This is a genomic window from Pseudolactococcus insecticola, assembly GCF_011170065.1.
Classification (GTDB): domain Bacteria; phylum Bacillota; class Bacilli; order Lactobacillales; family Streptococcaceae; genus Pseudolactococcus; species Pseudolactococcus insecticola.
Window position 1 is genome coordinate 1 of sequence record NZ_BLLH01000004.1, and the last position, 112978, is coordinate 112978.

Annotated in this window: 121 protein-coding genes, 1 tRNA gene and 1 riboswitch (1 of these 123 cut by a window edge); of the genes, 22 read left to right on the forward strand and 100 right to left on the reverse strand. The window is 43.7% G+C overall.

Annotation, left to right across the window (positions count from 1 at the left end):
* The 9 genes from Hs20B_RS04715 to spx form a co-directional block, all read right to left on the reverse strand.
* The coding region (locus tag Hs20B_RS04715; RefSeq protein ID WP_172356120.1) for a KxYKxGKxW signal peptide domain-containing protein at positions 1–2836 on the reverse strand (2836 nt) is incomplete at its 3' end.
* A gap of 426 nt (positions 2837–3262) precedes the next feature.
* The gene (locus Hs20B_RS04720; protein ID WP_172356122.1) at positions 3263–5056 is read right to left on the reverse strand and encodes a 1-deoxy-D-xylulose-5-phosphate synthase; all 1794 of its coding nucleotides are present in this window, start codon (positions 5054–5056) and stop codon (positions 3263–3265) included.
* Positions 5057–5284: 228 nt separating this feature from the next.
* A complete protein-coding gene (tig, locus tag Hs20B_RS04725) occupies positions 5285–6568 on the reverse strand; it encodes a trigger factor (RefSeq protein ID WP_172356123.1) in 1284 nt (427 codons plus the stop codon).
* 84 nt (positions 6569–6652) lie between these two features.
* Entirely contained in the window at positions 6653–6841 is a 189-nt protein-coding gene (locus tag Hs20B_RS04730; protein ID WP_172356125.1) for a DNA-directed RNA polymerase subunit beta, read from the reverse strand.
* Entirely contained in the window at positions 6834–8114 is a 1281-nt protein-coding gene (gene murA / locus Hs20B_RS04735) for a UDP-N-acetylglucosamine 1-carboxyvinyltransferase (RefSeq protein WP_172356127.1), read from the reverse strand. The genes Hs20B_RS04730 and murA overlap by 8 nt, the downstream gene beginning before the upstream one ends.
* 65 nt (positions 8115–8179) lie before the next feature.
* Positions 8180–8746: a TMEM175 family protein gene (locus Hs20B_RS04740; RefSeq protein WP_172356129.1), complete on the reverse strand. Its 567-nt coding sequence runs from the start codon at positions 8744–8746 to the stop codon at positions 8180–8182.
* A gap of 7 nt (positions 8747–8753) precedes the next feature.
* Positions 8754–9563: an inositol monophosphatase family protein gene (locus Hs20B_RS04745; RefSeq protein ID WP_228407486.1), complete on the reverse strand. Its 810-nt coding sequence runs from the start codon at positions 9561–9563 to the stop codon at positions 8754–8756.
* A complete protein-coding gene (locus Hs20B_RS04750) occupies positions 9532–9822 on the reverse strand; it encodes a UPF0223 family protein (protein ID WP_172356131.1) in 291 nt (96 codons plus the stop codon). The genes Hs20B_RS04745 and Hs20B_RS04750 overlap by 32 nt, the downstream gene beginning before the upstream one ends.
* Before the next feature lies 1 nt (position 9823).
* Entirely contained in the window at positions 9824–10219 is a 396-nt protein-coding gene (gene spx / locus Hs20B_RS04755) for a transcriptional regulator Spx (RefSeq protein ID WP_172356133.1), read from the reverse strand.
* A 63-nt stretch (positions 10220–10282) separates the two neighbouring features.
* On the opposite strand from spx, the gene Hs20B_RS04760 reads away from it, so the two are divergent.
* Both Hs20B_RS04760 and Hs20B_RS04765 read left to right on the forward strand, forming a co-directional pair.
* Positions 10283–10522, forward strand: coding sequence for a DUF2829 domain-containing protein (locus Hs20B_RS04760; protein WP_172356135.1), 240 nt, complete (start codon positions 10283–10285; stop codon positions 10520–10522).
* 38 nt (positions 10523–10560) lie between these two features.
* Positions 10561–11295: a 3-oxoacyl-ACP reductase gene (locus Hs20B_RS04765; RefSeq protein ID WP_172356359.1), complete on the forward strand. Its 735-nt coding sequence runs from the start codon at positions 10561–10563 to the stop codon at positions 11293–11295.
* Positions 11296–11332: 37 nt separating this feature from the next.
* Here the strand turns inward: Hs20B_RS04765 and folP are convergent, their stop codons facing one another.
* From folP to Hs20B_RS04820, 11 genes are all read right to left on the reverse strand, one after another.
* A complete protein-coding gene (gene folP, locus Hs20B_RS04770) occupies positions 11333–12772 on the reverse strand; it encodes a dihydropteroate synthase (protein ID WP_228407488.1) in 1440 nt (479 codons plus the stop codon).
* Complete coding sequence (folE, locus tag Hs20B_RS04775) at positions 12769–13344, reverse strand: GTP cyclohydrolase I FolE (protein ID WP_172356137.1); 576 nt, start codon at positions 13342–13344, stop codon at positions 12769–12771. Before folE ends, folP begins: the two co-directional genes overlap by 4 nt.
* A gap of 27 nt (positions 13345–13371) precedes the next feature.
* Positions 13372–13878 carry a 2-amino-4-hydroxy-6-hydroxymethyldihydropteridine diphosphokinase gene (gene folK / locus Hs20B_RS04780; protein WP_172356139.1) on the reverse strand — a complete coding sequence of 169 codons (507 nt, stop codon included), beginning with the start codon at positions 13876–13878 and terminating at the stop codon, positions 13372–13374.
* A gap of 24 nt (positions 13879–13902) precedes the next feature.
* Entirely contained in the window at positions 13903–14271 is a 369-nt protein-coding gene (gene folB / locus Hs20B_RS04785) for a dihydroneopterin aldolase (protein ID WP_172356141.1), read from the reverse strand.
* Positions 14272–14416: 145 nt separating this feature from the next.
* Entirely contained in the window at positions 14417–14686 is a 270-nt protein-coding gene (rpsO, locus tag Hs20B_RS04790) for a 30S ribosomal protein S15 (protein ID WP_172356142.1), read from the reverse strand.
* 145 nt (positions 14687–14831) lie between these two features.
* A complete protein-coding gene (pknB, locus tag Hs20B_RS04795) occupies positions 14832–16790 on the reverse strand; it encodes a Stk1 family PASTA domain-containing Ser/Thr kinase (RefSeq protein WP_172356144.1) in 1959 nt (652 codons plus the stop codon).
* 3 nt (positions 16791–16793) lie between these two features.
* On the reverse strand, positions 16794–17540 hold the full coding sequence (locus Hs20B_RS04800) for a Stp1/IreP family PP2C-type Ser/Thr phosphatase (RefSeq protein WP_172356146.1): 747 nt from the start codon (positions 17538–17540) through the stop codon (positions 16794–16796).
* Positions 17541–17588: 48 nt separating this feature from the next.
* Positions 17589–18902, reverse strand: a complete 1314-nt coding sequence (rsmB, locus tag Hs20B_RS04805; protein WP_172356148.1) for a 16S rRNA (cytosine(967)-C(5))-methyltransferase RsmB — start codon at positions 18900–18902, stop codon at positions 17589–17591.
* A complete protein-coding gene (gene fmt / locus Hs20B_RS04810; protein WP_172356149.1) occupies positions 18895–19824 on the reverse strand; it encodes a methionyl-tRNA formyltransferase in 930 nt (309 codons plus the stop codon). Before fmt ends, rsmB begins: the two co-directional genes overlap by 8 nt.
* A 64-nt stretch (positions 19825–19888) precedes the next feature.
* Entirely contained in the window at positions 19889–20695 is an 807-nt protein-coding gene (gene pflA, locus Hs20B_RS04815) for a pyruvate formate-lyase-activating protein (protein WP_172356151.1), read from the reverse strand.
* Positions 20696–20790: 95 nt separating this feature from the next.
* Positions 20791–21066, reverse strand: coding sequence for a hypothetical protein (locus Hs20B_RS04820; RefSeq protein ID WP_172356153.1), 276 nt, complete (start codon positions 21064–21066; stop codon positions 20791–20793).
* Between the two features lie 128 nt (positions 21067–21194).
* On the opposite strand from Hs20B_RS04820, the gene gad reads away from it, so the two are divergent.
* Complete coding sequence (gene gad / locus Hs20B_RS04825) at positions 21195–22598, forward strand: glutamate decarboxylase (protein ID WP_172356155.1); 1404 nt, start codon at positions 21195–21197, stop codon at positions 22596–22598.
* Between the two features lie 52 nt (positions 22599–22650).
* Here gad and Hs20B_RS04830 read toward each other — a convergent pair whose 3' ends face one another.
* Both Hs20B_RS04830 and Hs20B_RS04835 read right to left on the reverse strand, forming a co-directional pair.
* Entirely contained in the window at positions 22651–24000 is a 1350-nt protein-coding gene (locus Hs20B_RS04830; protein ID WP_172356157.1) for a hemolysin family protein, read from the reverse strand.
* A gap of 138 nt (positions 24001–24138) precedes the next feature.
* Positions 24139–25260: an AI-2E family transporter gene (locus Hs20B_RS04835; RefSeq protein ID WP_172356158.1), complete on the reverse strand. Its 1122-nt coding sequence runs from the start codon at positions 25258–25260 to the stop codon at positions 24139–24141.
* Positions 25261–25425: 165 nt separating this feature from the next.
* Here Hs20B_RS04835 and Hs20B_RS04840 point away from each other — a divergent pair, with 165 nt between their 5' ends.
* Complete coding sequence (locus Hs20B_RS04840; RefSeq protein WP_172356160.1) at positions 25426–25863, forward strand: GNAT family N-acetyltransferase; 438 nt, start codon at positions 25426–25428, stop codon at positions 25861–25863.
* 28 nt (positions 25864–25891) lie between these two features.
* Here Hs20B_RS04840 and Hs20B_RS04845 read toward each other — a convergent pair whose 3' ends face one another.
* The 20 genes from Hs20B_RS04845 to Hs20B_RS04940 form a co-directional block, all read right to left on the reverse strand.
* The gene (locus Hs20B_RS04845; RefSeq protein WP_172356162.1) at positions 25892–26275 is read right to left on the reverse strand and encodes a hypothetical protein; all 384 of its coding nucleotides are present in this window, start codon (positions 26273–26275) and stop codon (positions 25892–25894) included.
* A 141-nt stretch (positions 26276–26416) separates the two neighbouring features.
* Positions 26417–27574, reverse strand: a complete 1158-nt coding sequence (locus Hs20B_RS04850) for a DNA/RNA non-specific endonuclease (RefSeq protein ID WP_172356164.1) — start codon at positions 27572–27574, stop codon at positions 26417–26419.
* A gap of 69 nt (positions 27575–27643) precedes the next feature.
* Positions 27644–29023: a UDP-N-acetylmuramoyl-tripeptide--D-alanyl-D-alanine ligase gene (locus Hs20B_RS04855; RefSeq protein WP_172356166.1), complete on the reverse strand. Its 1380-nt coding sequence runs from the start codon at positions 29021–29023 to the stop codon at positions 27644–27646.
* The gene (locus tag Hs20B_RS04860) at positions 29020–30063 is read right to left on the reverse strand and encodes a D-alanine--D-alanine ligase (protein ID WP_172356168.1); all 1044 of its coding nucleotides are present in this window, start codon (positions 30061–30063) and stop codon (positions 29020–29022) included. The genes Hs20B_RS04855 and Hs20B_RS04860 overlap by 4 nt, the downstream gene beginning before the upstream one ends.
* 14 nt (positions 30064–30077) lie before the next feature.
* Complete coding sequence (gene recR / locus Hs20B_RS04865) at positions 30078–30677, reverse strand: recombination mediator RecR (RefSeq protein WP_172356170.1); 600 nt, start codon at positions 30675–30677, stop codon at positions 30078–30080.
* 23 nt (positions 30678–30700) lie between these two features.
* Positions 30701–32827 (reverse strand): penicillin-binding transpeptidase domain-containing protein, encoded by a 2127-nt coding sequence (locus Hs20B_RS04870; protein WP_172356172.1) that lies wholly within the window; start codon positions 32825–32827, stop codon positions 30701–30703.
* Between the two features lie 63 nt (positions 32828–32890).
* On the reverse strand, positions 32891–33586 hold the full coding sequence (locus Hs20B_RS04875) for a phosphoglycerate mutase (protein WP_172356175.1): 696 nt from the start codon (positions 33584–33586) through the stop codon (positions 32891–32893).
* Positions 33587–33692: 106 nt separating this feature from the next.
* Positions 33693–34598: a LysR family transcriptional regulator gene (locus Hs20B_RS04880; protein ID WP_172356177.1), complete on the reverse strand. Its 906-nt coding sequence runs from the start codon at positions 34596–34598 to the stop codon at positions 33693–33695.
* A 127-nt stretch (positions 34599–34725) separates the two neighbouring features.
* Positions 34726–35661, reverse strand: a complete 936-nt coding sequence (locus Hs20B_RS04885; protein WP_172356179.1) for an ABC transporter substrate-binding protein — start codon at positions 35659–35661, stop codon at positions 34726–34728.
* Between the two features lie 18 nt (positions 35662–35679).
* Complete coding sequence (locus Hs20B_RS04890) at positions 35680–36657, reverse strand: FecCD family ABC transporter permease (protein WP_172356181.1); 978 nt, start codon at positions 36655–36657, stop codon at positions 35680–35682.
* Positions 36654–37619, reverse strand: a complete 966-nt coding sequence (locus Hs20B_RS04895; RefSeq protein WP_172356183.1) for a FecCD family ABC transporter permease — start codon at positions 37617–37619, stop codon at positions 36654–36656. The genes Hs20B_RS04890 and Hs20B_RS04895 overlap by 4 nt, the downstream gene beginning before the upstream one ends.
* Entirely contained in the window at positions 37612–38394 is a 783-nt protein-coding gene (locus Hs20B_RS04900) for an ABC transporter ATP-binding protein (RefSeq protein ID WP_172356185.1), read from the reverse strand. The genes Hs20B_RS04895 and Hs20B_RS04900 overlap by 8 nt, the downstream gene beginning before the upstream one ends.
* Complete coding sequence (locus tag Hs20B_RS04905) at positions 38324–38605, reverse strand: helix-turn-helix transcriptional regulator (RefSeq protein ID WP_172356187.1); 282 nt, start codon at positions 38603–38605, stop codon at positions 38324–38326. Before Hs20B_RS04905 ends, Hs20B_RS04900 begins: the two co-directional genes overlap by 71 nt.
* Positions 38606–38756: 151 nt before the next feature.
* Positions 38757–39752, reverse strand: coding sequence for a KPN_02809 family neutral zinc metallopeptidase (gene ypfJ / locus Hs20B_RS04910; RefSeq protein ID WP_172356189.1), 996 nt, complete (start codon positions 39750–39752; stop codon positions 38757–38759).
* 69 nt (positions 39753–39821) lie between these two features.
* Entirely contained in the window at positions 39822–40388 is a 567-nt protein-coding gene (locus Hs20B_RS04915; protein WP_371863844.1) for a nucleotidyltransferase family protein, read from the reverse strand.
* A gap of 35 nt (positions 40389–40423) precedes the next feature.
* A complete protein-coding gene (locus Hs20B_RS04920) occupies positions 40424–40999 on the reverse strand; it encodes an ABC transporter ATP-binding protein (RefSeq protein WP_172356362.1) in 576 nt (191 codons plus the stop codon).
* A 116-nt stretch (positions 41000–41115) separates the two neighbouring features.
* On the reverse strand, positions 41116–41799 hold the full coding sequence (locus tag Hs20B_RS04925; protein ID WP_172356193.1) for a methionine ABC transporter permease: 684 nt from the start codon (positions 41797–41799) through the stop codon (positions 41116–41118).
* Entirely contained in the window at positions 41792–42805 is a 1014-nt protein-coding gene (locus Hs20B_RS04930) for a methionine ABC transporter ATP-binding protein (RefSeq protein WP_172356194.1), read from the reverse strand. Before Hs20B_RS04930 ends, Hs20B_RS04925 begins: the two co-directional genes overlap by 8 nt.
* 91 nt (positions 42806–42896) lie before the next feature.
* Complete coding sequence (locus tag Hs20B_RS04935) at positions 42897–43736, reverse strand: MetQ/NlpA family ABC transporter substrate-binding protein (protein WP_172356196.1); 840 nt, start codon at positions 43734–43736, stop codon at positions 42897–42899.
* 111 nt (positions 43737–43847) lie between these two features.
* Positions 43848–44690 carry a lactate/malate family dehydrogenase gene (locus Hs20B_RS04940; RefSeq protein ID WP_172356198.1) on the reverse strand — a complete coding sequence of 281 codons (843 nt, stop codon included), beginning with the start codon at positions 44688–44690 and terminating at the stop codon, positions 43848–43850.
* Between the two features lie 60 nt (positions 44691–44750).
* A riboswitch (TPP riboswitch) is annotated at positions 44751–44843 on the forward strand.
* Between the two features lie 49 nt (positions 44844–44892).
* Between Hs20B_RS04940 and thiT the strand changes: the two genes are divergently transcribed.
* From thiT to Hs20B_RS04965, 5 genes are all read left to right on the forward strand, one after another.
* A complete protein-coding gene (gene thiT / locus Hs20B_RS04945) occupies positions 44893–45438 on the forward strand; it encodes an energy-coupled thiamine transporter ThiT (RefSeq protein WP_228407493.1) in 546 nt (181 codons plus the stop codon).
* A gap of 58 nt (positions 45439–45496) precedes the next feature.
* Positions 45497–46339 carry a DUF368 domain-containing protein gene (locus Hs20B_RS04950; protein ID WP_172356364.1) on the forward strand — a complete coding sequence of 281 codons (843 nt, stop codon included), beginning with the start codon at positions 45497–45499 and terminating at the stop codon, positions 46337–46339.
* On the forward strand, positions 46336–46806 hold the full coding sequence (locus Hs20B_RS04955; protein ID WP_172356202.1) for an aminoacyl-tRNA deacylase: 471 nt from the start codon (positions 46336–46338) through the stop codon (positions 46804–46806). Before Hs20B_RS04950 ends, Hs20B_RS04955 begins: the two co-directional genes overlap by 4 nt.
* A gap of 190 nt (positions 46807–46996) precedes the next feature.
* Positions 46997–47581, forward strand: coding sequence for a biotin transporter BioY (locus Hs20B_RS04960; protein WP_172356204.1), 585 nt, complete (start codon positions 46997–46999; stop codon positions 47579–47581).
* Between the two features lie 67 nt (positions 47582–47648).
* Positions 47649–47999 carry a DUF3397 domain-containing protein gene (locus Hs20B_RS04965; protein ID WP_172356205.1) on the forward strand — a complete coding sequence of 117 codons (351 nt, stop codon included), beginning with the start codon at positions 47649–47651 and terminating at the stop codon, positions 47997–47999.
* Positions 48000–48027: 28 nt separating this feature from the next.
* Here Hs20B_RS04965 and Hs20B_RS04970 read toward each other — a convergent pair whose 3' ends face one another.
* Positions 48028–48240, reverse strand: a complete 213-nt coding sequence (locus Hs20B_RS04970; RefSeq protein WP_172356207.1) for a YdbC family protein — start codon at positions 48238–48240, stop codon at positions 48028–48030.
* 82 nt (positions 48241–48322) lie between these two features.
* Between Hs20B_RS04970 and Hs20B_RS04975 the strand changes: the two genes are divergently transcribed.
* Complete coding sequence (locus Hs20B_RS04975) at positions 48323–48649, forward strand: hypothetical protein (protein WP_172356209.1); 327 nt, start codon at positions 48323–48325, stop codon at positions 48647–48649.
* A gap of 7 nt (positions 48650–48656) precedes the next feature.
* Here Hs20B_RS04975 and Hs20B_RS04980 read toward each other — a convergent pair whose 3' ends face one another.
* From Hs20B_RS04980 to Hs20B_RS04990, 3 genes are all read right to left on the reverse strand, one after another.
* The gene (locus Hs20B_RS04980) at positions 48657–49799 is read right to left on the reverse strand and encodes a nicotinamide-nucleotide adenylyltransferase (RefSeq protein WP_172356210.1); all 1143 of its coding nucleotides are present in this window, start codon (positions 49797–49799) and stop codon (positions 48657–48659) included.
* A gap of 88 nt (positions 49800–49887) precedes the next feature.
* Positions 49888–51171, reverse strand: a complete 1284-nt coding sequence (locus tag Hs20B_RS04985) for a peptidase U32 family protein (RefSeq protein ID WP_172356212.1) — start codon at positions 51169–51171, stop codon at positions 49888–49890.
* Between the two features lie 107 nt (positions 51172–51278).
* A complete protein-coding gene (locus Hs20B_RS04990; RefSeq protein ID WP_172356214.1) occupies positions 51279–52208 on the reverse strand; it encodes a peptidase U32 family protein in 930 nt (309 codons plus the stop codon).
* An 85-nt stretch (positions 52209–52293) separates the two neighbouring features.
* Here Hs20B_RS04990 and Hs20B_RS04995 point away from each other — a divergent pair, with 85 nt between their 5' ends.
* Both Hs20B_RS04995 and Hs20B_RS05000 read left to right on the forward strand, forming a co-directional pair.
* Complete coding sequence (locus Hs20B_RS04995) at positions 52294–52731, forward strand: MerR family transcriptional regulator (RefSeq protein ID WP_172356216.1); 438 nt, start codon at positions 52294–52296, stop codon at positions 52729–52731.
* A 75-nt stretch (positions 52732–52806) separates the two neighbouring features.
* Positions 52807–53097: a DUF3270 family protein gene (locus Hs20B_RS05000; protein WP_172356218.1), complete on the forward strand. Its 291-nt coding sequence runs from the start codon at positions 52807–52809 to the stop codon at positions 53095–53097.
* Positions 53098–53197: 100 nt separating this feature from the next.
* Here the strand turns inward: Hs20B_RS05000 and tpiA are convergent, their stop codons facing one another.
* The 6 genes from tpiA to Hs20B_RS05030 all read right to left on the reverse strand — a co-directional run bounded on the left by tpiA (position 53198) and on the right by Hs20B_RS05030 (position 60116).
* Positions 53198–53956: a triose-phosphate isomerase gene (gene tpiA / locus Hs20B_RS05005; RefSeq protein ID WP_172356220.1), complete on the reverse strand. Its 759-nt coding sequence runs from the start codon at positions 53954–53956 to the stop codon at positions 53198–53200.
* A 245-nt stretch (positions 53957–54201) separates the two neighbouring features.
* The gene (locus tag Hs20B_RS05010; RefSeq protein ID WP_172356222.1) at positions 54202–55350 is read right to left on the reverse strand and encodes a mannitol-1-phosphate 5-dehydrogenase; all 1149 of its coding nucleotides are present in this window, start codon (positions 55348–55350) and stop codon (positions 54202–54204) included.
* A gap of 30 nt (positions 55351–55380) precedes the next feature.
* Positions 55381–55821 (reverse strand): PTS mannitol transporter subunit IIA, encoded by a 441-nt coding sequence (locus Hs20B_RS05015; protein ID WP_172356223.1) that lies wholly within the window; start codon positions 55819–55821, stop codon positions 55381–55383.
* Between the two features lie 119 nt (positions 55822–55940).
* On the reverse strand, positions 55941–57893 hold the full coding sequence (locus Hs20B_RS05020; RefSeq protein WP_172356225.1) for a BglG family transcription antiterminator: 1953 nt from the start codon (positions 57891–57893) through the stop codon (positions 55941–55943).
* A gap of 68 nt (positions 57894–57961) precedes the next feature.
* A complete protein-coding gene (locus Hs20B_RS05025; RefSeq protein WP_172356227.1) occupies positions 57962–59740 on the reverse strand; it encodes a PTS mannitol transporter subunit IIBC in 1779 nt (592 codons plus the stop codon).
* Between the two features lie 127 nt (positions 59741–59867).
* Positions 59868–60116 carry a hypothetical protein gene (locus Hs20B_RS05030; protein ID WP_172356229.1) on the reverse strand — a complete coding sequence of 83 codons (249 nt, stop codon included), beginning with the start codon at positions 60114–60116 and terminating at the stop codon, positions 59868–59870.
* A gap of 167 nt (positions 60117–60283) precedes the next feature.
* Here Hs20B_RS05030 and Hs20B_RS05035 point away from each other — a divergent pair, with 167 nt between their 5' ends.
* Positions 60284–60916, forward strand: coding sequence for a copper homeostasis protein CutC (locus tag Hs20B_RS05035; RefSeq protein ID WP_172356231.1), 633 nt, complete (start codon positions 60284–60286; stop codon positions 60914–60916).
* Between the two features lie 45 nt (positions 60917–60961).
* Here Hs20B_RS05035 and Hs20B_RS05040 read toward each other — a convergent pair whose 3' ends face one another.
* From Hs20B_RS05040 to Hs20B_RS05050, 3 genes are all read right to left on the reverse strand, one after another.
* On the reverse strand, positions 60962–61597 hold the full coding sequence (locus Hs20B_RS05040; RefSeq protein WP_172356233.1) for a carbonic anhydrase family protein: 636 nt from the start codon (positions 61595–61597) through the stop codon (positions 60962–60964).
* An 85-nt stretch (positions 61598–61682) separates the two neighbouring features.
* Positions 61683–62696 (reverse strand): ABC transporter permease, encoded by a 1014-nt coding sequence (locus tag Hs20B_RS05045; protein WP_172356235.1) that lies wholly within the window; start codon positions 62694–62696, stop codon positions 61683–61685.
* Complete coding sequence (locus Hs20B_RS05050; protein WP_172356237.1) at positions 62693–63433, reverse strand: ABC transporter ATP-binding protein; 741 nt, start codon at positions 63431–63433, stop codon at positions 62693–62695. The genes Hs20B_RS05045 and Hs20B_RS05050 overlap by 4 nt, the downstream gene beginning before the upstream one ends.
* A 71-nt stretch (positions 63434–63504) precedes the next feature.
* Here Hs20B_RS05050 and Hs20B_RS05055 point away from each other — a divergent pair, with 71 nt between their 5' ends.
* Together Hs20B_RS05055 and Hs20B_RS05060 are read left to right on the forward strand one after the other, a co-directional pair.
* Entirely contained in the window at positions 63505–63909 is a 405-nt protein-coding gene (locus tag Hs20B_RS05055) for an HIT family protein (protein ID WP_172356366.1), read from the forward strand.
* Between the two features lie 24 nt (positions 63910–63933).
* Positions 63934–64167 carry a hypothetical protein gene (locus tag Hs20B_RS05060; protein ID WP_172356239.1) on the forward strand — a complete coding sequence of 78 codons (234 nt, stop codon included), beginning with the start codon at positions 63934–63936 and terminating at the stop codon, positions 64165–64167.
* An 18-nt stretch (positions 64168–64185) separates the two neighbouring features.
* On the opposite strand, the gene Hs20B_RS05065 is transcribed toward Hs20B_RS05060, so the two are convergent.
* The 20 genes from Hs20B_RS05065 to Hs20B_RS05160 all read right to left on the reverse strand — a co-directional run bounded on the left by Hs20B_RS05065 (position 64186) and on the right by Hs20B_RS05160 (position 80850).
* On the reverse strand, positions 64186–64482 hold the full coding sequence (locus Hs20B_RS05065; protein WP_172356241.1) for a hypothetical protein: 297 nt from the start codon (positions 64480–64482) through the stop codon (positions 64186–64188).
* Positions 64479–64793, reverse strand: coding sequence for a hypothetical protein (locus tag Hs20B_RS05070; RefSeq protein ID WP_172356243.1), 315 nt, complete (start codon positions 64791–64793; stop codon positions 64479–64481). The genes Hs20B_RS05065 and Hs20B_RS05070 overlap by 4 nt, the downstream gene beginning before the upstream one ends.
* 107 nt (positions 64794–64900) lie before the next feature.
* On the reverse strand, positions 64901–65185 hold the full coding sequence (locus Hs20B_RS05075; protein WP_172356245.1) for a type II toxin-antitoxin system RelE family toxin: 285 nt from the start codon (positions 65183–65185) through the stop codon (positions 64901–64903).
* A complete protein-coding gene (gene relB / locus Hs20B_RS05080; RefSeq protein ID WP_172356247.1) occupies positions 65182–65403 on the reverse strand; it encodes a type II toxin-antitoxin system RelB family antitoxin in 222 nt (73 codons plus the stop codon). Before relB ends, Hs20B_RS05075 begins: the two co-directional genes overlap by 4 nt.
* A 139-nt stretch (positions 65404–65542) precedes the next feature.
* A complete protein-coding gene (rplA, locus tag Hs20B_RS05085; RefSeq protein ID WP_172356249.1) occupies positions 65543–66229 on the reverse strand; it encodes a 50S ribosomal protein L1 in 687 nt (228 codons plus the stop codon).
* 149 nt (positions 66230–66378) lie between these two features.
* A complete protein-coding gene (gene rplK / locus Hs20B_RS05090) occupies positions 66379–66804 on the reverse strand; it encodes a 50S ribosomal protein L11 (protein WP_172356251.1) in 426 nt (141 codons plus the stop codon).
* 189 nt (positions 66805–66993) lie between these two features.
* Positions 66994–67608: a Fic/DOC family protein gene (locus tag Hs20B_RS05095; RefSeq protein WP_172356253.1), complete on the reverse strand. Its 615-nt coding sequence runs from the start codon at positions 67606–67608 to the stop codon at positions 66994–66996.
* The gene (locus tag Hs20B_RS05100; RefSeq protein WP_172356255.1) at positions 67601–67789 is read right to left on the reverse strand and encodes a hypothetical protein; all 189 of its coding nucleotides are present in this window, start codon (positions 67787–67789) and stop codon (positions 67601–67603) included. The genes Hs20B_RS05095 and Hs20B_RS05100 overlap by 8 nt, the downstream gene beginning before the upstream one ends.
* A 66-nt stretch (positions 67790–67855) precedes the next feature.
* Positions 67856–70960: a type I restriction endonuclease subunit R gene (locus tag Hs20B_RS05105; RefSeq protein ID WP_172356368.1), complete on the reverse strand. Its 3105-nt coding sequence runs from the start codon at positions 70958–70960 to the stop codon at positions 67856–67858.
* 26 nt (positions 70961–70986) lie between these two features.
* Positions 70987–72174, reverse strand: a complete 1188-nt coding sequence (locus Hs20B_RS05110; RefSeq protein WP_172356257.1) for a restriction endonuclease subunit S — start codon at positions 72172–72174, stop codon at positions 70987–70989.
* Complete coding sequence (locus tag Hs20B_RS05115; protein WP_172356259.1) at positions 72167–73177, reverse strand: Fic family protein; 1011 nt, start codon at positions 73175–73177, stop codon at positions 72167–72169. Before Hs20B_RS05115 ends, Hs20B_RS05110 begins: the two co-directional genes overlap by 8 nt.
* A 24-nt stretch (positions 73178–73201) precedes the next feature.
* Positions 73202–74800 (reverse strand): type I restriction-modification system subunit M, encoded by a 1599-nt coding sequence (locus tag Hs20B_RS05120; RefSeq protein WP_172356261.1) that lies wholly within the window; start codon positions 74798–74800, stop codon positions 73202–73204.
* Between the two features lie 42 nt (positions 74801–74842).
* Positions 74843–75052, reverse strand: coding sequence for a YozE family protein (locus Hs20B_RS05125; protein WP_172356263.1), 210 nt, complete (start codon positions 75050–75052; stop codon positions 74843–74845).
* A complete protein-coding gene (gene msrA / locus Hs20B_RS05130; RefSeq protein ID WP_172356265.1) occupies positions 75049–75585 on the reverse strand; it encodes a peptide-methionine (S)-S-oxide reductase MsrA in 537 nt (178 codons plus the stop codon). Before msrA ends, Hs20B_RS05125 begins: the two co-directional genes overlap by 4 nt.
* A gap of 17 nt (positions 75586–75602) precedes the next feature.
* Entirely contained in the window at positions 75603–76457 is an 855-nt protein-coding gene (locus Hs20B_RS05135) for a CvfB family protein (RefSeq protein WP_172356371.1), read from the reverse strand.
* 139 nt (positions 76458–76596) lie between these two features.
* Positions 76597–77154, reverse strand: coding sequence for a ribosome recycling factor (gene frr / locus Hs20B_RS05140; protein WP_172356267.1), 558 nt, complete (start codon positions 77152–77154; stop codon positions 76597–76599).
* Positions 77155–77180: 26 nt separating this feature from the next.
* Positions 77181–77906: a UMP kinase gene (gene pyrH / locus Hs20B_RS05145; protein ID WP_172356269.1), complete on the reverse strand. Its 726-nt coding sequence runs from the start codon at positions 77904–77906 to the stop codon at positions 77181–77183.
* 128 nt (positions 77907–78034) lie between these two features.
* Positions 78035–79222 carry an acetate kinase gene (locus Hs20B_RS05150; RefSeq protein ID WP_172356271.1) on the reverse strand — a complete coding sequence of 396 codons (1188 nt, stop codon included), beginning with the start codon at positions 79220–79222 and terminating at the stop codon, positions 78035–78037.
* A 64-nt stretch (positions 79223–79286) separates the two neighbouring features.
* Positions 79287–80222 carry a class I SAM-dependent methyltransferase gene (locus Hs20B_RS05155; protein ID WP_172356273.1) on the reverse strand — a complete coding sequence of 312 codons (936 nt, stop codon included), beginning with the start codon at positions 80220–80222 and terminating at the stop codon, positions 79287–79289.
* A gap of 139 nt (positions 80223–80361) precedes the next feature.
* On the reverse strand, positions 80362–80850 hold the full coding sequence (locus tag Hs20B_RS05160) for a GNAT family N-acetyltransferase (protein WP_172356275.1): 489 nt from the start codon (positions 80848–80850) through the stop codon (positions 80362–80364).
* A 75-nt stretch (positions 80851–80925) separates the two neighbouring features.
* Here Hs20B_RS05160 and Hs20B_RS05165 point away from each other — a divergent pair, with 75 nt between their 5' ends.
* Positions 80926–81570 carry a cadmium resistance transporter gene (locus tag Hs20B_RS05165; RefSeq protein ID WP_308780285.1) on the forward strand — a complete coding sequence of 215 codons (645 nt, stop codon included), beginning with the start codon at positions 80926–80928 and terminating at the stop codon, positions 81568–81570.
* 30 nt (positions 81571–81600) lie between these two features.
* Here the strand turns inward: Hs20B_RS05165 and murC are convergent, their stop codons facing one another.
* From murC to Hs20B_RS05190, 5 genes are all read right to left on the reverse strand, one after another.
* Positions 81601–82935, reverse strand: a complete 1335-nt coding sequence (gene murC, locus Hs20B_RS05170; RefSeq protein ID WP_172356277.1) for a UDP-N-acetylmuramate--L-alanine ligase — start codon at positions 82933–82935, stop codon at positions 81601–81603.
* A gap of 72 nt (positions 82936–83007) precedes the next feature.
* Positions 83008–83625, reverse strand: a complete 618-nt coding sequence (locus Hs20B_RS05175) for a hypothetical protein (RefSeq protein ID WP_172356279.1) — start codon at positions 83623–83625, stop codon at positions 83008–83010.
* A gap of 97 nt (positions 83626–83722) precedes the next feature.
* The gene (locus Hs20B_RS05180; protein ID WP_172356281.1) at positions 83723–86842 is read right to left on the reverse strand and encodes a DEAD/DEAH box helicase; all 3120 of its coding nucleotides are present in this window, start codon (positions 86840–86842) and stop codon (positions 83723–83725) included.
* 117 nt (positions 86843–86959) lie between these two features.
* Positions 86960–87940 (reverse strand): serine hydrolase domain-containing protein, encoded by a 981-nt coding sequence (locus Hs20B_RS05185; protein ID WP_228407497.1) that lies wholly within the window; start codon positions 87938–87940, stop codon positions 86960–86962.
* Positions 87930–88604, reverse strand: a complete 675-nt coding sequence (locus tag Hs20B_RS05190; protein ID WP_172356283.1) for a CppA N-terminal domain-containing protein — start codon at positions 88602–88604, stop codon at positions 87930–87932. Before Hs20B_RS05190 ends, Hs20B_RS05185 begins: the two co-directional genes overlap by 11 nt.
* Before the next feature lie 162 nt (positions 88605–88766).
* On the opposite strand from Hs20B_RS05190, the gene Hs20B_RS05195 reads away from it, so the two are divergent.
* The gene (locus tag Hs20B_RS05195) at positions 88767–89669 is read left to right on the forward strand and encodes a sulfite exporter TauE/SafE family protein (protein ID WP_172356285.1); all 903 of its coding nucleotides are present in this window, start codon (positions 88767–88769) and stop codon (positions 89667–89669) included.
* Between the two features lie 41 nt (positions 89670–89710).
* On the opposite strand, the gene Hs20B_RS05200 is transcribed toward Hs20B_RS05195, so the two are convergent.
* The gene (locus tag Hs20B_RS05200) at positions 89711–90394 is read right to left on the reverse strand and encodes a sortase domain-containing protein (protein ID WP_172356287.1); all 684 of its coding nucleotides are present in this window, start codon (positions 90392–90394) and stop codon (positions 89711–89713) included.
* Between the two features lie 96 nt (positions 90395–90490).
* Between Hs20B_RS05200 and Hs20B_RS05205 the strand changes: the two genes are divergently transcribed.
* The gene (locus tag Hs20B_RS05205; RefSeq protein WP_172356289.1) at positions 90491–91201 is read left to right on the forward strand and encodes a CPBP family intramembrane glutamic endopeptidase; all 711 of its coding nucleotides are present in this window, start codon (positions 90491–90493) and stop codon (positions 91199–91201) included.
* 49 nt (positions 91202–91250) lie between these two features.
* Here the strand turns inward: Hs20B_RS05205 and gla are convergent, their stop codons facing one another.
* A complete protein-coding gene (gla, locus tag Hs20B_RS05210) occupies positions 91251–92135 on the reverse strand; it encodes an aquaglyceroporin Gla (protein ID WP_172356291.1) in 885 nt (294 codons plus the stop codon).
* A 206-nt stretch (positions 92136–92341) separates the two neighbouring features.
* Between gla and Hs20B_RS05215 the strand changes: the two genes are divergently transcribed.
* Both Hs20B_RS05215 and Hs20B_RS05220 read left to right on the forward strand, forming a co-directional pair.
* The gene (locus Hs20B_RS05215) at positions 92342–94663 is read left to right on the forward strand and encodes a Xaa-Pro dipeptidyl-peptidase (protein ID WP_172356293.1); all 2322 of its coding nucleotides are present in this window, start codon (positions 92342–92344) and stop codon (positions 94661–94663) included.
* Between the two features lie 29 nt (positions 94664–94692).
* Entirely contained in the window at positions 94693–95400 is a 708-nt protein-coding gene (locus Hs20B_RS05220) for a gamma-glutamyl-gamma-aminobutyrate hydrolase family protein (protein WP_172356295.1), read from the forward strand.
* Between the two features lie 36 nt (positions 95401–95436).
* Here Hs20B_RS05220 and gltX read toward each other — a convergent pair whose 3' ends face one another.
* The 9 genes from gltX to Hs20B_RS05265 all read right to left on the reverse strand — a co-directional run bounded on the left by gltX (position 95437) and on the right by Hs20B_RS05265 (position 104521).
* Positions 95437–96885: a glutamate--tRNA ligase gene (gene gltX / locus Hs20B_RS05225; RefSeq protein WP_172356297.1), complete on the reverse strand. Its 1449-nt coding sequence runs from the start codon at positions 96883–96885 to the stop codon at positions 95437–95439.
* Positions 96886–96976: 91 nt separating this feature from the next.
* Positions 96977–97477 carry a 2-C-methyl-D-erythritol 2,4-cyclodiphosphate synthase gene (gene ispF / locus Hs20B_RS05230; protein WP_172356299.1) on the reverse strand — a complete coding sequence of 167 codons (501 nt, stop codon included), beginning with the start codon at positions 97475–97477 and terminating at the stop codon, positions 96977–96979.
* A complete protein-coding gene (locus Hs20B_RS05235; protein WP_172356301.1) occupies positions 97464–98225 on the reverse strand; it encodes a TIGR00266 family protein in 762 nt (253 codons plus the stop codon). Before Hs20B_RS05235 ends, ispF begins: the two co-directional genes overlap by 14 nt.
* 93 nt (positions 98226–98318) lie before the next feature.
* Complete coding sequence (gene ispD, locus Hs20B_RS05240; protein WP_172356303.1) at positions 98319–98999, reverse strand: 2-C-methyl-D-erythritol 4-phosphate cytidylyltransferase; 681 nt, start codon at positions 98997–98999, stop codon at positions 98319–98321.
* On the reverse strand, positions 98996–100060 hold the full coding sequence (locus tag Hs20B_RS05245) for a PIN/TRAM domain-containing protein (RefSeq protein WP_172356305.1): 1065 nt from the start codon (positions 100058–100060) through the stop codon (positions 98996–98998). Before Hs20B_RS05245 ends, ispD begins: the two co-directional genes overlap by 4 nt.
* A gap of 102 nt (positions 100061–100162) precedes the next feature.
* Complete coding sequence (gene radA / locus Hs20B_RS05250) at positions 100163–101524, reverse strand: DNA repair protein RadA (protein WP_172356307.1); 1362 nt, start codon at positions 101522–101524, stop codon at positions 100163–100165.
* Between the two features lie 2 nt (positions 101525–101526).
* Positions 101527–101973: a dUTP diphosphatase gene (locus tag Hs20B_RS05255; RefSeq protein WP_172356308.1), complete on the reverse strand. Its 447-nt coding sequence runs from the start codon at positions 101971–101973 to the stop codon at positions 101527–101529.
* Between the two features lie 214 nt (positions 101974–102187).
* A complete protein-coding gene (locus Hs20B_RS05260) occupies positions 102188–103288 on the reverse strand; it encodes a lactate oxidase (protein WP_172356310.1) in 1101 nt (366 codons plus the stop codon).
* A 105-nt stretch (positions 103289–103393) separates the two neighbouring features.
* Complete coding sequence (locus Hs20B_RS05265; RefSeq protein WP_172356311.1) at positions 103394–104521, reverse strand: DNA glycosylase AlkZ-like family protein; 1128 nt, start codon at positions 104519–104521, stop codon at positions 103394–103396.
* Between the two features lie 163 nt (positions 104522–104684).
* Here Hs20B_RS05265 and Hs20B_RS05270 point away from each other — a divergent pair, with 163 nt between their 5' ends.
* Together Hs20B_RS05270 and Hs20B_RS05275 are read left to right on the forward strand one after the other, a co-directional pair.
* A complete protein-coding gene (locus Hs20B_RS05270) occupies positions 104685–105698 on the forward strand; it encodes a YVTN family beta-propeller repeat protein (protein WP_172356312.1) in 1014 nt (337 codons plus the stop codon).
* Positions 105691–106953: an MFS transporter gene (locus Hs20B_RS05275; RefSeq protein WP_172356313.1), complete on the forward strand. Its 1263-nt coding sequence runs from the start codon at positions 105691–105693 to the stop codon at positions 106951–106953. The genes Hs20B_RS05270 and Hs20B_RS05275 overlap by 8 nt, the downstream gene beginning before the upstream one ends.
* 119 nt (positions 106954–107072) lie before the next feature.
* Here Hs20B_RS05275 and rpmG read toward each other — a convergent pair whose 3' ends face one another.
* The 9 genes from rpmG to rlmD all read right to left on the reverse strand — a co-directional run.
* Complete coding sequence (gene rpmG, locus Hs20B_RS05280; RefSeq protein WP_003135293.1) at positions 107073–107222, reverse strand: 50S ribosomal protein L33; 150 nt, start codon at positions 107220–107222, stop codon at positions 107073–107075.
* Positions 107223–107240: 18 nt separating this feature from the next.
* Positions 107241–107408 carry a 50S ribosomal protein L32 gene (rpmF, locus tag Hs20B_RS05285; RefSeq protein ID WP_003138753.1) on the reverse strand — a complete coding sequence of 56 codons (168 nt, stop codon included), beginning with the start codon at positions 107406–107408 and terminating at the stop codon, positions 107241–107243.
* 137 nt (positions 107409–107545) lie between these two features.
* Positions 107546–110212, reverse strand: coding sequence for a valine--tRNA ligase (locus Hs20B_RS05290; protein ID WP_172356314.1), 2667 nt, complete (start codon positions 110210–110212; stop codon positions 107546–107548).
* A 103-nt stretch (positions 110213–110315) separates the two neighbouring features.
* Positions 110316–110678 (reverse strand): hypothetical protein, encoded by a 363-nt coding sequence (locus Hs20B_RS05295; protein WP_228407499.1) that lies wholly within the window; start codon positions 110676–110678, stop codon positions 110316–110318.
* 264 nt (positions 110679–110942) lie between these two features.
* Positions 110943–111242 (reverse strand): YbaB/EbfC family nucleoid-associated protein, encoded by a 300-nt coding sequence (locus Hs20B_RS05300; protein ID WP_172356315.1) that lies wholly within the window; start codon positions 111240–111242, stop codon positions 110943–110945.
* Between the two features lie 61 nt (positions 111243–111303).
* A tRNA-Leu gene (locus tag Hs20B_RS05305) sits at positions 111304–111389 on the reverse strand.
* Positions 111390–111489: 100 nt separating this feature from the next.
* The gene (locus Hs20B_RS05310; protein ID WP_172356316.1) at positions 111490–111741 is read right to left on the reverse strand and encodes a DUF1912 family protein; all 252 of its coding nucleotides are present in this window, start codon (positions 111739–111741) and stop codon (positions 111490–111492) included.
* On the reverse strand, positions 111742–112251 hold the full coding sequence (locus Hs20B_RS05315; RefSeq protein WP_371863845.1) for a GNAT family N-acetyltransferase: 510 nt from the start codon (positions 112249–112251) through the stop codon (positions 111742–111744).
* Positions 112248–112978, reverse strand: the 3' portion of a protein-coding gene (gene rlmD, locus Hs20B_RS05320; protein WP_172356317.1) for a 23S rRNA (uracil(1939)-C(5))-methyltransferase RlmD. The gene runs 613 nt beyond the window's last position; 731 of the gene's 1344 nt are visible here — the last part of the coding sequence; its start codon lies beyond the right edge, outside the window; its stop codon occupies positions 112248–112250. The genes Hs20B_RS05315 and rlmD overlap by 4 nt, the downstream gene beginning before the upstream one ends.

A 112978-nucleotide genomic window follows, 5' to 3' on the forward strand; every position in this document is an offset into this window, starting at 1 on the left:
AGTCACTGTCTTCTGACGAGTCACTGTCTTCTGACGAGTCACTGTCTTCTGACGAGTCACTGTCTTCTGACGAGTCACTGTCTTCTGACGAGTCACTGTCTTCTGACGAGTCACTGTCTTCTGACGAATCGCTGTCTTCTGACGAATCACTATCTTCGGATGAGTCCGAGTCTTCTGATGAATTGCTATCTTCGGATGAGTCCGAGTCTTCTAACGAATCACTGTCTTCTAACGAATCACTGTCTTCTAACGAATCACTGTCTTCTAACGAGTCACTGTCTTCTAACGAATCACTATCTTCCGACGAGTCACTGTCTTCTGATGAATCGCTATCTTCGAATGAGCCTGAATCCTCATCGGAATCGCTTGATTCATCAGATTCCGAGTCCTCATCAGAATCACTAGCCACCTCCGACTCAAAATCCGCAATTGAATCACTCAACTCATCAGATTCCGAATCAAACAACTCATCAGACACAAACAGCGACTCCGAGTCTGCAAACGACTCATAGTCCGCGTGATAGTCGACCGTGTCAGAAAGTGCCACATCACCCTTAGTGTAGGTCGTCGAGTTATTGCCAGAAATCACCGTGTCCGTCACCCAGCCAGTCGGCCCTTTCGGACTTGTGACTGCCTCCGCCGTGATCAACCCGGTTTCCGGATCCACCGCGATTTTGTCCGAGTCCGACGCAAAACTCGGGGCCACAGGGTGCTTGCTTGCATCCCCGTCAAGCGCATAGCGCACGTAGTCGCTTGACACCTCAAGACCCGTCACCTCATCCACGTAAAACGTCCGAGTAATCACAGCAACAGCCTGATAAGTCGGAGGCGTACCCGTTTGGACACCTCCCAGCGTATAGTCTACGGTATAAGTCACATTAGCCGTGTCACGCGCAACATGCGTGTTATGCGTCACATGGATGATGACATCCTGAGACACACTCGTATCATCAGATATATCGTCAGCCACCCCAGTTTGCCCATCAACACCCGTAATCACGTAACGCGAATCATTGACGAAAGCAAGCGCAGCCGCATCTGTCACCTCCCAAACACCACCAGTTACAAGTGGCTGACCATTTTCATCAAGCGTGAGCGTCCCAGCATTTTCACTGACATACTGACCCGTCAGATCATCAAAAATCTTCACCGTCACTTTAGCAGGATTGGCCTGATAAGTCACGTTATAGACTTGCGGACTGCTATCTTGCGTCGGGTCGTTCGTGTTATCTGTCGTATCAAAAGTTCCAGCTGCTACTTCAGTTGCAGCCACACCATTGACATAGGACGTAAACCCGGCAATCTGGCGTACAGAAATCGCTGGAAACGCCTCGTTGGTATAGCCTGATGCGCCTTTTTCAGCATCAAGCAACTCGTCTGTCAAATCATGCCCAGCTGGAAAGGCGTAGTTGACCACCTGCGTTTGTACCTGTGGCGTGTAGTTGACCGTATAGGTCTGTGGTGCACTGTCAGTGTTAGCGCTGCCATTTGATGTATTATCAAAAGTCCCTGAAACGTTTGCGACGTCCGCACTATAACCTGATTGTAGCGGCGTATCAACTGAAAAAGTCTGATCCGTTACGCCCGCCACCGTCTCCGTCCGACTTGAGACAATCTCACCCTTGCTGTTCAGCGTGTTATACGTGATCAGCGTCGCCTGATAATCTGGCGTATAAGTCAACGTCATGTCATTTGCCATGGTCGAGCTGACCAAAAGGTCGTTAGCCGCTGTCAAGTGATAGCCTTCAAAACTTGGCGCATTGTAGCTATACGTGTCACTTGCAGCATTTGGTGACACACCTGTAATCCCGATCGAATCCCCAACATTTGCAGTCAATGTCGTTGCGGTTCTAATTGCCTCACCAGTTGCCTTAAGGTAGTTGACCGTGACAGGCTCAGTCGCAAGATTCATTTTCAAATCACCGATATTTGCTGAAAGATTTGACGTATTGCCACCAGTTGAAGCAATAACTGCCAAAGACATATCAGCACTTGATGTATAAGTTGTTGAAATAGTTGTGCCGTTATCTATATAAGTTAAAGTGCCAGTAACTGTTCCATCTGTGTTAATAGTTGAAGGAACCCAAGAAATTGATGTGGACCAACCAGCAGTGTTTCTGGCATCTTTAGTTGGAGAAATTGGCGTAGTTAAATTACCACTTGCATCAGTTCCACGAAATGCAATTTGATCCATATTATTGTTGGTTGTATTTTTACCAACATTGCTGTCACCAGAATCGCTGTTGTAATAAAGATCACGACCAATAAACATTGCGTTGGCAATTCCTTGAACACCGAGTCCAGCATTTGATGCACCTGAAGTGCCAATTTTATTTGGATCAATTGGGGCAAGTACATAACCAAGCGAGTCACCAGCATTTCCACTATCAAGAAGGCCATTTCCAGCATCAGTTTTCAAACCACTAGTTAATGAAAATGATGATTTCATATCAATCATTTGATTAAATGATGCCGCACCAACTGAAGTTTGTGAATTAGGAACAAGCGTTACCCAAGTAGAATTTGTTTTTGAAGCTGTTCCACTTACAGTAAAATTAGCATTTCCGTTTGTTGCAATTGTGTGATTACCAGTATCAGTTACTGTGTCGATCGAATTTGCGACGGCAACCTGAGGCTCCTGGTCCGTGTCAAGATCGTCAGCTAAGATGACTCTCAAAGCTTCAGGAATTTCCTGAGACAAAACAGCACCACCCGCAAGTACAGCCATGATCGTACTCGCATACAACCACGATTTCCCTTTTTTCCATGATCGAAAATGTGTGTGCGCCAGATCCGATTTTGCATTCTTAATTTGTTTTAATTCACTTCGTAACATGATTACCCCTTCATGATTGTATTATTAGAATCTTTACCTGTAATTGTGCCTATTTTTAGAACAATTTAACTTCTTCAACATAATCATAACATTTTAAGCACCTTGTTACAAGCCTATATCCGCATTTTTATTGGTCTATACAGATTATTAAAGCATCTCTATGATGAAAACAATTCTTATTATTTTTATAGATATATAAAGCTTAAATAAAAATAAAAATAATCTGAAAACGATTTCAGATAACAAACTATTTTGAAAATATACCTGATTTATACTAAAACTACGCCATATAATAACAAGAAATTTTGCAAAATACGACACAACGGCCTCATAATAACAACAGAAATCTGAAAATTAAACCGACATTAACCAACAAAAAAAACTGCTCTGACATTGCAAAGCAGTCAGGACAGTTTTTAGATCAGATTATTTTGAAAAAAGTTTTTTGATGAAGCCACGAGCCTCTGGTTGCTCGAAAGCTGCCTTGACATCTTCAGCGATAAGCGCTGGCGTCAAGCGGAATGTCGTAAATAACTCGTCTTGTGGCGTATTATCGATGAAAATGGTATCTGCACCTTTCACAAGGACTTTCACACCTTTTTGAGACAGGTAGCTAGCCACTTTTTGACCAAAGCCACCATCTACCGCACCATCTTCCAGTGTGACAAAGACGCTATGCGTTTCAGCGAGTTTATCAAGCACAGCCGTATCCACTTGATTGATAGAGTGCGGATTAACAACTGTCGCATTCACACCAACTTTTGCAAGCTCATCAGCTGCAGCCTCAGCAGTCGTAAGCATGCCGCCCAGCCCAAGAATCGCAACACCCTCACCAGATTTGACAAGTTCATAGCTTGGTTGACTAAAGTTAGTCACGCGCGTCGGACGCGTCTCAAAACCTCGTTCTGACAAATGGATGATGACTGGATGTTCATGTTGATTGTAAGCCCAGTTAAGCATGGCTTTCAGATCTGCTTCACTTGCAGGTGCAAGGTCAATGATATTTGGAATATTTGACGTGATTGAGTTGACAAAGCTGCCTTGGTGCGTATCGTTATTACCACCGATCATGCCGCCTTTCACAATCACAATTGCAGGCTCTTCATTGAGCGCAAGGTCATGATTGAGCTGGTCATAGGCACGTTGCAAAAACGTTGCGTATTGGAAGATAAAGGCGCGCGTGCCAGCTTTTGCAATCGCACCACCAAGCGTCACAGTGTATTGTTCAGCAATTCCGCCGTCAATGTAGTTCTCAGGATGCTTTTGCGCAAATCCCATCAAGCCAAAGAACATTGGAATCGCGGCCGTAATCGCGACCAGCTTGTCACCACTTGCAAGTTTATCTTCCATAAACTCACCAATCACGTCATCATAAGCACGACCTGGTGCAGTTTGATCCAAATATTCCCCAGTTTCAGGGTTAAATGGTCCAAACATTTGGTGCAAAACAACTGGATTTTCAATGGCTGGTTGGTAACCATTCCCTTTTTTCGTATGAATATGGAGCACGATCGGATGATCAATGTCTTTGACAGACTCAAAAAGTTCAGTCAATTTTTCGATGTCATTACCAGCATCAAGATATTTATAGTCAAGACCAAATGATTTAAACAAGTTATTTTCAAGCGTCCCGTTCGACTCACGAAGCGCAGCCAGATGACGATACATACCACCATGGTTCTCATCAATCGCCCATTCATTATCGTTTAAGATAACAATCAAGTTGTTTTTGAAATCACCAGCACCATCAAGGCCTTCAAATGCAAGACCACCAGAGAGCGCACCGTCTCCGATGATGGCAATAATATTTTCTTGCTTACCTTGTAAATCACGTGCTTTTGCGTAACCTACAGCCGTAGCTACTGACGTTGATGTATGACCAACACGGATAAAATCATGCTCATTTTCTTTTGGATCCGTATAACCCGTTGTACCACCAAGCTTATCTGAATCCGTAAAGAAAGCTTTACGACCTGTCAAGATTTTATGTGGGTAGCTTTGGTGGCTAACGTCCCAGATCAGTTTGTCCGTCGGCGAGTTAAACACTTTGTGAAGGGCGATTGTCATCTCAACAACACCCAAGTTTGGTCCCAAGTGACCACCAACTTGGCTATCACGGTGAATAATAGCTGCACGTACATCACTTGCAAGCTCGTTAAGTTCGGCAGATGGAAGTGTTTTGATGTCTGCAGGGCTGTTTACTTTGTCTAAAATGGTCATGATTTGTCTCATTTCTATTTTTTTAGTTTTATTTTTCTTCAACGTTTACATCTGTAAACGAACGATAAATTGATTATATCAAAACTTTGTGAGTATGTGAAATTTTCTGCTCACAAGCTTGAAAAAATTGAAACTATTTGCTGAAAACACGTCAAAACAGCACCATTTGGGACAAAAAAAGAGCAGGACACTTGTCCTACTCGATTTATAAAGTTACTCCTAGTGTGATTATTTGACAACAGCAGTAGATGTGATGACTTCAACTGCTTTTTTAGCCGCGATGTCGTGTTTCAACATATCAGCAGGCAAGAGTTTTTCAACTTGTTCTTTAGGCATATCATAAGTTGCAGCCAAGTCAGCGATTTCAGTGTCGATTTCGTCTTGACTAGTTTCAAAGTTTTCAGCAGCAGCAACAGCTTCGATCACCAAGTTCGTGCGAACACGTTTGTCAGCGTCTTGTTCGTATTGTGCGTGGAGTTGTTCTTCAGTTGTACCAGTCAGTTGGAAGTACATTTCTGGAGAAATCCCTTGTTGTTGCATGTTACCAAGGAATTCGTTCATGGCACGGTGTACTTCTTCATGAACCATTTCGCCCGGCAATTCAACGATTTCAGCGTTTGAAACAGCAAGTTCGATAGCTGCAGTTTCAACAGCATCTGTGTATTGTGCTTCTTTTTCTTCAGCCAATTGTGCTTTATATTTTTCTTTGAGTTCAGCCAAAGTTTCAACTTCTTCATCGATGTCTTTTGCAAGTTCATCGTCAAGTTCAGGCACTTCTTTTGCTTTCACTTCGTGGATTGTTGTTGTGAAACTTGCTTCTTTCAAACGCAATTCTTCAGCTTGGTAATCTTCAGGGAAGATGACTTTGACCTCAACAGTTTCCCCAGCTTTGTGTCCAACAAGTTGCTCTTCAAAACCTGGGATAAATGATCCTGAACCAAGTTCAAGACTGTGGTTTTGAGCAGTTCCGCCGTCAAATGCTACGCCATCGATTTTACCTTCAAAGTCGATTACGACAGTATCACCGTTTTCAGCAGCATCTTCTTTGATAACAAGCTCAGCAAGATTTTTTTGTGCTGCTTCGATTTTAGCATCAACATCAGCATCCGTCACGTCTTTAGTCACATCAACTGATACTTCAAGGTTTTTGTAATCGCCAAGTTTAACTTCAGGTTTCACGATTACTTCAGCAGAGATTTCCCAGTCTTCGCCCTTATTCATTGATTTAACGTCAATTTTTGGTTGCGCAACTGGATCAATACCGCTTTCAGCAACAGCTGCTTCGTAGCTTTCTGACAAGACAGCGTTCAAAGCTTCTTCGTAGAGCGCTTCTTCACCATACATTTTATTGAAAACAGTACGTGATACTTTCCCTTTACGGAAGCCAGGCACGTTCAAGTCTTTTTTTACTTTGTTAAAAGCTGTATCAAGACCTTTTTTGATCAGGTCTTGGCCAATTGTAAAGTCCAAAGTCCCGTTATTTACACCAGTTTTTTCAAAACTTGCAGTCATTTGTATGTCTCCTAATTATATGAATTTTATTTCAACTTGTTCATTTTAGCATAAAAACGCCTAAAAAACAAGGATTTATCTACATTATTTGGCGTTTAGCTTGCTAAAAAAATCATGCCAGACGCTCGGTTTAAAGATGCTGACAGGATTTTTTCCGCCAAGACCACCATACCCCAGCATCAAGCCAAGTATAATCGCAATCGCAAACAAAATCAGAACCAGCACAATCAGCGAAATTCGCAGGCCGAAAAATTTGATACTTCGCTTAAACATGCGCAGATTCTCCACCAGTTCGTTCAATGTCAGCACCAAGGCTAGCCAATTTTTCGTGGAATTTGTAGTAGCCGCGGTCCAGATGTTTGAGATTGCCTACTGTCGTCACGCCATCAGCCACCATGCCAAGCAAGATCAGAGCTGCACTCGCACGCAGGTCAGTCGAGCGAACCTCAGCACCTGTAAAGCCAGTCCCGCCTTGAATAATAGCTGTATTTCTGGAAATATCAACTAACAAGCCCATCCGACGCATTTCTTCTAAATGCTGAAAGCGATTTTCAAAAACCGTTTCAATCATAGTCGACTCGCCCTTAGCAACAGCCTGAGCAGCAGTCATCTGCGCTTGCATATCCGTTGGAAAGCCTGGATGTGGCAAGGTTTTTACATTGACAGGTTTCAGAGTTTCAGGGCCAATAATACGGATGCCGTCTTCTTCTTGAATGACGTCAACACCCATTTCTGAAAGTTTTGAGAGCAAAGGACGGTTATGTTCACGCACTGCGTCTAAGATCAGAACGTTACCTTGCGTCATCGCTGCTGCCACCATAAAAGTGCCCGCTTCGATACGATCTTGAACAACATTATGACTAGCACCGTGCATTTTTTCGACACCTTTGATGATGATAGTATCAGTCCCTGCACCCTTAACATTCGCTCCCATTTTATTGAGCAAGTTTGCAAGGTCAACAATTTCAGGTTCACGCGCCGCATTTTCCAGGGTCGTCGTACCTTTTGCAAGAGTTGCCGCCATCATGATATTTTGTGTGGCACCAACTGACGGAAAATCCATGTAAAAGTGAGCACCGTGGAGTTCATCAGCCTTGGCTTCGATAAAACCACCATTTTGCGTGATATCAGCACCCAGAGCTTGCAAACCGCGGATATGTAAGTCAATCGGGCGTGACCCAATGGTACAACCGCCCGGCATAGACACACGCGCATGGCCATTTCGAGCGAGTATTGGGCCCAAAACAACGATGGAAGCACGCATCTGGCTGACATATTCATAAGGTGCTTCAATGGCGACGTCTTTTGTTGCTTGTGTCGTCACTTTTTTTTCGCTTTCGTCAAATGTCAAAGGAATATTGAGGTGCTTAACGACAGCATTCATCGTGTAGACATCACTCAAAATCGGCACATTTTGCAGCACTGTTTCGCCTTCTTCGGGTAAGATTGTCGCTGCAAGCAAGGGCAAAACTGCGTTTTTGGCACCTTCGATTTCAACTTGACCGTTCAGGCGCGTTTTGCCACCTTTGATAATTATTTTATCCATTTCGTTTTTCTGTACTTTCCTGTCTTTTTATGAGAGGTTAAAACCCTTATCAAATTATATCACATTTATTTTTTTCGTGTTTGTCTCTCGATTATGAACCAAAGAATGCTACAGCCCAAAACAAGTAATGTCGCAATTTGTGGTAGTAGTAGCGCAATCACAGCACCGATTAGTAGAACGACTACTAGCCAACAGCGCAGGCGATTGAGCTTTTGACTAATGACATTTTCACGCTGACCGTCTTTGACCGCAGCTTTTGATAGAAAGTAAAGTGCCAAAACCGTCAGCAAATAAACACCGATATACAGAATGGCAGGCGCCTGAGAACCCGGATCTTGATCCACCCAAGCAGTTGTAAATGGCACAAAAGAAATCGGCAGTAGGGCAAAATTATTGAGCCAGCTAAAGTTTGAGTCAACTTTTTTGAGATTTGTAACAATCTGATGATGACTAATCCAAAAACTTGTCACCAAGAAAAAGCTGATGATATAGGCGAAAATTGTCTGTAAAAAGTCAGAATTTGCGATTTCTGACCAATTGCCTGTTGGTGGCGTCTTGATTTCCAGCACCATAATCGTAATGATGATAGAAAAAAAACCGTCAGAAAAGCCTTCTAGCCGTGATTTTTGCATATTTTACTCATTTCTTTTTTTCGTTTGACTTAGCTTGATAGTCAGCAATTATTGCTAGTTGATTTTTAGGTACACTCATCATCATCTGACGACCTTTAAAGTCAAGCGGACTGCCGTCCAACTGCACGGTTACAAAGTCAAAAGGCGCTAAAAGCACACTACCTGCCGCATAGTCCCAGGGCGATAGATTACTGAAATATCCCCAGATTTTACCGTCAAGAATATGCACATAGTCGATACCAGCACTTCCGACTGCCCGCACGCCCAGCGTGTCAAAGCTCAAATCAAGCAATCCTCCTACATTGGTTCGGTACATGTAAGTGTTCACACCGAGCAAACTTTCTCGCAAGGGCTTTTGCACCAAACTGATCTGACGGTCATTTTTATAGCTTTTTTGCCCGTCACCCCAGTAGAGATTCCCTCTGATGACGTCCAAAATCACGCCGATTTTACCGATGCCGTTTTCATAATAGGCCAGCATGACCGCAAAATCATCGCGTTGCACGATAAAATTCGTCGTGCCGTCAATTGGATCTAGCACCCAGACATTGCCGTCTAAGATATCATGTTTGACGTCAGAACTATTGTCACTATCTGCATCTTCTTCCGCCAAAAAATAGTCATCTGGATAGGCTGCACGAATCCCTGCAATCACCTGCATCTGCACTGCCTTATCCAGATTTGTTACTAAGTCATCAAATCGTGACTTTTCAGTGATTTCGACCGTATCAGTCAGATGTGCCAGCAAAAAATCACCCGCCTCCCGGACTAATTTTTTGGCAAGTTCAAGCTTTAACTTTAATGAAATCTCGCTCACTCTTTTTTACCTCCTGCAAGGCGCGGTAAGATGAATAGCCTGATGATTTTTCAAAGTCCCGGTCTAGCTGTTTTTCCTGCATCTTTGACGGCACGACAACTTTGAAGGCTTGATAAGCCGCTAAAAAAGCTTGTTTTGAGACCTTAGCCTCGTAAAATGCCTCAACTTGATTGAAAAAAGAGATGACCGCTGCCATCTCCTCGCCCGTCCAAGTTAGATCCAGTGGATATTGGTAGCTCTGATTGCTATTGTTTGTCATCTTAGACCTCGGCACTCATGACGTCACGCAACTCTGCTTGACGGTATGAACGCGGCAAAAAAGCACGGATTTCATCTTCGTTAAAGCCGATTTGCAGCCGTTTGTCATCAACGATGAGCGGGCGTCTCAAAAGACTTGGATGCTCAGAAATCAAGGCAATCAATTGATTTGTCGTGAGCTCATCTACATCCACGTTCAGTTTTTGGAAAACCTTGCTGCGCGTCGAAATAATGTCCTCAGTGCCATTTTCAGTCTGCGACAAGATCATTTTCAAATCATCAGCCGTCAGAGGTTGCGTCAATATATTATGTTCTTTGTAGGCAACATCGTGCCCATCAAGCCATGCACGCGCCTTGCGGCAAGACGTACAAGATGGTGACAAATATAAGTTTATCATAGATATCTCACTTTAGAAGTTAGTATTATCTCTATTATACCAAAAATCTGCTATAATAGAGATATGAATTTTGAACAAATCTTACCGATACTTAAAAACGGTGGTAAAGCCGTCAGAACTGAAGGCTGGGGCGGTGCTGAAAATTTCGTCAAGCTCTATAACACAATCACACTTGACTCTGGTGAGACGCTTGACGTGACGCCGTATTTTTTGATCAATGTTGACGGCGAAGGAGAAGGCTACTCTATGTGGAGCCCAACGCCGTGCGATGTTCTCGCAAATGACTGGCGTGAGGTTGACTGATTTTGAGTTCACCTAAACTAAAGCAACTTGGACAACTACTGCGACCCGCTAAAAAAGCCGTTGCTGCAAGAAAGGTACTCGTAACAGGCTGTGCTTCAGGCATTGGTCAGGCACAAGCTCAGTATTTTCTTGAAAATGGCGATCTGGTTTGGGGCGTCGATCAAAATACACCCAAAAATATCGGCCATCTTGACTTTTCATTTGTCAAGGCAGATCTGACAGGTGATCTGACGGCTCTTTTCGCACGATTACCTAGGCACTTTGACATCATCTGTAATACAGCTGGCGTTTTAGACGACTACAAGCCTTTACTTGAGACGTCAGAGGCTGAGTTTTCAGCGATATGGTCTACCAATCTCTTGTCTGTCATTCAGATCACGCGTCATTTTTTGCCACAGATGATTGCAGAAAAATCAGGCGTTCTCATCAATATGTGCTCAATTGCAAGCTTCGTGGCTGGCGGTGGCGGTGCTGCCTACACAACGTCGAAGCACGCCCTTGCTGGATTCACCCGCCAATTAGCGCTTGACTATGCTCAAGATGGCGTTCAAATTTTCGGCATCGCACCAGGCGCCGTCAAAACGTCGATGAATCAAAAAGATTTTGATGAAAACGGCGGCAAAATGGCCGACTGGGTCGCTAGTGAAACACCAGTTGGCAGATGGGCTGAACCATCAGAAGTCGCTGAATTGACAGGGTTTCTAGCCTCAGGCAAGGCAAGCTATATGCACGGTCAAATCGTCAAAATAGACGGTGGATGGACGCTCAAATAAGAAAAGAGATCAGATAAGCATCTGACCTCTTTTTATCTCATCTCGCATGTTTCAAAATTTCAACAAAGCTTGTCATCTGACGGGCAGATTTGACATCGTGCACGCGTAATATTTTCGCACCGCGCCGATACATCTCAGTTGCAGCGACAAGCGACAGGTCTGCACGTGCTTCTTTTGGCAGGTCAAATAAGAATTTCCCCCAGCCCTTGTTTGCGACAGCAGTCATGATTGGTCGCTTAAAAGGTGTCAGATTGCCCACGGTATTCATCATGGCTAGGTCCTGTCTGACGTCTGAGTTTTTCGAGTAACCAACCCCAGGATCAAGTGCAATCCGTTCTCGTGCAACTCCCGCTGCTTCAAGACTTGCTAGATTTTCCTGAAACCAAGTAATCATCTCTTGACTAATATCCGGGCTAAGCTCCGTTTCGCGAGGATTGAACATGGTCAGCAAACCCACTTGCGTCTTTGCCATCAGCTCGAGTTTTCGGGCATCATCTGTAAATCCGTTGACGTCGTTAATGATGTCAGCACCTGCTGCAATCGCTGCAACCATGACCTCATATTTATAAGTATCAACGGCAACCACAGCATAGGGATGCACTTTTTTGATACCTGCGATCACGGGTACAATGCGCGCAATCTCATCTTCAACCGTAAGTGGCGTAAAACCTGGACGCGTGGTCTGACCGCCAACCTCGACAACATCTGCGCCGTCAGCCAATTGTTGCGTGGCTTGGGCCAATGACTCAGCAAGACCGCCGACCAATTCACCATTGTAAAATGACTCCGGACTCACGTTTAAAATCCCGTAGATAATGCCTGTTTCCTGCGTCAACTCGTGACCATTGGCCTGCCAGACGATGTCGTCATCTTGTAGCTTGGCAATAAGTTTCTTGACTGCCCGACCACGATGCTGATAGTTAAGCTGTTCAACCACAGTCAACTCGGCAAATGTCTTGCCCGTTTCTGTGACAAAAATCTCATCTAAGCCTTGACCAAACGTCCCACGAATACCATCAGAAATCATACTGCCACCATGGCCTTCTACTGTCAGAACACGTGCATTACCAGGCGTCATCAGAACCAATACAGCCGACATGTAGGCGCTACGATCTGATATGGTCGCATTATCTGCATACAAATCTAGGACATATTGATTTTCCTCGGCGGTTGTTTTGAGACCCAGCGCCTGGAATTCACGCGCTGTCTCTAAGCCAAATCGATCAGAAAAAGCCTGCAAAAACATCCCAGAATCATCAGCCAGCACATAGTCATCTGGCAACAAATCATGGATAAACGCCGCTTTAACCGTAGCATTTTTGACTTGATCATCTGTCGTCTCATCTGGAAATGTTTGTGGTGCGAGTACCTCACGATAATTGATCAGCTCAAGGCCGTATAGCTCGAAAAAACTTGCCAGATCAGCTGTTTTAGCTGAATTATTTGATGCAAATATGATCCGTTTGGGTAGCGTCATTTGAGGCTACCTCGCAGACTAAACTCCTGGCGCAGCAAGGCATCTGTTTTCAGACTGCCTTTGTAAAGGCTTGTCCGTGTGATCGTCCCAGGTTGATTGATGCCACGCATCTCCATGCACATGTGCTCTGCCTCAACCAATACCGCCACGCCTTTCGGATGCGTGATGCGCTCAAGCTCTGACGAGATAAGCGCCGTTAGATTTTCCTGCACACTTGGCCTGCGTGCTGCCCAGTCAACCAGCCGCGGAATCTTACTCAGTCCGATGATTTCTCCGTCAGGCACATAACCCACGCTCACACGACCCTTAAATGGCAGCAAATGGTGTTCACACATAGAGTAAAAAGGAATCCCGCTCACAACCACCATATCCGTGTCTTGATCTGTCGGAAAAAGTTTATAATTGTCAAAATGCGTCTGACCAGTCGAGGCGAAAATCTCCGCATAGGCCTTAGCAACACGGTCTGGCGTCTCAAGCAATCCGTCGCGCGCGGGATCATCACCAATGGCTGCAAGTAAATCTCGCGTCCCAGCTTTTAATGTCTCAAAATTATCGTCAGAAAAAGTTTTCATATCATGCTTTCTAAAAATTTCTAAAATTCACTCAGGAATCGTGAGTTGATAAGGTGTCGCGCGGACCCAATTTTCGTCAGAAGTCGTTTGCAGCAGCTGCTCACTAAGTGTGACGACACGGTCATCAGAAATCTGTTCTGCAACATCTAACAAAGGTTGCAGAACAAAACGACGATTAGCAAGCTCACGATGCGGTATGCTCAAACGCTCACTCGTCAGATTGACGCCACCAAATAACAAAATATCCAAATCAATCGTGCGCGGTCCCCAATGCACCGTTTTTACTCGTTTCATCGCCTTTTCAATCGCCTGCGTTTTGTCTAGCAACTGCTCTGGAGTCACCTCTTTTGCTACCTCAAGCACAAGCGTAATGTTGTAAAAATCGTCTTGAATCACTAGACCAACAGGCTCAGTTTCATAGACTTTTGACACGCCTAGCACATCAAAATCTGCTGCCAATCGCACAACTGCTTCTTGTAAATTAGCAAGTCTGTCACCTAGATTTGTCCCAATGCTGAGGTAAACTTTCGTCATGACTATCCTTTCATTTGTTGCGTGTTAAGCCAGGTCGTTTTTCCCTGACACCGTGATGATGATGTCATCAAAGACACCCGCAATCGGCACAGAATACTTTTTAACCGAGAGCTCTATTTCTTCCGCCATCGAAAATGCTTGCAGGAGCTGTGTGAGTGTCCCGTTTGCTAGCGACTCCATAAGATTAAAATCATGCGTCGTCACATAGTTTTCAATAACATCAAACACCGCTGCGTAGGAAATCGTGGTCGCAAGGTCATCATCCTTAACCAAATGCTCGATGTCATAAATCACACATACATCAACCGAAATCTGCTGACCCAGCTTTTTTTCCTCAGCAAATACACCATTGTGCGTGTAAAACCGCATATTTGTTATCTCAATCTTGCCCATGAGCCACCTAGTTTTCGTTTTATTGTAAGCAGGCAAACGATGAAAATAGTGTTCCCATTTTCAAAGTCCACCTAAACTATTATTACTATTTTATCACATTTTTCAAAAGAAAAAAATCCCAGCGGAAACTGAGATTTTTAGCATCTTAACGACGAAGACCAAGTGAAGAAATCAATTCGCGGTAACGTGGAATATCTTTTTGACGCAGATATGACAAGAGGTTACGACGGTGACCGATCTTTTTCATCAAACCACGGTAAGTTGCGTGGTCTTTTTTATGATTTTGGATGTGTTCGTTGAGGTGGTTGATTTCCCAAGTCAATACAGCGATTTGGACTTCAGGTGAACCAGTGTCCCCTTCAGTACGTGCGTATTGGTTGATGATTTCAGTTTTTTTCTCTTTTGAGATTGCCATTGTGTTTCTCCTTTTCGAGCTGAGCTCTTATTTTAATGCTGTTTCCGTGCAAGACGTTTGGCATATCGCCAAGCTCAGAGACAGTTGGTACTCTATCTATTATACCGATTTTTTAAAATCTGTCAAGCCTACTTACTCAAAGTGATCAGCCACCATTTGCATCAGATGACGACGTTGTCGTGTCTGATGTGGTTGGCGCAGACGATGAAGACTGGGTTGTTGTACTTTGGACGGCGCTTTCCGATGATGCCGCTGATTCTGACGATGCCGCTGATTCTGACTGACTCTTGCTCTCAGATGCAGATTCTGAGGCAGATTCTGAGGCAGCATCAGCTGCTGATTGGCTGGCTGAGGCCGCATCATATTCCAGGACTTTCAACACGATTTTTGTGCTAGTCGCCTTGAAGCTTTCACCTTCTGCAGGTATTGAGCCAATGACATAGTTATCAGAAGCCATGTCAGGTGTTGATACCGGTTCAATCGTGATGTTATCCTCGGGCACGCCTAAGTTTTCTAACTCAGCCTTGAGTGCCGTTGCCGTTTTAGTACTTAGATTACCATTAAGATAAGTCGGCATGACAACTTCATTACCTTCTGACACTTCAAACGTAATATTATCTGTACCGTCTAAATCAAGCAATTGACCTTTTTTAGGCGTTTGCTTGATGATTTTTCCAGCCTCAATTGTATCTGATTTTACTTCTTTTTTGACGATACGTGATTCATCAACGCCATATTTCAGCATCAAGTCATCAATCGCATCATCCACTGACTTGCCAACGTAGTTTTTAAGCTTGATGACATTGCCTCCTTGTGAGACGTAAAGATTGATCGTAGCACCTTGTTTTTTGATGGTCTTTGCAGCAGGGCTGGTCCTTGTGACCTTACCTTTACTGACGTCTGCGCTCATCTCCGTGATTTCTTGACCGACTTTGAGTTTTTTATCCGAAAGTAGCGCTTTAGCCTGCGAAACAGTCATGCCGCTGACATCTGGCACTTTCACTTCTTTTGGTGTGGTCAAGATCAGAGCTGCAACAGCTGCTACCAAAACGGCAACAATAATACCACCAACAAGTAAGCCTTTAGGTATTTTTCTTTTCTTATTTTTTGATGACGCAACCAGTGGTTCAACGCCATCAGTCTGCCCGTCGTGCGTGTCCTGATTTACTGTTTGGATGAGTTTATCTGTATTTCCGTTATCAGGTATCATGATCCGCGGCATCGGTTTAGTCGCATCAGGATCTTCGACAAAGCTAAGTTTCGGATCATGCGCCCGATCAGCGCTCAGCGCTGTATCCAGATCTCGCTGCATGTCTGTTGCAGTCGCATAGCGGTCTGAGAGTTTCTTCGCCGTTGCTTTGATGACCACATTTTCCATCGCCTGAGGGACGTTTTTGTTTTGATTGATAATGCTTGGCAGGTTTTCTTGAAAATGTTTGAGGGCGATGGTAACTGCGCTATCGCCGTCAAAAGGGATCTTTCCTGTCAACATCTCATAGACGATGATGCCAATCGCATACAAATCACTCTGAGGCGTCGCATTGCTACCACGTGCCTGCTCAGGACTGAGATAATGCACTGAGCCAAACATCGAGTTTGTCTGCGTCAAAGACGTTTCTGACAAGGCTTTTGCAATACCAAAATCCGTGACTTTAGCCGTACCATCTTTTGTGATCAGGATATTTTGCGGTTTCAGATCTCTGTGAATGATGCCACTATTGTGCGCTAGTGCCATAGCCGCTAAGATTTCATCGCCAATACGCACCACTTCTTCATTCGCAAGTGGCGCATGTTCGTTAATATATTGCTTGAGCGTCAAGCCATCGACATATTCCATGACGATATATTGCTGATCATCTGCATCGCCAACGTCTGAAATACCCACGATATTAGGATGGCTGAGTTCAGCCATGGCATAGGCTTCACGCTGAAAACGTGCGATAGCGATCGCATCATTTTCAAAGTTTGAACGCAAGATTTTAATGGCAACTTGGCGGTTATCTAGGTAAGTATCCTCAGCCAGATAGACATTTGCCATGCCGCCTCTGCCGATTTCTTTGATGACCTTATAGCGCTCTGCGTAAATTTTTCCGATTTGTATCATCTTTTACAGGTCTCCTTGGTCAAACTTGACTAAAACTACCGTGATGTTATCCAAACCGCCATTGCTATTTGCTAGACCGACAAGCGCATCCGTTTGCCCATCAAGCGCAATGTCATTTTCGACAATACCAATAATTTCCTGTTCTGACACCATATTTGTCAGACCGTCAGAACTCATGATGATGACATCGTTTGCATCTATCTCTAGCGTCAATGTATCTACATCAACATCAGTCGGTTGACCAAGTGAACGTGTGATAATATTTTTATTAGGATGGCTTTCAGCCTCATCAGCTGTGATTTCACCTGCATCAACAAGCTCCTGAACCAGAGAATGATCCCGTGTGATACGGATCAACTCATTGTTTCTGATAACTTGTGTGCGAGAATCGCCGACGTGAGCACTTACAATCTGATGCTTTTGCACCACAACTGCCTCAAGCGTCGTTCCCATGCCCTTGTAGTCGTCCAATTTGCCAAGATTTGCGATATTTTCATTTTCTGCACGAATTTGTGCGCGCAGCCAAGCTTCAATCTCGTCTGAATCACTATCAACTGTGAAATCAGTCGCTGCCCAAGCCCTGCCCAGATCTTCAACTGTCAGCTTACTTGCGACATTACCAGCCTTGTGCCCGCCCATACCATCAGCAAGCAGAAAAATCCGCTCACCTTGTGTATTGACAAAAGTGTCGGCGTAATCCTGATTGTTGGTGCGTTTTTGCCCAACGTCTGACAAAATACTGTACTTCATTTAGTTCCTCTTTGTGAGTCGAAAACACATGCTCCCGACATTTTCAGATTATTTTTTCCGCAATTTTGCGATAAAGAAACCGTCCGTATGATAGGCGTCTGGCGTGATAAAAAGGCAACCATTTTTGACAATGTTCTCTTTTTCATGCGTCAAAGCAACTTGTTCAAACTCCGGATGATTTGCCAAAAATTTCTCAATCACTTGAAAATTTTCTTCATCGAAAATCGTACACGTACTATAGACTATAGTACCACTATTTGCAAGGGTTTTGCAAGTATTTTCGAGGATTTCTAGCTGAATTTTCTGTAAATTTTCAAAATCGCTCGTTTCCTTGCGATATTTGATATCTGGTTTACGACGGATCAGTCCAATCCCAGAACACGGTGCATCCACCAAAATCTTGTCAAAACGATCAGCACCAAACTGTTCAAAACTCTGACGCGCATCGAGCTTGGTCAGACTGATTTTTTCAGCCACACCAAGTCTTTCAGCGTTTTGACGGATCAAGCGCAGCTTATGATCATAGAGATCAAGCGCCTCAATATGCCCCGAACCCGTCAGATACTCTGCCATATGCACGGTTTTGCCTCCAGGCGCCGCACAAGCATCCAAAATCCGATCATCTGGCGCCGCATCAACTGCTACCGCAACGAGCTGACTTGACTCATCTTGCATGGTAATCAAGCCATCATTAAAGTCCAGCAAGTCCGCAAAATGCCCCGACTCAGCGATGATACCCGAGTCTGAAATATCGGATTTAACTACGTCATACTCAACTAAAAGTTTATTAAGCTCAGTCTGCACGTCTGTTTTCGTCAGATTCACCCGAAGACTCGCACGACTAGGTTCTTCCAGACTTTTGAGGATTTTAACCGTCTTTTCAAATCCAAAATCCTTGACAAATTTTTTCGTCAGATCAATCGGCATCGAATACTGCACCGACAGCTTTTCAGTCGAGTCGCTAATCTCGTCAAATGAGCGCAACTCTGCACGTGTGAAATTGCGCAGCACACCATTTACAAAGCCAGATAAACGCTGATCACCTTGCTTTTTAGCGATTTTGACTGCCTCATCAACCGCAGCAGACGTCGGAATCCGATCCATATAAACCATCTGATAGACTGTCATGGCAAGCAGATTTTTGACCCATTTTTTCGTCTTTTTGACAAAAGGCTTGGTGTACCAATCCAGCGTGATTTTCTTTGAAATCGTGCCATAAACAAGCTGTGTGACAAGCTTTTTGTCTAGTTCTGTCAAATTTTCCGACTTAATTTTTTCATTGAGCGCAAGATTGGCATAGGCACTATTATTTAGCACGTCATTGATGACTGAAAGCGCCACACGGCGCGGATTATTACTCAAATTGATCTCCGATTTCGATATTTTTGCCTAGCCCATTTAGAAAATCTTGGATAGACATTTTGGGTTTACCTGCTGGTTGGACGGTAACAAGGCTGATAGCCCCTTCTTTTGCAGCGATGACCAGACTTTTTTTCGTCTTCTCAATGACCTGACCAGGTTTACCAGACCCATCAGCCAAACTAACTTCGTGTAGCTTAAAGCGTGCTCCTTGCCAAGTAGTATGCGCCACAGGCCACGGATACATGCCCCGCACTTGATTGAAAATATCACGCGCCGACATCTGCCAGTCAATCTTTTCTTCTTCTGATGTGATATTGGGCGAAAAACTCACCAGATTTTCATCTTGCTTGATAGGTGTCAGATTCCCCGCTAGATAATCCGGCAATGTTTCTAATAACAGATCACGTCCGATAAGGCTGAGCTTGTCAAACATACTGCCGACATTGTCGCTGTCTGTGATTGGAATCGACCGTTGCGAAATCATGTCGCCAGCATCCATCTTTTTGATCATCTCCATAATCGTCACGCCTGCTTCAGCGTCACCCTTGATGATAGCATAATGAACTGGTGCACCGCCACGATACTTGGGCAATAAACTGGCATGCACATTGACTGCGTGCTTAACCGAATTGAGCAAGCGCTCCGGTAAAAATTGACCAAAAGCTGCCGTCACAATCATATCCGCGCCAAGTGTCATCAGCTCTAACATCTCGTCAGAACCCGAGATTTTCTCAGGCTGATAAACGGGCAGATTTAGCTTGAGCGCTGCTGCCTTGACAGGTGTCATCTGGATTTCTTTTTTGCGTCCAACCGCACGGTCAGGCTGCGTCACAACTGCAAGTATCTCATAACCTTGCGCCACAAGTCCTTCTAAAACAGGCACAGAAAAGGCCGGTGTCCCCATAAAAATTAACTTTGTCATGTTTTTTCTTTCTATCAAAAAAAGTGTATATAGTAATTATACACTTTTTTAGAGCTATTTTAGATTATTTTTGGACTCGTGCTAGATAAGCCTTATAATCCGCTGTATGCATCAAATTTTTCGCATTTTCAACACGCTCAGCTGTTGGCGGTTTTACGCCTGCAAGCGGATAATCCCAGCCTAGCTCACGCCATTTGAACTCACCCATGGTATGATAGGGCAAGATTTCAAACTTTTGCACATTTTTCAACGTTTTTACATATTTGCCAAGTTCGATCAAATCTTCATCAAAGTCTGTTTCCCCCGGCACTAAAACATGACGGATCCAGACAGGAATTCCTTTTTCCGACAGATATTGTGAGAACTCAAGGATATTACTGTTTGGATGCCCAGTCAAATCACGATGGCGCATGTCATTGATTTCCTTGATGTCTAAAAGCACCAAGTCGGTCACAGCAAGCAGCGCATCAATCTCAGCAAGCACCTCAGGCTTCGTTGAAAACGGCATCCCGCACGTGTCAAGTGTGCAGTGAATGCCAAGTGCCTGTGCTTTTGTGAAAAACGCCGTCACAAAAGGCATCTGAAGCATAGCCTCACCGCCTGAAACCGTGATACCACCACGCTTGCCCCAAAACTCCTTGAACTTAAGCGCCTCATCAAGCACCTCATCAACCGTCCGCTCGCGTGATTTATCCGTCTTCATCGCCCAAGTATCAGGATTATGACAAAACTTACAACGCATCTTACAGCCCTGCATGAAGATAATAAATCGTACACCAGGCCCATCAACCGAACCAAAACTCTCTGTCGAGTGCACAAGCCCCGTCATACTTCCCAACTCCGCCGTCGTCAATGTTGCTATCTCTACCATACTAATCACCGCTTTCTTATCTAACTCTATTTTACGTTATTTTGAAAGGGTTTACAATGATTATGGCTGAAAAATTATTCCAATCTGATCACAGTTCAATAAAAGGTATCACTATAGACGTTCACTGTCGCTTGGGGATATTTGTCAGAAGTCGCACTGACAGAGGCCCGATACCAAAATCTCTGGCTGAGCTTCTGAATCCTTTTCAGCGATTGGTACAACCCACTGAGCGTCACAAAGGTTACATTTTCCTCGCCATACTGCGCGACGACCTTAGACTTTACTTCTGCCAGATACTTGTCCTTTTGCAACCTGCCCAAAATCACGCTATCCAGACAAACCTCATCAGCCATTTTCGTTACAAAATACATCCCGTCTCCTTTCAATGTTTCAAACTATAATTCACTCATTTCTCCTGTAATAACCCTCAAATCCTGTCATTTTTTGTTATAATTTAAGTACAAGAGATTAAAAATAAATGAAATCGAGGTGCTTTCTGATGCTTTATGGAAAAAATGATCAATCATCGCAATCGCCGTTTTTGCAGCCGATTTTTGGCTCTGATGCGTCAAAACGTGATATTCCAAAATACAAATTGGCAACTGAGCCGATTGAGCCACGAATTGCCTATCAGCTAATCAAGGACGAGTTGCTTGATGAGGGCGTTGCACGCCAAAATCTGGCAACATTTTGCCAAACTTACATGGAACCTGAGGCGACACAGCTCATGGGCGAGACCTTGGCGAAAAATGCCATCGATAAAAGTGAATATCCAAGGACCGCTGAGCTTGAAAATCGTTGCGTTAACATGATTGCGGACCTCTGGCATGCGCCCGATTCAGAAGCCTATATGGGGACGTCTACCGTTGGGAGTTCTGAAGCCTGCATGCTGGGCGGTATGGCGATGAAATTCCGTTGGCGCAAGCGTGCAAAATCTGCTGGCATTGACATACAGGCCAAACGTCCAAATCTTGTTATCTCGTCTGGCTATCAGGTCTGCTGGGAAAAGTTTGCTGTCTACTTTGACGTTGAGTTGCGCGAAGTGCCAATGACTGCGCACACGATGAGCCTTGATTTATCAGATATCACGTCCTATTTTGATGACTACACGATTGGTGTGGTTGGGATTTTGGGGATTACTTACACTGGCGTTTATGACGATATTGCAGCGCTTGATGCGATTTTGACACAGTACAATGCAACAGCAAAACTGAGCGTGCCTATACACGTCGATGCAGCGTCCGGCGGTATGTACACACCATTTATGGAGCCCGAGATTATCTGGGATTTTCAGCTAAAAAACGTCGCGTCAATCAATACCTCAGGTCACAAATACGGCCTTGTTTATCCCGGAATTGGCTGGATTATTTGGCGTGATAAAACCTATCTGCCTGAGGAGCTGATTTTCAGCGTGTCTTATCTTGGCGGTGATATGCCGACAATGGCAATCAACTTTTCGCGGAGTGCTAGCCAGATTATCGGGCAGTTTTACAACTTCATGCGTTTTGGTTTTAACGGCTACAAGGAAATCCACCAAAGAACGCATGATGTCGCTGTCTTTCTAGCAAAAACAGTCGCTGATACTGGCTATTTCACGATTTACAATGCGGGAGAACATCTGCCTATCATCTGCTATAAACTCAAAGATGATGCCGCACAGGACTGGACTTTGTACGAGCTCGCAGATGTTTTGCAGATGAAAGGTTGGCAGGTGCCTGCCTATCCACTCCCTAACAAACTCAGCGATACCGTCATCCAGCGCTACGTCGTCAGAGCTGACTTTGGCATGAATGTTGCTGAAGCATTTGCCGAGGACTTTAGATGGGCAATCGACAAGCTCAATCAATCCCGGTTTCTACGTCAGAAAGACGATGAAAAACGTGTGCAGGGTTTTACGCACTGATGAGACACAAAAAGGCTCTGAAATTCAAAATTCAGAGCCTTTTGATTTAGCGTTATTTGTCAGTGTCACTATCTGAGTCAAGTTCGTTTTCATGGAAAGTCACGCGAAGTTTAATCAGGCGTGTGCCTTCGACTTCGAGGCTTGTCAGCGTCAGATTATCTTTTTCTGTTCTGACGTCATAGTCGATCTGCTCCTTCTCACCTGGAATGGCGCCAATCCCCGCCATAAAATAACCAGCAATGGTATCCACGTCGTCAGAATCCAGATGCGTCTCAAAACGTTCATTGAAGTCATTTAACGTCAAGCCACCTTTGACGATGAAAATGTTTTCACTGATCTGAAAAACTTCTTTTTCAGCAACATCAGACTCATCTTCAATCTCACCTACGATTTCTTCAAGCAAGTCCTCTAAGGTCACAATCCCTTCGACACCACCGTATTCATTGAGCAAAATTGCCATTTGATTCTGCGTTTTTTTGAGCTCACGCAGGAGATCATCGACAAAAATGGTCTCAGGTACAAACAAAGGTTCCTGTAAAATCTGACTCAGATCAAGTTTGTCAAAACCATACTGATAGCCGTTTCTGAGTAACGTTTTTGTATGTAAGACGCCCAAAATCTTGTCTTTATCGTCGTCATAAACTGGAATCCTGCTGAAATTTTGTGCCAAAATGGCAGCAATATTTTCATGCACATCATCATTGACATCAACCATAAAAGCGTCAGTCCGCGGCACCATAATCTCACGCGCCATCAGCTCGTCTAAGCTGAAAACACCAGCAAGCATCTCACGCTCATTATCATCAAGCGCACTATTTTCGGTGTTGTTGAGGATATACTCAATCTCATCGCGTGTCATATCTTCTGCGTCATCATCAAATGTCATCGGCGTAAGCTTACTCAGCAAGTTGGTTGAGGTCGCAAGGAGCCAGACAAACGGGCGCATGACTGTACCGATGATATTGAGCGGTGTAACTGCGGCAAGTGCATATTTCTCCTTGAGATTTTGCGCAATTCTCTTGGGATAAAGCTCCCCAAAAACAATCGACACATAAGTCAAAATCGCAAGGATGATGACAGATGCAAGAGATTTAGCCGTCGCCGTTCCACCAAGGACAGGCGCTAAGCGTGAGGCCAACGAATCCGCCAAACTCGCCCCAGACAAGATTGAAATAAAGGTAATACCTATCTGAATGGTTGATAGAAAATTACTCGGCTGGTTGAGAATGGCAAGCAACTTTTGATATTTCTTGTCGCCTTCTTCAGCACGTTGTTCAACACGCGCACGACTGGTCGACACAAGCGCCATCTCAGCGCCTGAAAATAAGGCATTAATGATCGTCAAAATGATCAATAAGCCAATTTGTAACAACAAGGACTGACTTTCGGGGTCAGGGTGCATTAGATATGTTCCTCCAGATTTCAAGACTGTCTCACACATTTCAATACAGTTTAGTAACGTGTTTTGTGTGACTGCCTTGATCAGTTTTATTTTTAGGTTTCAAAATAGAAACTTGTTCCTATTATACCATATTTCCACTTATTTCGAGATTTGTGTCTCATTTTCATCGCTCACAAGGCGTGATTGCTTGTGATTTTCCCACAAACGCCATAAAAATTTGACAATTTCCTTAGCTAATGAGTAAAATGGTACAGCAATCAGCATGCCAACTAGGCCATACAGACTGCCTACAACTAACATGAGAACGATAATCGTCACTGGATGCACTTGCACCGCATTGCCAACGACCCTAGGATAGACAATATTGCCATCGATTTGTTGAAGGGTCAGCACGACGACAATGGCGATCAGCGCCTTCACTGGATGGTCAAAAGTCACCGTCAGAACCACGGGAATCAAGCCGATATAAGGCCCCAGATATGGAATCAAATTCGTCACCGCAGCAAAAGCCGCAAAAAGAAAGGCGTAGGGAATGCCGATGATTAGATAGGCAATAAAAACCGTCACAAAGATAAATAAACAGTCAATCGCAGCACCACTGATGAACTTTGAGATCGTCGCATTCATGTCGTTTAGAAGCCCAACAATATTGAGCCTATCTGTTTTCAGGACAGTTTTTTTGAGAAATGGCAGCATTGACTTGCCGTCTTTTAGCATGTAAAACAGTAAAACCGGAACTAAAACAAGCACCATCGCAACTTTCGAGATAATATTGACAACATTTGACACGCTGAGGGTCACACCTGAAAGCAGATTTTTGAGAATATCCATATAGCTGATGTTGGCTTTGGTGATGATCGCCTTGAAATCAATCTCGCTAAAAGCAGGATTTTTCGACAACTGCTCCAGCCATTTTTGCAGCTCAGGAAAGACATTCCCCGACGCATTGATCAAGCTTGATAGCTGCGTGATGACATTTGGCACAAGCGCTATGACTGTATAGGCACAAATCCCGATAATCAACACAAAGACAAGGACAATGCCCCAGATAGATGGTAGTTTAAACTTCCGATGCAAGAAACTCACCAGCGGATTGAAGACGTAATAGAGAAACCCTGCAATAATGAAAGGTAGAAATACCATAGAAAACAGCGTCGTTACTGGTTTAAAGATAAAACTGACATTCGCCAGCAGCCAAATCAGCGCAACAGCCGACAGAATCTCAATCGTCCAGAAGAATAATTTTGAGTTTTTAAACAAGACAACACCTTTTATATTTTCGTTATTTTTTGTTATAATGTTAGTTAATCAAAGCGCTAGCTAAAGTTGTATTTGTTGACAACTTGATTATATTACTTATTATAACAGAATAACAGACTTTGAGCCATTTTGCGCTCATAATTCATGAAAAGGAAACGCCCACAGATGGAAATTAAGCAAACTCGCGATACCATGTCAGATGTTTATTTTAATGCTTTAAAAATCAGAAACGCCGTCTTTGTCAAGGAGCAGGGCGTGCCCCTATCGCTTGAAATCGACAAAGACGAAGCCTACGCCGTGCATTTTGTGCTGTACTTTGATGATGCAACACCTGTCTCTACTTTGCGTATCCTACCTGATGACGCTAACAAGTCTGCACTAATCCAGCGTGTGGCAACGCTTGATGGTTATCGCGGTCAGAACTATGCGACACAACTTTTAGTATTTGTCCTAGAATTTTTGGAGTCTCACGGTTTTGAAACTGCCTTTCTCCATGCACAAACTCAGGTGGTTGAATTTTACAAGCAATTCGGCTTTGAAACCTACGGTGAACCGTTTGAGGATGCTGGCATGACACATTTAGCCATGAAAAAAACAGTCTGACTTTTGATAAGTCAGACTGTTTTTTCATTTATGTCGTCGTCTCACGCGCCATTCGCAGATTTATCACGAATACTGAAATCGAAAAGGCTAGTCCAATGATAAATGTCACATAAAAGCCATATCTTGACCCATATCTGATAAAATCAAACTCAACAGGCTTTAACGTCACCCAGATGAAGTTTGTGATAAAGACGATACTTGCCGTGACAGCGTATTGTGTGTATCTTTTACTAACCACTACTACTGCAAGAAGTGTTATGAACAAAATTGTGTAGATGAGTTTGTGCGCAGAAATAATTTCAAAATAGGGATGTGCTCGCAAAGTGAAATTTTCACCATCCGCTTGCACACCAGCTGGTAGAAATAAGGATAAGAGATATAAGATTAAGAGTAGGATGGGGATTTTTTTCATATTTTTGCCAATCTATTTTAGTTAAGTCAAGATGCTTTAAATATATCTTGAGAATAGTTTAACAATTCCTACAAAACATGTCAATACGATATCCCCTCAAAAATGCAAGGATGCACTTTTTTGTGCAAGTTTACTTCTTTTTTATTTCGGTGCCCGGTAGCCTGCATTTTCAGCTTCAGCTATTGTTTTGAACCAGGCTTTTGGATTGGTTGTTTTATCGTAATATCTGTCACCTGGAAGGTGATAAATGCCATTTTGGCTGCCTTTGATCAAGCCTTTTCCCGTGGCGTCTTCGTAGATTTTTGTCTTGCTTGTGCCGTCAGTTTGTTTGGCTGAGGTTTCTGATGGTACAGTTAGTGGTTCTGACGTAGCGCTTGGGGCTGTTTTATTTTCAGTGACGAGATTTTTTGCCGTCCCTGTGCGATAGTCGATGACGGCGTTCTCGGCAACATTATCCAGAAAAACGTAGGTAATACCTTGCGCTGTTGTGTGTTCTAAGCTTGAGTTGAGGTGGATTTCTTGCGTCTTGCCGTGGCTATCGTAGCCGATATATGACAGGCGGATTTGACGTGGCAGCAGCTCATCGCCACGATAAAACGGTGTGACTTGATAGTCGAGGTGGTAGCTAGGGTGGAGGGCAAGCCAGCTGTCCAGCTGATTTTCATAGTAGAGCATGCCCTTTTCGTTTCCCGCGTCCATACCGCTTGGCGCACCCGTATTGACATAGCTTGTGCCCGTGACTAGGTTTCGTGGTTCATCGTGCAAGCCGGAAAACTGATAGCCAACCAAGTGCGTGCGGTTCATGAGCCATGCTTGCTTGGTCTCGCCGTTCGCAGCCGTATACCAAAACTTATAGTTGTGCCAGCCCGGCGGGTCAACCGTCAACCTACCACTGTTTTTGGCAGTCGGTTCATCACTGTTACTCAGCTGTATATGGGCATCTGTCGGGCGTTTCATGGCGTCAAGATTTCCTAGTATCAGCTGTCTACCTGATTGATAGGGGAGGATTGTAAGCGCTGCACCCGTGAGAGTGCTGTCTGACGACGTGCCCTCAGACTTTGGCAGTTTTGATGGTGCTGTACTTGATTGCGCCTGTTTTGAACTTCTTTCTGTAGTTGATGCTTTTTCACGGTTTGATGCCGTTTGGCTGATTGTTGTTTTTGATGTCGTCTTCTGACGACTGGTATGTGATGTGCTATCACTTCTCTGATAAGTAGCAAGACCAATCAAACCAGCTGTTGTGAGTGACACCACCAAAATAATGATCGCAATCAGTGTGCCAGTATTCTTATTTTTCATACCCTATATTCTATCACCATCTTATCACAATCGCTGCTTAATCTGACGCTATTTTGATAGATGTTTATTTTATTTAGTATGATTTTCTAATGCCTTGACAACTTCGGCAAGGCGCATAGAATTACTACCTTTGAGTAAAATCTGATCGTGTGCACCGAGATTTTCTAGCAAAGACAAAATCATGGCATTTTGCTCATCAATCTTGTCATCTTTATAGAAATACTTGACGGTATCTCGGGGAAAGATGTCAACCACAAGTTCTGCGAGCGGTAGCATTTCCTCGCCATAAAGATAGAGCATGTCTAGCTTTTCAGGGTTAATCGCAGTTAGCATGCCTGCATGAAGTGACGCTGACGCCTCACCAAGCTCTTTCATATCTGCTAAAACAGCGATTTTTTTGCCATTTTCTTGATTGGCTGGAATCTCCTGAAAGGTTTCAAGAATGAGACGCATAGCTGTTGGATTGGCGTTATAAACGTCTGATAAGATATCTGCCCCATTTGATGCTTTGCGCCATTCGACACGATTTTTTGTCAGTTCAAGTTTAGCAAGTGCCTGCTTGATATTAGCCTGGCTTACGCCTTCGTGCTTACCGATATAGGCTGCAACCATGGCGTTTGTCGCGTTAAACTTACCTGGGACTGGTATAGTCAGGTCTTCGTCTAAAAAGTTGACACTAAAAGTCAGGTAGTCCTTGTGCTCATACAAAGCACTCAGATAGATGTCAGCATCTTCACCAAATCGTGTAATGGCCTGATTTTCAGGTAAATAGCGATTGATCAGCTTATTAGCTGGTGCAATCAGCTCACCATCATCTACCAAACCGTCAACGATCTGCATCTTGCCCTCTGCAATCTTATCACGGCTACCGAAAAACTCGAGATGACTCTCACCAATCAAAGTGATCACAGCAAGCTTTGGACGCACGAGGGTCGATAAGAGATGAATGTCCCCCATGTGATCCTGCCCCATCTCGAGCACCAGTTTCTCCGTGCTTTCAGGCATGTGAAGCACCGTATAAGGCAGACCAATCTCGTTGTTATAGTTACCCTGAGTCTTATAAGTTTTATAGGTCGTCGCAAGGATCTGCGCCGTCATGTCTTTTGTCGTCGTCTTGCCATTACTACCTGTAATCGCAATCACGTCTGGCTGTTCTTTTTCCAGATAGTAGCTTGCCAAGTCCTGAAAGGCCTTGAGCGTATCCGCCACCACTACTTGCGGGATCTCATCAGAAAGCGTGCGTGACGTGATCACAGCACTTGCCCCATTTTTTAGTGCGACGTCTATAAAGTCATGACCATCACGCTCGCCTTTTAGGGCTAGAAAAATGTCACCAGGCTTGATAAGTCTGCTGTCAAACTCGATATCATTAAGCTTTACATCCGCATATTTTGTGACGTCATTTATCGCAGAAACAGCGCTTGCAAGCTCATGTAAGGTCAGATTCATTTGAGGTGTCCTTCACGTTCTGAAAATTTTTGTTCAGCTAGCTCAACTAGTTTTTTGATCAAATCAGCGTAGCTGATCCCCATATTTTCCCATAACAACGGATACATAGAAAACTGTGTGAAGCCAGGAATAGCATTGATTTCATTGAGGAAAATTTCTCCGTCAGTCGTGAGGAAAAAGTCACAACGGCTGAGTCCTGTCCCAGAAACTGCGCGATAGGCCGTTTCAGCAAATGTCCGCATCTGAGTCATTGTTTGGGTATCGATTTTAGCGGGGATATCCATGGTGATACGATTGTCGATGTACTTAGACTGATAGTCGTAAAACGCCACGTCCTTGACCACTTCACCTGGCCATGTGCTTGCGACGGTTTCGTTACCTAAAACTGCGACTTCAATCTCTCTTGCGTTCACACCTCTTTCTATCAAGATGCGACTATCATAAAGTCCCGCTTCTTTGATGGCAGCTGCGAGTTCAGCTTCATTTTCAGCTTTAGATATACCGACTGATGACCCCATGTTTGCTGGTTTGACAAAGACTGGGAAGCCCAATTTTTTGGCTGTTTCTTTGATTTTTTCAGCAGTTTCTACTAGATTTGTCAAAGCAACATAGGGCACTTGCGGCACGCCAACTGACTCAAAGACGTGTTTTGCCATGATTTTATCCATGGTCACACTCGCATGCGTGATGTTGGGTCCGATATAAGGCATCTTGAGAATTTCCAAAAAGCCTTGAATTGAGCCATCTTCGCCCATTGGACCGTGTAGTACTGGAAAGACAACGGCATCTTTTTCGTAAATGGCTGAAGCTGGCATAACCTTGCTCTTATCGTATGTCTCGTTTGTCGGCAGATGATCGTCTGCGTGCGGTGTGGCTTCAAACACTCCCGCTGCGACAAAATCACCGTCTTTTGTGATGAAGTAGACATTGACCGAAAAAGCTGTGTAATCAACAGCTTTTAGCACACTTTCGGCTGAAAGAACGGACACCTCGCGCTCGGCTGAGCGACCGCCGTATAAAATCACTAATTTCTTTTTCATATCTTTTCCTAAACTTATATTTCTTGTCGGTTTTCGACTGCTTTACTGAGGGTTACTTCGTCAGCATACTCGATATCGCTACCAACAGCGAGACCACGGGCAAGACGCGTGACTTTGATCCCAGCGGGTTTGATCATCCGCGCCAGATACATGGCCGTCGCCTCTCCGTCAGAAGTGGCGTTGGTTGCGATGATAATCTCTGTGACCTCGCTGTCCATCAGACGTGTAATCAGCGTTTTCACGTTAATGTCGTCAGGACTCACGCCGTTCATCGGGCTTATCGTGCCATGTAGGACGTGATAAAGGCCAGTATACTCACGAATTTTTTCCATGGCGAGCACATCTTTTGACTCTTCAACGACGAAAATAGTCGTGCGGTCTCGCGTTTCGTCTGTGCAGATATTGCACGGATCGGTGTCCGTCAGATTACCACAAATGCTACAAAAATGTAAATCACGCTTAGCTGACAGCAGATTGCCAGCGAAGGCATTGACATCGTCGTCAGACATGCCAATCGTATAAAAAGCCAAACGCGTTGCCGTTTTTTGACCGATGCCTGGTAGTTTTGAGTAGGACTCGATCAGCTTTGCAATCGGTTCTGGATAATAGGCCATAGGACACGCCTTTCTTTTTTAGTTTACTTAAAGCCATACAACGAATTATAAAGATTAACAATATCCCGTGTGATATATTGATTGGCATGGGTCGTAACGCCACCGTCTTTAATAATCGTGTTTGGTACCATGACACCAATCGCAATCTGCGGCTTTTCTGACGGCGCATAGGCGACAACATTATTTACAGAGGTATACACAAGCCCACCATTACCATTTGACACATAGGTTTCTGATGTCCCAGTTTTAGCACTGATGTTGACACTTGCGCCTTCCATGATATTTTTCCCTGTCGCCATACTGTCGCCATGCGTGACCTGATACATGCCTTGCTGCAAGAGACTCACGTCGTCCGTCGAGATGTCAACTGTGTTAAGTGTTTTGCCAGTAATTGTCTGCTCAAGTGCACCTAGGCCACCGTCAGTAGTATTGCCATAAATCCCTGCAACAATGTGGGGCGCAACGCGCTTGCCACCGTTTGCAATGGTTGCTGCGTATTGTGCAAGTTGCAGTGGCGTGTAGTTATCGTACTGGCCAAAGCTTTCATCAAGGTAGTTTGCCGCCGTCTCGTCCGTTCCCATAAAGCCATCTGACTCTCCTGGAATATCAAGCCCTGTCGCAGCGCCAAGGCCGTACTCAGCATAGGTTTTGCGTATTTTTTTGAAAGAATCAGCCAGTTTTGATGTATAAATCGTCATATTTGTCTGATAGGGCTGCCCTAAAATATCAAGCGCTGTCTGAATCATATAGGTATTTGACGAATACTCGAGCGCTTGAACCGCAGAAATCGGTGTGATTTGACCATTTGTAAACCAAGATTCTTTTGGCTGTGAGCCTTGGATCTGGATGGGTTGGTCGTTGAGCACCTGATTGCCAGAAAGGACGTTATTTTCCCAGCCTGCTGAGATTGTTCCCATCTTGACGACTGACCCTGGCGTGAAGACGTTTTGAATCGTTCCTAGCGCATCGTCCGTTATCGCACCAGTTTCTAGGTCATGGTCAATCCCACCCATGGCATAGATGGCACCCGTTTGTGGATTCATGACAACAGCATAGGCGCCAGCCGAATATTCGCCGTAACCTTCTGCTTCCAAAGTCGCAAAGTTATTTTTCAAAATATTTTGCACACCTTGCTGAAATTTCGAGTCAATGGTCAGCTTGATATTTTTGCCTTTTTCGCCTTTGGTGATTGTTTGCGTTCCTGTGACTTTGCCATCTTTATTGACTTTGACTTCCTTGACAGCATTTTTGCCGTGCAAGACATCTTCATAGCCTTTTTCTAGATAAGAGGTCCCAACGCGGTCATTTCGCGAGTAACCTTTTTTCAAATAAGCCGCGAGATCTTCAGCAGGAATCCCTGTTTTCTCACTAGTTACAGTACCTAAAATGCTTCTTAGCGTCGTATCTGCGTAGTCCCGATCCCAGGTCGTGCCGACCGCGATACCGCTGAGTGAGCGCTCATTTTCAGCAATGGTCGCCTGTTGTTCAGCAGAAAATTGGCCTGAAGCAATGATAGTTGTCGCAAAATTCGACGTGGCATTCATGCGTTTGAATAATTTTGCAGCAAGCTCGGTATTGGCATCGTAGTTAATCTCTGCGGCAGTAACTTTTTTGACATATTTGGCGTAGAGATCAGATTCTGAGAGCTTTTCTCCCGTTTTCTTGTCATAGGTATCAGCCGTTTTCAAACGTGCCTGCACCTTGGCAAGATTGCTAGGCTTAGCAAGGAAAAAATCCTTTTTATCGCGAGTAGTGATGCTGTCGGTCTTGACCGAATCTGGGATGACGGTGACAAGTTTGATTGCGATTTTGCGCATCTCAGCTGCTGTGATTGTATTGCTACGTGTGAAGTTGATGGTTTGGACGGCTTGGTTTGAGACGAGCGCCGTTCCTGAAGCATCATAAATCTGACCACGCGCCGATCCTTCTGTAATTCTCGACATCGAGCCCGACGTTTCCATTTTTTTCTCGTAAAATGTTCGGTCGGCAATCTGCATCTGGTAAAGTCTACCTACCAGCAATAAAAACAGGGCAAAAATGACAAAAAACAGAACATTTATCCGTTTTAAAATCGCTTTTGAGGGGTTTTCTAGCACTTTTGAAGCTTTATTTTTTGATTTATTATTTGACTCATTATTTTTCGGTTTCATTATTACTATTATACGATAATTTTGCCTAAAAAAAAACTGCCAATGCTGACAGTTTTCAAATTATTATTTGTCTTCCAAATAGTATTGCGCAGTTTTGTTCAAGTTTTCGTCGAATTCAAACACAAGTGGTGGGAAGTTTGGAATTTCAAATTTCAAAATTTCATCTTCTGACAATTTGTTGATGTGTTTTACAAGTGCACGAATTGAGTTACCATGTGCCCCAACAAAAACGTTTTGACCTGCTTTAAGTGCAGGAGCAATCTTGTCTTCCCAGAAAGGAAGCGCGCGTTCAAGTGTCAATTCAAGGTTTTCAGCATTTGGAATAACTGAATCTTCGAGTTGTGCGTAACGACGGTCGCCGTGTGCTGAAAATTCAGCATCGTGGTCCATAGCATCAGGGCTGACGTTATATGAACGACGCCAGATAAGCACTTGTTCGTCACCGTATTGAACGGCAGCGTCAGCCTTGTTAAGACCAGTCAATGCGCCATAGTGACGTTCGTTCAAGCGCCAAGATTTTTCAACTGGCACCCAAAGTTGGTCAGAATACTCAAGCACGTAGTTTGTTGTTTTGATGGCACGTTTCAAAACTGATGTGAAAGCCACGTCAAACTCGATACCTGCTGCTTTGATGAGTTCACCAGCTTTTTTAGCTTCAGCGATCCCTTGTTCAGCCAAGTCAACGTCAGCCCAACCAGTGAAGAGGTTTTTTTCGTTCCATTCAGACAAGCCGTGGCGTGCGAATACTAATTTTACCATTGTTTTTTTCTCCTATTTTGAAGTATAAAAAGATTTTACTTGATTATTTTACACTATTTTCATGAAATTTACCACTATTTATGCACTGACTTCGAGATTTTTCTCGTCAGAACTTGTTTTGTTCAAAGTAATTTTCAAGGCTGCGTTTATAAGACTTTGTGACTTCTGACAGCGGTTGATTTTTCTTTTTGATCAATATCAGTGTGTTGGCATTGCCGTCTTCGAGTGGGACAACGGTGATATTGTGCACGCTTTCTTTGTCAATAAAGCCTGATCCTGTCGCATAGGAATCCGTCCGCTCAAGAATACCATTTAGAGAGGCACGGTCTGTCACGTTGTAAATCTTGGTATTTTCAAAGGTTTCCACCAGATCTTCTGAGTAATAGAGAAATTGTTCACTTTCTTGTGTAAAACGTGCCCGACTCAGCGGTCTCAGATCCTCATTGGTCACAAATGCCTTGCTTGCAAGTGGGTGATCTTTTCGCAGATAAATATGCGTTTTGAAAGTCAAAAGTTCTTCAAAATCAAGATCAAGCTTGTCAAGCATTCGCGTGATGCCAAGGCGGTTGTGGTTATTAAGGTAGGCGATACCGATGTCTGACACACCGTCAGACACCTCCGTCAAGATGTTATAGGTCGTCGACTCAAATAGGCGAATCGTTTTAATATCGGGATTTTTGTCGGAAAACTCAACTGCGACAGGCGCTAAAAAGTCGTAATGCTGACTGGCAACAGAAAAACTGCGCTGGGTAGCGGCTGGCGACATGTATTTGGCTTCAAATGTATCAAAATTCCGAAGGACACTTTGTGCCTGTTCGTAAAAGCGCTCGCCTGCGACCGTCAGATTGACCCCGGTATTTAGCCGTTCAAAAATCTTAAAACCTAGCTCTGTTTCTAGGTCTTTGACCGCGATAGACATAGACGGCTGGCTCACATAGAGCTGCTCACTTGCCTCACGAAAAGTACCAGTATTTGCAATGGCTACGATATATCTAAGTTGCTTGATGTTCATGATTTCACTCCAATAAAAAAGGGCATTTCCTTTATTATACACCTTTTAAGGACAATATACAGTTGATCAAGTTTGTAAATCTAAAAAAATCACCCGAAGGCGATTCTTTTTGGTGAGTTAACAGGATTTATTTTGTCTGTTTGATAATCGCATCCGCATAGACTTTCATCAGTTTTTCAGATGCAGTTGGACCACCAAAATAATACACTTTGTTATAGTCCATTGTCACGACTTGTTTAGCTTTGACTGCCTTTATTTGTGACCAGACTGGATTTTTTGTCAGGGCTTCATATTGTGACTTATCAGCTGCTGCGTAGTCGACAAAGATATAGTCAGCACTCAGATCAGCCAAGCTTTCGACATTGAGTTCTTTCCAGCCGTCACCGTCAGAAATCGCCTGCATTTCACTAGATTGTTTGAAACCAAGACCTCGCGTTAGCGCTTGCCCGCCACGACCCCAGTCATTACCATAGGCGTAGATTTTATTGCCCACGAGCTCAATGATTGAAATCGTGCTGTCAGACGTTTTGATGCCTGATTTTGCAAGCTGTGCCTTATAAGCCGCAGCTTTCGCGTCAAATGTTTTAAGGAATTTCTTCTCAGCTGCCTTAGCATTGAAAAGTTTAGCAAAATAATCTAGTTTGGCATCCATTCCTTTGACTTTATTATATTCGATATAGACGGTTGGTGCGATTTTTTCGTAGTCAGCGACCTTGTCTTTGTCAATCGTGACAATCAAGTCAGGTGCGACTTCGGCGATTTTTTCAGCATTCATCGGCGCTCCTAGGTCCACCATATCACCTTTTTGCTTTTTGCTCAGATAAGGATCGGGAAATGACCATTGATCCGTCCCAACCACGTTCATACCAAGCGTGATTGCCTCGTCAGGAAAAGTTTGAACAACCACTTTTTTCAGGTCATTTGGCACTTTGACGACCTTGCCACGATCATCTGTAAAGTTGTGCGTTGTCGCTTTTGATGTTGCATCTTTTGACTTGCTACCACAAGCAACAAGGAGGATAGCAGCCGCAAAAACAGCTACAACAGAGAGTAATTTTTTCATAGATAGACTCTTTCTTTTTTATATTTTTTTAGTAATGAGATAGATGAAATATGGCGCACCCACAATAGATAGGACGAAACCTATCGGCAGTGTGCTTGGTGCGATTAAAGTTCTCGCGAGCATGTCGCTTATGAGCATAATCAAAACGCCCACGAAAATCGTGATAATATAGCGTTTTTTAGCTGAAAATGTCGTCATGTTTCTCGCAATGTGTGGCGCAAGCAGCCCCAGAAAGCCGAGGCTTCCGACCGCTGCCACACCGATTGCTGCAAAAAGCAAGGACAAGATTAGGAGTTGTTTTTGTGTCTTAATCACATCAAGCCCCAGACTAGATGCCATTTCTTGCCCAGTCTGCAGCAAATCAATTCGCCTGAAAAAGCGCGGTAATATGATAAGTGCAAAGGCAAGTAAAACCGCAAGCAAAGCAATATAGGGATAATCCGTCAGCCAGACATCACCAGAAAGCCAAACGGCGAGTTTCTGGATACCAAACTGATCCAAATGCAGCTGAACGATTGTGATCAGCGCTTGAAAAACTGCTGATATGGCGAGGCCTGTCAGGATCAGATTGACCTGACCACTGTTGCGCTTGAGTGCGAGCTGATAGAGAATGGCATAGGCTAAAAGGGCACCCGCCACCGCAAATATCGGATAAACATAAAGTACATTTGACAAACTTGCACCAAATGCAATAAACAGGACAATTCCAAAAGAGGATCCTGCCGTCACACCGATTAGTGACGAATCTGCAAGCGGATTTTCCGTCGTATCCTGGACAAGACCACCTGATACACTGATTGCCACTCCTGCGATAACGAGTATCAAAAGCCTAGGTAGCCTAAAATTACTAATGATCAGCCAAGAAATCTGATGACTTGCACCCGTCAGAACATCGGCAAGGATGAAAATTCCCGTCAGAACACGTAAAATTAGCATCTTTTGCCAAAAAGCTAGTGACCGCAAGGCTTGACTTGTTTTTTTGATGACCGTTCTCATTTGCCACCTCCTGAGGTTGTTCGCACCAAATACAGGAAAAACGGTGCGCCAAGCAGCATGGTGATTGCACCAACTGGAAATTCATAAGGCATAAAAATCACACGCGCCAGGAAGTCAGATAAACTCAAAAGACACATACCAAGTAAGCTTGACAAGATAAAAATCTGACCAAAATGCGCATCGTTTCTGACCAAACGTTTTGCGATATGCGGGGTAATCAAACCAACAAAGCTAATCACACCCACACTTGATACCACGATTGAGCTTGCAAGAACGACAAGAATCATCATGAGCGTTCTGACACCTGCTACATTGACACCTAAAGATGTCGCAAGCTCCTGACCAAAGCCTAAAATCTTAATTTGCTTGCCAAAAACACCGATGACAGCCAAAAATATCAAGGTGACCAAGGCCATAAACCAGACTTTTTCGCGTGTTACGCCAGAAAATGAGCCAACCAGCCACATAAAATAAGTCTGCGTATTTTTCGTGTAAAAACTGATGGATGACGCAAGACTGGTGAAAATCATGCTCAGCGACATGCCAACGAGCAGCGTTTTTAGCGGATTGAACCGACTGCGTGCCGTCAATACAACAACCAGGACAAAGGCAAGACCTGCACCCAGAGCACCCGCTAAAAGTGAGATGAGCGAGGATGTGCCAAAGCCAAGTCCCAGTAAAATCGCAAGCGCAAACGATGAGCCTGATGAAATGCCAAGCGTTGAGAGCTCAGCAATCGGATTTTGCGTCATCGACTGCATCATCAGACCACTCGCAGAAAGTAAAATCCCGACAAAAAGTGTCGCAAGTAAACGTGGTAACCGTATCTGCGTGACGATGTCATTGCCCAATAAATTTGTCAGCGCATAGGTTTTGTTGCCAATCGCAAGGCTCATAACCGCAATGACAATCAGTGCTAGCACTAGCAAGTTGACTGACAAGAAAAAACGATGTCTAGACATTTTTCACCCCGACAATAATCGGCGTGTCGGCATAGCTATCTCGCCCAATCTCAACTGTGATTCCAAACACATCCTTGATGACAGACTCAGTAAAGATATCATCTGTCAGACCATTTGCCACGATATCACCATCTTTCATGGCAATAATCTGATCTGCAAAACGTGCCACCAAACTCAAATCATGCAGGACGTAAACCACTGTTTTCTTCATCTTTTTGGCGAAAATCTTGAGCAAAGTCAAAACTTCCATCTGATGAATAATATCCAGATAGGTCGTTGGCTCATCAAGCAAGATAATCTCGCTATCTTGTGCGAGCACAAGCGTGATCCAAACCCGCTGACGCTGACCACCCGAGAGATCTGCCACTTTTTTCGTGCGAATATCCCAGACATTTGTCTCCATCATCACACGCCGAATCGCATCATAATCCTGCTTAGACAGACGCGTCATCGTCAGCTTTTGGTAGGGAAAACGCCCCAGACTCACAAGGTCCATGACCGTGATATTATCAGGCGTTGACGGACTTTGTGGCAGCATGGCGAGCTTTTTAGCTAGCGCAATGTTGCTGTAAGCGCTGAGTGGTACTTCGTCAAGCTCGATATGACCTTGATCAGGCGTGATGAGACGCCCCAGTGTCTTCAAAAGCGTGGTCTTCCCAGAACCATTTTTGCCAATAATAGCCGTTGTCAACCCGCGTGGAATCTCAACTGACAGGTTCTTTATGATGTTGGTTTTCCCATAGCTCACAGCTATATTTTTCGCACCAAAGTACATAATTCTCCTCGTCTGTCTTTGTTTTTTTGATAAAAATCTCATCTACCTCGACATTGAGTGCGTGTGCAATCTTGAACGCCAAATCAAGCGACGGATCATATTTATTATTTTCTACCGCATTGATTGACTGGCGGGTAGAATGCGTCAGCCGCGCCAAATCTTCCTGAGAAAATTTCATGGCTTTCCGCAATTTTTTGATGTTATTTTCCATAGAGGCCTCTACTTTATTTTTTGTTTCTTTATTAGCTATGTGCTGCAAAAGTCAAAACACTTTTACATTCTTTAATTGTAACCTAATTTCGCTCATTTGACAAGAAGATTTGACAAAAAAATCTGTCTATTCTGACAGATTCTGGTTTAAGTTATTTTGCTGGCATCTGACCAATCGGATTTTTCAAGCCCTTGTCAGCAAAGACGTCAGAATGCTCTAAATCGCCATATTTGTAGCCCAGCTCAAAGTACTTCTGACGGTCAGCAGAAGTGCCATGCGTGAACGATTCTGGATTGACACGACCATTGTTAAATTTCTTCTGAAGGGTATCATCGCCTATCGCAGCAGCTGTTTGCAAGGCTTCATCAACGTCACCTTTTTCTAAAACAGGCGTGCCACCGTCATCAGTTTCAGCCAAATGTTTGGTCCAAACACCCGCCAGATAGTCAGCCTGCAGCTCCAAACAAACCGAATATTTGTTGTATTCTGCCGTTGATAACTGTTGCTGCAAGCGCCCCATAGCCTGCGAGAGACCGATTTCATTTTGAATGTGGTGACCAAACTCATGAGCAAGCACATAAGCCATGGTGTAGTCGCCTTTTGAGCCACCATAACTCGTTGCTACTTCATCCTGAAAACTCGTGTCCAGATAGATTTTCTCATCTGACGGCGAGTAAAACGGCCCCATATCCTTCGTCGCCGTGCCAAACGGCGTCTGAACACTTCCCGAATAAATCAACAATGTCGGATTATTATAGGTGATATGATAGTCCTTTGCCTCGCTCGACCAATAGTCCTCAAGCATCTGAAATACCGTTCTACTAAAAGCCTTCCGCGTATCTGTCGAGTCGCCCATGGTCGTGACACGTTGCGTCGTTTGTGGCGCTTGACCCGTCAAACTCCCTAAAATATCACCAAGACCACCCGTGCCACCGCCAATGCCTAAAAGCCCGAGGATGACGACGATAATGATACCAACAAGTCCACCAGACTTCCCGATGCCAAGACCACCATTTGTTGACCCACTAGATTTGCTATTTGTCAGACCGCCAATGATATCCGTCAGATCAATCTCCGATCCTGACTTGCTGCTATCTCCCGTGCGATCCTCAAAGTCATCTGTCTGTTTTTTGCCTTCCCATTTCATAAGTAAGTTCCATTCCTAATTTTTTCAAAAGATTGTCATACTGCAAAGGCGAAAATACTCGCTAACAAATTAGACGAAATTCCGCTTGAATTTCCTGTGATTTTCTATGTTTAACTGCTTATCTTTTTCGTTCCAGATTTGAAGCTCCCACGGAAAATAGAAATTGTTCTTGTTTTTGAAATAGACGTGTATCCCATTATAGCCATCTTTGTTGCGCACATACCAATTTTTTAGACCATATTTTTCTTGCCATTCATCCAAATGAGCTATCACTTCTGAAATCTCATCATCATTCAGCACAATTCTTGCCCCAAAAATGTCATTAAGCCAACTATTCACAGGATATTGGTCAGAACGTTCACTGTATCTTGAAATCTTATCATCAATGGATTCCCTTGTTTTCACACGATAGTAAAATTTAATCTCTTCTAAATCCGATTCCATCAGATAATCGTTGATGCTCTCATGTAGGTTCAGGCGATAATTATAGATGTGCTTTATATCGCCATTAGGGAACAACTTTTGTAGCGTGTGTGACAGATTGATTTTTTCTACTTTATCAGTTTCAAAATAATCTTCAGAGAATTTTTGGTGTACTAGGTTGATCTCGTCGACCAATTTTTCAGTTTTCGTCAAATTTATCACCCTACTTTCTTGCCAGTAAGTTTATTTTAACATATATGACTGACCGAAACTATATTTTTATCAGTAATTTTGTATTTCTTATCAGCAATATCTAACACCTGCTTATCATGACTGGCAATGACTATTCCTGTTCCTTGCTTTTTTAATGCCATCAAGAGTGACAAAATACGCTCTTGATTTTTTTCATCTACACTAGAAGTTGGCTCATCTGCTAAAATTATCTCTGGTTTAAGTACTAATGCCCTTGCTATCGCAACACGCTGTCTTTGCCCCAAAGAAAGTTGTCTGCCTTTTTTGTTCTGAATGTCTGAAATATTTAAGCTAGCCATAAGTTCATTTGCATGCGTCAGCGCCTCTATTTTTTTTGCTTTCTGCGCATAGACTGCTGGAACAAGTATATTCTCTAAAACCGAGTAATTATCAATAACTAGGCTTTCTTGTATCACAAAACCAATCGTTTCGTTTCTAAATCTAGATAAACTAAAATCTGAAAGTTTTGAAATCTTTTTACCTTGAACCGCTATATCACCTTGAAAATTTCTATCCAGACCTGCTATTAGTTTAAGCAGCGTGCTTTTACCAATACCAGACTCTCCTTTTATACTCGATTTTTACCTCCATTGCAAGGAGTAGCTCACTCATTTCCTCAATTAAGTCCATTTTATTAAAATTAACAACAAAAAAGCACCTTTTCAGATACTTTATGCGTTAGTATTGATTAAAGTTTCCGACCTTTTGACGCTGCCTTGACGCCTAGATTGCCCAAAATCTGTGTAATGAAGACAATGACAAGCACCAAAACAAGCGACATAAAGGTCACATCTTTTTGGTTACGTTGGTAGCCGATCTGAAGCGCCATTGCCCCGAGGCCGCCGCCACCGACAGTCCCCGCCATGGCAGTCAAGCCAATCAGGTTAATGACCGTAAAGCTCGACGCACGGATGATTGACACGAGGCCTTCTTTGAGGTAGACACGGAAAATGATGCCCAGATTGCTGACACCCATAGCCCGTGCAGCCTCGATAACACCAGGATCCACTTCGAGCAGTGCATTTTGGATCTGACGCGCAAAAAATGGGATGGTTCCGATAACGATAGGCACTGTAACCGCAGCAGTCCCGACACTTGTCCCAACCAGCACGCGCGTAAATGGCACGATAATGGCAAGCAGGATGATAAATGGAATGGAACGTCCGATATTTACGATTTTATCTAAAATATTGTACAAAAGACGATTTGGCGTGAGCCCACCTTCATCTGTAATCAGGAGTACAATACCCAAAAACAGCCCAATAATTCCTGCGATAATGCCCGCAATCACAGTCATTTGCAACGTTTCAAGCGTCGCCGTCCAGATGTCAGGCCAGATTAAATTTACATTAGGGAGTAGTTTATCAAACATTTGCTGAACCTCCAATTTCTACAATCTTCACGTCTTGACTCGTCAGATATGCCACAACATCGTCAAAGACAAAGTCACCCGTAAAAGTCACCAAAAGCGTACCAATCGGAATATTTTGGATGAATTCGATATTGCCATACAAGATATTGGCTGAAGCACCAAAACGTTTGTAAAGCTCGATAATAATCGGATCTGACGCATGTGAAAACTTGAGTTCGTAGACTTTTTCAGACGTGTGAGACAGGATTTGTTTTTCAGCCTGCTCGACATGCGTCGCTGTTCTGATGAAATCAAGCGTCAGCGGTTTTTGCGGATTATTGAAAATATCAATAACCTGACCAGATTCGATCACGCGACCATTTTCCATGACAGCCACTTTGTTACAGATTTCCTTGACCACTTGCATCTCATGCGTGATGATGACTATTGTGATACCCAGTTTTTCATTGACTTCTTTCAAAAGCGACAAGATAGCAAGCGTTGTTTTGGGGTCAAGTGCACTCGTCGCCTCGTCACAGAGTAGGATTTTCGGGTCATTTGCAAGCGCACGCGCAATCGCGACACGCTGCTTTTGACCACCCGAAAGCTGATTGGGGTAGGCTGCTTTTTTATCCAAAATGCCGACAAGTTCAAGCAGATTTTCGACTTTTTCAGTGATTTCAGCCTTTGACAACCCTGACCCTTTGAGTGGAAACGCTACGTTATCCGCTATCGTGCGTGATTCCATCAGATTGAAATGTTGGAAAATCATGCCAATTTTTTTGCGTTCTTCATTGAGCGCTTTCTTTGAGAGGGCAACAAGATCTTTATCATCAACAATCACTGAGCCTTGCGTTGGCGGCTGTAGCAAGTTAATCACGCGCACTAGCGTTGATTTTCCTGCTCCAGAATAGCCAACGATGCCATAAATATCACCTTTGTCAACCTCAAGCGATACATTGTCAACGGCCTTGACCTCGCGATCTTTTTGCGTGAAAGTCACGCTAATGTCTTTTAGATTTATCATAGTTTCTATTTTACCATTTTCCCCAGTGATAACAAAAGACTTGAGCAACTAACTCAAGCCTTTTTGGTGTTAGTCAATCAACTTGACTGTCTTATTTTGCACCGTCCCAAGCAGGATAGTCATTTGTTGCTTCAATGAGTTTCGCTATTGCTGGTGTTTGGTAGGCTTTAACGATTTTCTTGAAGTCTGCTTTATTTTTATCTTCTTTGCGGACTGCAATCACGTTTTTGTAAAGTTTGCTAACTTTGTCAAGGTGATCCGTATCGATGTAGATCGCTGATTTTTTAGGTGTTGTGTGCATTTGGTCAGTCACATAGTTCGTGTTGATAAACGCTGCAGTCACGTCAGGCAAGACGCTCACAAGTTGATCAGCTTGGATTTCTTTGATCTTGATTTTTGTGTTATAAGTTTTAATATCTTTGACAGTTGGTGATGCTGGGGCATCTTTTTTAAGTGTGATAATCTTCAATGCTTCAAGCGCTTGAAGCGCACGTCCACCGTTTGTCACGTCGTTTGGAATGGCAACCGTATCGCCATCTTTCAATTCACTTGGTTTTGAAATCTTCTTATCAGAGTAAAGACCAAATGGTGAGATCAGCGTGTAGCCGATGTAAGTCAAGTCTTGCTTGTTTTCTTTGTTGTAGTTTTCAAGAAAGGCAACGTGTTGGAAACTGTTCAAGTCAAGTGAACCGTCAGCCAAGGCTGGATTTTCTTCCGTGTAGCCGCTGAACAATTTTACTTTGATTTTGATGTTTTCATCTTTCAAAGATGCGCCAACTTTTTCCCAGATTTCTTTTTGTTGATCACTCGCAACACCAACCGTGTACGTGTGAACAGCTTTCGAATCGTCTTTTTTTGCGCCGCAAGCTGCAAGTGCTACGACTGCAAAGACAGCAACCAAGGCTGTCACGATTTTTGTGATTTTTTTCATAAAAATAATTCCTCCAAATTTTTTCGTTTTTGATTACAAAAACTAGTATACCACCAAAACAAGAAAGCGCGTATTACCGAAAACTTATAACAGACTTAAATTTTTTCTATATCAGATTGTTTTATAATTCGCTTTGATTGTGTTAATGCTACGGCGCAGATTGGCTACTTCCTCGTCAGAAAGCAATGGCACGACTCGCGTCTCTGTACCATTTGCGAGAGATATACTGCTAGGTACCGCATAGTAACAGCCTGCTTTTTCATCATAGGTCGAGACAGGCAAAAGTTCGTCAGACCCTGATGCAAGCACACGTATAATCCGTGTCACACTTGAAGCTATCCCAAAAGCCGTATGCTGCTTTGCTGAATAAATCTCCCAACCCGTCAGACGTGCTGCTGTTGCTGCAGCCTCACTCGCATTGAGTGCTAGCTGTGATTCACCGTGCTCACCAATGACGAGACTCCGCGTATCTCCCGTGCGATTTTTCAACCGATTACTGTCGATTAGAGTGCCGCTGCCAATGACTTTTTTCTTATCAAAACCGATCATTTCAGCCAAATACTGACAGATGACATCACAAGGATTTGTGATTGAGATGACCAGGCCGTCAAAGCCTGATGAGACAATTTTTGGTGCGACATCTCTCACCACTTTTGACGTCACACGTAGCTCAGCAAGCCTGTCCGACGCCGTTTCTAAGACGCGGATGTCTCCTGCACAGAAGACTAAAAGCTCCGCATCAAGAAGTGCTGCGTAGGCATTTTCCGTCAAAACGACGTTATGCGCTAGATTTTGTAGCGTGTCTGCGAGCTCCAGACTCTCCGCATGCACCTTTTTTTCATCCGTGTCAATCAAGACAAGCTCACGCGCAAGCCCCGACAAACACAGTGTATAAGCTAACGTTGAGCCTACGTGTCCCAGTCCAATAATCCCGATTTTGTTTAATTTTGCCATTTTCTCAATCGCCCACCTTGCATTTAGTTTAAGTTAATGATAAACTAATCATGTAGAAAATACAAACACAAGGGGTACCGCTTGCGCGGTTGAGATATACCCTCAGAACCTGATGCAGCTCATACTGCCGTAGGGATGTGTCGATTGATTTATCGATATACTTCTGATGACCCCTCCTTGTGAAAACGAAGGAGATTTTTTTATGTTATCATCAAACTCACAAACGCTCAACGTGCGTGCACTCGCAGAGACCGCAATCGCGGCTGCCTTGTGCATGGCGCTCTCATTTATTCCCACCCAGATTGGCTGGTTTGAGATTTCGCTTGGCATGATCGTGCTTACGATTTTCAGCCTACGCCGCGGCCTTGTTTTGGGACTCAGCGCTGGACTCATCTGGGGCTTGCTACATTTTATCCTTGGCAAAGTCTACTTTCTGAGTGTGCCGCAGGTCCTGATTGAGTACGTGCTTGCCTTTACCGCAGGCGGTATTGCGGGTGTCTTCAAACCTTGGGTCAAAAGCACGAGCGTCGGATTGATTGTCGTCTCAGCTTTTGCAGCTAGCATTTTCCGCTATTTCTTCCATTTTATCGCAGGTGTGATTTTTTGGTCTGACTACGCTTGGAAAGGCTGGGGAGCTGTTGCCTATTCCCTTGTTATCAATGGTACATCAGGCTTATTGACCGCCATTGTCTCTGCAATCATCGCCGTTTTTGTCATCAAAGCCTACCCAAAAATCCTAAATCCCTGATTTTTTTTGCTATAATATAATCATTCTCTCTATAAAATAGACAAAGGTGGTTATTAAAATAATGGCATGGTTGATTAGACTGATAAAGGGCGTGGTTATCGCGCTAGGCTTTATCTTACCAGGTGTTTCAGGTGGCGTTTTAGCTGCGATTCTGGGGATTTATGAGCGGATGCTCAGTTTTCTAGCACATATCCGACGCAATTTTAAGGCAGACTTTTTCTATTTTCTGCCTGTCGGGATTGGTGGTATTCTAGGAATTGGTCTCTTATCACGACCGCTTGAATTTCTGCTGGCACATTACCAAGTCATCGTCCTTTGGGGCTTTGCAGGCGCCATCATCGGCAGCTTGCCTGCCCTATGGGTGGAGTCTCAAAGCCGTCACAAACGTGATCGGATAGATTTCGCCTGGCTGATTGGGACATTTATCGTGAGCCTCGTCGTCTTATATGCCTTGCCTTATATTTTCGGGACCTTGCCTGCAAACTTCGGGACATTTATCCTTGCGGGGATTTTGATTGCCCTAGGCGTCCTTGTCCCTGGCCTTTCACCGTCAAATCTCTTGCTGATACTAGGGCTTTACACGCCAATGTTGACTGGTTTCAAATCATTTGATCTGCTTCATGTTTTTTTGCCAATTGTGATTGGTGGTGTGCTTGCCATGCTCTTGTTTGCAAAAGGCATGGAACATTTGCTTGAAACGCAGCATTCTCGCGTTTTCCACTTTATTTTAGGCATTGTCGCAGCCTCTACACTACTGATATTGGTACCAAATGCTAAAGTCGCAGACAGTATCAGCTACACCGGTGCAAACGCGATGACTTTTATTTTAGCTGTCATTTTCGCTGCTCTTGGGCTACTGCTTGGCATCTGGATGAGTCACCTCGAGGAAACTTACAAATGAAAAAAAATAAACTAAAGAAAACCTTGGTCGATCAAATCTTAGATAAGGCAGGGATCGTGCATGACTCGCTTGCGTTAAATGCGCTAGCAGATAATGCGTTACCAGATGGCATCACCAAGTCTGATATTTATAAAACGCTTGCGCTCACTGGACCTAACGGCCCTGTCATCGGTATCTTACCTCTGACACACCACTTATCAGAAAAGAAACTGGCAAAAGCGTCTCAGAATAAAAAGGTCAGCATGATCCCGCAGAAAGATCTTCAGAAAACAACTGGCTACATCCACGGCGCAAACAATCCTGTCGGTATTCGTCAGAAACACGATTTTCCGATTTTCATTGACACCATTGCACTCAACGAAGATACCATGATTGTCTCCGCTGGCGAAGTCGGACGCAGTATCCGCATTACACCACAGCTTTTGGCGGATTTTGTCAAGGCAAGTTTTGCTGATATTTCCGAATAAATTGGATAAACACCCACCAAACTTGAAAATTGGTGGGTGTTTTTTTATTGAAATATCAAAATGTTCGGAAATAACAGTTATTTTCAGAAATAAATCAAAAAAATTTCTTATTTTTAAATTCTTTACTTGCAATCATTTCCAAATTACTATATACTTAAAAACAAATAAAAATAAAGAGAGAACATAAACAATGAACCAATCTAAAGTCCAACGCCTCGCAATCATTGCGGTAGCTGCTGCTTTTCTTGTGGTCGCAAGCCAGGTCACGATTCCTTTACCACTGGTCCCACTCACACTGCAAACCCTCGCTGTCGGCATCATCGCAACTGTTTTGAAGCCGCTTGACAGCATCATCGCCATTTTGCTTTATTTGATTCTAGGTGCCATTGGCCTACCTGTTTTCGCAGGCGGTGCTGCTGGATTTGGCGCACTCTTTGGCCCAACAGGTGGCTTTCTCATCGGATTTTTGCTACAAGCGCAACAAACAGCACAAATCAATCGCATGGCAGTCATGGTCAAATCTGACCGCAGTAAATTATTTGTTTTCATCATTGCAAACATCATCGGTGCCCTTTGGTGCTTAGCATTAGGTACCATCTGGCTATCTGTGGTCGCAAATCTGTCGCTAAAAGCTGGTTTCAATGCTGGTTTCCTACCGTTTATCATCCCAGGACTTGTCAAGGCAATCCTTGCAGCTGCTATCGGTTTTGCTATCCGTCGTGCACTCAAGTCAAACCGTTATTTTGCCACACCTGTAAAATCTCAAGCCAAATAATCAAAAACAAGAAAAGCACAACCAAGCTTTTCTTGTTTTTTTGTGCCAAACACGCTAAAATAGACATATGCTAACTCACATCCTGATTACCCTTTATCCGATTCTAGTTTTCATCATTGTCGCGATATTTTTCAACTTTTTTCATATTAGAGAACATCTACCGCTCAATGTTCCTGACATTGTGACTTTTTTCCTGATTTTCGGGTTACACAAGTTTTCCCACCAAATCACGCAAGTCAGCCTGTTACCGTATTTTCTAGCGCTAATTTCAGCAATGGCGCTGATACTCCTCTTACTTGACCTATTTTATTACCGAGTATTTGTTCCGAAACAATTCTTAAAATTTTTCTGGCGCACGACCTTTTTCATCACTTTGGTACTTTATATCGCCATGGTTGTCATCTTATTTACAAAATAAAAATCTGACGTTTAATCGCCAGATTTTTTTAATTTTTAAATTCGTCAACTAACTTTTGAAACTCGTCATTGGTAAACGTGACACCTTTTCCCATTTTACTATAGTCAGGCGACCATTGGCGAATGTCAAACTTTGCTGGTGCACCATTCCATGACACGCGTGTCAACTCCTTTTTCCAGCCCTTGTCATTTTCGGATAGGACTAGCAAGTGCTCTTCGATTTCAAACTTGAACTCACTCATTGTCATTGCTCCTTTATTTTATCTCTCACTATATTATACGCAATTTTGCGCAATTTATCTCAAAATATGTTATAATTTTTTTATGAAAAAACTTTTACAGCACATTAAAAATATTTTGTCTGGTCATTCTGATCAACCACAAAACCCTTCAGATAATATCAATCTTGACATCCTCTCAAACCTTGAACTTGCGCATTCTTTCAACCATGCGGTCTATCTGCATTTCAATGAACAAAATGGTAACCTGACCAGTTTCACAGGTATCATTTCCAGTATCACCGAGCGCCAAGCTGTCGTCAAAGACCTACGTTCAAATCAGATCCGCATTGTGTTATTAAACAAAATCAAAAAAGTGACGTTCGTTCCTGAAAATGTCAAAAATAGTATGATCGACCAAAAAAACGCTTAGAGTCAGTTTAGTACTCTAAGCGTTTTATTTCGATGCCAGTGTGGGCTTTTACGGCATCAATAGCATGATGATAGCGTGCCAGATACCCCCCCTGATCCCTGCTGTCGCCTGCATTATCGAGCAAGACCACCTTGTCCATCAGGCCAAACTCATCAAGCTGACGCATAAGCTCCTCATGAAAGGCGTTGCGCGACGTCTCCCACGCCATATTGCGAAAACCGTCGTCAACATACTTAGTCACAGGCGGAATCACCAAAATCAAGTCCATTTCTTCATCTCGGATGGTTTTTTGAAACAAAGGCTCTAGCTGTGCCTGCTCAGCTTCTGACAGATAAAGCTTGACATAGACCCGTGTCACAATTGCATCCGTGTCCAAAAAAACAATGCCTTGATTAGACGGTGAGTTGATTTCACGCGAGTTGGCGTCATATTGACCTGTGATCAGCCGTGCATAGTCATCCATGCGCAGCTCATCATCATCAATGTTAGACTTTTCTTCGTAGATTCGCGCGTACTCTTCTGAAAATGGGGCATTGATTGAGCGTGCGAGCCTTCTGACGAGCGTTGACTTACCAGTTGAGGCTGAGCCCATCAGCGTCACAACTTTTGAAAAATGCCTACGAAAAACACGATTGATGTCATTCCAGTAAGCTTGCGGGTTCTGACGAATCATGGTCGCAGAGATTTGTATATCATGACGATCAGCAATCTCAACTGAATAGGTATTCCCGTCATTTTCAGGAAAACGCTTGCGCAGCTCCGTCACATACTCCTCTTCTCCGACATAAAACGTAATCTCCAGATTTTCTGCTTCAGTGTTACTGTGAATCAGCTCAAACATGCGATTTGTCCACTCATCCCAACCATTTGGCATGGCAGGAATGTCATTTTCATCAAGCTTTGCCACCTTGATCGCTGCCTCATCGTTAAAGGCCTCACGCAAATAACGAAAACGCTTTTCCAGATGCAGGCCAATCTTTGAGCCACGATCATCATCATAACCCGACACAATCAGTAGAACGCCGTCATTTAAAGCTGCCGTCTTATAAATCTGCTGCTGATGCCCCGCATGCAAAGGTGCAAACGTCCCAAAATAAATCCCGATCTTTCTCCCTGTCAACTTACCTTTTGAAATATTATTTGTAATCATGAGCCACTCATTTTCAATTTTTGTTTTTCTTTTATTATAACAAAAAAAGCGATGGACGTCGCTTTTTGTCTTATATTTCCTATTTTTATCAAGCACGAACAGTTTTTGTCACGCCATTTTTTTCATATAAATTAATCAAGCCTGACCCGTTTTTACGGATCATATCACCTGGCGCAACAGGATACGGCACCGTCATGGTAAGGACTGCCATCGGATTTGGTGCGCGGTCAATCAGCTCACCATCTTCGTTGCGTAAATCATCAACTGTCGCTGTGAAATGGCGAAAGCCTGGCCCGTAAAACTCGATTTCGTCGCCTGCTGTGATGACATTGCGTTGGCGAACAGTTGCTGTCATGGTGTCTGCATCAAATGCAAGGACTTCGCCTACAAATTTGTACTGAGGGATTTTGCGACGGGCACCGAAAAGTTGCTCGTTTTCGCTTGGCGTTTGGTAATAAAAACCAGTCGCAAGCTCACGTTGTGCCACTTTCCAAAGTTCGTCAACAAGTGCAGGCTTGATGTCTTCAAAAGCTTCTGGGCTTTCCAGATAGGCGTCTACTGCTTTTTTGTAGACATTTGCCACGGTTGACACGTAGTGAATTGACTTCATGCGACCTTCGATTTTGAAAGAATCCACACCATTTTCAATCAGATCGGGCACATGCTCGATCATACTCATGTCGACAGCACTCATCGAAAATTCTTCAGGAATTTCGCCCTGAACGCTGCGGCGTTCCTGCCCAAAAGGCATGTCATAGAGATCATATTTCCAGCGGCAAGACTGCGAACAGCCACCACGATTGGCATCGCGCTTACTCATATAGTTTGACAGCACGCAGCGCCCAGAGTAACTGATGCACATGGCACCATGCACAAATGCTTCGATTTCAACATCGGTATGCTTGCGAATTTCAGCAAGCTCGCTCATCGAAACCTCACGCGCTAAAACAACGCGCTCAAGTCCAAGCTTTTTCCAAAATTCTAGCGTTTCATAGTTGGTCGCACTCGCCTGTGTTGACAGGTGAATAGGCAGACCTGGTGCTTCACTTGCAGCGATTGCAATCAAGGCAGGATCGCTGACAATGACAGCTGAGATTCCCAAATCACGCAGAGTCCGAAACCATTCGCCAGCACCCGCTTCATTGCCTTCATGCGTGACCATGTTGGCAGCCACGTAAACCTTGGCGTTGTGCGCTCGTGCGAAGGCAACACCCTCGCGCATCTCATCAAAGCTAAAATTACCCGCACGTGAGCGCAAACCATAGGCGTCGCCACCGATATAGACTGCATCTGCACCATAGCTAATGGCAACTTTTAGCTTCTCCAAAGTCCCTGCAGGCGCAAGCACCTCAGGTCGTTTTAATTCTCTCATGTTTTTTCTCCTATTTTCAAGATAGTGAGTAAGTTGAAAAGGTCTCTTCTGACCAAAACTGTTACTAGCGTCAAAAAGTCATCAGACTTCCTAACTTGTCTATTATATTACTTTATATCGTCAGGGTCAAGGTCGTAAAAACCGTGTCCGAGCGTGCGACCCTTGGGATGTAGCGACCTTATGTCTTCATCAAAAGCATGCGCCTGCGTGACGCTCATCCCGCCATTTTCAAGCAAAGCCCGTGCCTCAACAAAACGTGCTGTGATAGCCACAAAATCATCGCCAGGCGTATAAATCCCATCAAGCTTCCAGTGAGTGTAGCTCATCTCAGCAAGGTTTTGGAGCTCCGTCATCATATCCACGTCGTCAGACGCAAAGATATGCGTGCCATGGCTGTCCTCATAGATCGAATAGTGCGTGTTTTCTTCTTTTGGTTCACTCAAAAATAGATTGCGCGCGCGCGATTTTTCCTCGTCGGTCTTGATAAAGTTGTAGTAGTTTTCAAGCAATGGTCGCTTCGACTGGTGAATGATCGTTGCCCCATAAACCAAAACTTCTCCAAAAATTTCAAGATTCCCTGCCATATTTTTAAGCTCTTCTTTTGGCAACTCACGTGACAAGACAGCTCCAATCGCGCCTTGACTCCCCCAGAAATTGATCTGACGAGAACTTGTCACCATGGTTGAGGCGTCATAGATATAGGGTAGCTTATAGTCATCTCTCTCTAGCACAAAAATCACACCCGTATCACCGACTGTGATCTGATCAACTTTTATCTCTTCTAAAAAATCCAGGTAAGGCTTAATCACTGCCATTTTTTCAGGGTGCATGATGGCATTGACAGCCACTGTCACCTTAGCGTTTGCATCATGCGCAAGTTGCGTGATGGCCCGAATCTCATCCCAGGAAAAATCATGTGGCAAGCGCAAGCCAAACTCTGACTCGCCGATGTAGAGTGTGTCCACACCTTGCGCAAGCAGTGCTTTTGCCTGTTCTATACTTTCTGCAGTTGCAGTAATTGCTATTTTTTCTACCATAACCACCATTATAGCAAGATTTTTAGACTTTTTCCTAGATTTTTCACTAAAAATATTGTAAACTAAGCTTACAAGGAAAACAATTATGCTAAAAAATAATGATAGTAAATATCTCATTGACTTCGAAAATCTGATTTTTTCGATTCGAGAGATTTCAAAAATTTCTGGTGCGACGACTCGTCAGATTCGCTACTGGGATGATCAGGGCTACATCCCACGCGCCACACGCACGTCAAATGAAGCCACACGAGAATATGGCTATGAAACGCTGCTACTCGTGATTTTCGTTCAAAATTTTCTGACCAACGGCTTAACCCTGCAAAAAGCCTTTGAAGCCGCCAAATGCAAGATTGAAAAATCAAAACGGTTTCATAGCTTTATCAGTGCCGCTTTCAAAAAAATAGAAATTTCTGACGACCTTCTGACCATTCATATGGGGCAATTTGACGATGATCACCTCCTTATCGCGGAGCTCCACGAGGAAAATGTTAAGTATCATCTTGAACCTGTAACTAAACCGTAATATTTTAACCAAACTGTAAATTTTCTTGTCTGTCTGAAGTGGTATGATTAGTAATGTACTAAGAGGAGAACTAAGATGGAAGCGCCAAAATACGACGAAGACATAGAAAACTGGCAATCTCCAACCCGTGATTATCTCGCGGAGGAAAAAGTGGCTGACGAAACCCTAACAGCTGAAAGATACACTGAGCTCACTTTTTTCGCAAACATTGCCATCTTTTCAATCTTCATGGTGATTAGTTGTTACATCTTTGCGGCAATCTTGCCGAACTTTCTCGCAGTACTTCTTGCGATTGCATCGTCCTATTATCTGTTACAAGTTTCAAAACAAGCAATCAAAATACTCCTAAGTCATATTAAAAAATAAGGTCAACCACGGTTGGCTTTATTTTTTTGCATTTATTCCAGATTTTAGACATAAAAAAACGCATTGATTTTTTCAAATCAACACGTTTTTACAAAAAGTCTTATTTGACGAAGTCAAGAAGTGCAAGGAAGCTTTCAGCTTCAAGCGCTGCACCACCAACAAGTGCGCCGTCAACGTTTTCTTTGCTCATGTATTCAGCAACGTTTTCAGGTTTAACTGAACCGCCGTATTGGATACGAACTGCGTCTGATACGTTTTTGCCGTAAAGTTTTTCAACAGTTGCGCGGACAACACCACATGTTTCGTCTGCTGTATTAGCATCTGCTGATTTACCAGTACCGATTGCCCAGATTGGTTCGTAGGCGATAACAAGGTTTGAAACTTGTTCAGGTGTGAGGTCTTTAAGTGCTGCTGTGATTTGACCTTCAACCCATTCAGCAGTTTTGCCTGCTTCGTAAGTTTCAAGGGTTTCACCACAACATACGATAGGTGTCACACCATTTGCGATGATAGCTTTGGCTTTTTTGTTGATGTCTTCATCTGTTTCGTGGAAGTATTCGCGACGTTCAGAGTGACCAATCACGATGTACTCGATACCAAGATCAGCGATTGCTGCAGGCGAAGTTTCACCTGTGAAAGCACCAGCATTTTCAAAGTAAGCATTTTCAGCTGACAATTGAAGATCTGTTCCTTGGCGAAGGTAGTTCATTGGTGCCAAAAGAAGTGCAGGCGCAGCGATAACTGTGTCTACAAGTTCTTTTGAAGGGATATTGTTTTTCACTGCTTCTACAAAAGCTTGCGCTTCAGAAACAGTTTTGTTCATTTTCCAGTTACCTGCGATAATTGGTTTACGTGACATTGAGTCCACCTCTATATTTTTTATATTTGAGCAGTTTGCTCATACAAGTATATTTTATCACAATTAGTCAAAAAAGTTTGCATTTTAGCAAACTTTTTTGGTTTTTATTTGACAGTTTTTGAAAGCTCGAATTTATCGATTCCTGTTATAGCAAATTTCAGAGAGAATTACTATACCGCTTTGAAATTTGACAATTTTCTGCAACTAAAAATTCCTAGTCTGTTTGACTAAGAATTTGATTAGTTTTATAAAGCTTCAATCGCTGTTTTGAGTTCTTGAACGAGTTTGGGTTCTTTAACACCTGTGACTGATTCGATGACTTGTGTCAAGTCTTCCGTTGCCAGACGATTTTGCAAGTCAACTGCCTGTTCGTCAGAGGCATCAGTATATTTGAAGATTTTTGCTGCTGTTGCCAGATGTGTCGCATAAGACAGATTGCGGTCATTGAGCTCACGGATTGGTCTGATGAAGCGTTCGTCATAGCCAAGCTTGCGGATTGGCGTACGAGCAACACGTGTAATCTCGTCAGAAAGGTGCGGATTAACAAAACGACCACGGATTTTTTCGTGATAAGCCACTAGCTCAGCCTCGTCAAACAGGTCCCATTTGGCTAAAAGCAGATCACGCGTTTCTTTTTGTGTATTAACAAGTGCTGTCATGACTCGTTCGTCTTGAAGTGCCGTATCGATAGTCTTAAATCCATAGTAAAAGCCGTTGTAGGCCACTGTGGCATGTCCCGTATTCACACTGAAAAGTTTGCGCTCGATGAATGGCTCGAGATCCGTCGCATAGTGTACGCCGTCGAGATGGATTGCTTTATTGCGTAGCTGACTCTCATCAATGACCCACTCGCTAAATGGCTCAACCACGACAAATAGCGGATCTTCATGTGTTTGTCCAGGCACGATGCGGTCAACCGCAGCATTTGGAAATCCGATGTAGCTGTCCACATAAGCCGCATCTTCTGCCGTTAGATAGGCATCGACTTTTGTTTTGAGAAACTCTGAGCCACCGATCATGTTTTCACAGGCAATGACGTCAAGCGCATCAAGTTTATCTGCCGTTTTACGTGCCTGGATGCCTTTGGCAATAAGTTCTGCAATAAATGGTAAGATATTGGGACCAATCGCTGTTGTCACGATGTCCGCATTTTTAATGGCATCGATCACGGCATCTGGATTTTTAGCGTTGTTAATTCCAGAAACATGGTCAACTGGAATGTGTGTTGCAGCGTCCTCAGCGAGTTCGATCTCATAGCTACCGCGCGCATTTAAGGCGTCGATGATTGTTTCATTGACATCTACAAAGGCGACTTCAAATCCATTTTTATGGAGAATTTCGCCGATAAATCCACGTCCGATATTACCTGCGCCAAAGTGTACTGCTTTTTTCATGAGTGTTTTCCTTTCAAAACTAGGTGTTTCTTAGACTTCTACTGCGTTTAGAAGATTTGCGATTTCGTCAGCCGTTGTGGCGTCTGCAAGCTTGACAACATTGTCAACATCCGCACAGAAAATCGATATTTTTTGGATAAGATCTAAGTGCTCGTTACCAACACCTGCGATGCCAAACAGAACAGTCGCAATTTTCGGGTCATTTTCATCGCCAAAGTCAACGCCACGCGGCACTTGAACGATGGTGATGCCTGTTTTAAGCACGTCTTTTTTTGCCGCATCTGTCCCGTGTGGGATGGCGATAAAATTTCCCATGTAGACCGACAACTCTTTATTGCGCTCAATCATAGCTGGCACGTAACTCTCAGTCACGTAGCCGCCAGAAACCAGCTGTTCCCCACAAAATGTAATCGCGTCTTCTTTCGTCGCAAACGACTTACGTAGATGAATCAGATCTTTTTGGATTTCCATTTGAATACCTCTTATTTATTGTCTTTATAGTTATATTGTAACCGTTTTCATCCTCTGATACAATAAAAGCCTTGTCACAGAAATTTGTGCCAAGGCTTTAGAGTTGTCAAATCCTAAACTCACTGCTCATACTTAGTAAAACTTTCACCGATAATTTTGCTTAGCAGCTCATAGATAATTTCTTTATTTCCCGAGCTGTAGATCGTTGTATAGAGCGTATTTTCAATGATAGAGCTTGAAATTTTACCTAAGATGTAGTTGTAAATGTCATCAACTGACTCAGGCGCAGTCAGAAAAAGGATACGATTTGCCAGCATCTCTTTTTTGTCCATGCCCAAAACGGCTACTTGATTTTCAAGATCAAAAATCTTAAAAACTGGGCGCGTAACTGTCTCAGAAATGCCGTGAATCAGGCAAAGATTTGTCTTTGGAATACCAAACGACGTCCGCTTAAAACGTGACAGAAGCTCAGTATCTGTATGATTTTCATAACTTGCTATCTGCTGAATCGTCGTATCAAAATCTGTTGTATTATCAAGCTGCTCAATCGCAAAATTTTCCAGAATTACCTGACTTTTAACAAAAAAATCTTGAAAATCAAGCGGATTTTCTGACGCTGTGCCTGTATTTTTGCGCGGTTTTTTCTGACTTCTGACATGGCGAATTGCATGCGTGATTTCTGAGATATTTGTCAAGGCAAGGCTGGACGCGATTCTGATGAAACTGTCATCGAGTCCTTTTTCTGTCGTGAAAATGATATCGAACTCTTCCAGATTTTCATCCAGCATTTGACTGACCTGACTGATCTTGACGCGCGTGATAAACGGGAATTGCGTTTGCAGATTTCTGGCGAGAAACTCCATAGAAACGCGACCTCGACTGGTAATCAGGAGCGCTGTCATCGGAAAAACACGACTACTTCGCTCAAGCGTCGCAACAAAGTGCAGCGTCACAAGTGCAATTTCTTGTAATGAAAAAGCCTGCTCAAAAACTTCAGTCAGAGCTGCTTTGACCGTCTCAAATAGCTCAGCTTGCTCCGTTTTGATCCGTGTCACCAAGTCATTTTTCTCGTCAGAAAAAAGCTGCGGTAGGATAAATGAACTGCGTAAATGCGTGTTTAATAGCGCAAAAATCTTCTCATCTCGGCCAAAATCAAGACCACTTCTCTCGCTTACTTGCTCGATCAGATGACGTACTTTATAAGAAAAACTGCTGTCATACTTTTCCTTGAACAACAGATTGCCACCTTTATCAAAGTGCAGCACGTCTGTCATATTAGCCAGATACATGATTTCAGGCAGACTGATACGCGTCGTGTCGCCAAAGTTTTGAACAATCTTTGTCACAAAATCAACCGCATCCTTTGACGGGTGAAACTGATAACGGCTGTCTATCAGATGCCCTTGTGTCAGACGTTCCAGAGTCACTAGAAAAAACAGGCGCAAAACACCCTGCGTGCGGTCAGAAATATTTTGAATATCTGACTGATCAAAAGCTACTGTGACAGTATTTATCAGATTTTCTGAAAATAGCTGCAGCAGCTGATTCCTGGCTATTTCTGGTGTGCCGAGACTAAAAATATCAGCTGTTGTGAGATTGCTCTCTAGTGCCGACACCAGTAAAGTCCGCTTGATATATTCGCTTGCGATGACTTTCAAACCTTTGTCCCGTGACAAACTGCAACCTGCAAAAGCAAGATTGTCTTCGATGATTTTGAGATCATTTGTGGCAGTCGGCTGGCTGATACCAAACTGTGACATAAAATCTGATAATTTCGCCGTCTCAAATATCAGCAAAATCAGCTCCATAAAGTGCCGTTCAGTCTGATCAAAAGTTTCAAGTACACTAACATTCCCATCAGAAAAGCGCGTCAGATCCCCTTTGATGCTGTAAAGATTATCAATCTTGATCAGACTCGCACCAAAACTCGGCAGAGAGTCCTGCAAGTTTTGCAGATCACGGTAAAGCGTCCTTCGACTAACGCCTGTAACGTCAATAAGATCAGCAATGCTGACCTTATTTTTCTTGATGATAGCTGTGATGATTTGTTGTTCCCGTTTTGTAACTAACATGATTGATACCCCATAAAAGCCCGCAATTGCGGGCTTTTATTTCTCATTTTTACTTGATAAAATCTAGCTTATTTTTCCATTCTCGCTACCATTTTATCATACTCAGGTGTTGTTATCAAACTTTCAACGCTTAGATGTTGCGCATTGGGCGCATATTTTTGAGCGAGCGCTGTTGTGTCTGTCGTCGTTACGATGACAATGTTTGCAGCATTGTAAGCGCCAAGTCCCAAAAATTCAACGTCCATGACTGGAATTTTCACGTCATGATTTTTGAAAATGGCTTGAATCGTCTCTAATCCCATGGTTGCGCTGCCAGTGTGTGCAGCGTCATGAGCAAAGACCACTTCGTCAATCTGGTTGAGATCAATTTCTACATCATTATCACTAACAGCTGTTTCAGCCGCTATGATTGGTGCTGCTGAGTCTGCGCCTGCAAGTGTTGTTACAATTTCTTCGTATTTTGGTGAATTTAGGAAGTTTGAAACAGCCACTCGTGTTGAGCTTGGTGCGTATTTTGCGGCACGATCTGCCAGTTCTTCTTGCGTCACAACTAGGGTATCTGAGGCGTCCGTTAAGGTTGATATGGCACGGTTGGTCACGTCAATATCAAGTCCTGCTTTTTTCACCTTATCGCGCAGGATTGATGCTCCCATTGCTGATGAGCCCATACCCGCATCACAGGCAAAGATGATATGTTTGATGTCACCAAGCTCTGCAACTGCAGCGTCAAGGCCTGCTTGTGCTTGACCTTTGGCAACGGCTTTGCTTGATGACACTGTAGCTTGTGCAGCTGCCAAGTCTTCATCAGAAACCATCGACTTGTCATTTTTCAGGATGACTGATGCGACTAGGAAGCTGACAACTGCCGCAACTGTAACACCTGCAATAACCGCTAAAACATTGCCGATTCCTTTTGGTGCTGCCATACCTAAAATCGCGATGATAGAACCTGGTGAGGCTGGTGCAACTAGACCTGATCCCAGCATGTTATTTGTAAATGTTCCTGATACACCGCCTGCAATAACTGCAAGGAAAAGCGCCGGTTTCATCATGATATAAGGGAAGTAAATTTCGTGGATACCACCGATAAACTGTATGAGCGCAGCTCCTGGTGCTGTTGCTTTTGCGGAACCCTTGCCAAAGAAAGTGAAGGCTAACAAGACACCAAGACCTGGTCCAGGATTTGCTTCAAGTAAGAAGAGAAGTGATTTACCTGTCGCTTGTGCCTGTTCAAGACCAAGCGGTGTCAGGATACCATGGTTGATGGCATTGTTCAAAAAGAGAACTTTGGCTGGTTCAATGAAGATATTTGCCAAAGGAATCAAGTGAGCAGAAACTAAGAAATCAACACCTTTAGCCAAAACATTTGTCAAAATATCAACAAAAGGACCGACCAAGAGATGCGCAAAGAGCGCGAGAACAAAGCCAATCAAACCTGCTGAAAAGTTATTGACAAGCATTTCAAAGCCTGCTTTGACATGTGGCACAACTACTTCATCAAATTTCTTAATGACCCAAGCAGCAAGTGGCCCCATTGCCATCGCACCAAGAATCATTGGCACGTCAGAACCTGCAATCGCACCAAATGTTGCAATTGCACCAATGACACCACCGCGTGCATCGTAAACATTGCGACCACCAGTGTAGCCGATCATGATGGGAATCAAATATTTGAGCATGGGATCAACCATGGCAGCAAAATCTTTATTTGGCAAAAAACCGTCTGGAATAAAGAGCGCCGTCAGAACACCCCAAGCAATTAAAATCGGGATATTGGGCATGACCATGTTAGATAAAGCTGAGCCCAAACGTTGGACTTTAACTTTAAGAGATGTTTTTTCGTTCATTTTTTCTACCTCGTGAACTTTTTGTTTTTGACTTATATTTTAATTGTAACCGTTTTCATTTCCGACGTAAATAAAAACCTTGTCACAGAAATTTGTGACAAGATTTTTTAGTTACGGCTTTAACGATTTAGCATCGAACACACTCACTTCCCACAACCAAAATCCGCACATGTATGCCCGCTGTCGTCGGTGGATTTTTGGCAATTTCTGCCTTGGCTTCTGGTGTGACTTGCCACTCAAGTGGTGACATGGCTAGAAAGTCTGTCCGCAGATTTTCTAGGATATCAAACACGTAGTTGATTTCTTCTTGTTTAAAGTCTGGATAGTTTTCGGCAAATTTTGCAAGGACACTTGCATTGTCATAGTCTACCGGCATGCCAAATGCGGCCCGTAATTCTTGCAGATAACAGCGGTCTGGGATGACCTTGATGACTTTGCCATGCGCCGTCAGATGTTTTTTGAGATATAAATAACTTTTGTCAATTTTTTGAGTATAATTTAATGATATAATAGTTATACCATCTTGTAAAGGACAAAAAGATTATGATAAGAGAATTTTGCGCTGAAAACTTCACCGACATCCCCCGTGCTGTCGCAGCTGGTGCTGAGCGCATCGAGCTGTGCGACAACCTCGCCGTCGGTGGCACGACGCCAAGTTTTGGCACCATCAAAGAAACCGCCGACTACCTCAAAGACACCAAAACCACGCTTGCCACCATGATTCGCCCACGTGGCGGCGATTTCGTCTATAACTCGGTCGAGCTTAGGATCATGGAGTCTGACGTCTTAAAAGCGGTGGAAGCTGGGACGAGTGAACTGGTCTTCGGCGCTCTGACACCTGAAAACACTTTGGATACAGAAGTCCTCGAGACTTTGATGATTGCAAGTCAAGGTCTCCCTGTAACCTTTCATATGGCGTTTGACGAGATTGCAGATGCTGATCAGCCTGAGGCACTTGAAACGCTGATTGAGCTTGGCTTTGACAAGATTCTCATGCACGGCAATTTCCTCGACAAGCCAATCAACACTGACAAAATCGCAACTCTGGTCAGTCAGGCAAAAAATCGCATTCAGATCATCGCAGGCGGTGGTGTGACAGCTGAAAATGCTAGTAACATCGCAGCCGCAACAGGCAGCGACTATGTTCACGGTACAAAAATCGTGGCATTTGACTAAATAAAAAACGCTTTCGTTTTCAAAATATGAAAACAAGCGTTTTTTTTAATTTTCAACACGGTAAATCTCGCGACCTAGCTTGTCTTGGACGTTGCGATAGTTGCTGCGCAATTTATCTTGTAAGAGATCTTTTTCAGATTGGGAAATCTTGATTGGCGTCTCTAGGATGAGCCAGGTCACCGTTTGATTGAGCGGTGGCGTTGTCATAGAACCTTTGTAAGTCCAAAACGTATGCTGCTTTGGCAAAAGTTTATTGATGTCAAACTCGACCAGTTTATGCCCTGTATCAAGCAGGTCATTGATGCTATTATCGGTATTTTCAGGGTCAATGTCTGCAAACACCGTCAAAATCAGCTGGTTGATGTCAACACTCTCAAAAGCAAAATGAATCTCAGCTGCATGGCGTTTGCCATTGACCAAATGCTCCGCACCGTCGTGAAAATGAAAGCGATTTAGCATATACTCATGCCCACGCCATTTGAGATCGCCATCCGCATAGATCTGGATGCCAATCGGCGTGTCTTTGACAATCACTTCCTGCATTTCAGGCAGACTAATCTCAAGCGACGTGTCATTTTTAGCAATCAGCTGCGTTGTATCAATATCAATCGGCGACTGTGGAATCAGCGTCTTATCTGCCATGGCCCATTTTTCTTGGTGCCGATAATCTAAATGTTTCATCACTGCTTCTGCACTCCTTTTAAAGTTGTCCCTATTTTACCACAATTTTCTGAATTTTTGTGACATAATTGTGATAGACCATACCTTATTTAAGTTTGAGTTTTGGATAGACAAAGCCTAGAAACAGCCCTGTGAAAACAAAAGCCACAGCAAGCACCTTGTCATCAAATCTGATCAAGCCAAGCACAAGTTCAATCGCACTGACTGAAAGAATCAGCCGCTTGATCACACCTTGTGCAGCACGCATTTTATCCGCGTGTGTCGATGGATAAAGACTGACTAACACCTGATAATCCTGCGACTGTCCGAGGGGCAGAAGCTGAAAAACCAGCAAATAGTCAAACAACACCGCAAGCAAGAGTGCTAGCACGCCATTTCCGATGAAAACCAGCGACAACACCGCAAGCCCCGTCAGTCGTAGCGTGAGCGCAAAATAGTCCCCACTGCGCAGAAAAGTCCTGATGAAAAGGTAGTCATAGGCCTTGGTCGTCTTGCCGAGAAAGCCATCCAGATACTTGCGACGCTTGGCGCTCTGACGCAGACCTTTGACGTCTGTAAACTGGCTAAAAATCTTCAAAATCGTGTTCTGACGAGCAGTTTCGTAGCTGATCAGCTGCGACCAGTCGATCAGATTGTTTTTGATAAATGTCTGAGACTTTCTGACGAGCAAGCCATATTTGATGGCGACTAAACACAGCGCCCAGATGATGCTGACGGGCAGACTTACTTGTGCAAGTGGGCTTAAAATCACGGCTAAAAACACCAGCAAAATCGCTGGCATGACAAGCGAGCTTTTCGCGCTACGCTTGAGATGTGACTGGACTGCTGCTTCTTTTGCAAGCAAAAACTGCTCATCTGCTGGCTCGACAAATGTCGCAAGACGTCCAAAAAATAACCCCATGATTGAGATCAATACAGCAAGAATGATGCCCGGCAACCAATGTTCAGGCAGCGTTTTGATGACAGCCGCATATTGATAGGCCAAAAAACCAATCAAAAACATGAGCACCAGCACAAAGTGATCGTTGAAAACGAAGCGCAGATACCGCAGATTTTGCGCGCGCCATTTGGCTTTTCGCGTGTCAAATAGCGTCTTCATGCCTGCCAACTTTCCGTCTGAGTCAGAGCTAGGTAAATCTCATCTAGCGAAGCATCAGGCAGGTTGAACTTGGCACGCAACGCCGCAAGATCACCATCTGCTATGACTTGCCCCTCATGAAGAACGATAAATTTATCACAGAATTTTTCAGCGGTAGCAAGGATGTGCGTCGACATGAGGATGGATGCCCCCGTTTTTTTCATCTCAAGCATGAGGGCAATCAGATCATTTATCGCAATCGGATCCAACCCCAAAAACGGCTCATCAATGATATAAAGTGACGGCTGCGTCAAGAAAGCACAGATAATCATGACTTTTTGCTTCATGCCTTTTGAAAAGTTTGACGGAAACCAGTCAAGCTTGTCAGAAAGTCTGAACGTTTTGAGCAATTTTTCAGCGCGCGCCATCGCCGTTTCTTTGTCAATATCATAGGCAAGCGCCGTCACCTCAATATGTTCACGCAATGTCAACTCTTCATAAAGTGACGGCTGCTCTGGAATAAAGCCGATTTTCTTGCGGTAGCTTTCAGCGTCCTTTTGAATGCTCAGACCATCTATCAAAACTTGCCCTTGATACGGGGACAATAAGCCAATTATTTCTTGAATCGTTGTTGACTTACCCGCACCATTTAGCCCGATAAGTCCAACTAATTCACCATTTTCAACTGTAAAATCAACATTTTTTAAGACCGTGTTACCAAAGTAACCACCTGTTAGATTTTCTATTTTTAAGGTCATCTTTTCTCTTTCTTTGTGTAAAATGTTATAATGTTATTATATCAAAATATAGAAAAGAAACGGTGATTATGATGACAGACTGCATTTTCTGCAAGATCGTTGCAGGTGAGATTCCAAGCTACAAAATCTACGAGGATGATGATGTACTCGCTTTTCTTGACATCACACAGACCACACCTGGCCACACCCTCGTCGTCCCTAAAACGCACGTCAGAAATGTCCTTGCCATGACACCCGAACAGGCTGGAAATCTATTTTCAAAAATCCCCGCCATCGCAAATCAGCTCACAGAAAAACTTGGCGCAAGTGGGCTGAATATCCTACAAAACAACGAAGCAATTGCGGGGCAAAGCGTTTTTCACGCCCATGTCCACTTGATTCCACGCTATGATGATGATAGTGAAAAGAGTTTTAGCATCAACTTCACTGAAAATACACGTGACCTCACAGCCATTCAAGCCAAAATTATTGGCTGACTTATCTAGATAAAGGAGGCAAACATGTCCATTATTGACTATTTTAAGGTCCTCACGACCATTGGACGAGACATCGCAAGCGAGTCTAACGATGTCAAAAAAAAGCTTGATAACGTCAAGTTTGAGCTCGGCTATGCGAAAATCGTCGCAGCTGATATCCAAAAAGATGTCAAAGAATACCAGTTCCAAGCACAGCCACGGATCGATGCCATCACCGAACTCTCGAGTAAAATCCAAAACGAGCTCTCATCAAAATGAGAACTCGTTTTTTTATTTTCAAACCTCTGTTATCGCAAGTCGTCCAGGCATGAAAAACTTGAGAAAGAGAAACAAACCTGCCTGCACAGCACGATTTGAGTTTGGCGTGATTTTGATTGCCTGTGACTCAGCTCTGACCGTATAGCTATCAGACTTCATAGAGACTAACTTCGCCGTCACAACGTCCCTTGCAGCGACCTCAAGCGTCTTAGACTCGTCTTCTGACAGACTCAAAACCTTCTCACCATTGACAAAAATCAGCAAAGGACTCCCCACAGCGTAAAATCCCGTATCTCGTGTGATCGCCATCTTCATGCGAACTTCCTCCCCCAAAAGCCACCTACCGCCTGCGTCACGGTCACAGCACTTAGGAAAAATGCGAGCGACAAACCATTTTGGATGTAGAAAAACGTTTTGGTTGAAAACCACAGCACCAAAATCACAAACACCAGACCAAGATTTGCTGCTATCATCTCATGTGTTTTTTGATTTTTCAGCAACCAAAAACTTAACGCGAACAAGGCGACACCAAGCATATGTACCCCAAAAATCATCCAATGCAACTGTTGAAAGACATATAACACAGCAAACACCGCCGTCAGATAAGACCAGATAAACTTCACCATAATATAACACCTCTCTTTAACTATATCATAGCAAAATAGTGATGTTTAGTCAAATTTGTCAGGATTAAATAACACAAAAACAAATTAACGATTTATTATAGCTGATTTTAACGTTTATAAACATCCCGCCGATGACCAATCTCAAGAATTAATATCAAAATCTCTTTTTCATTTATGTCCGCAATCAACCGATAGTTACCGATGCGATAACGCCAAGCACCACTTCTATCTGCAACCAAACCCTTGCCATGTTGCCGTGGATTATCAGTCCCAACTAGATTTTTACTGATCCATGCCATGATTTGACGTGACACAGACTTATCTAGTTTTTTAAGCGCTTTTTGTGCACCGACTTCATAGCGAACTTTATAGCCGCTTGATTTGTCATTCAAAGACCAAGCTCCCGCATCATGTCATCGTGAGAAATGTCCTCAGGCGTTTCAGAGTGGCTTGCCATAGCTTTGCTATATACAGCCATGTCAATATCATTTTCTATTTTTTCAAGCGCCAGCTCTCTTAAAAAATCGCTGGTATTTTTAGCATGCACTTTCGCGTATTCTCTGATCACCATCGCTTCAGCATCCGTCACACGCAATGAAATAGTTGTCATCTTGCATCCTCCTATATGTAATACAGTTGTATTATACCATAAAACTACTATCTGGCACAATAAAAAATACTAGCACAATTGTGCATACACAAAAAAAAGCCGTCCCAAAGGACGACTTTTTATCTCATACAGCCCAAACTTAAAAGTTAGGATCAACCTTGATACCAGGTCCGAAAGTTGTTGTGATTGTCAAGCTTTCGATGTATGTTCCTTTTGCAGTTGCTGGTTTAGCAGCAGCGATAACGTTGTTGATTGCTTGGAAGTTTTCGAGCAATTTGTCAGCGTCAAATGATACTTTCCCGATAGCAACGTGTACGATACCAGCTTTTTCAGCACGGTAAGTCACTTTACCAGCTTTAACTTCTTCAACTGCTTTAGTCACGTCCATCGTCACTGTACCAGTTTTAGGGTTAGGCATGAGGTTACGTGGGCCAAGCACACGACCAAGACGACCAACAACAGCCATCATGTCAGGTGTTGCAACGACAACGTCGAAGTCAAACCAGCCACCGTTGATTTTGTCAACGTATTCCATTTCACCAACGTAGTCAGCGCCTGCAGCTTTAGCTTCTTCAGCTTTTTCGCCTTTAGCAAAAACCAAGACTTTAGCTGTTTTACCAGTTCCGTTTGGCAATACCATTGCGCCACGGATTTGTTGGTCAGCTTTTTTCACGTCGATGTTAAGGTTGTATGCTACTTCAACAGTCGCGTCAAATTTTGCGAAGTTTGTATCTTTAGCAAGTGCAACAGCTTCTTGTGCTGTGTAAAGTTTAGTTGCGTCTACTTTTTCCAAAGCTGCACGCAATTGTTTGCTTTTTTTAGCCATTATTAAAATTCTCCTTGTGGTATTAACGATTGCAAGCAATCTTCCACCGCTTCATCTTGTCGATTGGGTGGTTTACATATCTCAGACTCACATCTGAAATCAGTCATTTTTGACACCTCTAACGCTAAAAGTTAGAGACATCTCAAAAATTAACCTTCGACAACAAAGCCCATAGAACGTGCTGTTCCTTCGATCATGCGCATAGCACTTTCGACAGATGAGGCGTTTAGGTCTTCCATTTTAGTTTCAGCGATTTGTTGTACTTGAGCTTTGGTAACAGTTGCCACTTTAACAGTGTTTGGTGTACCTGACCCTTTTTCAACGCCAGCTGCTTTTTTGAGCAATACTGCTGCTGGTGGTGTTTTAGTTACGAAAGTAAATGATTTATCTTCATAAACTGAAATAACAACTGGGATGATCATGCCAGCTTGGTCAGCTGTACGCGCGTTAAATTCTTTTGTGAATCCCATGATGTTGATCCCTGCTTGACCAAGTGCTGGTCCTACTGGGGGAGCTGGTGTTGCTTTTCCGGCTGGAATTTGCAATTTGACAATGTTTTGTACTTCTTTAGCCACGATAATTTCCTCCTATTGATTGATTTCGATGTGAAATCTCTTCTCGTGATGTGGTTTAATGGACGATATGCCCTCCCACGCGATATGCCCATATTCATGAAACATACCTTACTATCATACCCTTATTTGACGTGTTTGTCAAGTCCTTCATCTGAGTAAAAAATCGCATGGCTTTCCACCATACGAATTTTATTCAGCATTTTCGAGAATCTTATCAAATAACTGTTCCAGCTTTTTCGTATCACTGTAAACAGTTCCATCCATATAAAGATTATAAATTTCATCATCGGATTCTAGTTTAATTTGTGCTTTATACCCTTTTTCCAGTGCCAACACACGAACGACTTCCCGCTGTGTTCGACCGTTTCCCTCTCTAAATGGGTGTAGATAATTTTGGTTATCCAAAATCAATGCAAGATGCCTAATAACGTCATCTCTCGTCTGTGCATTTTGATGATAATCTTTGAGCAGTGAATTCATATATATTTCTGCAGAACCAAATGCTTGCATAGCCATAAAATTATTCCCACTCTTAGAAATATTTACTTCTCGATATTGACCTGCCCACCAATACAAATCTTGAAAAATATACTGATGTATAGCTAAAATATCTTTCATACTCTGAACCTTGATAGGAAAAATATCTAATTCCAACAAGCGCATACTCACAAGTTCATACTCTTTTTCCCGTGCTTTATGCACATCTTGTATATCAAACTTATTGATGAGCACTGAAGAATTCGGGTAGGTATATTTATTATCAGGGTCAACATACTGATAAGAACTGTATTCTTTTTTAGGCATTGACAGCGCCTTTTCTAAGTTCAATCATTCGTAGCCTCATCTTCTCGATAAAGGCTACTTTCGGCTGCCACCCTTCAATCATGTTTGAACTTACTGCATACCACACGGCTTCAAAATCTGGGCGATTATCAAACTTTACGCCCATAATCGTCATTTCTTGTTTATTCACGTCTAAAGTCATTTAAATCCCCCTCCTCACTTCAATTACTTATATTATACCATTTAAAGTTATGTTCCCACACACGCTTCACTGTTTCCGCAATGGCAAAATATCGGTTTCAACCATTACCTTCAAAGCGCGGCGAATTTCTGGTTTGTACTTCAGCTTACTGACTGAATCTAGCGACTGTTCCTTATAAACAAGATAGTCGCCAGAGTCTACCACGGCATCTTCCCCGTTTTGCTTGGTGTCGCTATCTAGGTTAGCCCGCCAGTTTCTTGTCGCAAATGCTAAGTTATCATAGGACACCTGCCAGTCTGCTACAAACTTTTTCAAGCGTTCATGGATGGTCTGATCCACGATTTCATCCATCAGCTGACTCACTTGCTTGCCACGGTAGTTTTCAGGATCCATCTTGATGGCAAACCACAGATCACGCATGATTTTCCCGAGCTTAGGATTTGTCTTACTTAGCTGCGTGATATAGGTGTCAATCTTCGCTTCATCCTTTGACCCAGGCTGATAAGCGTCAGGCTGGTTGGTCGGGATAAAGGCCTGGATCACGTCCATAATAAACTGATGATTGATGGTATTCTCACTGACTTGGCGCAGTTCATATGCCACGTCAATCTCAATGCCATCATCACCCCCGCCACCATCGCCTTTGCGCCGTTTCAGCTCTTCGATAACATTGGCATACTTGCCGTTATAGGCTTCAAGCTCGTCATTTGCGATGTGAAACTCGGCTTCATAGGTGTTATTATCAAACTCCGTGTAGATCATGGCGAGTGACAGGGCTTTATCCACAGTTTGGAAGGCTTTGGCAAATAGTTGCAGGGCTTCGCTCGACGTTGTATCGCTGATTTCGATGTCATTGGGCACTAGTGCCTGTTTGCGCAAGCCGCTAATCGCCTGCGTCAGGCCTTTTTTAGCCTCAGCCCAGACAGGTGCCAAGACAAAGTTTTCACCGCCATTGGAATACATCAGCAGGGCACTTTTTACCGCCCGCTCAAAGCGTTTCGGCGTTTGAAACGTCACGACTTGCCCATAGCGCTTATAAGTATCAAAGATACGGTTGGTCCGGCTAAAAGCCTGTATCAAATCCTGCGGTGGCATGGGCGTTCTGTCGATAAACAGCGTTGACAGACACGGCGCATCAAATCCCGTTAGCAAGCGGTCAACCACGATGACAAGGTCCAGCTGATTGTCACGGCGCTGATAGATTTCTTTCTTGCGTGCCAGCCGGTCATTGATGTCAGCGTTATAGGCCCGCAACTCCTCAATCGTGAAATTTTTGTTATAGGTCTCGTTATAGTCCTTGATAGATGCTTTCATGGCGTCTTGATTTTTAGTCGAGTCTGCTTCATTTTCACTGACTGAGTAGGTAATGGCAAACTTGGGAAAGTCAGGGACGATCTTACGTGTCCGCTCAGCAATCTCGACATCCTCAAGCTCGTTGTTTTTCAGCGCTTTAAACAAGTTGTAGTATTGCTGCGCTTTTGCGATGCTTTGCGTCGTGAGGATAGCCGTGTAGGTCGCACCAGCACTCGCACCAGGGTTGTCAAAGCCTAGTTTATTGCGTGATTGATTCACGATAAACTCGACAACTTGCTTCATATGCGCCTCATCGTCATAGAGCGACGCTGGTAGCATGGCTTCTTTTTCTTCGTCGTCCATGGCAAGCATGAGCTCACGCGCCTTTTTTTCGTCTGTTTTAGGCTTCGCCATCAACAGCTTGATGACCGCATCGTTGATACTATCTTTGTCAATGGTTGACTGATAGTCGACGAGAAAACCTAGTACCGCACTGTCGTGGATGGCTTCTTTTACCGTGTACTCGTGTAGCCGCTCGCCGTACTGTGCTTGCGTCGTCACTTGCAAGCCACCTTTTGCCGTTTTGTTATTTTCTGCAAAGATGGGTGTGCCTGTAAAGCCGTACCAGAGCGACTTAGGGAAAAACTTCTTGATCTCAGACATTTTTGGCATGCTGACAGCACGGTGGGCCTCGTCAACGACAAATGCCAGATTGAGATTGCGGATTTTTTGCCATTTTGGCGTGTCCGTCTTCCCGTCCGCCCGTTTCATGACGTGGTTTAGCTTTTGGATAGTTGTCACGATCACAGAGCGGTCATTACTCGATAGATGCCGCACCAGCTCCGTGACATTTCCCGTTTCGTCGATGTCAAAGGTGTCATTTTCAGAGTAGGACTTGAAACTCGCCGATGTCTGCTGGTCTAGGTCCACTCGGTCAATGACGAAAATGGTTTTGTCGATACTCGGGATTTGCAGGAGATTACGCGCGACTTTGTAGCTCGTCAGTGTCTTTCCTGAGCCCGTCGTGTGCCAGACATAGCCCGACTGACGGTTACGGCTCGCTTCTTTGACGGCTTCAATGGCGTGAATCTGATAAGGCCGCAGCAAGATAAGCGCTTGTTTGTCGTTATCTATCACCGAATACTGCCCGACAAGCAAGTGCGCCTGCGGGATAGATAATACGGCGTCAGAAAAGGCAAACAGGTCGTTCACTGGGCGGTTTTTCTTATCGACCCAAGTCGATAGAAACTTCTCGTTTAGATGGCGTTCATCGGCGGCTGCGATATAGCGTGTGTCTGTCCCGTTTGAGACGACAAACATCTGTAAGGTCGAGTAAATACCTGAAAACTTATCCTCATGCAGGTATTTTTTGATCTGACGAAAGGCGTCCATAAAGGGATGATTGCGGTTTTTCAGCTCGATATGGATCATGGGCAGGCCGTTGATGAGCAAGGTCACATCCAGCCTGCGGTCTTGGTCGTCCACTGATGCACGATCACGCTCGACCTGATTGACGACTTCATAGCTTGAGATACCGCCCGCAATGTCGTTGTTGTTGATGACGGTCAGCATGACTTTGCCAAGCGTGGCATCCTCACGTTGTACATAGACCTTAGCAACGCCGTTTTCACCAGCAAGCCATTTCGCTGCATCAAAATAACTCGGAAAGCTTAGCGTGTTTTTGATCTGACGAAATTCGGACTCTGTCAGCATGACACCGTTCAGATGCTCCGTGTTGTTTTGTTCGATCTTTTGCTTGAGATTGGCCCACAGGTCGTCCTCCGTGCGCAAGTCCGGTCGGTAGGTCCACTGTGACACACCAAGTTCGAGACTTTCAATCAGTGTCTGCTCTAACTCGGCTTCGCTTGTATAGTTGATTGGCAATTAAGCGCCCTCCTTTCGTGTTAAATGAACATCTTTTGCAAAAATGCTTGTTTCTCTTGTTTCAAGTTGTCTAGTTCTTGTTTTTGAAGATTGATAAGGTCGTCTAGTTGTTTGAAAAATGACCCGATTTTCGTTTGTTCTTCCATGCTCGGAACGAAAATTTCGAAAACGTCTAAAAAATCTTTCTGAACATGAGGGATATTTGGTGTCCTATAACTATCATAAATAACCTGTTGATTTCGCTTTAAAAATTGATAAACGAATTGACCAACGGCGTTTGTTCGATAAGCCTTTAAAGTAGACCCTAACGCTCCGCTGAAGCCAGTATAAACAGTTCCAGCTTTTGAACCATCCCATAAAATTAACACATCAGATTCAATAACATCACTACTGCCATTTGTTAAAATTGGTGCGCCGCCATTCAATCTTTGTGTATCAAGGTATTCAACTTCTCCGCGCTCTAATTTTTCAAATTGCGCCTTGCCTTTTATTTGCTTTTCAACTGCGTCACCTAACTTACGCTGTTCCCAAGGTTCAGTAAACTCAGGAAAACGAATTTCTGGTACTATTTCACCATGTTTTGGAAACATCTTTTGAAGGTAGCCTTGTTTTTCTTCAGTTAGGCTGTCTAACTTACGCTGTTGAAGCGTGATAAGGTCGTCTAGTTGTTTGAAGAATGTACCGATTTTGCTTTGTTCATCAAAAGATGGAACTGAAATTTGAAATGTTCCATATTCCTCAGCGTTAACCCCAGGCTGACCAGAACGTTGTGACGTTATTTGAATGAATTTACTGTACCTATCAGTGAATGTGTTTTGAAAAACAAATTCTGAGTCATACTCAGGTTTGATACTTGCCTTAATTAAGAAACCTGCATAGTAAACCTTGCCGTCAGAATCCTTATAACGATAGGTTTTACCTACACTAGCACCAGTTCGAGCGAATAGAATATCACCTTGATGAAGTAAGTAATCATCTGCATTTGATAAGTCTATTTCTGGTGAAGTTATCCCACTTTGGTCGAACTCATGACTGTTATCGTCAATGTCTGTGATTCGTAAATATTTGTTTTCTCCATCGAACTCAGTCGCTGCTGCATTCAAACCATAGTTAAATCCATTTGCTAATTCTTTAAACTTCCGCTCTTCCCAATCATCACCAAACCCAGAAAAACGTAAACTTGGCGCTTTTTTATTTTTGTCACTCATGTTCTTCTCCCGTCTTTACCCGATAACGGCGCCCGCTGCGCTCACCTTTTTGCTCTAACACGCCTAGGCTCACCAACTTTTGCAGGTGACGGCGCACGGTGGCGCTTGTCTTGCCTGAGAGGGCTACGACTTTTGCGGCGGCAAACCAGTCTGTTGTTTGTAGCAGTGTTTGCATACTTCCCACAAACTGTCGCTCAGTTTTTGAGAGCTTATCGCTCGTTTTATCGCTCAAAATATCGCTCATTTTATCCTGCGGGTATTTTTTTAAGGTTTCATAGATGGCATCCAGCATGAACTGGATAAAAACCGCCGAGTCATTTTCTTGATCTGCTTGCGCAAGCACTTTGTAGTAGGCTGCTTGGTGCTCATAGATGATGGTTTCAACTGGTAGCCAAGCAAACAGCGGCTGCCAGTTTGATAGTATCAAAGACTGCCACAAACGGCCCATGCGCCCATTGCCATCTGCAAAAGGGTGGATGGTTTCAATCTCAAAATGCACCACGGCACTCACAATCAAGGCAGGATCTTGCGTACTTTTTGCCCAGTCAAATAGACTGTTTATCAGTCCTGGCACAAACTGTGGCCGCGCGCCTGGATGGATCAAGCGGTTGTTTTGGTCAAACACACCAACATCGCCAGTTCTAAAATGCCCCGACTCACGCACTAGGCCCGTGGTTAATAACCCGTGCGCCCGTAAAAAATCATCGACCGAAAACGGGTCATAGTCCATGATGACGTCATAGGCCTCATAGGCATTTTTGACTTCTTTTATCTCTTGCGGATCGCCTAGGACACGCTGCCCGTTTATAATCGCTGTCACTTGCTCAAAGCTCAGTGAGTTTTGCTCAATGGCAAGTGATGACTGAATGGCGCGCAAGCGATTTTCACGGCGCAGATGTAGATTGCGCTCGTACGTCACGTTTAAGCGCCCAACTAACTCTGATATATCGACAACCCGTGAGATGATGGCGCTTGTTAGCGTAAAAGGTGGTTTGTCTACCATTTTTCCCTCATTCTTTTTTAGTGATTATTGCCCCAGCCATGCTTTGAAGTTAGCTAGATTTGTGTCATGCCCATCTGCACTGACAAGCTCGTTTACTTGATTTAACAAGTCAGCTTTTACCGCAGCAATCTCCGCATCCACATCAAGCAAGTCTTGCCCGACTTTTGCGAGGTCGATCGGCGCTTCTGCCTCAAAGGTATCCACATAACGTGGGATGTTCAGGTTAAAGTCGTTTTCTCTTATCTCATCAAACGACGCCAGATGCGCTAACTTATCCACGTCTTTTTTGGCAAAGTAAGTGTCTAGTATCTTTTGCAGATGCGCGTCTGTCATGGTGTTTTGATTTTTACCCTTGACGAACTCTTTTGACGCATCGATAAAAAACACATCTTTATTTGAGCGATTTTTCTTTAAGATAACGATGGTCGTGGGAATGCTGGTATTATAGAATATATTCGCTGGTAAGCCGATAACGGTATCAATGGCACCCATTTCCAGTAATTTGGTGCGGATCTTGCCTTCTGCAGCGCCACGGAACAAAATCCCGTGTGGTAGCACGATTGCCATAGTACCACTGTCTTTCAGGTGATAGTAACCATGCAACAAAAAGGCATAGTCAGCTTTTGACTTAGGTGCGATGACGCCATAGGTAGAAAAGCGTGGGTCCTGTAAAAATCCTGCGTCCGCGCGCCATTTTGCCGAATAGGGTGGGTTCATCAAGACGGCATCAAAGTTTGTCGGTTCCTCGACAGGCCAGTCGCCGTCTAGGGTGTCGCCATTGCGCAGGAACTGGTTACCCGTTTGGACGCCGTGCAGCAGCATGTTCATGCGGGCGAGGTTAAAGGTTGAGGTGTTTAGCTCTTGACCGAAATAGTTGATGGTGGCGGGTTCATTGGAGTATTTTTTAGCATTTAGGAGCAGTGAGCCTGAGCCCATTGTCGGATCATAGACGCTAAAGCCTTTTTGGTCTGCTTTGCCATGCAAGACGGCTTGCATCATGAGATGTGCGACGGGTTGCGGCGTGTAGAACTCGCCTGCTTTTTTGCCCGACTCAGAGGCGAACTGCCCGATGAGATACTCGTAGGCGTCGCCTAGTGTGTCTCCTGATGTGCTGATCACGTCTAGCGGTGCGATGGTTTTCATGACGTCAGCTATCGTCTGGTTTTGCTTGTTTAGGTTGGTGCCGAGCTTACGTGAATACAAATCAATGTCTTCAAACAAACCTGCAAAGTCTGCACTAGCCCGCTCAATATCCGCAAAGCCCTGCGCCAAGTCTTCTAACTGGAATTCGCTCGCATTGATCTTGTTTACCAGTGCGGCAAAGGTCAAGTCTGGTTTTAGGATATAGGACAGCTGATCTTTCAAGCCGTCGATCAGGTCTGACTGGATATCCAAGTCTGCATAGGCCGTTTCATAGTTTGTCTGTGCTTCAAAGATGTCAGCTGGCGTTTCTTCTAGGAGGTCATTTGCCTCGGCTAATAGCTGATCTGACAGGTACTTGTAGAAGATCAAACCTAGTAAGTAATCTTTGTACTCATTTGCGTCCATTTTTGAGCGCAAGACGTCGGCTGCGTTCCAGAGCGCTGTTTCTAGTGTTTTCGTTGCTGTTGCATTCTCTGCCATTTTAGTGGCTCCCTCGCTATTTCGTTTTCTTCGTCATTATCATCATCTCAGCAAATACTGCTCCCAGATCTCATCGAACTTTGATAGATTAAAGCTGAAGTTTGCGTGTGTTTCTAGGTAGCTTGAAATCTCGTCAAAGTCTGAGGATTGTTTGGGAAATGTCGTGTCGTCATAGACGAGATTGGCGAGTTTGGTGATGTCGTCGACCTCTTTATAGGCGCGGTGTTTCATCAGAAAGATGTAAAAACTCATGATTTTTCTCCCCTATCTCCCCATTGCTGCGCCAAAAAATCGTGTCTGATGCGTGCGCTCAGCGCATAGCGTTCAGGATTTTTCTTGTAAAAACCTTGATGGTAGCTTTCTGCCGACCAAAATGGCTGGCTAGGCTCAATCGTGACCACGATTTCTTTATCGCCAAAGTGCCCCGACGCCTGCAGGGCTTTTTTGCTGTCAATCGCTGTGTGCTCCTGCACGTCATTGTCATAAAAAATCACGGGACGATAGTTGTCGCCACGGTCCTCAAACTGCCCAAAAGCGTCCGTCGGATCCGTCAGCGTCCAGTAAAGCGCCACCAGCTTTTCATAACTGATCTGATCACGGTCAAAGATAATCTCGACGGCTTCGGTGTGTCCTGTCGTGTGGCTGAGCACGTCTTCATAGGTCGGATTTTCCGTCGTGCCACCCGTGTAGCCACTCGTCACACTGAGAATGCCAGGCAGCTCTTCAAAAGGCTGGACCATGCACCAAAAGCAACCACCAGCAAATATCGCACGTTCTTTTGTCATATTTTCTCCTGTTTTGTTTAAGTCAAGCTTGTACCTGCTGGGCTTTGCTTGATTTTTCCTTGTTTCATCAGGCCTCCCAGCGCTTTTTTGAACTGACCTTTTGAGATGGCAAATGTCGCTTTGATCTCGTCAGGCGCCGACTTGTCGTTAAATGGCATGCTGCCACCTTGCTGCTCTAGGTAGGTCAAGATCAGCTGTGCATCGGCGTCAAGCATCTCATACGAGCGTGGTTTTAGGCTGAGATTGAGCGTTTTATCAATCTCACGATAACCAATCACGCGCACATCAAGCTCTTGCCCCAAACGTGGCTCAGAAAAGCGTTCATTTGGATGGATAAAGCCTAGCATGTTATTTTCAGGTAGATAGACAAAGGTGCCTGAGAGTTTGTTACGGTAAACAATGGCTTTCAAGTTCTGATTTTGCATGTTATCATAGGCTTTGCCAGCCATCTGAACAAAGGTTTCAGGATAGGCAATCTCCCCCCAAATCCGATCTTTACTGTCAACATCGAGTTTGACATAGAGTTTATCGCCTTTTTTGGGCCAGAGCTCTTTTAGCTCGGGCAGGATGTCAAGTGACACAACCACGTCTTTTTCAGGAATGGCGACATCTAGAAAAACGCCCAGATCTTTTCGGACATCTGTGACCGTGCCCCAGCCGTAGGTGTCTCGTGTGGCTGCAGGCGTTGTTAGTGTCAGGCGTTGTTTTCCGGCTTTATCTGTGTAGGCAAAGCCTGTCACGTCATCACCAAGCGCAAACTCGCCTTCTGATTTTGGTAGTCTGAAAATCAGACCATCTTTTTGGATATAGTAGTTTTGCTCGTTTTCATCGGTGATTTTCCCAGTGATAACTGTCGCCATTAGCTCATTCATTTCGTTCATTGTCTTATATCTCATTTCTATTTGTTTCTGGTTGATTTTTAGTGTGTGTTCTTAGTTTATAATTGTTTATATTATAGCATAAAAAAAGGCTTCACGCCTTTTATTATCATTCTTCTGCTGGTTTTATTGCTCAGACTGTCAGCAGTTCTTCTTCTTTGTTTGCTGTGTGTTTGTCGATTTCTTTGACGGCGTCATCAGTCACTTTTTGGATGTCTTTTTCGAGTGATTTCAGCTCATCTTCTGTGATTTCTTTTGCTTTTTCAGATTTTTTGGCGTCATTCATGGCATCTTTGCGGATATTACGCACGGCAACTTTGCCACCTTCAGCCGTTTTCTTCACTTCTTTTGCCAGTTCTTTACGACGATCTTCGGTCAATGCTGGAATCACCAAGCGGATGACATTGCCATCTGACTGTGGGTTAATGCCCAGATCACTCGCATTTAGCGCTGCTTCGATGTCTTTGATGACTGTTTTGTCAAATGGTGTCACAAGGAGCACACGTGCCTCAGGCACTGAGATACCTGCTAGTTGATTGAGCGGTGTTTCAGCGCCGTAGTACTCGACTGTGATGCGGTCAAGCAGGCTTGCATTGGCACGTCCTGCACGAATGCTACCAAACTCGCGTTGTAAGCTTTCGATAGACTGTTGCATGCGCGTTTTTGCGTTTGTTACGATTTCGTTTGCCATGATAGTATGAGTATTCCTTTTCTTGCTTATTTTTGATTTGAAACGGTTGTCCCGATATTTTCACCGAGGACGACACGCTTGATATTGCCAGGTTCGTTGAGATTAAAGACGACAAGGTCGATGTCATTATCCATTGATAGTGAGCTTGCCGTTGAATCCATGATTTTAAGGCCTTGTTTGAGCACTTCGATATGTGTCAGCTGGTCAAATTTGACCGCATCCGCGTCTAACTTAGGATCGGCATTGTAGACACCATCCACACCATTTTTAGCCATGAGGAGTGCTTCAGCCTCGATCTCAGCGGCTCTGAGCGCTGATGTCGTGTCTGTCGAGAAGTAAGGCGAGCCAGTCCCTGCGCCAAAGATGACGATCCGACCTTTTTCCAGGTGACGCAGCGCACGACCACGCACGTAGGGCTCAGCCACTTGTTGCATGGTAATCGCTGTTTGCACCCGTGTATCCACGCCAATCTGCTCAAGTGAGTCCGCCATGACAAGTGCATTCATCACTGTGCCAAGCATGCCCGTGTAGTCAGCCTGCACGCGATCCATCCCTGCTTCGGCAGCAGGTTCCCCACGCCAGAGATTGCCACCGCCGATGACAAGTGCAATCTCAACGCCAGAATCATGTACTTCTTTGATTTCTTTTGCGATTGTTTGCACAGTTTTGATGTCAATACCGACACCACGATCACCTGCGAGTGCTTCTCCGGAAAGTTTGATCAGAACACGTTTATATTTGACTTGGGACATAGTTTTACCTTTCTCGATTCACTTGACTGCTTTTATCTAGTCTACTTTACATCTAATCTATTTTACCACAAAATGTTGGCATTTAGAAAAACTCGAAAGATTTTTTCGAGTTTGTGCGTTTTCCGCCTTTATTGGCTCAGTTTTTCAACGTCACGCGCGATGACAAGCTCTTCATCTGTCGGGATAACAAGGACTTTCACCTTGGCCGCAGCTGTTGAGATGATGCCGTCAGCACCGACGATATTTTTACTCTCATCAATATCAAGGCCAAACCATGACAGACCATCCACAATCGCTTTTCTGACGGGACCTGAATTTTCACCGATACCCGCTGTGAAAACAACCGCATCAGCGCCATTTAAAACAGCCAGATATTGTCCGATATATTTTTGGATGCGATTGATAAATAAATCAAACGCAAGCGTCGCTTTTTCATCACCTTCTTCGCGGCCTTTGAGGATGTCACGCATATCTGATGAACTACCAGAAATACCAGCAAGACCTGATTTTTTATTGAAAATATCAATCAGTTCATTGACGTCCGTGATGCCAGTTTTTACCATGATATACGGTATGATAGACGCATCAAGATCGCCTGTGCGTGTGCCCATCATCACGCCAGCAAGCGGTGTAAAGCCCATCGACGTATCAACTGACTTACCGCCGTCAATGGCAGTTAGGCTGACGCCATTGCCGATATGCGCCGTGATCAGTTTCAGCTCTTCTGGAGCTTTGCCGAGGTACTCAGCTGCTTTTTGCGACACGTACATATGGCTCGTGCCATGCGCACCATACTTGCGGACGGCATATTTGTCATAGTAGTCGTTTGGCACGGGATAGCGGTAGGCGACAGGCGGCATGGTTGTATGGAAAGCCGTATCAAAAACAGCGACGTGCGTGGCATTTGGCAAGAGTGCACGGAAAGCGTGGATCCCAGCAGCATTGGCTGGATTGTGGAGCGGTGCGAGTTCCGCCAGATTTTCGATCTGTTTGGCAATCTCGTCTGTAATCAGGACAGAGGATTTGAAAAGCTCGCCACCCGCGACAACACGGTGCCCAGTCCCAGTAATCTCAGAAAAATGGTCGATAATCGCAAGTGATTTTAGATCATTCATGAGGATGGCAACGGCTTCTGTATGGTTGTGAATATCCTTGACCGTCACGTGTTTGTCCCCGTCAAAGCTGACTGATGACACCGACTCAGGCAGTCCAATGCGCTCAATTAGCCCTTTAGCAATAACTGTTTCTGCGGGCATCTCATACAGCTGCCATTTGAGACTTGAGCTTCCTGCGTTGATTGCGATTGTTTTTGACATATCTGTGGTTTCTCCTATTTTTTTGCTAGTATTTTGCATTTTCTTGAAAACGCTTACTACCAAATTATAGCATATTTTTGCGAAACTGTGCCATGAAATTTTGCACGATTTCTGGATTGGTTAGGCTGGTAAGTGGAAAAACAAACGGTGCTTTCGTTTGGCTGGCTTTTTGTAGGATAAAGATCGCCTTTTGGTTATTTTCCGTGACAATGTCAGCTGGTAGCGTCACAACTGCTGCCACTCTTGCATAGTCCAGCAACCATTTTTTTAGCAAATCAGACTGGGCGCTCGACAGGAGATCGCTCGGCGCGATAAACACGGCATAACCACCGTCTTTGAGGTACTTAAAGCCCTGCGCCATGAGAAGATGGTGGGCATAAGTGTGCTCAGTCGCACTCGCAACCTTGGAGCGGCTGGCAACAGCGTCATCTGGATAGTAGCCAACAGGCAGGTCGGAAATCAAAAAATCAACCGGCTCAATCACCTGCGGGCGCACGGCATCAATCTGGAGAAACTTGGCATTTGTGCCCATGACGTCTGCAATGCTCGCCGACAAGTCAATCATGAGGTCATCCAGCTCAAAACCGGTATAGTCGATTTCTTTATCGAGCAGACCAGTCAGTAGGGTTTCAGCGAGATTCCCCGTGCCAGAGCCGAGCTCTAAGATGGATAGCGCCGTTTTAGGGTGCAAGGTCTCGATCATGAAGTTGATGATGTAGCCAATCGCATCTGGTGTCAGCTGATGATTGGGCTGGAGTTGCATGTCTTTAGCGCCTTTAATCAACGCAAACTGGTAGACTTTTTGCCAGTCGCTTTTTGTGAGCGAAAGTGCGCGCAATTTTTCGTTATTGCCACGGACTGCATCAAGCTCAGCACGACCAAGATAGCCGACATTTTGTTCGATCAGCGCATCATAAAAATGCGTAACTAAGTGTGTTTCTAAAAGTTGTACGTTTGTAAGGACGAGCCCGAAAGCCGTCTCAATAGTTGCCATATTCATAAATGTTATTATACCATAATCTATTTTAAGGTTAGTTTAAGCTTTAGTCGTTATACTATATTTATTCCTAAAATATTTTTCATAAATAACTCCCTTTTAGTAGCCGAGATTTCCAACTCGGCTATTTTTTCGTCCTTTTTTAGGCGTTTTCCCAAACCATATCATACCAGACGGCACCGCCGTGGGCTGATTGGGACTTGCCGTCATTGACAAAGCCGTGCTTTTCATAATAGGCGATCAGATAGTCATGGCAGGTCAGATTTATCCCGTCACGTTTTTGCGCTTTAGCCGTTTCTTTTAGGGCTGCAATCAGCTGTGTGCCGACTGACTTGCCTTGAAACTCAGCATCCACAGACAGACTTGTCACTGCGATAAAGCCACCATTTTCAGGATTTTTGACAACTGTCTCAAACAAGTCGTCTGTTAAGTGACGGGCGTTGACCGCAGGCCCTTCGATGTAGCCTGCCACGCGCCCATCATCTGTTTGCGCTACTAAAAATGTATCTGGGATTTTTTCGATGCGCGCCGTCATCGCTTCAAAGCTTGCTGCCTCTTCTTTTGAGAAATTTTCTGTTTCGATACGATAGACGTCGTTTAGGTCTGCTGCGGTGACAGTTCTGATTTTCATGGTTCTGCTCCTTTATTTGTTCGTTAGTAAGTATGATGCTATAATTATAGCATACTAGAGGTTTGGAGATTGATATTGGCAACTTTTTTAACAGCAACCGTCCTTTACTGGTCAACAGCGGTCGATTTACTTGTGATTTTGATGATGTTATTTTCAACCGTTAGGCGGGATAAATGGCGACAGATCTACCTTGGGCAGTTTTTAGGGTCTATTGGGTTGATTGTGATTGCACTGTTTTTAGCCTATGTTTTGCACTTTGTGCCAGAGCCTTGGTTACTTAGCTTTCTTGGCTTGATTCCTATTTATTTTGGCGTCAAAGCCTTGTTTTTTGACCATGATGAAGATGGGAAAGAAGATGAAAATAGCGACAGCCATGAAGAAAGTGAAGTTGAAGAGGCACGTAACTTACTTATAAAGCACAAGGATAAACCACTTACTCTAACCGTTGCGCTGATTACTTTTGCTTCTTGTGGAGCTGATAATATTGGGTTATTTACGCCATATTTTATCACACTGACAGGTTCCAAGCTTGTTATGACGCTGATTTTATTTGTCATTTATATCTTTTTGCTGATTATTTTGGGGAAATGGTTTGCCAAACTGCCACCTGTGGCACGATTCATGGAAAAGTATGCTGAAAAAACTGTCGGGATTATTTATATTTTGATTGGCATCATGGTGCTCGTCGAATCTGGTACTATTTCGCATTTTATCGGCTAAAAAGTCGCTCTGTTGAAAGAGCGACTTTTTTTATTGGACGTTATTTGTCAGTTGCGATAGCAATGTTTCAAAGGCATACTCGTATTTTTGAATGTCGCCTGCGCCCATGAAGACATAGACGGCATTATCATGGTCTAAGAGTGGTGAAACGTTATCAACCGTGATGACTTTGGCTGGTTTTTCAATCTTTGCTGCCAGATCTTCGACCTTGACATCTCCGTGGTCGACCTCACGGGCGCTGCCGTAGATTTGCGCCAGATACACGGCATCCGCCTGGTTTAGCGATGTCGCAAAATCGTCAATCAAAGCGATAGTTCGTGTGAAAGTATGTGGTTGGAAGACAGCCACGATTTCCTTGTTAGGATATTTTTGGCGGGCTGCGTCAACCGTCGCTTCAATCTCAGTTGGATGATGGGCAAAGTCGTCGATAATCACTTGGTCACCAATGAGCTTTTCAGTAAATCTGCGTTTCACACCGCCAAATGTCGCCATGTGCTTGGCAACTTCCTTGTCATCAAGGCCACCTTGATGTGTGACAGCAACGACCGCAAGGGCATTGAGCACATTGTGCTTGCCATATGTCGGCACGGTGAATTCACCGATTTTTTCATCGTGGAAATAGGCGTCGAATTTTGAGCCTGACGTCGTCCTAGTCACGTTTCTCGCGATATAGTCATCCTGATCAGTAAAACCATAGCGATAAATCGGTGCTTTGGCTGTCAATTTTTGCAGGTACTTGTCATCGCCGTAGACGAAAATGCCCTTGCTGACTTGATTGGCGTATTCCTGAAAGGCATCAAAGACGTCGTCAATACCCGTAAAATAGTCCGGATGGTCAAAGTCGACGTTGGTGATAATGGTGTATTCAGGATGATAAGGCAGAAAATGACGTTCATACTCGTCAGACTCAAAGACGAAAAATTGACTTTCAGCTGAGCCACGACCAGTACCGTCACCTATCAGATACGACGTATCTGTCACATGGCTCATCACGTGTGCCAGAAGTCCTGTTGTTGACGTCTTGCCGTGCGCGCCAGCGACACCGATAGACGTGAAACCTGTCATAAATTGACCCAAAAACTCATGATAACGCGAGTACTTGTAGCCGTTTTTATCGGCGTAGGCAACTTCAACGTTGTTGTCGTCGCGAAAGGCGTTACCTGCGATGAGCTCAACGTCTGGCGTGATATTTTTCTCGTCAAATGGCAAGAGTGGGATGCCTGCAAGCTCAAGACCACGCTGGGTAAAGTAGTAGTCTGTCGAGTCTGAGCCTTGCACTTTGTGCCCCATTTGGTGCAACATCAGCGCAAGCGCAGACATGCCTGAGCCTTTGATTCCGATAAAATGATACGTTTTTTCTGCCATGTTTCCTGTTGAGCTTGACTGGGTCAGCGGCTCATCCTTCCTGTCTCTTTGCTTTTAGTCAGCTTAATCTGCTTAGTCAACAATGTCAAAGCTGTCACGATTACTGTGTTTACTTGCAAAATAATCTTGTTCAGGTGCGTCAAAAAGTGAGCTACTACTTCTTTGTGCAGCTGCTTTATCAAATCCTGCGAGAGCCTGTCCACTCAATGAGTGCTGGGCTTTGACGACTTTTTTATTTGCCAAATCACGAATGCCAAGCTCATCAGAAGACGCACGCTCTAGTGGATTGACATAGGGTTTGACTGGTTTTGGTGCAACAGCATTTTCACGCGCGCGTTTTTTAGCTTCTTCGACGTATGATTTTTTCTTAGGTGCTTCATCAACTAGAGGCATCCGAGAGTTGGTGCCAAGCGGGCGCTTGCCTGCCGTGGTTGGTGTCTGACGACGGCGTTCAAAGTTATCCGCTGATTGACCTTGTGCTGCTGTTTGCGTTTGCTGACTTGCTGTATTGGCAGCATTTGTCGCTTGCTGCGCTTGATTACCAAAACGCTCTGTTTGCGCATCTGGATTTCTCGTCAGAAACTGCTGATTGGTCATAATGACACGGTTATCTGGCGTCAGAACGGCATCGTCAGGGATGATTGGAAATGTGACTTTATGTCGATTATTTTGTGGGTAAGAATTTTCCATATGGATTGGGCCTTGCTTTCACTCTTATTTACTTCGTTCTTTTATTATACCAAAAACTTGGCAAATAATCTTTGCCGTCTGAGATTTGCCTGAAATACTATAAACCAAGGATAGACTTCATCTCATCTTCGGTGATGGCACTCTCATCGGCACCGCCGTCAAGAACGGTTGACACCATGTCACGCTTGCTGTCTTGCAAGCTCATGATGCGCTCCTCGATAGTCCCGCGGGTGATCAAGCGAATCACTTCGACCGTTTTAGTTTGCCCCATGCGGTGAGCACGCGAAATTGCCTGCTCTTCGACTGACGGATTCCACCACAAATCTATCAAAATGACAACATCAGCAGACGTCAGATTGAGCCCTGTCCCGCCTGCTTTTAGTGAGATGAGAAAGGCATCTCGCGAGCCAGCGTTAAAGGCCTTGACCATCTTCATGCGATCACGGTTTGGTGTTGAGCCTGTCAGCTGATAACTCGAAATGCCTGCTGCTTCAAGCTCTTTTTCAATATGCGGAAACATCTTACGAAATTGCGAGAAAATCAGCGGTCTGTGACCAGAATCCTTGATTTGTTGTAGGAGTTCGGCTAGGCTTTTCAGCTTACCTGAGGTGCCTGTGTAGTCGTCCATGAAAAGCGCAGGGGTATCGCAAATCTGACGCAAACGCGTAATCCCTGCCAAAATCTCGATTTTTGAGCGTGAAAACTCATAGTTGTTCATACTTCTGACGCGGTTTTGGATGGCTTCTAGCTGCGCCAGATAGATGATTTTCTGTGGCTCATCAAGCTCGCTATACTGGATCATCTCAAGCTTGTCTGGTAATTCTAGCAGCACTTCTTCCTTGCGACGTCGCATGATAAAGGGTTGAATCATGCGTGAAATGGCGTCATGTTTGAGCTTACGGAATTTTTTGCGATCGCCTAAAATCCCAGGCATGATAATCTGGAAAATCGCCCAAATTTCATCAACACGATTTTCTATCGGTGTTCCTGATAGCGCAAAAATATGATCAACTTTCAGATGCGACAAGGCTTTATTTGTTTTAGAGTTAAAGTTTTTGACGGTCTGCGCTTCATCCATGAGCAGATAGTTCAGACCAAGGCGTTGGTAGTTGTCCTCGTCTTTTAGAAAACTGCCGTAACTTGTGATGAAAACTTGCGTTTCTTTGTCATTCAAATGCTTGACACGCTCGTCTTTTGAGCCGTCAACAACTGTTACTTTGATTTCTGGTGCAAACTTTTCAAACTCGCTCAACCAGTTATAAATCAGGCTCGATGGCGACACAATCAAGGCAAACTCACCAGCTGCAAGGTTGCTCGCGAGATAGGTAATCGACTGTAAAGTTTTTCCAAGCCCCATGTCGTCAGCCAACACGCCACCCATGTGATAGGTGCTCAGCATATTCATCCAGCGCACGCCATCTTCTTGATACGGGCGCAACTCAGCTTGAATGCTCTCAGGTTTTGCATAAGCAAAGTTTTCTGGGTGTGTCAGATTATCATAAAGCTTGTTGAACTTTTCTGAAAATGAGACACTATTTGCATCGTCGTCTGAAAAAATCTTAGACAGCTGGAAGGTTTTAAAAGCAGGAACCGATATTTTGCCGTTTGAGACTTGAACAGTATCTGACATCTCATCCAAAACGCGTTTGACTGCATCAAACTGGTCATCCAGCATGATGAGTTTTCCCTCTGATGTCACATAATAGCCTGCATTTGCTTGCAAGCGTTCGACAAGGTCGGCAAATTCATTTTCAGGGACATGTGGCAGATCAAAACTGATGTCCAAAAGGCCACCGTTCTGATCAATATCAACGTCAAAGTTTTCAGTAATCTGCAGATTTTGAACCGCTTCTGACAAGCTGACCTGACCTAATCTTGCAAATTCTGGTAATATTTTCGTAAAAAAATGGTAAATCTCATCGCCTTGCGGTCGTGGCACCGTGGTCTCAAAGCCACGTGAAAAGCCGATGCGCCTCGTCAAATCAAAAATCTGTTTTTCCAAACGCAAATCACGTGAGAATGCTACCGTTTCAAGCTCTCTGAACTGATTGATCTCAAAATCACCATAGTCAAATGTGATCGTCAGACGCAAAAAACGGTCCAGATCAAAGTGGAATTTCGGCTCAAATGAGCGAATTTTGAAAGAATTCGGCGCATCGACATAGCCGATTTTTTCGAAAATCTGCAGCGCCTGTGCGAGTTTATCCTTGTCATCATAGTCAAAATTGATGATTCGCGTCCCGTCAGAAATAGTCGGCACACTCGAAAGTTGCTTGATAATCTCAAGCTGTTCAGGCGTCAAAGTATAGAAAACGTGATCGTCATAGACAATCTCGCCGTCGTAGAGCACCTGACTTTTTTGCGTTTTGATCGACAACTCAATCATGTCATCAAGCGGCTTGATGAAAAAACGATAGAGATCGCTCTCATCAGACAAGGGCAAAACACTAAAATACTTAACTGATTTTTCAGCGATTTTCATCGTGAAAATAAGCGGCTCAATCACGTTCAAAAACTCTGGCAATAAGCCAGCTTGTGGCACAAAATAACGGCCCATTTTTCGATAAAGATTTGACTGCGCAATCTCGTCATGCGAAGGTGTGATTTTCAGCAAAAAATTCAGAAAATCCTGACTCGCTGCATCAAAATGCGACAATACAACAGGCACGTCATATTTGGTGCCAATCTGATAGGTGCCAGCATTTCTGACGACATGGATAAAATACGGGATGTCTTTGATGATATAAGGGCGCGAAACGCTTGCCATATGTATCTTTAGCGTGACTGCAAGTGCATCGTCTCCGTAGTAAAATTGTGTCATGGACTTGGTATCAGAAATTTCAATCTCTAAGCTCAGACTATCTGCTGTATTGTCCCATTTGTCGTCATTGATGCGCGCTAAGAACTTAGCTGACTCCTGCAACTCAAGCGATTTTTCGACTTCTGCTTCAAAAGCTTTTTTCTCTTCTTCAACAGCTTCTATGTCTGCTTTTTTAAGATATTCTTCGACGGCTGCGATGTGCTTACAATAGCGCTGATTTTTTTGAAAAACGTCACAAAAACACAGGTCATTTTGCCCGTCAAGGTCATAAACGACTTGCTGGCCGTCAACGTCTGCTTGTAGCCTCATTTCGCTGATTGACACATCTGTCATCAGGCCTTTTTCAAAAAGTTCTGCGCCCTCCGCGCGGATTCGCGCTGGCATCATTCGACTCATATTTTTATCCCGTCTTGGCGGACGTTGCCGTCCATGAATTTTGGCACTATTATATCATGTTTCCTGAAAAATTTCAAGATTTTTCTGCGTTTTTCATTATTTCTGACGCATTCTGATTCATTTTTCAAACATGGCAACAAATGCTTGGATCAATCTATCACGTTCGGCAATCCATTTTTGTCGCTCATCACGCAGATGCACCCGATTTGACAGGAAAATCACGGCTTCTTTTGTCCGCAGATTGAGCAGGATAAAAGTCCCAGTGTAGCCGGTGTGTAAAAGCCAGGAAATCTCGCTATTCTCAGTATTTTCAACATTGTCATAAATGTCCCAAGCCAAGCTGCGACGTTTCCCATCTTCAAGTGTAAAGTCAGACAGCAAACTCAGATAACGCGCCTCTGAAAAGTAGCCCTGGCAAAACTTTGCGAGATCGTCAAGGTCAGAAAATAGACCCGCCGATCCCGTGTGTACGCCCAGCACCTGCGCTTTCGGATCATGCACAAGGCCACGTGGCAGTTCCCAAGCCGTAGGCACGGCACCCTCACCAGAAAAGCTCGTGTGTGTCATCCCAAACGGTACAAAAATCCGCTCTGAGAGAATCACATCAAGCGACTGCGAAAAAATCGTTTCCAGCATAAAGCCAAGCAAAATAAAATTCACATCAGAGTAATGAAAAGACTTGTCAGACGTGACGTTTACTTGATTGAGTGCGGCACGTAACTGTACAGCATCCATCTCATTACGCCCTTTGATAAACGGATCAATGCCCGATGTATGTGTCATAAGCTGACGAATCGTAACAGCACCGCCCATAAACTCAGGATAATAGTCCGTCAGAAGACTATCAAGCGACAGACTTCCTGCAAGGATCAGGTCAAGCACGACAGTCCCTGTCCCCACGACCTTGGAGACACTTGCCAGATCATAGCGTTCGTTAGGCATGAGCGGATGTGTCTCAGGCTTTATCTGACGGTTGCCAAGCGCATATTTTGTGACCACATCATCTGAGACAATCGCAAAAGAAGCACCTGGGAAAATCCCAGATGCTATATATGCCTTGATCAGGTCAAGCACGCTAGACGTCAGTTTATTTGACAAACCAAAGCTCCAAGTTCTGTACGTCTTTAACCGTTAAAATCTTGCCTTTTTTATCCACATAATAATCCAGACCTAGTGCGTCAAGCTGGTCAGAAACCGTTGCTAAATCAATGCTCTCAGGGACACGAAACTCAAGGATTTCCAAGTCCCACACCCCGTCAGGATTCGCCGTCAAGTCCTCTCCAGACGATGCAAAATAGCTGATTTTGCCAAATGGCAGTTTAACTGTGTCATTTTTTTCAGTCAACTCAAAGCCTTCGACGTAAAACGCCAAGCTGTCTTTGACATTTCTCGTATTGAGTTGCACGTCAAGAAGCGTCACATCGTCAGATTTATCAGTCTTGCTTGCGGGTACGATTTCAAACAGGTCCCCTTCTGGCGATGTTGCTTCAAAGCCTTCTGTAAATTCTGGACTTGCAATAACAAGCTTTCTCAGCTTTTTATTGCCCACAACTGCACGTGTGCGCATACTTGGTGACTCTTCCAAAATCAAGCGTGCATCGTCTGTTGTCTTGGCCGTTTTTGCACCCAAAATCGCTAAGGCATTTTCCTCTGAGATGACTTTTAACCCCAAAGTTTCCGTATAAAACGCCAAGTTCAAATCACGATTATTGACCCGAATCACTGGCACCATCCGCGTCACATTTTCAAAAATTGTCTTCATTTGTCTACTTCTCTCACTTCTTTTAAGCTCATTCTCTCTCTATTATAGTCACTTCTTTGCAATATTACAAAAATTTTGTGATATTTTTCTATTTACAATTTTGTGAATTTTCTGTAAAATATAGAGAATAGGCAAATTTCAAAAAAGGACACATTTTTATCCATGACGGAAACTCTGATTTTACAGCTCATTAAACTCCTGCTATTTGCAGCTATCGCCATATTGGTCATCGTGATTTTCACACATACAAGACGCAAAAAGATCAATATCATAGGGACACCAAAGAAATTTTTTACAGCTTTTGTAATTGGTTTTTTTACAGATATGCTTGATACTTGGGGGATTGGCTCTTATGCGACGACGACAACTTTTTTCAAGCTGACCAACTTCATTGATGACGGGGATGATACGAAGCTACCCGGTACCATGAACATCGGCCACGCCATTGCGGTTTTAGTCGAGGCTTTGTTTTTCATCACGGCTGTCAGAGTTGAGATGACGACTTTAATTCCCATGACATCGGCCGCCGTGATTGGTGCTCTGACGGGAACACGACTGACTAAAAACTGGTCTGCAAAGCTCGTACAGCGTGTTTTAGGCCTGCTATTGATTATTGCAGCTATTATCATGGCGCTGCGCATTGCCTTCAATATCGGCGCAGATACGGCGACTAGCGTGCATGGCCTACATGGCATTCTACTTTTTATCGGCGTTATTTTCAACTTTATCCTAGGCGTTCTCATGACCATGGGGCTTGGCAATTACGCGCCTGAGCTCGTTTTCTTCTCACTTGCCGGCGTTAATCCACTCATTGCGCTTCCTGTCATGATGCTTGACGCGGCGATGATCATGTTTTCAGCGGCGCAGGGCTTCATCAAAAAAGATCGTGTTTATTGGAATGGTCTTTTGGGCATGATGATTGGCGGCATCTTAGGCGTTGTCGTTGCGGCAAAAGTCATCACAAACATTGACATCAACCTACTCAAAAAAGCCATGGTCGTGATCGTCATCTATACCGGTATTATGCTGATCCGCACATCATTTATCAAAGCAAGCACAAAATAAAAAATGCACTGACATCTGATAAATGTCGTGCATTTTTTGCTTTAGTTTAGGATAACAAGTAAGTTGACTGTTTTTGACAGACATGTTTGTAAGACTACTTGTTCACGTGAACCTGGTTGTACGATTGTTGGCCAGTAGTCTGTTTTAGGCAATGTTGTTGAAAAAGCATGATCGCCAATCTGCACGATTTTTGTGACGGTATACTGACGGTTTTGGCCTTTGTAGTCATAAACCGTTATTTTTTCGCCAACTTTCATCTTTGTCAAGATTGAAAACAGCCCTGGATTATGTCCGATAAAGTGGGTTGAGCGGTTATCGCGTACATTATTTACCGCCGCACCGCCCCAAGTTGATGCGAGCGTACCAGGTTTCGCGTTTATCAGCGCTTGACCTTTTGCAATTCCGCCATCTTGGTAATCATAGTACTTACCCTGAATGTAGAGTTTACGCTGTAAAGTCGTTTCCGTGTCTGGCAAAAATGAATTATCATCGTCTTGTGACTTCGTAAACTCATCCCCAGTATAATCAGCCCGACTGCGCCCGTAAAGCCCTTTGACAATGTCAGCATTGTACTCACGCATCTGAAGATCCGAGACGTTCGCCGTCAGCTGCTGCTGATAGACAAAGTAACCTCCGATTGGAATCGCGATAATCGCCGCAGCAGCCAAAATAACTAGCCCCAGATTTTTTTTACTCGTGCGAATTTTCTCCAATAATTTAGCCATATTTTTCCTCTTTTCTTTTTACTTATCTTTATAATATAATTTTAACAAGTTTCCCAAAATATTGTTAATGATATACAAAAATGCTATAATATGCCCATGAACTATTTTGATATTATCGAATCTGAAAAGGCTGAACAGGTTGATTTACCTGAAAATGAACCAAAAAAACAGACTTGGCTATCTCGTCTGTCTTATCTACTTTTGTTGCTTTATTGGCAAGTCTCACAAGGCGCTGTTGCGCTTCCGATGGATAGGCATCAGCATTTCCATCTTTGGAAAATTCTTGCATTTTTGCTGATTTTTATCGTCTGCGTCGCCTTATCTTATGACTGGGCACGAAAACATGAATTAATCCCAAAGATCAGCCTGCGCCAATTCCCACTTGGGAAAATTGCGACTGGTTTTGTGCTTATGCTTGTGACCAGTATGATTTCAGGCGTCATCATGAGCTTGACAAAGACTGACACCACTGAAAACCAAGCTGCTGTCGATGCGATTGGTAAGGCATTACCGCCGCTCGTCTTTTTCATCATGACTGTTTCTGCTGGCTTTTTTGAGGAACTTGTCTTTCGAGTTAGCATGTTTGAACTTTTATTTAACAAATGGCCCAAAGTCGCGATGTTTTTTGCCTGGGGGCTCTTTACGGCAGCTCATATGCCGACTGACATTCCGAGCTTTTTAACTTACGGACTCATGAGTCTTGTGCTGACAAGTCTCTATACTAAGTACCGCAATTTCTATCTCAACATGTCCGTCCATTTTCTGTGGAATGCTGTCATTACGCTCGTCTTACTCTTGGGTAAATAAAAAAAGCTTGGCAAATTGACCAAGCTTTTTTATTCATTTTATTTAAAAATTATAAGAAAATGATTTTGAAAAGTGCAACTGCTGCAAGACCAGCCAAGATTGGTGCCACAACTGGTGCCCATGCGTACCACCATTTAGAATCGCCTTTGTTTTCACCAAGGATTGATTTTGGAAGCAAAGCATGCACGATACGAGGACCGAGGTCACGCGCTGGGTTAAGACCAGGACCAGTAGGTCCGCCGAGAGAGGCAACGAGTACCATCACGAGGAAACCAAGTGCTAAGTGAGCAACTGCAAGCGATCCTGAAGACAAACCAATGTAGTTTGAAATTCCGTTTGTCACTTGGTCAGATGCTGACATTTTAGTAATGTCTTGGCCTTGAGCTGTGAGCAATTTAGTGACAGCTGCTTTGATTTCAGCACCAAAGAAGTTATGCGTCAATGCAAGTGCGCCAAAGAACAAAACAAATGACCCAACAAACTCGTTTAGGAAACCATTGATTGTTGCGCCACGGCGTGTTGCTTTTGTGCCGTCATCAACATTATCAATCGTTGAAAATGAACCCAAAATATGGTTTGAGTTAGTCGTTTGCAAGTAGTAAGGACGGTAAACCATGACAAGCACGAGTTGTCCAAACATTGCGCCGAGCAATTGTGCAATGATGTATTGCGCAACGTGTGCCCATGGGAAAAGGCCTGATACTGCAAGACCGAGTGTGAAGGCTGGGTTGATGTGGTTGCCTGAAACGTTACCAAACATCAAAGCGGGAATCATCACGCCACAGCCATAACCCCAGGCAATCGTCATCCAGCCTGAAGCGAATCCTTTAGTTCCTTTGAGGTCAACGTTTGCGACCGCGCCGTTACCGAGAATAATGAGAATCGCTGTTCCGATAAATTCAGCGATGTATTTAGTCATCCATGTTACGTCCATTTTTTGGTGTAATCTCCTTTAAGTAAGTGTAAGTTTTGAGCATTTTGCTCATCTTGAAATATAAGTACTTTACAAGTTTATCAGATTTTCTGCGACATGTAAAGGTTTTGTGAACGTTTTCATTCACTTTTTAGTTCTATTTAAGCCAGTTTTCTTGACAATTTTGATATAATCTTGTTAGATACCCTCATACAAAGGAGATAGACATGACGCGCTTTAACCAGTTTTCTATTATTGATAAGACATTTGACGAAAAACTAGCTGATCTTGCTGGGCTGCGTTTCAAATTTGACACACAGCTAGAAAGTAAGCGCAATCTAAAAAATTGGCTCTTGACAGCGCCTGTTGATCTGACGACGCTTGCAGCAACTGATAGGGAGACGCTCTGGGACTTCCTGCACTCTGACACGCCGCTCACCTGGGATATTTTTTATGCGATTGGCTTACAACTGCTTGATTTTGTGGCGAATTTTGAATTTTCGCTTTCTGACAGCTTGACATTTGCGTCAGATTTGCATTTGCCCACTGTTGATCTGACACAAGACACATCGTCAGAACACGTGATATCCGCCATCTATCTCTTGATGCTCAGCCGCCGCAAGAACGCTATGACGCTGGTCGAGTTTTGGGTGTCAGAAGGCCTGCTGCCGCTTGATAACCACTACCATTTTTTCAACGACAAAAGCCTTGCCACCTTTGATACTGCGCAAACTCTGACGCGTGAATTTGTCTACGTTGAAAGTCCTGTTGACACTGAACGTCGCGGTGACTACGACTTGATAAAAGTTGAGATTATCCGCCCACAGTTTGACGGCAAACTGCCTGTCATCATGACTGCAAGTCCCTATCATCTGGGGACAAACGACCTTGCAAATGATCAAAAACTTCACGATATGGCTGTCCCTTTGACGCAAAAGCCACTTGGCTTTATTGAGATAACAGATGCTGACGATACGGTTGATAGCTTTCCTAACTACGACAAAAAACCTGTGCCAATGGCGAAAAACAACCAAGCGCAAGGGCATTTCACACACGGTTGGACTTATAGTCTCAACGACTATTTTTTAGCACGAGGATTTGCATCTATCTACGTCGCAAGCGTTGGTACGCGCGGTTCTGACGGTTTTATGACGAGTGGTGATTATCAGCAAATCGCAGGTGTTACAGCTGTTATTGATTGGCTAAATGGCAGAGCACGTGCTTTTACCAGCCGTAAAAAAACACACGAGCTCACGGCTGACTGGGCAACTGGTCATGTCGTAATGACTGGCAAGTCCTATCTAGGCACGTTAGCTTACGGCGCTGCAACAACGGGCGTTTCTGGGCTTGATGTCATCATTGCTGAGGCCGGCATCACGAGCTGGTACGACTACTACCGTGAAAATGGTCTCGTTCGCAGTCCTGGCGGCTATCCAGGTGAAGATTTGGACGTCCTTGCTGAGCTGACTTATTCGCGCAATCTTGATGCTGCTGACTTTCTGACTGGCAATGCGACCTACCAAAAACAGTTGGCTGATATGACAACTCAGCTTGATCGTGCGTCAGGCGACTATAACAGTTACTGGCATGCCAGAAACTATCTGCCAAATGCAGATAAAGTGACAGCTGACGTCATTATCGTCCACGGTATGCAAGACTTCAATGTCACCGCACAGCACGCCTTCAAGTTCTGGCACGCTCTGCCGCAACACGTGGTTAAACATGCTTTTCTACATCAGGGCAGCCACGTTTACATCAATAACTGGCAGTCAATTGACTTTTCTGAGACGATTAACGCTTACTTGACAGCTAAACTGCTAGAAAATCCGCTGTCGCTTGACTTACCGCCAGTGATTTGGCAAGAAAATGGTGCTTACCAATCTTTCAAAACACTCGATAACTTCGGTGCTACCAACATTTCTGAAAGTCCGCTTGGTTTTGAAGGCGAGTTTGCAAGCTTTGACAATCACTATGACGACCAGACTTTTGACGGCTACAGCCGTGATTTCAGGCGTTTCAAAACTGATCTTTTTGCTGGCAAGGCAAATGCTGCTGTCATTGACATCAACGTCCCTGAAGATAGCATCATCAACGGTCAGATCGTGCTAAATCTGCGCATCAAGCTAAATGACACCAAGGGCATCCTGTCTGCTCAGATCCTCGACTACGGCAGCAAAAAGCGCCTGAACGACGCGCCAGGCACCCTTGCGCTTAAGGCTATCGACCTCGGACGAAACTTCGCCTACGATGATGTCAAGGACTTGGCGCTTACAGAGATGCCATACAAAGTCGTTACCAAAGGCTTCATGAACCTGCAAAATCGCCAAAATCTGCTTGAGATCAACTCTGTCACGCCTGACGAATGGCTCAAAGTCGAGATGCGTCTTGAGCCTACAATCTACCAGCTCCACGAAAATGACACCCTACGTCTTTTGATTTATAGTACTGATTTTGAACACACCGTCCGTGATAACCGTGACGTTACTTATACGCTAAATCTTGAAAAATCACGCCTTTACGTACCAAAAGAATCAGGCGAATCCAAATGAAATAATCACACTAAAGAAAGCAGACATACATGACAACTATCGGCATTATCGGCACCCAATATCTTAACTTTGAGGAACAACCTTTTCACGAAAATCAAGTCATCTATACGCGGAAAGCCTTTACTGATGCTCTCCAAACGACTGGTGCAACTGTCATCATCATCCCGATTGACGCGCTTGACAAAATTCCTGATTATGTCAGCATGGTGGATAAGATTCTGCTGACAGGTGGTGAAGATGTCGCACCTCAGTTTTACGGCGAGGATCCACACCGCCTGCTAGGTCTTATCAATCCAGACCGTGATGCCTTCGAGATTGCCGTCATCAAAGAAAGTATCAAGCAAAAAAAAGCAGTTTTTGGCGTTTGCCGTGGCATGCAGCTGATGAATGTTGCACTTGGTGGCAGTCTCTATCAGGATTTATCCCTTGCTAGCACAACTGTCAAACACCTGCAAGCTCCGACCAAACAGCAGTTCCCGACGCATTTTGTGGCAGTGGATCAAACCTCATCGCTAAATTTTCTACCAGAGCGCTATCATGTCAATTCTTATCATCATCAGGCGATTCATCGCTTGTCTGACGAGCTTTCAAGCATTGCCACCGCTTCTGACGGCATCATTGAGGCTGTCGAAAATAAAAACAACCGCCTTTTAGCTGTCCAGTGGCATCCTGAAGGAACGTGGGATACGATTGACAGTGAGTTTGCGATTTTCAAGTATTTTGTCGATGTACTCTAAAAAAATGACTTCTCGCATGAGAAGTCATTTTTTATTTTAATCTACAAACTGAGACAAGTGCTTAATCGCCTTGTCTTTTCCTAACAGATAGATCGTATCTGGCAACTCAGGGCCGTGCATTTCGCCTGATACGGCGATTCGGATCGGCATGAAGAGATTTTTCCCTTTGATGCCCGTTTCTTTTTGGACTTCCTTGATCAGCGGGAAGATGTTGTCCTTGACAAAGTCTGCATCCGATAGATTTTCGATTTTTTCTTTGAAGGCTTTGATGACAATCGGTGCAGTTTCAGTCGCAAGAACTTCTTTTGCCGCATCAGTCAACTCAGGAAACTCAGCATAGAACAAATCCGTCAGACCAACGATTTCGTCAACTGACGTCATTTGCGGCTGATAAAGTTCAACTAAGTGTTTTGACTTGTCATCTAAACGCCCTGCTGCCTCAAGAAATGGTTTTGCCATCTCAAAAATCTTGTCCAGATCAGCATTTTTGATATAATCGTTGTCCAACCAGTCCAGTTTCTTCTGGTCAAACGCCGCAGGAGATTTCGACAAACGATTTTCATCAAACAGGTCAATCAATTGCGCTTGAGAGAAAATCTCTTCTTCTCCGCCAGGATTCCAGCCTAACAGGGCAATAAAGTTAAACACCGCTTCAGGCAGATAGCCTTTTTTGCGATAGTCCTCGATAAATTGCAAGGTGTTGGTATCGCGCTTAGACAGCTTTTTACCAGTCTCAGAGTTGATAATCAAGGTCATATGCCCGAACTCAGGCGCATCCCAGCCTAGCGCCTCATAAATCATCAGCTGTTTAGGGGTATTAGCAATATGGTCATCACCGCGAATGACGTGAGAAATCTGCATATCGTGATCATCTACAACCACAGCAAAGTTATATGTCGGATAACCATCACGTTTTTGAATGACCCAATCGCCACCGATGTTCTTACCTTCAAACTCAATATCACCTTTAACAATATCGTTCCAAGTGTAGATAGAGCCTTCTGGCACCTTGATACGAACTGTCGGCACGATGCCAGCTGCTTCACGCTCTGCAATGTATGCAGCCTCATCAGCATCAGAAAGTCCAGCAAACTCGCTAATATAAACAGGGGGCAAGCCTTTTGCTTCTTGTTTTTCGCGGTCAACTGCAATCTCTTCTTCTGTTTTGTAAGACTTATAAGCCTTGCCAGACGCAAGTAATTCATCGATATATTTTTGATAAAGTGGCAGGCGTTCAGACTGACGGTAGTTGTCATGCGTTTCAGGCGACTCATCCCAGTCCATCCCAAGCCAGCGCAAGTTATCAAGCTGTGAACGTTCCCCGTCCTCTACATGACGCTTGCGGTCAGTATCCTCGATACGAATAATGAAATCACCGCCATGATGACGCGCATAGAGGTAGTTAAACAGTGCTGTACGGGCATTCCCGATGTGCAAAAGTCCGGTTGGTGATGGTGCATAACGCACACGAATTTTGTTAGCCATTTTCGTTTTCTCCTTGTTAAATAAACAGTCATCCCTATTTTACCAAAATATCAAAAAAAGCGCTAACTTTGAGTTAGCAACAAATTTTTAATCATTTTTGAGACTCTTTTTCGATGCGACTCAGTAACACAACCGCTTCACTAGCGATTCCCTCACTTCTGCCAATAAAGCCAAGTTTTTCAGTCGTCGTGGCTTTGATATTGATATTTCCAGGTCGCGTATTGAGCACATAAGCGATATTTCCCTTCATGCGCGACAAATGTGGTGACATCTTAGGCTTTTCAGCCATGATAGTCGTGTCAATATTACTAATTTCATAGCCTTGTTCAAGCATTTTTTTGTAAATATCTGACAGAATCTCGGTTGATGCGATACCAAGCGTAGCCGTATCCGTATCAGGAAAGGCATGCCCAATATCACCTAGACCAAGCGCGCCAAGAATCGCATCCGCAATCGCATGCAGTAAAACATCGGCATCAGAGTGCCCCTGTAGTCCTTTTTCAAACGGAATTTTCACCCCACCGATGATCAGATCACGTTTATACACGAGTTGATGAACGTCGTAGCCATGACCAATTCTAAGTGAGTGCATCAAAAATTCCTCCCAAGGCGTTACCAGACGAGCCAGACTTCCCATCCGTCACGATATAATTTTTCAAAATCCCTGCAAACGTCTCAATATTGAGACTTTGAACGTAAACTTCTCCCGTCCCTTGAAAATGATTGACAATCCCCTCGCCAGTGCCAATAGACTGCACAAAGCCATTTTCCAGATGAATATCATAGTCAAGCGTTTCTGACCAAGCAACGACGTGCGCGTTATCAATCGTTATTTCCTGATTTTCCAGGCTGATTTTTTTGATTGACCCAAAAGCATTGACAAGCAAGGTCCCTACACCTTCAGTCGTCATAACGAACAAACCGCCCTGACCACCAAAGAAAGCCCGACCAATACTCTGACGCACCATGCTATACTGCGCACTGCCATCAAGCGCTAGAAAAGCACCATCATTGAGCCGATACTGGTTCTGACCTAGTTCAAGCGCCATGACTTGTCCAGGAGTCGACGGCGCAAGGGCGATTAAGCCTTCATCACTGTTAGAGCTCGCTTTCGTGATAAAAACGCTCTCGCCAGACGTCATCGCACGCCCCGCAGCCTTTAACAATTTGCCAATGCCGCTGCCTTTTGCATTTAACTCGCTATTAAGCGTGACAGCACTGTTGTGATAGACCATACTGCCCCGTTGAATATAGGCAAACTCGCCAGTTTCAAGCGCAATTTCAATCATAGGAAACTGCATATTACTATCTATCGTGTACTTCATCTTATTATCAGACATCCGATACTCCTTTGTTTCAAGCAAATCAATCAAAATAGACTATTTTTTAACTATGACATAGTTCCATTTTACCAGATCATGGGCAAAAAATGGTCATAACTGGCCACGTTTAGCTAAAATCGCCTGACCAACCGTTAAGTCCTCGGGCGTAGTCAGCTTGATATTATCATAAGACCCCATGACGATATCGACAGGTATATCTGAAAATGTCTCAAGCAAACTCGCATCGTCAGTCCCTAGAAAACGTGCTGAAAAAGCTGCCTCATGCGCTGTACGAATGACTGCCGTCTCAAAATACTGAGGGGTTTGCGCACTCCAAAGGTTCTGACGGGGCACAGTATGTGTGATTTTCCCATCGTCAGACTGCTTGATTGTATCCTTTACAGGCACCGCCAAAATTGCATTCTGATGCGTTTTCAAGGCGGAAAGCTCTTTTAGCGTCACAAAAGGTCGCGCGCCATCATGGATCATGACTTGTGATGTGCTCACATGTGCCAAAGCATTTCTGACAGAATCCTGACGCTCCGCGCCCCCCACGACAAACTGAACCTTGTCTGACAATACTGCCAAAAACTGCTCTTTTTCTGCGACTTTACCGACTAAAATGATCTGAGCACAATCTGCATCTGCCAAAAACAAATCCAAAGAATAGGTATAAACCGCTTGACTGTTGAGCGTCAAAAAGATTTTGTTATGCGCAGCACCCATTCGCGTGCCAGAACCCGCAGCCAAGATCACAGCACTATAGCTTTTTTCATTTGGACTGCCCGTCATTGTGCAAGTTCCCCGAAAATCATACGGCCAGCCGACGTTTGAAGTGATTTCGTCACGGCAACTCTCACCGTCTGATCAATCTTATCTGCAGTTTCTTCAACGACAATCATCGTCCCGTCAGCCAAATAACCGATGCCTTGACGACGTTCCGTGCCTTTTTTGACAATGACAAGTTCAAGCGTATCACCAACGAGCAGCTGCGGTTTCACCGCATTTGCAAGGTCATTGATATTGAGCACCTTCACACCCTGGATTTCTGCGACTTTGTTAAGATTAAAGTCATTTGTCACAAGCGCAGCGCCCGTCTCTGACGCATAGCGTAAGAGCTTCGTATCCACCTCATGAATATCCTCGTAATCCTTACCAGAAACAGTTACTTTTGCGATGTCTTTCATTTCATTGACCAAGTCAAGACCCCGTCTACCCTTGGCACGCTTGAGGTTATCGTTACTGTCGGACAGCAATTGCATCTCTAGCAAGACAAAATTTGGCACAATGATCTCGCCATCCAAAAAGCCAGTTTTTAGAATATCGAAAATCCGACCGTCGATCAGAACACTGGTATCCAGCAGTTTGGCATAGTTTTTCTGATGCTTTTTCTTATCAGTATCAGAAGCCGTTTTTTCACTCGTTTTTCTCCTACTGAAAATCTTGAAAATATCCGCCTCACGCCGTGACGAAATGCTATAGCCGACATAAATCGTTAGAATCATCAGCAAAAACGGGACAATTGTCGACAAAATCGGCGTCCGCAAAATCCAAAAGGGAATACTTGCAATGGCACCAATAATCAAGCCAATCACAGCACCGATAAATCCCCAGGTAATTTTTTGAATATTGATTGTTGCAACAGCCTCGTCAATTTTTTCAACAAAGTTCAACAGTAGTCTGATAAATATAAAGGAAAAAATCAGAAAAATAATTGCGCCAACTAAACTATTGACTACTGCGTTATGTTCAAATTGCCTTTGATGCACCAATACCCAAAATTCAGGTAAAAATGAGTCGCCGAGTGTTGCACCGATGACCGCCATCAAGGCATGAATGATGATTCTTCTCATATCATTCTCCTTCTTGTGTAAAATTATTAGATTGAAAAAGTAGTGCAAATTGAAAACGATTGCACTACCCTAGTTTACCATATTTTATTTAAAAAATCTTCATTAACCAAAAACCTTTTGCAAGACTTCGGTTAATGTCGTGACGCCAACCGCTTCAATACTTGCTGGGATCTCAAGACCTGTCAGCGAATTTTTCGGTACATATATTTTTTTGAAACCTAGTTTTGCCGCCTCATTGATCCGACTTTCGATGCGATTAACACGGCGAATCTCACCAGTCAGGCCGATCTCGCCTATAAATGCAACATCTGGCGACGTCGGAATTTCCTTATAGCTTGACGCAATTGCAACGGCAACCGCAAGGTCAATCGCTGGTTCATCAAGTTTGACACCCCCCGCAGATTTGAGATAGGCGTCCTGATTTTGTAGCAAAAGATTGGCACGCTTTTCAAGTACTGCCATGAGCAGGCTGACACGGTTAAAGTCAAGGCCTGCTGTCGTTCGCTTGGCGTTACCAAACACAGTCGGCGTCACAAGCGCCTGAATTTCAACCAAAATCGGCCGCGTCCCTTCCATCGACACAACGATAGCAGAGCCCGTCGCACCAGCTAAGCGCTCTTCTAAAAATATCTCGCTGGGATTTGTCACCTCAACTAAGCCCTGCGACTGCATCTCAAAAATACCGATTTCATTTGTCGAGCCAAAGCGATTTTTGACCGCCCGCAAAATCCGAAAAGTATGCTGCCGCTCACCTTCAAAATACAAAACGGTATCTACCATATGTTCAAGCATCCGTGGTCCCGCAAGGCTACCTTCTTTTGTCACATGTCCCACGATGAAAGTTGCGATATTATTGGTTTTAGCAATCTGGAGCAGCTCCGCTGTGACTTCCCGTACCTGACTGACAGAACCTTGAACACCTGTTATTTCAGGACTCATCACGGTTTGAATCGAGTCAATCACCAGAAAATCTGGCTGTAATTTCTCAATTTCAGCACGAACGTTTTGCATATTGTTTTCGGCATAGAGATAAAAGTCTGAGTCCAAATCACCCAAGCGCTCTGCACGCATCTTGATTTGTTGCGCCGACTCCTCGCCTGACACATAAAGTACGCGCCCACGATTGGCCAGCTGAACCGACACTTGTAGCAGGATTGTAGACTTACCGATACCCGGATCGCCACCAATCAAAATCATGCTCCCTGGTACTACACCGCCGCCTAGCACACGGTTGAACTCGTCCATATCAGTCAAAATCCGTGGTGTTTCAAGGCTTTCGACTTCTCCAAGTTTGATTGGTCGCGTCTTTTCTCCTGTGATTGTCACGCGCGCATTTTTGACTTCCTGCGTCTCAACTTCTTCGACAAAAGAGTTCCACGCGCCACAATTGGAACAACGTCCCATATATTTTGGTGACTGGTAGCCACATGATTGGCAGACAAACTTTGATTTTACTTTTGCCATTTTTATTTACCTGTACTGCCAAAGCCGCCAAGTCGCGTGCCGTGTGCTGTATCATCATCTGCCATCAAAAACGGCGCAAACACACCTTGTACGATACGCTCGCCTTTTTCAACCGTGACAGGTTCGTCCGTAATATTTTTCATTTGGGCAAAAATATGCCCTTCATTATCAGGATTGCCATAATAATCGCCGTCAATGACGCCAACGCTGTTAATCAGCACCAAGCCCTTTTTTCGTGGGTTAGAGGACCTATCATAGAGATAGAGCACTTCCCCAGACTGCATATAGGCCTTGATTCCCGTTGGAATCAGCTTAATCTCGCCTGGTGCAAGCACAATTGTTTCAGCTGCCTGAAAATCATAGCCAGCCGCATGCGCCGTCGTCCTCACAGGCAAGCTCACACTAGCTGCTTGATAGGCTGTTACGATTTCAAATCCACGTTTTGTCATGTTTATCTCCTGTTTCTATCTCACGAATCATATCTTTGGTTAATGTCCTTATTCTATTATACGAAAAAAGCCGAGAAAAATCTCAGCTCTTTTCTAAAAAGGGAGTTTTATGAAGATTAGGAAGGGTAACCTAATCATTTTAAGGATGATTCTATCATAGCAAACCCGGTTTAGTTTGTCACGTTTGAAGTATAAAATGGAATCATTTTTTAGATTAGTCAATCAAGTCAGTTGTTTTGATTTCAGCGATATTTTTTGTACCAGCAAGCTGCATCGTGATAGACAATTCCTTGTTCAAATGTTCAATCACTGATTGCACACCTTGTGCGCCACCAAGATTTAGACCGTAAAGGACTGGACGGCCAACAGCTACCAGGTCAGCACCTTGTGCAATCGCTTTGAAAACATGTTCACCACGACGAACACCAGAGTCAAAGACGATTGGCACACGTTTAGCGACAGCAGATGCAATGGCTGGCAAAGTTTCGATAGAGGCTGGACCACCGTCAAGTTGACGACCGCCGTGATTGGAAACCCAGATACCATCAGCTCCTGCATCAATAGCAGCTGACGCATCTTCTGCAGATTGCACGCCTTTGACAAGGACTGGAAGCCCTGTGATATCTTTGATTTTTTTGATATCTTCTAACACAAGGCCTTGTTTAGCAGCCGCATAGATTTCGCCGATGCCTTTACCCACACCGTCGCTTTCTGAAAATGCTGCAAGGTTTGGCATAGGAAGTGGAAACTCAAAGCCGTTGATGACATCTTCTTCACGGTATCCGCCAAGTGTTGAGTCAGCAGTCAAGATGATGGCTTTCACGCCAGCAGCAACTGCTTTTTTAAGCAAAAATTCGTTAAACTGATCATCTTTACTCATGTAAAGTTGGAAAAATTGCGGTGCACCAGGTGCTGCAGCGGCAGCATCTTCTACTGACGTGCTACCGTATGTTGAGATTGAAAAGAGTGAGCCAACTTCGGCCATGGCTTTCGCCGTATCAACTTCTCCCGCCATATGCGCCAAACCTTGCGCCGCAACTGGTGCTTGGATGATTGGCGTTTTCAGGTCAATACCGAAAATCGATGTTGACAAATCAGCTGAATCAACGCCACGCAAAACACGTGGGACGATTTTTTTGTCATTAAAGGCACGTGTGTTTTCAGACATTGTCCACTCGTCTTCGGCACCGCCACGGATATAGCCAAATGCACCTTTGTTCCCTTGCGCTTCCATGCGCGCTTTCACTTTTCCTTCAAGGGATTTGATGTTCACGATAGCGACTTTTTGTTCGTCCGTACTTGTTGTGTAAGCCATAAGTTCACCTCTGTTTTTTTATAAGTATTTTCTGTGTCGTTTACAAAAGTAAACGTTAAATTTATTTTACCACTTCTTGTTTGGATGTCAATGAATTTGATTTTCCTATAAAATAACTATGCCTTCTTCCCAGCTAATCTCATCCATGTTAGTAAACGCTTTAAACTCTTGTAAATTTTCTTCAATGTCTGGCAGATATTTTTTCATAGTCATTGACTTTAATGTTAATTGTTTGACTAGCAAAGTCTTTGTTTTATCGTTTACTTTTAGATCTATCGCCCCTACAATCTCATCACCCACCAAGATAGGCAAGGCAAAATAGCCAAATTTTCTTTTATTTTTTGGCATATAGCTTTCTAGTTTATAGTCAAAATCAAACAGGCGATTCAATCGTACCCTGTCTTTAATCGCATTATCAAATGGTGATAAAAACTTGCATGCCATGTCCCTATCAACTCCCTTCACGTCCATTAGCTTCTCATCTTCTGGCAATATATAGTAATCTTCTCCCTCATATTGCCCAGCAAGCATTATCTGATGCTGTTTTGACAGCCTGGAAATCGCATTTTCAAGATCTTTTACTTTGAGATTAAAATATCTCTTCATATCGTCAAATGTAGCAAGGCCAATATTTTGCAGGCTCAATAAAACAAAATGAGCCATCATTTGTTCTGAAATTTCTGTCTGAGACAAGTGGCTTTCTTGCACTTCTGTTTTTAGCGTATATAATTTATTAAATTTTTCATTTCTAGAAATCTTCAATAACCCTGCTCGCCATAAGGCGTTCGTGACAACGTCTTTATCAGACATATCCCAATTTTCTTTTTTATGAGAGAGGGTACTTTTTTCTTCTGTCAATAACTTGAACTGTTTGATATAGTTATCTTTTTCGTTTGTCGCTTCTAGTTTTTTATATCTTGAGCTATGCAGCAGATGTGTTAGCTCATGATGACTAGGCACCAAAGATAGGGCATGAAGATAGAGTTCAGCTGCAAAATCCTCTTTGTATAATTTCAAATAATCGTTGATCTTATAGCTTTTATCCCGATTATAAAAAAATATGTCCTGACTTCTTGCAGACATGACACGCATGCTATCAAGCTGCACAAAACCTAGAGAATTGATGAGTTGTTTCATAGTTGCTTCACTATTATTATCACTAGGTGATAATGTCAATATTGGAAATTGTTTTTTTAATTGTAACTTTTTAATATCACGGTTATTGAAAGCCATGCGAACCACCTTATTTTTAAATTTTTATTAGATAGAAAAAGAAATCAAATTATTATCAACTCATTATATATTATGATAACATAATATTGTTAGTATAATAATGTAATAATTTTGCTTTATTTTATTGACAAATGAGAATCAACTGTCTAAAGGAGACAAAATTATGAGCAAATTTGCTTTTGTAACAAACACTGATTCAAACACACTTTCTGTAGTAGACCTCCAAACTACAGAAGAATTAAAACAGATAGACATTGGGGAGAGTCCCCGAGGTGCTATGGCTGTTGACAAAGTACGAGGTTATGGTTTTGTCTCAAATTGTGCTGGAAATACCATTTCAGTTATCAACATTTTAGAAGCAGAGTCACAAGGAGAAATTGAAGTAGGACTAGCGCCTCGGGGAGTAGATATTTCTCCTGATAATAAGTGGTTATTTGTTGCTAATTCTGGAAGCGCTACCGTTACTATTATTGATCTATCTACGCATGAAGTAGTTCATACTGTTGCTGTTGAAAGAAACCCTCGCCAGTTACAGGTTTCCCCAAATGGCAAGTTTGTAAGTGTTCCTAATTTTGGATCGGATTCCATCAGCATTATAAATGTGGATAATTCTAATATTAAAAATACAAAAAACATTGCTAATATCAATTTAGGAAAATATACACGACCTTATCATGCATTTCCAAGTGAAGATGGTCAACTTGTATTTACTGCAAATACATTCTCTCATACCGTTTCTGTGGTATCAGTTGCAGATAAAAAAGTTATAAAAACTATTTCTGTAGGTTATAACCCACGAGCAGTTATCACTGAGCCCTCTGGCAAATACCTAATTGTTAGTGCTGAAGCATCAAATGCTCTATGTATCATTGATAGACAAACCTACCAAGAAATTAAACGTATTGATGTTGGTGCAACACCACGAGGAATGGATATCAATACGGATAATAACACTGTTTGTTCAACCAGTTTTCAACGAAACCATCTCTTTGGTGCTCCCTCTTTAGGAAGCACAGATGCAAGTGGCGATTCAGTTACCGTTATATCACTTGATACTTTAACTAGAGTGGGTAACCTCCCTTCTGGATTAGGTGCTTGTAGTGTTAAAATTATTGAGACAGATGATGTGATCAATGGAGAACTGATAGAAGCTAATTTAAATTTAGTGTATGTATAATATTATGGGGAAATATATTAATTTATTTCATAGCAAGTCATTCTCCAAATTTTTTATAGGTATAAATTTCACTAACTTCAGCCAATTTTTAGTCAATATAACAATTGCTTGGATGATTTATGAAAAAACTAACCAACCCTTCTTAATAGCGATTTATGGCGTATTGACCCAAGTGCCGTCAGTATTATTTGGAGCGTTATGTGGCTATATTATTGATAAGTTTGGCTCTTTTAAAGTTATTTCCGTGGGTGTTTTTATAAAATCAATAATATTTATGACTTTATTTTTACTGCCACTTACTGATAATTTTGGGAATATTCTATCTATCATTATTTTGTTAATCATAAATAGTGCGATAACTCCTATTATTTCACTTTGTACCTCAATCATACCCAATCAGTTATTTAATGATAACCAACTAATATCTGCAAATTCTATTATCAATATCTTTTTCGATGTTGCTTTTATAGCTGGTTCAATCATTACTGGTATTGTCTCTTCAAATGCCAACGAAAAAAATGCTTTTCTGATTGCTTCACTATTATTTTTATTTTCATCATTCCTATTTATTAAGTCTCAAATCAATACAGGTTTTGATAATACGAACTTTAATAAAAATAAAAAAGCTAAAACATCTATTAAACAAGGATTAGTATTTTTGATTACAAATAAAACTGTGTTCTATTTGTTTATCGCAACTTTCCTTTGGAACTTACTTGTTTGGGGAATGCTTCCAATTGTTATTCCCGTTTTTTCAAAACAAGTTTTATCGGGTGGAGCATATCTATTTGGTTGGTTAAATTCTGCAATTTCTATCGGCATAATTATCGGCTCAATAATTGTAGGAACCCTATCAACAAAATGGAGTACCCCTAGATCAATCTATTACTTTATTATTTTTCAGGGGATATTTCTTATAATTTTTGGGCTCCAAAGTAAATCAATAGTCTCTATTTCTATTTTAATACTTTCAGGTATTTTCTCAGCTCCAGTAATGATTTATAAATCGACCATTCTCCAGCGCATGATTCCTGAAAATATGCAAGGACAAGTATTTTCTATAATTGGAACTATGGTCTCAATCACTTACCCTCTAGGTGGTTTTATCGTAGGTTTTATAGCTGATTTAATCCCTCAAAATAAAATTGGAGGAACGATTGTTATAAGTGCTACAATTATGATAATAGTGACCGCTTTTTTCTTATTGCTTGATAGAAAGGAAAATACAAAACCTGTATTAAATGGCTCAAAGTAGAAGGTTATGATATGTAAGAAACACCAGAATAGAAAAATATTTTGGTGTTTTATTATTCAACAATATTTACAAAAAAAGCTTCAGAAACAGACGTTCCTAAAGCTTTTTTCAATGTTGACTTATTTTACTTCTTTAAAAATCACGTGTTTACGCAATTTTGGAGAGTATTTTTTAAGTTCAAGACGGTCAGGGTTGTTACGTTTGTTTTTTTGAGTAAGGTACAAACGTTCGCCAGATTCTTTGTGTTCAAGAGTAATATTTACGCGCATCTTAGTTTGTCCTTTCTATTATTTCGTAACTTTTTTGCCTTTGTAATATCCTTTGAGGGATACACGGTGGCCACGGCTATAATCACCAGTAGTTTCGTCGAAAGAAACTGTTGGTGCAGTCATTTTGTAGTGCGTACGACGCTTGTTTTTCTTAGATTTCGATGTGTGACGTGCAGGTACTGCCATTGTCTTAAATCTCCTTTTGTTTTTCTAAATGTTGCCTTGATTTCTCAATACTTATCTATTCTAACAAAGTCTCGCTCAGAAATCAAGCATTTTTGTCAAGTATTTTTACTTGACACGATGTGTCACATAAAAACGGCTTACAAACTTTCAAGTTCCTTGATACGCGCCTGTGTCGTATCATATTTTGCTTGATAGTCAGCCTGTTTAGCTTTTTCTTTTTCAACGACCTCGGCTTTGGCATTTGCGACAAATTTTTCATTTGACAGCTTGCGCGATACCATGTCAAGCTCTTTTTGCCATTTGGCAAGTTCTTTTGTCAGACGTGCCACTTCGTCAGAAATGTTGATCAAGCCTGCAAGCGGCAAGTAGAGTTCTACATTTGACAAAATCGCCGTCATAGCCTGTGCTGGTGCTGAAATATTCGCTGAGATCTCAAGCGTCTCAGGATTTGTGAAACGTGTCAGATAGTTGGTATTTTCCTTTAGGAAAGCTTCAATCTCTGCATTTTCAGTCTTGATCAAAATCGGCACGGCCTTACTTGGCGCCGTGTTGACCTCTGCGCGAATGTTTCGGACAGACTTGATGATGTCTTTTAACACCTCAACGCCGCGTACCGCAGCCTCATCAGTGAAGGCTTCACGCACCTCAGGATAGCTTGCAACAACAATGCTACCTTCAATCAAGCCAAGATTTTCCGAAATTTCTTCTGTGACAAATGGCATGATTGGGTGGAGCAGGCGCAGGATTTGGTCGAGTACGTAAACAAGCACACTGCGCGTCACGTCCTTTTCAGCCGCATCTTCGCCATACAAAACTTCCTTGGTCAGCTCGACATACCAGTTGGCAAAGTCTTCCCAGATGAAGTTGTAAAGGCTACGTCCAGCTTCGCCAAACTCAAACTTATCAAAGTTTTTCGTCACATTTTCAACCGTCTCGTTGAGTTTCGTCAGAATCCAACGATCAGTTACATTGCCAGCTGTTTTACCTGCTACTTTGTCAATGTTTGCTAGGGTTTCTGACGGCGTGAGCGATTCCTTGTTCATAATGATATAGCGAGAAATGTTCCAGATTTTGTTAATGAAATTCCAGGCAGCATCCATTTTTTCGTATGAAAAACGCACGTCTTGACCTGGCGCGGAACCATTTGACAGGAACCAACGAAGTGCATCAGCGCCATATTTTTCGATGACGTCCATGGGATCAATACCGTTGCCCAGAGATTTAGACATTTTACGGCCTTCTTCGTCACGAATGAGCCCATGGATCAAGACATTTTCAAATGGCCGCTCGCCAGTAAATTCAAGGCTTTGGAAGATCATACGGCTCACCCAGAAAAAGATGATGTCGTAGCCTGTCACGAGTGTTGACGTTGGAAAATAACGCTTGAAGTCAGCTGCTTCTTCGTCAGGCCACCCCATCGTTGAAAACGGCCAGAGCGCTGATGAAAACCAGGTATCAAGCACGTCAGGATCCTGCGTCCAGCCGTCCCCTTCAGGCGCTGTCATACCAACATACATCTCACCTGATTCGTTGTACCATGCGGGTATTTGGTGTCCCCACCAAAGTTGACGCGAAATCACCCAGTCGTGCACATTTTCCATCCATTGTGTGAATGTATCGTTGAAACGTGGCGGGAAAAATTCGACCTTGTTATCTGTTTTTTGGTTATCAATGGCAGCTTTTGCCAGATCTTCCATCTTGACAAACCACTGCGTTGACAAGCGTGGCTCAACAACCACACCCGTCCGCTCAGAATGTCCAACTTCATGGCGAATCGGCTCAACTTTGATCAATTGACCCAGATTTTTAAGTCCAGCCACAATCTGCTTACGTGCTTCAAAACGATCCAGACCGTTAAATTCACCGCCGACTTCGTTGATTGTGCCGTCATTGTTCATCATGTTGATCATTGGCAGATTTGCGCCCTTACTGTTGAGGCGCTCAACTACGTCAAAGTCATTTGGATCATGAGCAGGCGTGATTTTAACCACCCCTGTCCCTTTTTCCATGTCTGCGTGATCATCCGTCAGAACAGGAATTTCACGATTGACAAAAGGCACGATGACGGTTTTTCCGACGATATTTTTATAGCGATCATCATTTTCATTGACAATGACTGCCACGTCGCCGAGCAATGTTTCAGGACGCGTGGTTGCAATCTCGACCTCGCCTGATCCGTCAGCCAGTTTGTAGGTCATGTGGTAAAATGCGCCGTCGATCTCTTTGTGAATGACTTCAATATCAGAAAGCGCCGTCATGGCCTTAGGATCCCAGTTGATCAGCTTTTCGCCACGGTAAATCCAGCCTTTTTCATAGAGCTTGACAAATACTGTGCGCACGGCTTGGTTGAGGCCTTCGTCAAGCGTGAAACGCTCACGAGAATAGTCCAGAGATAGCCCCATCTTTCCCCATTGCGTCTTGATCGTCGCTGCATACTCGTCTTTCCACTCCCAAGCTTTGTCTAGGAATTTTTCGCGTCCCAGATCATAGCGTGAGATGCCTGACTCTGCTAGACGCGCCTCAACTTTTGCTTGCGTCGCAATCCCCGCGTGGTCCATCCCAGGCAGCCAAAGCGTATCATAGCCTTGCATGCGCTTTGCACGGATGATAATGTCTTGCAACGTCGTGTCCCAGGCATGTCCTAGATGGAGCTTGCCTGTAACGTTTGGCGGTGGGATGACGATGCTGTAAGGCGCTGCATCTGGATTGGCAGACGGCGTGAAAACGCCAGCAGCAAGCCATTTTTCATAGCGTCCTGCTTCTACTTCTGTTGGGTTAAATTTTGTTGAGAGTTCTTTTGTCATGTTTTATTGCTCCTTATTATGTGTGGTAACGAAAAACGATAGCCATTTTTCATGTGTTTATTAGTTCAACATAGTACTACTTTTTCTTTTACAACTCATTTCTCTAATCCCCATCAACACGCGCCTTCACCTTCAACCCATCAATTTTGGCATGTAGTTTTGCGATTTCTTGCATGAGTTCGTTTTGGTGTTTCTTTTGTCTCGCGTGAATGCTTGCGCTGGTGCCTGCTGCGATGGACGCACCAAGCGCCGAGAGAACATTGGTATAATTACCCAATATCAGCTGAGCGTTGGCTGACGGGGCGAGAAATTTCAGCTGCGACAGTAACCCCAACCCGCCAAAAATAACGAGGTAAATAAACAAAAAGAGATAGATATACAGCGAGACGGTACTGCTTAGCGCCGTTGGGATAAATGATAAGATTTTCCTCATTTTTGACGTGTGTGCTTGTGATTCATCTGCCATATTTGTCTCCTTCTAACAAAAAAAGCGTCCCAAATCTCTACAGATTAGGACGCTTTCACGTGGTACCACCTAAATTGCCTGCCAATCCAGCAAGCCACTCAATTTTTATCTCATTTGCCAAAAAGCAACAGTGACACAGGCGATTGCGAGATTTTCAGCTACCTCTCGCTCTCTTGGCTAAAATCGCGTATTTCTGCCACACTCTCTTTGTTTGACTATATTCTACCAAATTACGGACTTGACGTCAAATCGCCTTCCCTAACGTCAGAATGGTAAACCTTTTGTGAATTTACCCATTTTTTGCTCAGTTGTTTTGTCAATCTCAACAAGTGCGGCATTCACGGCTTGGGCAATCATGTCTGACAAGGTTTCCTTGTCCTCAGGATCAATCAGATCTGTTGCGATGTCGATAGTTGTCAGTTTGCGATCGCCAGTAAATGCGACTTTGACCAAATCTTGTGCAGAAGTCCCATAAAATGTTGTTGACTCAATCTCAGCCTGTGCAACTTTCATATTTTTTTGTAAATCTTGGGCTTGTTTCATCATTTTTTGCATGTTCATCATAGTAATCAAAAATCTCCTAATTTTTATAATAAAAAAACCGAGCGCATGGCTCGGCGATTAGTGCGGAGAAAGGGACTTGAACCCTCACCAGGAAAATTCCCGACAGGATCCTTAATCCTGCGCGTCTGCCAATTCCGCCATCTCCGCGAAACAGTACTCTCCTAGTATATCAAAGTAGCCGTTTTTCGTCAATAGAAAATATGACTTTTCTTGAAAAAATTTTGCGATTAGCAATTAAGCTCTAATCTCAATACTGAATCTGATCAAAAAGCCCATCAGGTAAATCATGGAAGCCTTTGCCAGCTTTGTAGTTGTCAAATTTGCCAGCTAAAAACTGGTAGGCATCGAGTCTACTTTCATAGCGAATGACTGCGTCCACTGCACGTGCATCGCCCGCATCCGCCTCTTCTTGTGCTGCTGCCATTGCCATCTGGTGAACGGAGATTTGCGTTGCAACCCACTCGTCAAAGTCCTTTAAAAATTCTTGTTCGTATGTCATTTACTTGTCTTCCTTTACTATTTTTTGATAGGCGTAGCGTGGGCCTTCATACTGGACAGTGCCCCGCTTTTCAAAGCCTAGTTTTGTCAAGATATGCTGCATGATCTGATTTTCCGGATGCGTGTCGCAACGAAAGTCGGTGTAGTCTGAAAACGTCGTCATAATCTCTTCGAAAATCGCCTGCCCTAGCTTTTGTCCCCTGTAAGCACTTGAGACGGCAGTCCTGTGAATCATGACATAGTCCAGATTGTCATTGAGCCAATAACCGTCAGAAATGTCGCTATAAATCTTGTCAAATCCCGTCAGAACAGCTGCATAGCCTGCAATCTGACCGCTATTTTCATGGATCAAAACATAGCCGACTTGCGCCGTGATGTCCGCTGCAATGTCTGATTGTGCTGGATAGGCGTTTTGCCACTGGTCAATGCCTTGTGCGCCCAGAAAATCACGCGCCTGCGCAATAATCGCCATAATCTCAGGCAGGTCCGACACCTGCGCCTGCCGCATCATTTGCGCACCAACTTCACGACGGCCTCCGTACGCGCGGTGTGCGGAAACATGTCGACTGACTGGATGTACTTGACGTCATAGACTTGCGCGAGCTTGACCAAATCACGTGCCAGCGTTGAAACATTGCAGGAAACATAGACCATTTTCGCTGGTTTTGTCGCGACAATGGTGTCCAGCAGTTTGTCGTCCAGCCCCGTTCTTGGCGGATCGACAATCAGCGCTGTGGCTTTGAAACCGTCTGCTACCCACTGCGGGATCAGGCTTTCAGCCGTCCCCACCTCGTAAATGCCACCAGGGACATTGACACGCGCATCATCAATCGACTCAGGAATCACATCCATTCCACGAATGCTGCGCACCTTGCCCAGAAACGCCCGGCCAATCGTCCCAGTCCCAGAATAAGCATCAATCAAGTCGTCATCAAGCCTTGCGTCCATGGCCTTAACTGCCTCAGTATACAAAGTATTTGTCTGCTCAGGATTGAGCTGGTAGAAAGCGCGCGGGCTCAGCTCAAACGTGTAGTCCAAAACGCCCTCTAAAATCGCACGCTCGCCCCATAAAATCTCGGTCTCTGACGTGTTGCTATAAATCTCAGACGTATTTTTACGGTTAATATTCAGCGCAACCGTTTTTATCTCTGGAAATTTCTCAGTCAAACTCGCAATTGTGCGTGTCAACTCAACACGTTCTGACGAGATAAAAATAATCTGAACCTGCCCCGTCTGAT

What these genes read in the sequence shown, in the direction of transcription:
- Hs20B_RS05135 (WP_172356371.1), bottom strand. Translation starts at nt 76,457, where the DNA reads ATGAATGAGCTAATGGCGACAGTTATCACTGGGAAAATCACCGATGAA.
- Hs20B_RS05300 (WP_172356315.1), bottom strand. Translation starts at nt 111,242, where the DNA reads ATGATGAACATGCAAAAAATGATGAAACAAGCCCAAGATTTACAAAAA.
- Hs20B_RS04985 (WP_172356212.1), bottom strand. Translation starts at nt 51,171, where the DNA reads ATGAGAGAATTAAAACGACCTGAGGTGCTTGCGCCTGCAGGGACTTTG.
- fmt (WP_172356149.1), bottom strand. Translation starts at nt 19,824, where the DNA reads ATGACAAAGTTAATTTTTATGGGGACACCGGCCTTTTCTGTGCCTGTT.
- Hs20B_RS04930 (WP_172356194.1), bottom strand. Translation starts at nt 42,805, where the DNA reads ATGATAAATCTAAAAGACATTAGCGTGACTTTCACGCAAAAAGATCGC.
- Hs20B_RS04980 (WP_172356210.1), bottom strand. Translation starts at nt 49,799, where the DNA reads ATGATTACAAATAATATTTCAAAAGGTAAGTTGACAGGGAGAAAGATC.
- tpiA (WP_172356220.1), bottom strand. Translation starts at nt 53,956, where the DNA reads ATGTCACGTAAACCAATTATCGCAGGTAACTGGAAAATGAACAAAACT.
- ispD (WP_172356303.1), bottom strand. Translation starts at nt 98,999, where the DNA reads ATGACGGGCAGTCCAAATGAAAAAAGCTATAGTGCTGTGATCTTGGCT.
- Hs20B_RS05015 (WP_172356223.1), bottom strand. Translation starts at nt 55,821, where the DNA reads ATGGAAATCCAAAAAGATCTGATTCATCTACGTAAGTCGTTTGCGACG.
- Hs20B_RS05255 (WP_172356308.1), bottom strand. Translation starts at nt 101,973, where the DNA reads ATGACAAAACGTGGATTTGAAATCGTAACAGCCTATCAAGCAGCTAGT.
- ypfJ (WP_172356189.1), bottom strand. Translation starts at nt 39,752, where the DNA reads ATGAAATGGGAAGGCAAAAAACAGACAGATGACTTTGAGGATCGCACG.
- Hs20B_RS04875 (WP_172356175.1), bottom strand. Translation starts at nt 33,586, where the DNA reads ATGGTAAAATTAGTATTCGCACGCCACGGCTTGTCTGAATGGAACGAA.
- Hs20B_RS05155 (WP_172356273.1), bottom strand. Translation starts at nt 80,222, where the DNA reads ATGAATATGGCAACTATTGAGACGGCTTTCGGGCTCGTCCTTACAAAC.
- Hs20B_RS05125 (WP_172356263.1), bottom strand. Translation starts at nt 75,052, where the DNA reads ATGAGTTTTTACATCTTTCTGATGAAACACCGCGCCTATAAAGAGGTC.
- Hs20B_RS04720 (WP_172356122.1), bottom strand. Translation starts at nt 5,056, where the DNA reads ATGACCATTTTAGACAAAGTAAACAGCCCTGCAGACATCAAAACACTT.
- Hs20B_RS04820 (WP_172356153.1), bottom strand. Translation starts at nt 21,066, where the DNA reads ATGTATTTTGTAACGAAAATGGCTGATGAGGTTTGTCTGGATAGCGTG.
- Hs20B_RS04900 (WP_172356185.1), bottom strand. Translation starts at nt 38,394, where the DNA reads ATGTACTTTGGTGCGAAAAATATAGCTGTGAGCTATGGGAAAACCAAC.
- Hs20B_RS05115 (WP_172356259.1), bottom strand. Translation starts at nt 73,177, where the DNA reads ATGGTAGACAAACCACCTTTTACGCTAACAAGCGCCATCATCTCACGG.
- Hs20B_RS05100 (WP_172356255.1), bottom strand. Translation starts at nt 67,789, where the DNA reads ATGACTTTAGACGTGAATAAACAAGAAATGACGATTATGGGCGTAAAG.
- Hs20B_RS05265 (WP_172356311.1), bottom strand. Translation starts at nt 104,521, where the DNA reads ATGGCTTTCAATAACCGTGATATTAAAAAGTTACAATTAAAAAAACAA.
- Hs20B_RS05245 (WP_172356305.1), bottom strand. Translation starts at nt 100,060, where the DNA reads ATGAGAAGAATCATCATTCATGCCTTGATGGCGGTCATCGGTGCAACA.
- Hs20B_RS05110 (WP_172356257.1), bottom strand. Translation starts at nt 72,174, where the DNA reads ATGAGTGACAAAAATAAAAAAGCGCCAAGTTTACGTTTTTCTGGGTTT.
- msrA (WP_172356265.1), bottom strand. Translation starts at nt 75,585, where the DNA reads ATGACAAAAGAACGTGCGATATTTGCTGGTGGTTGCTTTTGGTGCATG.
- Hs20B_RS04760 (WP_172356135.1), top strand. Translation starts at nt 10,283, where the DNA reads ATGAATTTTGAACAAATCTTACCGATACTTAAAAACGGTGGTAAAGCC.
- Hs20B_RS05160 (WP_172356275.1), bottom strand. Translation starts at nt 80,850, where the DNA reads ATGAAAATCAGAACTGTCACCGCAGCAGACCTAAACGACGTCTATCGT.
- Hs20B_RS05150 (WP_172356271.1), bottom strand. Translation starts at nt 79,222, where the DNA reads ATGTCAAAAACAATCGCAATCAACGCAGGAAGCTCAAGTCTCAAATGG.
- Hs20B_RS04990 (WP_172356214.1), bottom strand. Translation starts at nt 52,208, where the DNA reads ATGGTAGAAAAAATAGCAATTACTGCAACTGCAGAAAGTATAGAACAG.
- folE (WP_172356137.1), bottom strand. Translation starts at nt 13,344, where the DNA reads ATGAAAACTTTTTCTGACGATAATTTTGAGACATTAAAAGCTGGGACG.
- Hs20B_RS05260 (WP_172356310.1), bottom strand. Translation starts at nt 103,288, where the DNA reads ATGGCTTACACAACAAGTACGGACGAACAAAAAGTCGCTATCGTGAAC.
- radA (WP_172356307.1), bottom strand. Translation starts at nt 101,524, where the DNA reads ATGGCAAAAGTAAAATCAAAGTTTGTCTGCCAATCATGTGGCTACCAG.
- Hs20B_RS05315 (WP_371863845.1), bottom strand. Translation starts at nt 112,251, where the DNA reads ATGATGCGGCAGGCGCAGGTGTCGGACCTGCCTGAGATTATGGCGATT.
- Hs20B_RS05180 (WP_172356281.1), bottom strand. Translation starts at nt 86,842, where the DNA reads ATGAGTCGAATGATGCCAGCGCGAATCCGCGCGGAGGGCGCAGAACTT.
- Hs20B_RS04995 (WP_172356216.1), top strand. Translation starts at nt 52,294, where the DNA reads ATGCTAAAAAATAATGATAGTAAATATCTCATTGACTTCGAAAATCTG.
- frr (WP_172356267.1), bottom strand. Translation starts at nt 77,154, where the DNA reads ATGGCAAACGAAATCGTAACAAACGCAAAAACGCGCATGCAACAGTCT.
- Hs20B_RS05195 (WP_172356285.1), top strand. Translation starts at nt 88,767, where the DNA reads ATGACGGAAACTCTGATTTTACAGCTCATTAAACTCCTGCTATTTGCA.
- murA (WP_172356127.1), bottom strand. Translation starts at nt 8,114, where the DNA reads ATGGATAAAATAATTATCAAAGGTGGCAAAACGCGCCTGAACGGTCAA.
- pknB (WP_172356144.1), bottom strand. Translation starts at nt 16,790, where the DNA reads ATGATACAAATCGGAAAAATTTACGCAGAGCGCTATAAGGTCATCAAA.
- Hs20B_RS05220 (WP_172356295.1), top strand. Translation starts at nt 94,693, where the DNA reads ATGACAACTATCGGCATTATCGGCACCCAATATCTTAACTTTGAGGAA.
- Hs20B_RS04925 (WP_172356193.1), bottom strand. Translation starts at nt 41,799, where the DNA reads ATGTTTGATAAACTACTCCCTAATGTAAATTTAATCTGGCCTGACATC.
- Hs20B_RS04855 (WP_172356166.1), bottom strand. Translation starts at nt 29,023, where the DNA reads ATGAATCTGACCTTACATGAGCTTGCAAGCGCTGTTTCTGCGATAAAT.
- gltX (WP_172356297.1), bottom strand. Translation starts at nt 96,885, where the DNA reads ATGGCTAACAAAATTCGTGTGCGTTATGCACCATCACCAACCGGACTT.
- Hs20B_RS04840 (WP_172356160.1), top strand. Translation starts at nt 25,426, where the DNA reads ATGGAAATTAAGCAAACTCGCGATACCATGTCAGATGTTTATTTTAAT.
- Hs20B_RS04935 (WP_172356196.1), bottom strand. Translation starts at nt 43,736, where the DNA reads ATGAAAAAAATCACAAAAATCGTGACAGCCTTGGTTGCTGTCTTTGCA.
- Hs20B_RS05275 (WP_172356313.1), top strand. Translation starts at nt 105,691, where the DNA reads ATGTATAATATTATGGGGAAATATATTAATTTATTTCATAGCAAGTCA.
- rpsO (WP_172356142.1), bottom strand. Translation starts at nt 14,686, where the DNA reads ATGGCAATCTCAAAAGAGAAAAAAACTGAAATCATCAACCAATACGCA.
- spx (WP_172356133.1), bottom strand. Translation starts at nt 10,219, where the DNA reads ATGATAAACTTATATTTGTCACCATCTTGTACGTCTTGCCGCAAGGCG.
- murC (WP_172356277.1), bottom strand. Translation starts at nt 82,935, where the DNA reads ATGGCAGAAAAAACGTATCATTTTATCGGAATCAAAGGCTCAGGCATG.
- Hs20B_RS05120 (WP_172356261.1), bottom strand. Translation starts at nt 74,800, where the DNA reads ATGGCAGAGAATGCAACAGCAACGAAAACACTAGAAACAGCGCTCTGG.
- ispF (WP_172356299.1), bottom strand. Translation starts at nt 97,477, where the DNA reads ATGCACTCACTTAGAATTGGTCATGGCTACGACGTTCATCAACTCGTG.
- folK (WP_172356139.1), bottom strand. Translation starts at nt 13,878, where the DNA reads ATGACGAAAGTTTACCTCAGCATTGGGACAAATCTAGGTGACAGACTT.
- rpmF (WP_003138753.1), bottom strand. Translation starts at nt 107,408, where the DNA reads ATGGCAGTACCTGCACGTCACACATCGAAATCTAAGAAAAACAAGCGT.
- Hs20B_RS05295 (WP_228407499.1), bottom strand. Translation starts at nt 110,678, where the DNA reads ATGGCAGATGAATCACAAGCACACACGTCAAAAATGAGGAAAATCTTA.
- Hs20B_RS05235 (WP_172356301.1), bottom strand. Translation starts at nt 98,225, where the DNA reads ATGTCTGATAATAAGATGAAGTACACGATAGATAGTAATATGCAGTTT.
- Hs20B_RS04885 (WP_172356179.1), bottom strand. Translation starts at nt 35,661, where the DNA reads ATGAAAAAATTACTCTCTGTTGTAGCTGTTTTTGCGGCTGCTATCCTC.
- Hs20B_RS05215 (WP_172356293.1), top strand. Translation starts at nt 92,342, where the DNA reads ATGACGCGCTTTAACCAGTTTTCTATTATTGATAAGACATTTGACGAA.
- Hs20B_RS05000 (WP_172356218.1), top strand. Translation starts at nt 52,807, where the DNA reads ATGGAAGCGCCAAAATACGACGAAGACATAGAAAACTGGCAATCTCCA.
- gad (WP_172356155.1), top strand. Translation starts at nt 21,195, where the DNA reads ATGCTTTATGGAAAAAATGATCAATCATCGCAATCGCCGTTTTTGCAG.
- Hs20B_RS04895 (WP_172356183.1), bottom strand. Translation starts at nt 37,619, where the DNA reads ATGTCTAGACATCGTTTTTTCTTGTCAGTCAACTTGCTAGTGCTAGCA.
- Hs20B_RS05040 (WP_172356233.1), bottom strand. Translation starts at nt 61,597, where the DNA reads ATGAAACATTTAGATTATCGGCACCAAGAAAAATGGGCCATGGCAGAT.
- Hs20B_RS05190 (WP_172356283.1), bottom strand. Translation starts at nt 88,604, where the DNA reads ATGAAGACAATTTTTGAAAATGTGACGCGGATGGTGCCAGTGATTCGG.
- pyrH (WP_172356269.1), bottom strand. Translation starts at nt 77,906, where the DNA reads ATGTCCCAAGTCAAATATAAACGTGTTCTGATCAAACTTTCCGGAGAA.
- Hs20B_RS04970 (WP_172356207.1), bottom strand. Translation starts at nt 48,240, where the DNA reads ATGAGTGAGTTCAAGTTTGAAATCGAAGAGCACTTGCTAGTCCTATCC.
- thiT (WP_228407493.1), top strand. Translation starts at nt 44,893, where the DNA reads ATGTTATCATCAAACTCACAAACGCTCAACGTGCGTGCACTCGCAGAG.
- Hs20B_RS04740 (WP_172356129.1), bottom strand. Translation starts at nt 8,746, where the DNA reads ATGCAAAAATCACGGCTAGAAGGCTTTTCTGACGGTTTTTTTTCTATC.
- rpmG (WP_003135293.1), bottom strand. Translation starts at nt 107,222, where the DNA reads ATGCGCGTAAATATTACTCTTGAACACAAAGAATCTGGCGAACGTTTG.
- folP (WP_228407488.1), bottom strand. Translation starts at nt 12,772, where the DNA reads ATGACGCTACCCAAACGGATCATATTTGCATCAAATAATTCAGCTAAA.
- Hs20B_RS04870 (WP_172356172.1), bottom strand. Translation starts at nt 32,827, where the DNA reads ATGAAACCGAAAAATAATGAGTCAAATAATAAATCAAAAAATAAAGCT.
- Hs20B_RS05025 (WP_172356227.1), bottom strand. Translation starts at nt 59,740, where the DNA reads ATGAACGAAAAAACATCTCTTAAAGTTAAAGTCCAACGTTTGGGCTCA.
- Hs20B_RS04750 (WP_172356131.1), bottom strand. Translation starts at nt 9,822, where the DNA reads ATGACAAACAATAGCAATCAGAGCTACCAATATCCACTGGATCTAACT.
- Hs20B_RS04850 (WP_172356164.1), bottom strand. Translation starts at nt 27,574, where the DNA reads ATGAAAAATAAGAATACTGGCACACTGATTGCGATCATTATTTTGGTG.
- Hs20B_RS04890 (WP_172356181.1), bottom strand. Translation starts at nt 36,657, where the DNA reads ATGAGAACGGTCATCAAAAAAACAAGTCAAGCCTTGCGGTCACTAGCT.
- Hs20B_RS05020 (WP_172356225.1), bottom strand. Translation starts at nt 57,893, where the DNA reads ATGTTAGTTACAAAACGGGAACAACAAATCATCACAGCTATCATCAAG.
- Hs20B_RS04800 (WP_172356146.1), bottom strand. Translation starts at nt 17,540, where the DNA reads ATGAAGTACAGTATTTTGTCAGACGTTGGGCAAAAACGCACCAACAAT.
- Hs20B_RS04830 (WP_172356157.1), bottom strand. Translation starts at nt 24,000, where the DNA reads ATGCACCCTGACCCCGAAAGTCAGTCCTTGTTGTTACAAATTGGCTTA.
- Hs20B_RS04845 (WP_172356162.1), bottom strand. Translation starts at nt 26,275, where the DNA reads ATGAAAAAAATCCCCATCCTACTCTTAATCTTATATCTCTTATCCTTA.
- rplA (WP_172356249.1), bottom strand. Translation starts at nt 66,229, where the DNA reads ATGGCTAAAAAAAGCAAACAATTGCGTGCAGCTTTGGAAAAAGTAGAC.
- Hs20B_RS05205 (WP_172356289.1), top strand. Translation starts at nt 90,491, where the DNA reads ATGAACTATTTTGATATTATCGAATCTGAAAAGGCTGAACAGGTTGAT.
- Hs20B_RS05030 (WP_172356229.1), bottom strand. Translation starts at nt 60,116, where the DNA reads ATGCCGGTAGACTATGACAATGCAAGTGTCCTTGCAAAATTTGCCGAA.
- Hs20B_RS05010 (WP_172356222.1), bottom strand. Translation starts at nt 55,350, where the DNA reads ATGAAAAAAGCAGTACACTTTGGCGCAGGTAATATCGGACGTGGATTT.
- Hs20B_RS05310 (WP_172356316.1), bottom strand. Translation starts at nt 111,741, where the DNA reads ATGACATACGAACAAGAATTTTTAAAGGACTTTGACGAGTGGGTTGCA.
- Hs20B_RS05270 (WP_172356312.1), top strand. Translation starts at nt 104,685, where the DNA reads ATGAGCAAATTTGCTTTTGTAACAAACACTGATTCAAACACACTTTCT.
- Hs20B_RS04880 (WP_172356177.1), bottom strand. Translation starts at nt 34,598, where the DNA reads ATGAACATCAAGCAACTTAGATATATCGTAGCCATTGCAAATACTGGT.
- Hs20B_RS05070 (WP_172356243.1), bottom strand. Translation starts at nt 64,793, where the DNA reads ATGGTGAAGTTTATCTGGTCTTATCTGACGGCGGTGTTTGCTGTGTTA.
- Hs20B_RS04940 (WP_172356198.1), bottom strand. Translation starts at nt 44,690, where the DNA reads ATGGCAAAATTAAACAAAATCGGGATTATTGGACTGGGACACGTAGGC.
- pflA (WP_172356151.1), bottom strand. Translation starts at nt 20,695, where the DNA reads ATGGTAGAGATAGCAACATTGACGACGGCGGAGTTGGGAAGTATGACG.
- Hs20B_RS04730 (WP_172356125.1), bottom strand. Translation starts at nt 6,841, where the DNA reads ATGTTTAAGCGAAGTATCAAATTTTTCGGCCTGCGAATTTCGCTGATT.
- Hs20B_RS04975 (WP_172356209.1), top strand. Translation starts at nt 48,323, where the DNA reads ATGAAAAAACTTTTACAGCACATTAAAAATATTTTGTCTGGTCATTCT.
- folB (WP_172356141.1), bottom strand. Translation starts at nt 14,271, where the DNA reads ATGGGCAAGATTGAGATAACAAATATGCGGTTTTACACGCACAATGGT.
- Hs20B_RS05065 (WP_172356241.1), bottom strand. Translation starts at nt 64,482, where the DNA reads ATGAAGATGGCGATCACACGAGATACGGGATTTTACGCTGTGGGGAGT.
- Hs20B_RS05060 (WP_172356239.1), top strand. Translation starts at nt 63,934, where the DNA reads ATGTCCATTATTGACTATTTTAAGGTCCTCACGACCATTGGACGAGAC.
- Hs20B_RS05175 (WP_172356279.1), bottom strand. Translation starts at nt 83,625, where the DNA reads ATGGAAAATTCTTACCCACAAAATAATCGACATAAAGTCACATTTCCA.
- Hs20B_RS05290 (WP_172356314.1), bottom strand. Translation starts at nt 110,212, where the DNA reads ATGACAAAAGAACTCTCAACAAAATTTAACCCAACAGAAGTAGAAGCA.
- Hs20B_RS04860 (WP_172356168.1), bottom strand. Translation starts at nt 30,063, where the DNA reads ATGAAAAAGAAATTAGTGATTTTATACGGCGGTCGCTCAGCCGAGCGC.
- Hs20B_RS04955 (WP_172356202.1), top strand. Translation starts at nt 46,336, where the DNA reads ATGAAAAAAAATAAACTAAAGAAAACCTTGGTCGATCAAATCTTAGAT.
- Hs20B_RS05050 (WP_172356237.1), bottom strand. Translation starts at nt 63,433, where the DNA reads ATGACCTTAAAAATAGAAAATCTAACAGGTGGTTACTTTGGTAACACG.
- Hs20B_RS05035 (WP_172356231.1), top strand. Translation starts at nt 60,284, where the DNA reads ATGATAAGAGAATTTTGCGCTGAAAACTTCACCGACATCCCCCGTGCT.
- Hs20B_RS04965 (WP_172356205.1), top strand. Translation starts at nt 47,649, where the DNA reads ATGCTAACTCACATCCTGATTACCCTTTATCCGATTCTAGTTTTCATC.
- Hs20B_RS05055 (WP_172356366.1), top strand. Translation starts at nt 63,505, where the DNA reads ATGACAGACTGCATTTTCTGCAAGATCGTTGCAGGTGAGATTCCAAGC.
- gla (WP_172356291.1), bottom strand. Translation starts at nt 92,135, where the DNA reads ATGGACGTAACATGGATGACTAAATACATCGCTGAATTTATCGGAACA.
- Hs20B_RS04960 (WP_172356204.1), top strand. Translation starts at nt 46,997, where the DNA reads ATGAACCAATCTAAAGTCCAACGCCTCGCAATCATTGCGGTAGCTGCT.
- Hs20B_RS05045 (WP_172356235.1), bottom strand. Translation starts at nt 62,696, where the DNA reads ATGAAGACGCTATTTGACACGCGAAAAGCCAAATGGCGCGCGCAAAAT.
- relB (WP_172356247.1), bottom strand. Translation starts at nt 65,403, where the DNA reads ATGACAACTATTTCATTGCGTGTGACGGATGCTGAAGCGATGGTGATC.
- recR (WP_172356170.1), bottom strand. Translation starts at nt 30,677, where the DNA reads ATGGCCTATTATCCAGAACCGATTGCAAAGCTGATCGAGTCCTACTCA.
- Hs20B_RS05095 (WP_172356253.1), bottom strand. Translation starts at nt 67,608, where the DNA reads ATGCCTAAAAAAGAATACAGTTCTTATCAGTATGTTGACCCTGATAAT.
- tig (WP_172356123.1), bottom strand. Translation starts at nt 6,568, where the DNA reads ATGACTGCAAGTTTTGAAAAAACTGGTGTAAATAACGGGACTTTGGAC.
- Hs20B_RS05200 (WP_172356287.1), bottom strand. Translation starts at nt 90,394, where the DNA reads ATGGCTAAATTATTGGAGAAAATTCGCACGAGTAAAAAAAATCTGGGG.
- Hs20B_RS04905 (WP_172356187.1), bottom strand. Translation starts at nt 38,605, where the DNA reads ATGGAAAATAACATCAAAAAATTGCGGAAAGCCATGAAATTTTCTCAG.